The sequence below is a fragment of the Pseudomonas sp. 3MAES_34.3B genome (assembly GCF_058145875.1).
Map to the genome: position 1 here is coordinate 4,211,059 of NZ_CM176960.1, position 112,689 is coordinate 4,323,747.

The window sequence follows — 112,689 nt, forward strand, 5'->3', positions numbered from 1 at the left end:
CGGCGGCTGAGCAACGCCCAGCCTTCGGGCGTTCTGCGTAGGGCGGTAACCGCGGCGGGCGAGGTCAACAGCACATGCCGAGGGAGCGCCCAGGCAGCATGCGCAACCACACCGATCAGTAATATGAAGCGAAGCGATGCCGGCACCTGCAGCACCATGGCTGAGCACAACGCCAACGACGCTACCGCACAGTACACCTGGAACAACCGCCGGGAAGGCCGCCAGCGGCATTCGAACCGATCATTTCGGCTGAACACGGTCCAGGATCATCCGAACCATGCGCTGGAGCTCTGGATCGTCGGATTCGCTGCGCTCCATGAACCAGCCGAACATGTCTTGATCTTCACAGGCCAGCAGACGCACATAGACCGCGCGGTCGACGTCGTTCAGCGTGGGGTATACCTCCTTCACGAAGGGTACGAGCAGTACGTCCAGCTCCAGCATGCCACGGCGGCTGTGCCAGTACAGGCGATTGAGTTCGATATCCGCGACCATGGGGGCCTCCTGAGGAAAGGCCGGCAGTATACAGGCCAGGCTACCGCGGGGCACCTTGCGGGTATGAGCGGATGTGGCGCCTGTTTATTTTCCGCGCGCCGCACTATCATGAGCGCATTCAGGTTCAGCAAAGTGACCCATGTCCGATTCTGCCTTTTTCTGCGCGCTCAACCATGAGGGCGTTCTTGCGGTTCGTGGCTCGGATGCCGGCAAGTTCCTGCAAGGCCAGCTGACGTGCAACCTCAATTACCTCAACCCCCACACCAGTAGCCTGGGCGCGCGTTGTACGCCCAAGGGCCGCATGCAGTCGAGCTTCCGCATTGTGCTGGAGGGCGACGGCTGCCTGTTGGCGATGGCGCGGGAACTGGTCGCGTTGCAACTGGCCGACCTGAAGAAATACGCCGTATTTTCCAAGGCAACCCTTTCCGACGCCTCCGGCGAATGGGCACGCTTCGGTATCCAGCAAGGCAACGTGAATGCGCTGGAACAGCTGGGTGTCAATTTGCCTGAAGAGGCTCATGCCGTGGCCCGTCAGGGTGACGCGCTGTTCATTCGCATTTCACCGGGCCGGGCTGAAGCCTGGGTACCAGCAAGCCAGGGCGAGGCGTTGCGCGCCAGCCTGGCCGCCGCGCTACCCGAAGGGCCACTCGAGGCTTGGCTGCTCGGCCAGGTACGCGCCGGCATAGGGCAGGTATTCGGCCCTACCCATGAGATGTTCATCCCGCAAATGCTCAACTTGCAGGCGGTTGGCGGCGTGAGCTTCAAAAAGGGCTGCTACACCGGGCAGGAAATCGTCGCCCGCATGCAGTACCTGGGCAAGCTCAAGCGCCGCCAATACCGCCTGGCGCTGGCTGCGGCTGAAGTGCCTGCCCCGGGCACGCCACTATTTTCCCCGGTTCATTCCAGCGCCGTCGGTGAGGTAGTGCTGGCCGCGCCGGCGGGCACGGGCGTGGAATTGCTCGCAGTACTGCAAGGCGATGCAGCCGAACAAGGCGACATTCACTTGGGCGATGCACAGGGTGCGCGCCTGACCGTGCTGGGCCTTCCATACGAACTGGACCGCGACCGCGAGATACAACGGTAGCCTGGTCGGCGGACCTTTCCGCCCGCGCTTCACCTTTGCCTGCCCGAGAGGCCTCATGAGCAAGCTGGCCCAAGCGGTTCAAGAAGATTTGCTAGTCGCCATCGACCGGGACGACCTGATGCTGCCGACGCTGCCGGAAGTTGCCCTGGAGATCCGCCAGGCGGCTGAAAACAGCGAGGTGAGCGTAAGCGAGCTGAGCCGTGTGGTTGGGCGGGACCCGGCCTTGAGCGCGCGCTTGATCAAGGTGGTCAACAGCCCGTTGCTGCGCAGCCAGGTAGAAGTCACCAGCCTGCAGTCGGCTATCACTCGCCTGGGCGTGAACTACACCTGCAACCTGGCGATCGGCCTGGTGATCGAGCAGATTTTCAATGCCCGGCTGCCCGTGGTGGAAGCCAAGCTTCGTGAGATCTGGGCAACCAGCGTGGAAGTGGCCGGCATCGGTTACGAACTCTGCCGTCGCCAGGCCCATCTCAAGCCCGACCAGGGGGCGCTGGCCGGCATGGTTCACCTGATCGGCGTATTGCCGATACTCACCTACGCCGAGGAGCATAACGAGCTGCTCAGCGACCCGGTATGCCTGAACCATGTGATCGAAAAGATCCACCCGGTGATCGGGGCACGAATTCTCAAATCCTGGGATTTCCCGCGGGTGCTATCGGACGTGCCGCTGCTTTATCTGGATTACCAGCGAGAGCAGGCCGCGGCGGACTATTCAGACGTTGTGCAGATCGCCTCGCTGCTGAACACGCCAATCGACAGGCGCCCGTCCATCAGCAAACTGCCTTCTTATGAACGGCTGGGCATGGACCGCCTCGACCCGCCGCTGCTGGGCAGCGAACTGGAAGACGCGCGGGTGATGCTGGCCTGACTTTGGGCGCAAGCCCTTGTTCGCGAGCTCCGCCGGATGGCCGGCCCCGCCGCTTCCCACAGGGTTAAAGGCCTTCTACAGCGCGGGTGATTCGTGCTCGGGAAACGCCACCCGTACCTTAAGCCCGCCATGGGCGCCGTCATGCAGGGAGATACTGGCCCGGTGCGCCCGGCAGATTTCACCCACAATGGCCAACCCCAGGCCGGTACCTTGCTGGCTGCCGCGGTAGAACCGCTGGAACACCCGCTCGCGGGCCTCTTCGGGAATGCCAGGCCCTTCGTCTTCCACTTCCAGCACGCCCTCGGGCAGCACCCGGAGCACTACGCCGCCACCTTTGGGGCTGTAAGCCAATGCGTTGTCGAGCAGGTTGCTCAACAGTTCGCTGAGCAACGTAGGCTCACCCCGCACATGCACCGGCTGATCGGCCTCCAGTGCCAGTTCGACCCCCTGCCCATAGGCAAGGGGCGCCATGGCCATGCCGAGCTCCCGCGCCAGCTGTGAAAGGTCGATCTGCTGCGCGCCGCCTTCCGCGATGGCCTGGGCGCCGTTCTCGATGCGGGCCAGTGACAACAGCTGGTTGGCGAGATGGGTCAACCGGTCGATACCGTCCCGGCCGTCCACGAGCGCGGTTTTCAACTCTGCAGGATCGTTGCTACGCAGGCTCAGCTCTACCCTGGCCTTCAGGGCGGCCAGCGGCGTGCGTAGCTCGTGGGCAGCGTCGGCGATGAACTGCCCCTGGCGCTCGAACTGCAACCGCAGGCGCTCGGTAAAGTGGTCGATTGATTGCACCAGCGGCAGCAGTTCGCGTTGCACCTCGTCATGGGGCAACGGCCGCAGGTCGTCAGAGCGGCGTTCCTCCACGGCGCGCCGCAGCCGTTCCAGTGGCCTCAACGCCCCGCTCACGGTAATCCATACCAGCAGCAATGCTCCGCCACCCAACATACCCAGCCGCAACAGCGTATCGGTCATGAGGTCCCGGGCCATGTTCACGCGGGCATCGTCGGTTTCCGCCACCCGGATCTCGGCCATACCGTTCATGCTGGGCTCGCTTACCGCCTTGAGCAGGCTCACCACCCGCACATCCTGCCCGCGGTAGGTGCCGTTATAGAATTTGGCCAAGGCCGGATAGGCATCCGTGCGCGGCGTGCCCGGCGGCGCGGCGGGAAGGTTCTCGTACCCCGAGATCAACTGGCCGTCGATGCCGTTTACCTGATAGTAGATACGGCCAGCACTGTCATAGGCAAAGGTATCCAGCGCGACGTAGGGCACATCGAGGCTGAGGCGGCCGTCCTGCTCGAACAGCCCGGCCGAAATGGTTCGCGCCGACGCCAGCAACGTGCGGTCATAGGCTGTGTCGGCAGCCATGCGGCCGTTCCAGTAGGCACTCAACCCGCTGGCCAGCATTAGCAGCACCAACAAGCCAGCCAGGTTGCCGAGCAGCCGCCAGCGCAGGCTGGCCGGCTTAGGCATCACGCCCCTCGAGCAGATAACCCAGGCCGCGGAAGGTCACGATAGCCACCCCCTGGCCGTCGAGCTTCTTGCGCAAGCGATGAATGTAGATTTCGATGGCTTCGGCGCTGGCGTCTTCGTCCAGGCCAAATACCTGGGCGGCCAGTTGCTCCTTGCTCATCACCCGGCCCGGCCGGGCGATCAAGGCTTCGAGCACCGATTGTTCGCGGGACGTGAGCACCAACGGCACCTCGCCGATGCTGAAACGGCGGGCCTCCAGGTCGTACACCAGCGCCCCGCAGCGTTGCTGGCGCTCGCCGCCCAACAGGGTACGGCGCAGCAGGGCCTTTACCCGCGCTTCGAGTTCAGTGAGCTCGAAGGGCTTGGCCAGGTAGTCATCCGCGCCCAGGTTAAGGCCATGCACCCGGTCTTTGACATCACTGCGTGCGGTGAGCATCAGCACCGGCAGATTGCGGCCGCGGTCGCGCAGGCGGGCGAGTACTTCGAAACCGTCCAGCCGCGGCAGGCCCACGTCAAGTATCGCCATGGCGTAATCTTCACTGGCCAGCGCGAGGTCGGCCGCGACGCCATCGTGCAATACGTCGACCGTAAGGCCAGCGCCTTTCAATGCCTGGGCAATGCTTTGCGACAGCTGCACGTGATCTTCAACCAGCAAAATGCGCATCGTTCCCCCTTGTTCAGCGCCGCGCGGCTGGGGAGTGTCCCCCATTCCCGGGCAGTTGGCGATCTTTGCAACCGGCACAGTCTGATTTTTCAAGCGGCATGTTTCGCTGAAAGCCTGCTGAAAGTTTCGCGTTCTAGGCTCAGTGATGGCCGGTACTGACTCGTCACCTGCGACAGTCCGAAGCCGCCAAACAAAAACAACAAAAGTGGAGTCACCATGAACGCGATACTGCGCCCCCTCGCGCTGGCCGTCACCTGCCTGGCGCTTACCACCTCAGCCCTCGCGGCCGAACCCAAACGCCCTGAATGCATTGCTCCGGCTTCCCCCGGTGGCGGCTTCGACCTTACCTGCAAGCTGGTGCAAAGCGCCCTGCTCAACCAGAAGCTGATGGAAAAGCCCATGCGCGTCACGTACATGCCTGGCGGCGTGGGTGCGGTAGCCTATAACGCGGTGGTCGCGCAGCGGCCCGCCGATGGCGGCACGCTTGTGGCCTGGTCCAGCGGCTCGCTGCTCAACCTGGCCCAAGGCAAGTTTGGCCGGTTCGACGAGAACGCGGTTCGCTGGCTGGCGGCGGTAGGCACAAGCTACGGCGCTATCGCGGTGAAAAGTGACTCCCCTTACAAAAACCTCGACGACCTGGTCAAAGCCCTCAAGGCAGACCCCAGCAAGGTGGTGATCGGCTCTGGCGGCACCGTGGGTAGCCAGGACTGGATGCAGACGGCGCTGATCGCCAAGGCGGCCGGCATCAACCCCAAGGAGCTGCGCTATGTAGCCCTCGAAGGGGGCGGCGAGATCGCCACGGCGCTGATGGGCGGGCATATCCAGGTGGGCAGCACGGACATCTCCGACTCCATGCCGCATATCGAAGCCGGCAACATGCGCATCCTCGCGGTGTTCTCCGACAAGCGCCTGGACGAGCCCGCCATGAAAGACATCCCTACCGCCAAAGAGCAGGGCTACGACATCGAATGGCCCGTGGTGCGCGGCTTCTATGTGGGGCCGAAGGTGAGCGACGAGGACTACGCCTGGTGGAAGGCCACGTTCGACAAGATGCTGGCCACCGACGAGTTCGCCAAGCTGCGCGACCAGCGTGAACTGTTCCCGTTCGCCCTTACCGGGCCGGAGCTGGATGCCTACGTGAAGAAACAGGTGGCGGACTACAAGACCCTCGCCAAGGAATTCGGGCTCATCCAGTGACCTCATGGCGCCCGCGGCCTTGCGGGCGCCTCGGAGAACGACCATGAAAACACTGCAACGGCTGTTCGCCGCGGCGCTGCTGGCGGTGTGCGCGGCGCTGGCGGTCATGGCCTGGCCCTACCAGGCAGCTTTTTCCTACGAACCCGTAGGCCCCCGGGCCTACCCCTTGCTGCTGCTGGCATTGATGGGCATTGCCTTGCTGTACATGCTGCTGCGCCCTACCCCCATCGTTCATACCGAAGACGAGCCTAGCCTTGACCGCCACAGCCTGCTGAAGATCGGTGCGTGCATCGGCCTGCTGCTGTTGTTCGCCGGCCTGTTCGAGCCCCTGGGCTTCATCCTCAGCGCCATGCTGATCGGCCTGCCCATGGCGCGGTTGTACGGCGGGCGCTGGGTACCGGCGCTGGTGGTCATCCCGATCGCCAGCATCGGCCTCTACATCCTGTTCGACCGCGTGATGGACGTCCCGTTGCCCATGGGCCTGCTCGACGTACTGGAGAACTGACATGGACACTCTCGGCTACCTTGGGCAAGGCTTTGGTGTTGCCCTGTCACCGTACAACCTCATCACCGCGTTGATTGGCACCTTGATCGGCACCGTTGTCGGCCTGTTGCCCGGGCTAGGCCCGATCAACGGCGTAGCGCTGCTCATCCCCATCGCCTTCGCCCTCGGCTTGCCGCCCGAATCCGCGCTCATCCTGTGCGCGGCGGTGTACCTGGGCTGCGAATACGGTGGGCGTATCAGCTCCATCCTGCTGAACATTCCGGGGGAGGCATCCACGGTGATGACCACGCTGGATGGCTACCCCCTCGCCCGCCAGGGCATGGCCGGTGTGGCACTGTCGCTGTCGGCCTGGAGCTCCTTCATCGGCGCCCTGATCGCCACCTGCGGCATGGTGATGTTCGCGCCCCTGCTGGCCAAGTGGGCGATCGCCTTCGGGCCGGCGGAATACTTCGTGCTGATGGTGTTCGCCATCGTCTGCCTGGGCGGCATGGCGGGCAACCGGCCACTGAAGACGTTCATCGCGGCGTTGATCGGCCTGTTCCTGTCTACCATCGGTATTGACGCCAACAGCGGTGTGTACCGCTTCACCGGCGACAGCGTGCACCTGGCCGACGGCATTCAATTCGTGGTGCTGGTGCTGGGGCTGTTCTCGGTGTCCGAGATTCTCCTGCTGCTCGAGAAAACCCACCACGGCCATCAGGCCGCGCAAGCCACCGGGCGCATGATGTTCAACCTCAAGGAAGCCGCCGCAGTGTGGGTGGTGAACGTTCGTTGCGGCCTGCTGGGCTTCATCATGGGCGTACTGCCTGGCGCCGGCGCCACCTTGGCCAGCGCTGTGGCCTACATGACGGAAAAACGCATGGCCGGGCCTACCGGGAAATTCGGTACGGGCGACCTGCGCGGGCTGGCGGCACCGGAAACCGCCATCGGCGCTGCCGCTTGTGGCGCGTTGGTGCCCATGCTCACCTTGGGCGTACCAGGTTCGGGTACCACGGCGGTGATGATTGGCGCGCTTAGCCTCTACAACATCACCCCTGGCCCGCTGTTGTTCGAACAGCAGCCGGACATCGTCTGGGGGCTGATCGCTTCGCTGTTCATCGCCAACGTAATGCTGGTGATCCTCAATATTCCGATGATCCGCGTGTTCACGCGCATCCTGTCGGTACCGAACTGGGCGCTGGTGCCTGTGATCGCCATCATCACCGGTATTGGCGTGTATGCGGTGCACGCGACCACCTTCGACCTGTTCCTGATGGTGGGCATCGGCATCTTCGGCTACATCCTGCGCAAGCTGGACTTCCCCCTGTCTCCGCTGCTGCTGGGCTTCATTCTCGGCGGCCTGATGGAGCAGAACCTGCGACGCGCGCTGTCCATCTCCAACGGTGACCTGCAGATCCTCGCCGGCAGCCCCATCACCGTGGGCACCTGGGTGCTTACCGCGATCATGCTAGTGCTGCCGTTGATTCGCATCTGGCGCAACCGTCAACGGGCCCGGCGGGTCGCCAATGCCTGAGGCAAAGTCACCCGCCTGGTGGGTCACGGCTGTGACCGGGCTGGTGGGAGGATGGCTGGCCAGCCAGGTGGGCTGGCCGTTGCCCTGGATGACTGGCGCATTGCTGGCGGTGATCCTGGTGCGCTGCGCTACCCCTTGGCAATTGCGAGAAATACCCAACGGGCGCCGCTGTGGGCAATGGATCATCGGCACTGGCATCGGGCTGCACTTCACCCCGATCATTCTCGAGCAGGTGGCCGAGCACTGGCCGCTGATCCTCGTCGGCGCCGTGGTGACCAGCGTGTCCAGCCTTGTGAGCGTATGGCTGCTGCTGCGCACGGGTGAAGACCGCGCTACCGCGTTTTTCTCGAGCATGCCGGGGGGGTCTGGCGAGATGGTCAACCTGGGCGCGCGCAATGGCGCCAACCTGGGCCGCGTGGCTGCCGGGCAAAGCCTACGGGTACTGCTGGTGGTTTTGCTGGTGCCGGCGGTATTCAAGTACCTGCTAGGCGAAGGCGCTGTTTCCCAGCACGGCGGTGAACTGGGCTGGGCGTGGCTGGCCTTGATTGGCGGGCTTGGCGTTGTGGCGGCAATGGTGTGGCAGAAGCTTGACCAGCCAAACCCCTGGCTGTTCGGGCCGCTGCTGGTTACCGCCACCCTGAGTATCGGCATGGGCTTGCAGGGCAGCCTGCCCGCGGGCGGTAGCCAGATCGGCCAGTGGCTGATCGGTAGCGGCCTGGGCTGTCACTTCAACCGGGCATTCTTCCGCCGAGCGCCTTCGTTCCTCGGGCGTACGCTGGCAGGCACGCTGCTGACGATGCTGATAGCCGGCCTCGCCGCCTGGCTGCTCAGCCTGGCCACCGCCCTGGATTTGCGCTCCCTCACCCTGGGCATGATGCCCGGCGGCATCGCTGAAATGAGCCTCACCGCCGAAACCCTGCAACTGTCCGTGCCGCTGGTGACCGCGTTGCAAGTGATGCGCCTGCTGTTTGTGCTGTTCCTGGCCGAGCCGCTGTTCCGCCGCTGGAGCAGGCAGCCAGGAACGCCTTCATAGCGCCCAGTCGATCGGGGCCAGGTCGTGGTCCTTGAGGAACTGATTGGTCTTGCTGAAGTGCCCATTGCCGATGAAGCCCCGGTGCGCCGACAACGGCGACGGGTGCACGGAGGTAAGAATCAGGTGCTTGGTAGGGTCGATCAGCTTTTTCTTGCTCTGGGCATGGGCACCCCATAGCAGGAACACCACATGCTCGCAGCGCTCGCTCACGGTTTCGATGATGCGATCGGTGAACGGCTCCCAGCCTTTCTTGGCATGGGAGGCCGCCACGCCGCGTTCGACCGTGAGCGTGGTGTTGAGCAACAGCACGCCCTGTTCGGCCCAATGCTGCAAGCAGCCATGGGAAGGAACGTCGAGGTTAAGGTCGCGCTTGAGCTCTTTGAACACGTTCACCAGCGACGGCGGCGCGGGCACGCCCGGTTGCACGGAGAAACACAGCCCGTGAGCCTGGCCGGGGCCGTGATAAGGGTCCTGGCCCAGTATCACCACCTTCACCTGTTCCAGCGGGGTGAGGTTCAGCGCATTGAATATCAGCGGCCCGGGCGGGTAAATCTCCTTGCCTGCGGCCAGTTCATGGCGCAGGAACTCGCGCAACTGCCGCATGTACGGCTGGTCGAACTCTTCCTTGAGCGCCTGTTTCCAGCTTGGCTCAAGCTTGATGCGATCTTCTTCAGAGGCAGTGGTGGTCATGTGGCAGTCCATGGAACAATCCGGGGACACTAGGAAAGACCTTCTCTGTTGTCAATCGAACCGACCCTTGCGGTCCATAATTCCAACAAAGTACTGAGCAGAGGTTTCGATGAATCTGAGTTTTGAAGAGCTTATCGGGGCAAACGGTGCCCATATCGGCATTGCCACCCTCGACGCCCCGAAGTCCTTGAACGCGTTATCGCTACCGATGATCGAGGCGCTTCTGGAGAAGCTCGACGCCTGGGAGCGCAACCCCCGCATCGCCTGTGTGCTGCTGCGGGGCAATGGCCCGAAAGCGTTCTGCGCGGGTGGCGACGTGCGTAGCCTGGTGGACGCCTGTCGCGCTCACCCCGGGGAAGTCCCTGACCTGGCGGCGCGGTTCTTCGAAGCTGAATACCGTTTGGACTACCGCCTGCATACCTTCACCCGCCCGGTCATCTGCTGGGGGCATGGCTATGTACTGGGGGGCGGCATGGGCCTGCTGCAGGGCGCCGCGATCCGTATTGTCACGCCCGGCAGCCGCCTGGCCATGCCGGAGGTGAGCATCGGCCTGTATCCCGATGTGGGTGCCGGTTGGTTCTATAACCGCCTTCCGGGCAAGCTGGGGCTGTTCCTGGCGTTGACCGGGGCCCAGGTGAACGGTACCGATGCCTTGGAGCTTGGGCTGGCTGACAGGCTGCTGCGTGATGACCAGCAGGACGAACTGATTGACGGCCTGGTGCAAATGAACTGGCAGGAGGACGCTGATGTACAGCTGATCAGCCTTCTGCGTGCGCTCGAACATGACGCCCTCCCCTCCCGCCCGCCGGCAAAATGGCTGGCGCGACGTGCCGCCGTGGATGACTTGCTGGACGTGGCAGGCCCGGTGCAGGCGTGGAAAGCCATCGCCCGCTGGCGCGACCATGCCGACCCTGACCTTGCCCAGGCCGCGCAAAACCTGATCGGTGGCTGCCCGCTCACGGCCCACCTGGCCTGGCACCAGCTCAAGCGTGCCCGGCAGCTGTCATTGCCGGACGTGCTACGGATGGAGTACGGCCTAAGCCTGAACTGCTGCCGGCATCCGGAGTTCAGCGAAGGGGTGCGCGCGCGCCTGGTAGACAAAGACAACACGCCTCACTGGCACTGGCCCGACGTGGCTGCCATTCCGGACGCCGTGGTGAACGCCCACTTCAGCCGCGCCTGGGAAGGTGAACACCCGTTGAAGGATTTGTAATGAACGCCGAGCCCCGGGTTCACAATGGGTTAGAGCCTTCTGTGGGAGCAAGGGGAGCCTAAGGCGGAGCTCGCGAATAACGGCTGGCGCCGTTCGGTTGGCCAGCCGGCGTGTAGCGTTCTAACGATAACCCCGCCCGCCCCAGCCGCCACGGCCGTCGTGATCGCCACGCGGCCCGCGGTCCGGTCCGCCCCGGCCATGGTCTCGCCAGTCCGGGCCCCGGTCATGGCGCCATTGAGGGGGTGGCCCACCGCGCCAACCCATTGCAGGCCGCGGCGGTGGCCCCGGGCGCCAGGCTGGCGGTGGCGGCGGCCGGTAATATTGGGGCGGCGGCGCGTAATAGCGGGGCCCCGGGGTTACGTAGTAGCCGCTGGTATAACCATAGGGATAGGCATAAGGGCGGGCCTCATAAACAGGGCGCTGTACGGTGTAGACGTCCGTTTGTACATAGCCATCGGTGGCGTAAGGCACGCAGCCTCCAAGCAGCGTTCCCATCGAAGCGATCAGCAGTAGTTTGCGATACATGAGCGGCCTCCAGGACCGCAGTGGGGAAGTCTGCGTAACCTCAGACTGACAAACATGACTCAAGTGCGGCGACGGAAACACCCGGAAATACATTACCTTTCATCGACATACGGCCCATCCGCCCATGTCCACATGAAAGTGATTGCGATGGGCCGCGTTGTACTCCGGGCCAAGTACGGTATTGAAATACTTACAGGCATTGCGGTGTACCTGCCGAAGAAATTCTGCGTCATCGGCACTGCCCTTCCAGCCCTGCAACACACTGATCCGGCGGCCATCAGCCAACCGGAAGGCGGCGATGTCCAGCGCGTTGGCGCTGGCGTGCTGGCTTAGCCTACCTTGGCTGCGGTTGTACACGTTACGGCAGGCGAAGCTGCCCAGATGCTCCAGGGCGGCCACTGGGGTGCCATAAACGGCCTGAGCCGCCGGCTGCAAACCGTGACGTTCGAACATGGCCGTGGATACCGCCAGCGGGCAACTGGCCAGGAAACTGCTGCTCAACCGAACCGGCCCGCCGCTTACGCGTACTACCTCGCGCAGCGGGCAGCGCTGGCCGGGGGGCGAATCCGCCTGAGGCTGGTAGCGCAGGCCAGACACAGCAAGCACCTGCGCGCAAAGTTGCGGGTCCGCCTGGAGGCGGCGCAGCTTGAATGGCGTCAGCCAATTGGGCGCTTCGCTTACATCCAGAGGCGCCCAGGGGTTCCAACGTGAGGGAAGCGGCAGCGCCCACCACAGCACAAGCCCTACCAACGCCAACCCGCACAGCACTAGCACGCCGCGCATACTAACGCCTCCGTAAATGCGCAGCGCCTGTCACAGCAAGCCCATCTGCGTGGGAGCGCCCGCCGCAGGTACTGGGGGCAGCGCTGGCAATCCGGGTAGCCGCTCCATCAACCGCTCATGGAACCGCCGCGCCTGGGCGTGCGCCTCGCGGTTGTCAGCGGTGTGCATGAACACATAGGGGCGGCGACCTTCTTCAATCCACTCGGCTACCTTGGCCACCCAAGGGTCGAGGAACGGCTCGTTATCCGCCACGTGCGGCAAACCCACGAAACGCACCTGGGGCCGATCGGTGAACGCGGCGGGCCGCGGCGGCACCCGTGGCTTCATGGCCTGCGCATGGAGAATGCCAGGGTCGGTGGAGGCCACGCTGAACAACGCGCGGGTGTCCATGCAGATGCGCTCCGTGCCGCTGTCCCGGAGTAGGCGGTTGAGGGCGCGTTCTTCGCTTCCTTTGGAAAAAAACGCAGGGTGCCGCACTTCTACCGCCAGCGGCCGGGACACCCCTTCGATAAACAGGGCAAGGTCTGCCAGGCGGGAGGGCCCGAAGCTGGCTGACAACTGCAGCCATACCGGTGAAACGCGCTCGCCAAGCGGAGCAAGCGAACGCAAAAACTGGTGCGCGAGTTCGAGCTGGCCACCGAGTTCTCCACCGTGGCTGATATCCCGCGGAAACTTGGCGGTAAAGCGAAAGTGAGCGGGCATTTCCTCAGCCCAGCGCGCAACCGTGGCCGCTGCGGGCCAGGCATAAAAGGTGGTGTTGCCTTCCACGGCATTGAAAGCGCGGGCGTACAGCCCTAGTGTATCTGCGGCTTGGGTATCGGCAGGATAGAAGCTGCCCCGCCAGGCCGCATCGCTCCAGGACGGGCAGCCCAGGTAATACGGAAGGTCGGCAGAAGTCAGATATGAACGTCCAGGCCCAGGACCTCGCCGTCCCACTCCACGAAGCTCGCCGTGGTGAGGTAGCTGGCCAAGGCGGTAGCCACACGGGTATTGACGCCGCGGAACATTTCTTCCTGCTGGCGCGCGGAGAAGGCCGGCACGAGCGTACCGCGACCACCGCTTGCGGCAGGCCGCGTGCGGGCCTCGATCACTTCGATCTCGCCTTCCTGTTCGTCGGCCACGTCCTCGACCCGCGCCAAGCCCTTGCCGGGCTTGCGCTTGATCGGGTACGACCGCGAGGAGACGCCATCTATGCGCATTCAGGTTCTCGATACGTGATATCAGCGTGCTGGCACTGTAGCGCCCCCAGCACTGGCTCGGTGATAACTGGACCACATAACCTGCAAAAGGTTTAGGGCCATGGGTCGAAAATCCCTCAGGCCGTCGGAAACCGGCTCAGGCGCGAGGAGCGCCCTTTGGCGTTGCCACGTTGTCCCTCAGGTACACCGGCTGTGCCTGGTCAGCGGCAACAGCCTCGCCACGTGCCCAGCCGAACGTGGCCAGCGCCAGTACGTCTTCGGCGTGTGGCAAGGCCATGGCGTCGAACTGGCGTGGCTTGACCGCCAAGCGATCAGCGTAGCCCCAGCCAGTGCCAGCGCCGTACCAGGCCCCTAGGTTATCGGCCGGCAACTGCACCGCATGAGGGGGCAGCACGGCCTCGGTACCGCAGAGGCGCATTTCACCGGCCAGCTCCTGATAGCAGCCCCAGTACACTTCATCCATGCGAGCGTCGATGGCCGCCGCTACCCGGGACTCGCCGTGACGCCGCCAAGCACCCTGTGCAAGCGCGGCCAGGTTGGAAACGCCGAGCACAGGGCGATCCAGCGCGAACGCCAGGCCCTGCACCACGCCAATGGCAATGCGAACCCCGGTGAACGCCCCAGGGCCGCGACCGAAGGCGATAGCATCCACGGCACTTGGCGCGATACCGGCCTGGGCCAGAACCTGCTGGATCATCGGCAGCAGCTTCTGCGCGTGCAGCCGGGGGATCACCTCATAATGGCTGAGTACCCGACCCTCATGGAGCAAGGCGACAGAACAGGCTTCGGTGGCGGTATCGAGGGCCAACAAGGTGGGCATTGCGGTGTCCGGGGCAGAAAAAAGGCAGAGAGTATAAACGACGAAAGCCCGCGAACGGGCTTTCGTTTATCCGGGAAAGTGTCAGCTGAGCGCTGCAACCACCTTGCCGGTAATGTCTTCCACTGTACCCACGCCTTCGATACGCGCGTACTTCGGCTTGCCCTGTTCCACGGACAGGTTCTTGTAGAAGTTCACCAGCGGCTCGGTCTGGTCATGGTAGACCTGAAGGCGCTTGCGCACGGTTTCTTCGGTATCGTCGGCGCGGTGGATCAGGTCGTCACCGGTCACGTCGTCCTTGCCGGCAACCTTCGGCGGATTGAACACGGTGTGGTACACCCGGCCAGAGGCTTCGTGTACGCGACGGCCGGCGATACGATTGACGATCTCTTCGTCGGCCACGTTGATTTCCACCACGTAGTCGAGAACAACATTGGCTTTCACCAGGGCTTCGGCCTGGGGAATGGTGCGCGGGAAGCCGTCGAACAGGAAGCCATTGGCGCAGTCGGGCTGAGCGATACGCTCCTTCACCAACGCAATGATCAGGTCGTCGGATACCAGCCCACCGCTGGCCATCACTTCCTTGGCCTTGAGGCCCAGTTCAGTGCCGGCCTTGACTGCCGCGCGAAGCATGTCGCCGGTGGAGATCTGCGGAATACCGAACTTCTCGGTGATGAACTTGGCCTGCGTACCTTTCCCGGCTCCGGGAGCTCCCAGCAGAATCACGCGCATCGATGTGCTCCTCAAATGTTTTTTTATATGACAACGCCGATGACCCTGGAGAAAACGTAACTACCGGTGAGCCACCGAAAAAATTCGGGCTGGCCGAAATCGGCCAAAAGGCTGTCCAAGATACACAGGCGCCCGGGGCCAGACAAGCCGTCGAAGGTCGCAGGAACCCGCCGCAGCGGGCAAGGTGCAACCCAGTGTGACTGCCCGGGCAGCGAGGCGCACCCTGGCACACGCGCCCTGCCGCCTTCGGGAGGTTCCCTTAACCGGTGTTGCGCAAGCCGGCAGCGATACCCGCCACGGTCACCAGCAGTGCCTGCTCTAGCCCGCTGTGCGGGGCGCCCTGCTGGGATCGGGAGCGGGCAAGCAACTCGGTCTGCAGGCGATGCAGAGGGTCCAGGTAGGTATTGCGAAGGGCGAAGAACTCAAGGGTATCCGGGCTGCTGGCCAGCAGTTTCGACTGCCCGGTGACCGCCAGCACATGGTGTGCACACTGCGACAATAGGTCGCGCAGCGCCTTGCCCAGCGGCTTGAGCGAATCGTCTACCAGGCGCTCATCATATTGGTTGGCGATGTCCGCGTCCGCCTTGGCCAGCACCATTTCAAGCATATCTATGCGGGTACGGAAGAACGGCCACCGCTCTCGCATTTGCGCCAGCACAGGGCCATCGCCCCGTTCCAGGGCCTGGCCCAGCGCCGCTTCCCAGCCCAGCCAAGCCGGCAGCATCAGGCGGGTTTGCGTCCAGCCGAAAATCCACGGGATAGCGCGCAAACTTTCGATGCCGCCCTGGCGGCGCTTGGCCGGCCGGCTGCCCAACGGCAAGCGCCCCAGTTCCTGCTCCGGGGTTGACTGGCGGAAGTACTCCACGAACTGAGGGTGCTCGCGCACCACCTTGCGATACGCCTGCACACCGTCCGTGGCCAAGCGGTCCATTTGAGCGCGCCACGGCGCCTCGGGAAGCGGCGGTGGGAGCAGCGTGGCCTCAAGCACGGCTGCAAGGTATAGATGCAGGTTTTGCTCGGCGATATCAGGCAGGCCGAACTTGAAACGGATCATCTCCCCTTGCTCGGTGGTGCGGAAACGGCCGGCCACCGAGCCGGGCGGTTGCGACAGAATGGCCGCGTGTGCCGGGCCGCCTCCTCGGCCCACCGTCCCGCCGCGGCCATGGAACAGCAGCAGTTCGACGCCCTGCTCGGCGCAGATGTTCACCAGCGTTTCCTGCGCCCGGTATTGCGCCCAGGCCGCAGCCGTGGTGCCGGCGTCCTTGGCCGAGTCGGAGTAACCGATCATCACTTCCTGAGGGCCATGGAGCCTGGCGCGATAGCCGGGCAGCGAGAGCAAGCGCTCGATCACCGGGCCGGCGTTGTCCAGGTCTGCCAGGGTTTCGAACAGCGGCACCACCCGCATGGGTCGCAACACACCCGCCTCTTTGAGTAACAGTTGCACGGCCGATACGTCCGAGGCGGCCCCCGCCATGGAGATTACATACGAGCCCAGGGACGCGGCCGGTGCAGCCGCCACTTCGCGGCAGGTGGCCAACACTTCGGCGGTTTCCTCCGAAGGGCGGAAGTAGGCCGGCAATAACGGCCGACGATTGTTCAGCTCTGTCAGGAGGAAGGCCACCCGGTCGTCTTCGTCCCAGTCCGCGTAGCGCCCCAGCCCCAGGTACTCGGTGATTTCGCTCATGGCCGCGGCGTGGCGGGCCGCATCCTGGCGAACGTCCAGGCGCACCAGGAACAAGCCGAAGGTGACGGCCCGGCGGATGCAGTCCAGCAATGGGCCATCGGCGATCACGCCCATCCCACAGGCATGCAGCGATTCAAAACACAGCTGTAGCGGGGCCAGCAGTTGATGGTTGTCCTGTAGCACCTCGGCGTCGGCCGGGTGCGGGCCTTTAAGGGCGGCCTGGGCCCAACTGCGCGTAGCCCGCAGGCGCTCGCGCAATGCCTTCAGCACGTGCCGGTAGGGCTCGGCGCTATCGCCACTGTGTGCACGCAGCGCTTCGCTGGCCTGCTGCATCGATAGCTCGGCGGCCAATTGGTCCACGTCGCGCAGGAAAAGGTCTGCAGCCATCCACCGCGCCAGCAGCAGCACCTCGCGGGTCACCGCAGCAGTAACGTTGGGGTTGCCGTCGCGATCGCCGCCCATCCACGAGGCGAAGCGGATCGGCGCGGCTTCGAGCGGCAAGTGCAAACCGGTGGCGGCATGCAGCGTGGCATCCACCTTGCGAAGGTGATTGGGCACGGCGTGCCACAGGGAGTGCTCGATCACCGCGAAGCCCCATTTGGCTTCATCCACCGGCGTGGGCCGGGTGCGACGAATCTCGTCCGTATGCCATGCCTCGGCGATCAGCCGCTGCAGCTTGTGGAGGATGGCTTGCTGTTCCGCATCGGTAAGGTCGCGATGGTCCAGCATGGCCAACTGAGCAGCGATGGCATCGTATTTCTGGATCAGCGTGCGCCGCGCCACTTCCGTGGGGTGCGCGGTAAGCACCAGCTCGATGTCCAGCCGGCCGACGTGTCGGGCCAGGTGGTCGGCGTCGTGCCCGGCGGCCTGCAGGCGGCGCAGCAGCTCGGGCAGGCGCTCGGCATCCGCCATATCCGCACTCGGGTCCGCACGCTGCGCGGCAGGGGCGTCGCCTTCGGCCCGCCGGCGGATCAGTTGGTACTGCTCAGCGATGTTGGCCAGGTTCAAAAATTGCGTGAACGCCCGTGCCACCGGTAGCAGCTCGTCCTCGCTCAGCTCATCGAGGCTGTCACGCAGCTGCGCCGTGTTCGCGGTCGCACTGCGGCGATCGGCCTTGGCCCCTTGCCGAATGCGCTCGATCTTTTCAAGGAAGGCTTCGCCGTACTGCTCACGAATGGTGGTGCCGAGCAGTTCGCCCAACACATGGACCCGCTCACGCAGGCGCGCGTCGATTTCGCTCATGTCCTTGCTCCTCTGATGGCCGGGCAGACGCAGGCAGGATAGCGCAGCGGCGAATGAACGCGGCCCGGAAAAACCGCTCAATACTCCTGTACGCCTTACGCAGCCTTGTGGATGCACGGCTGTTTGGCCTCGCAATGACCTATCCGACCCATGAGGTGCCCATGAAAATCCGTGAGCTCGCCCGGCATTGGGAACAGAACGCCACAGGCCGCCTGACCAAAACACCCTACAGCATCCATCTGGACGTTGAATCGGCCGCTCGCCTGTCGGCGTTGCAGGAAATGTATCCGAAGCATCACGCCGAAGAACTGCTCGGCGAGCTGATCGGCGCGGCGCTGGAAGAGCTGGAAACCAGCTTCCCGTATATCCGCGGAACCAAGGTGATCGCTACTGACGAAGAGGGCGACCCTATGTACGAAGACATCGGGCCTACGCCGCGTTTTCTTGCACTGTCTCGTCGTTATCTTGACGAACTGAACCGAAAAGACACTTACGAGGCAGCCGCTGCTGATCCTCAGGGTGCTACGCAGAATGGTCGATAGCCCCGTTCCAGAGCCTTCAGGAAGTAAAAATTGAATCCTTTGGACAGTTTTGTGAACTATCAGAAAAACACTTGAGTCCCAAACATTAGCCATCGCAGTAGTATGCCCGCGGCTACGCTGCCCAGGCCGCTGCCATGGATCAGTTGTTTTTTGAAAGCCCTCCTATGGAGTCGAAGATCATGAAGACTTGCACTGCCAAACCCTCGTCCAACGCAGTCCGTGGGCTCAAGCTCGCCGCTCTGGCGCTGGGCAGCAGCTTCATTCTGGCAGGTTGCGCTGGCAACCCTCCTACCGAGCAATACGCCCTGGCCCAATCGGCCGTGAACAGCGCGGTAAGCGCTGGTGGCACCGAGTACGCGGCCGTGGAAACCAAATCGGCCCAGGACAAGTTCAAGGCGGCGGAAATCGCCATGCACGACGAAGACTACGACAAGGCCAGAATGCTCGCCGAACAGGCTGAGTGGGACGCTCGCGTAGCCGAGCGCAAGGCACAAGCCGCCAAGGCACAGAAGGCCGTGGACGACGCGCACCAGGGCGTGGAAGAACTGCGCCAGGAAGGCATGCGCAACGCTCAGTAACCGCCCCGAGTGCACTTTGGACAGATAAGGAAGAACCCCATGCGTAAACATTTGATGATCCCTGCCCTGCTGGCCGTGGCCGTTAGCTTGAGCGCCTGCTCGCACGACCCGAACGCCAACCTGGAAAGCGCCCGTACCAACTACTCTTCACTGCAGACCAACCCGAAATCCGCGACCCTGGCCGCCCTCGAAACCAAGGACGCTTCGGAGTGGCTGGACAAGGCCGACAAGGCCTACCGTGAAGGTGACGACAAGCAAAAGGTCGACCAGCTGGCCTACTTGACCAACCAGCGTGTGGAGTTTGCCAAGCAGACCATCGCCCTGCGTACCTCCGAAGATGACATCAAGAACGCCGCGGCCCTGCGCGCCAAGGCCCAGCTGGATGCTCGCGACGCTCAGATCAAGAAGCTGCAGGACAGCCTGAACGCCAAGCAGACCGACCGTGGCACCCTGGTGACCTTCGGCGACGTACTGTTCGACCTGAACAAGTCCGAGCTCAAGCCCAGCGGCATGACCAACGTCATTCAGCTGGCTCAGTTCCTGAAGGATAACCCGGACCGTCAGGTCATCATCGAAGGGTATACCGACGCCACCGGCTCGGATTCCTACAACCAGAGCCTGTCCCAGGCACGCGCCACCTCCGTGATGGCCGCGCTGGTTCGCCAGGGCGTAGACGCCAAGCGCATCGTCGCTCAAGGCTACGGCAAGCAGTACCCAGTGGCTGACAACAGCAGCAGCTCGGGGCGCGCCATGAACCGTCGTGTGGAAGTGACCATTTCCAACGACAACCAGCCAGTGGCGCCACGCTCCACGATCCACTAAGCGCCGCGGTTGCATGAAAAGCCAGCCCTTCGGGGCTGGCTTTTTTGTGGGCAACGCGGTTGCGCCAACGCCGGCTGCTAGGGGTAATTGGGTATCTCACCCAGCCGCCGCAGCCCGTTGAAGTGGCTGGGGTCGTCGAGGAAGCGCAGCATCACCTGGCGGAAGGTCGGGTCGGCGAAGGTTTGCACATGGGCGCCGCGGGTGAGTTGCAGAACACGGGGCGGCGGCAAGGCCTTGTACAGTTCGATGCCGTTTTCCAGCGGTACCACGTTGTCATCCATGCTCTGGAACAACAACTTCGGGGTAGGCCCGATGTGCTCCGCGGCGGCAATGGCGCTGTCGCCGTCCGGAACCACCCACGACAGCGGCACCTGCAGGGGCCAGGTCAGCCACGAGGTACTCAGGGCAAAGCGGCCTACCTTGCGATAACTGGCGGGCGCGCCGTCGAACACCAAGGCTGTGAAACGCGCCGCTTCGCTCGGGTGCCCGGCCAGGTAATGAATGCCCAGCGCACCGCCCAGGCTTTGCCCCAGAAGTATCAAGGGCTGGCCCTGGCTTTCCGGTGCCTGGCGCAGCCAGTCGAGCGCCGCTTGTATGTCGAGGTACACACCCGGCAAGTCGGCGCTGCCTTCGGATAGCCCATAGCCGCGGTAATCCAGCATCAATACCTGGTACCCCTCGGCTGGCAGCCACCAACTGCCGCCCAGGTGGCGGGACAGGTTGCCGCCGTTGCCATGCAGGTGCAGCACCGTACCTTTGACCGGCACACCAGCCTTGGCTGGCAACCACCAGGCGTGCAGGCGAACGCCATCGGCGCTTTGCAGCGTAACCGGGCGCCAGGCCACTTTTGCCACATCAGGCGTGAAAGGCTCGCCGGGCTCTGGATAGAACAGCAGGCTGCTGCAGCCGGCCATGCCCAGCAGCAGCGCCAGCCCCAGGGCTTTAAATGATGTTCGCGTAATCCGCTTCAATGCGGTCCAGGCTCAGGTGATTGAGGAAGTTGGAGAAGCACATCCATGCCGACAGCGCATTCATGTCGCGGAACTGTTCCGGCAGGTACTTGGGCGGTGCCACCAGCCCTTCTTCCACCAGTTGGCGCAGGATACGCATGTCTTCCAGGGTGGTCTTGCCGCAGAACAACAGCGACACCTGCTCCAGCTTGCCCTTGCGAACGGCGAGCTGGATGTAGTTGTAGACCATGATAAAGCCCTTGAGGTAGGACAGGTCCTTGGTAAAGGGCAGCCCGGTAGGGGTGGAGCCGCGGAACACCCGGCTGGCGTTACCGTAGCTCTCGGCCATGCCGAAGCCTTGCTCCTGGAAAAAGTCGAATACCTGAAGGAAATCTGCCCCCTCCTCCACCATATGAATGGCCCGGGTGCGGTTGGTGAGCTTGCGCAGGCGGCTGGGGTAGGAGGCGAACGCGATCACCTCCATGAGGATGGCAAGGCCTTCCTGCGTGACGGTGGAAGACGGCGGCCCTTTGGCCAGAAAGGTGCAGATGGGCTGGTTGAGCCCGTTCAGCGTGGTGCCCACATGCACCAGGCCCTCGTGCACCTCCAGGGCGCGCACGTCCCGTTCGTTGAACATGGCGTCGGCGCGGATCTTGATGTAATCGGCTCCCGCCGCGGCATCGGCCACGATGCCATCGGATTCGAACACGCGGATGGTGCCTTCGGTTTCGCCGAATACACGGTTAAGCCGGCTTTGCAGCAGGTCCACCGCTTCCTTGGCTGTAAGGTTTTTTACCTCATCCTTGAGGTCGCCGCGGCCGTCGATCTTATTGAGGTAATCGGACAGCATCATGCCCAGGTCCGCCAAGGTGGGGTCGCCAGCATGGAAGGCATCGGAAGCCGCGCCGTAGAGCTCCTGGGAAATGAGCCCGAAATCCTCGGTGCCCCGGGCTTCCAGCATGCGCACCACCATGCGGTATTCACGGCACATGCGGCGCATGATCTGCCCTACCGGATTGAACTGCCCCAGCTGGCGCGTGACCTCGCGTTCGATGCTCTGGAATTCGACCCGCACGGCAGCCGCATCGAAGCCCAGCGGGCGGCTCTGATACCAGGCGCGGTCCACTTCAGGAAGGGCTTTGCCCTTGGCCTTGAGGAAGGTTTGGCGGACGTTGTCGTCCCATTTCACCGCATCGAGGATACGAATAGGGGTTTGCGCGGCAACAATGCGATCGGACAGCACTCGCACCGTTTGCTGGTAGTCGTCCATCGGCCCTCCTTGTGAAGTCAGCGTGCAACCCGCTTGTAGCGGGCGATTTCCACGAACACATCCGTGTTGGCCAGGTCGTCCAGCCAGGCGAACACTTGTGCCGGGCTTGAGCGCACCGCAACGCCCTGACCGTCACGCGTGTCGAAGCGCTCGCCAGCGAGCGAACCCTGAGCTATCGCCTGCTGCAAGCGCTCCAGGTCCAGGTTGTAGACCACCAACTCGTCCGCATCGCTCAGTTCGAAGCCAACGATAGCGAAGCGCCCGCCATACGCCTTGGGCATGGGCGCAGACGCGTACCACCGCCCGCCGTGACGGCTTACGGTAAAGGACGCCTGATCCCGCGGGGCAGGAGAACCTTTCTGGTAGCTGATGGCGCTGTAATGCCCCTCGGCGCCGGGCTGGATCTTGAGGTTCAGGTGCTCGCCCCAGGCGTCCCGGGCCTGCCATTGGCCCAGCAAGGCGGCGGGCGCCTTTTGCCCAGGCGGGATCGGCTCGTCGAACGTGGCCAGGCAACCACTGAGCAGCGCGCCCACCAGCATGACCGCGAACAGCGTGCGCCAGACGTTCATACCAGGGGCCTCCTTCAGGCTGCGGCCAGTACCAGGTGCATGTAGCGGGTGAGAATGTCGAGCATCCCGGTGTCTTCGGCCGCCTGGTCGGGGGCCAACAGCGCCTGATATTCCATCTGCCCGATCAACGCCGTCAACACTTGTGCGTCCTGCTCGGGGCAGCGTGAGCCCAGTACTCGCAGCATCTGGCAAGCCCCTTCGTGAAGGATGCGTTGATGCGACAGCACCAGCCCGGCCAGGCGAGGCGTGAGCAGGGCTTCCTGGCGGAAGGCTTGTTCGGCCATGAGGTAATCGCGGCGGGTGTTCAGCTGCTTGCGTACGTAGTCGGCGGTCATTCGCGCGATGGCGTCGGCCAGGCGACCGCGCGCTTCGGCCGTTTGATCGGTCGCCGCCAGCAACTGACGCAGCATCTCTTCGCTGCTGGCCCACAGCTTGGCCATGTGCGCAGCGCTGCGCTCCACATAGCGGGCGAAGGTGTCGGCCAACAGGTCTTCGATGTCTTTGAAATAGTAGGTGGTAGCCGACAGCGGAACCCCGGCTTCGGCCGCTACCGCACGGTGGCGAACGCCGCGAACGCCGTCACGCACCACGATGCGCATGGCAGCATCGAGGATGGCCTGGCGGCGCTGCTCGCTACCCTCCCTGGCAGGCTTGCGCCCCTCGTATTGCACGCTCATGGCCACGGCACTTGCCACGCCAGCAGCGCTGGTTGAAACGGTTGCGGGTTCCACTTCAGATCCTTTCAGGTTGTCGCCATCCATATCCCGGCCTCCCGGCCTGGTAGGAGCAGGTGAAACCTGCGAACCAGCCGGGAGTTCCAGTTCCCGGGCCAGCGGCCCGGTCCTGCGCGTCAGGCTTGCGGGCGCATGTGCGGGAAGAGAATCACATCGCGAATGGACGGCGAATTCGTCAGCAGCATCACCAGGCGGTCGATACCGATGCCTTCACCCGCGGTGGGCGGCATGCCATATTCCAGCGCCCGCACGAAGTCGGCGTCGTAGTGCATGGCTTCGTCGTCGCCGGCGTCCTTGTCGGCCACCTGGCGCATGAAGCGCTCGGCCTGGTCTTCGGCATCGTTGAGCTCGGAATAGGCGTTGGCGATCTCGCGGCCACCGATGAACAGCTCGAAACGGTCGGTCACGCTCGGGTTGTCGTCGTTACGACGGGCCAGCGGCGACACTTCGAACGGGTACTGGGTAATGAAGTGCGGCTGCTCCAGCTTGTGCTCGACCAGCTCTTCGAAAATCATCACCTGCAGCTTGCCCAGGCCTTCGAAGCCCAGCACCTTGGCGCCGGCCTTCTTGGCGATCGCGCGCGCCTTGTCGATATCGTTGAGGTCTTCAGCGGTGATGTCAGGGTTGTACTTGAGGATAGAGTCGAACACCGACAGGCGCACGAACGGCTCCCCGAAGTGGAACACCTTGTCGCCGTATGGCACGTCGGTGGTACCCAGCACCTCCATGGCCAGCTCGCGGAACAGCTCTTCGGTGAGGTCCATGTTGTCTTCGTAATCGGCGTAGGCCTGGTAGAACTCGAGCATGGTGAACTCGGGGTTATGCCGGGTGGAAACGCCTTCGTTACGGAAGTTGCGGTTGATCTCGAAGACCTTTTCGAAACCGCCTACCACCAGCCGCTTGAGGTACAGCTCGGGGGCGATGCGCAGGAACATTTCCATGTCCAGGGCATTGTGGTGGGTTTCGAACGGCTTGGCCGCCGCGCCACCGGGGATGGTCTGCAGCATGGGCGTTTCGACTTCAAGGAAGTCGCGCTTCATCAGGAAGCTGCGGATGTGAGCGATCACCTTGGAGCGCACGCGGAAGGTTTCACGCACGTCTTCGTTGACCATCAGGTCCACATAACGCTGGCGGTACCGCTGCTCGGTGTCGGTCAGGCCGTGGTGCTTGTCGGGCAACGGGCGCAGCGACTTGGTGAGCAGGCGCACCTGGGTCATTTCAACGTACAGGTCGCCCTTGCCGGAGCGCGCCAGGGTACCTTCGGCGGCAATGATGTCGCCCAGGTCCCAGGTTTTCACCTGTGCCAGGGTGGCTTCGGGCAGGGTTTTACGGTTCACGTAAACCTGGATACGCCCGGACATGTCCTGGATAACCATGAACGAGCCACGGTTGAGCATGATGCGGCCGGCAACCTTGACCGGGATCGCCGCAGCTTCGAGCTCTTCCTTGGTTTTGTCCGCGTACTGCTTTTGCAGGTCGCCTGCATAGCTGTCACGGCGGAAATCATTGGGGAAGGCCTGACCTTCAGCGCGCACGGCAGCAAGCTTTTCCTTGCGCAGGGCGATCAGGGTGTTTTCTTCCTGTTGAAGGGCTTGCGGGTCGAGTGGTTGGTCGCTCATGTCACATCCGTAAAAAGTCTTTCTGGGGCTTCAAGCTTCAAGCTTCAAGCTGCACGTAAAAGCAAGCTCAAGGGCTGGAAGGCAGAAGCCGGCGTAACGCCCGTCGCTTCTGGCTTGCAGCTTGCCACTTGAAGCTTGCCGCCAGGGCCCGAGGGGCCCTGTCAGAGGCCCTGTTTGAGGCTTGCCTCGAGGTATTCGTCGAGGTCACCGTCCAGCACCTTGTCGCAGTCGCTGCGCTCAACGCCCGTGCGCAGGTCCTTGATCCGCGACGCGTCGAGCACGTAGGAGCGGATCTGGTGGCCCCAGCCGATGTCCGACTTGCTGTCTTCCAGTGCCTGGGACGCGGCGTTGCGCTTCTGTACTTCCTGCTCATACAACCGGGCCCGCAGCATTTTCATGGCGGTGTCTTTGTTGGCGTGCTGGGAGCGTTCGTTCTGGCAGCTCACCACCGTGTTGGTAGGCACGTGGGTAATCCGCACCGCCGAGTCGGTGGTGTTTACGTGCTGGCCGCCCGCGCCGGACGACCGGTAGGTATCGATGCGCAGGTCCGCCGGGTTGATCTCGATCTCGATGTTGTCGTCGATTTCCGGCGACACGAACACCGCAGTGAACGAGGTATGGCGGCGGTTGCCCGAGTCGAACGGGCTTTTGCGCACCAGCCGGTGCACGCCGATTTCGGTACGCAGCCAGCCAAAGGCATATTCGCCCTTGATGTGCAGGGTAGCGCCCTTGATGCCGGCCACTTCGCCTTCGGACAGTTCCATGATGGTGGTGTCGAAGCCGCGTTTGTCAGCCCAGCGCAGGTACATGCGCAGCAGCATGTTCGCCCAGTCCTGGGCCTCGGTGCCGCCGGAACCGGCCTGGATATCCAGGTAGGCGTTGTTGGCGTCCATTTCGCCGCTGAACATACGGCGGAATTCGAGCTTTTCCAGCGAAGTGCGCAGGCGCTCCAGTTCGCTCACCACATCGGCGACCGCGCCTTCGTCGTCTTCCTCGACCGCCATGTCGAGCAACTCGCGGCTATCGGCCAGGCCACCGGACAATTCGTTCAGGGTATCGACGATGGTCGCCAGGGTGGAGCGCTCCCGGCCCAGGTTCTGGGCGTATTCGGGGTTGTTCCACACGTTCGGATCTTCAAGCTCGCGATTGACTTCGGTCAGGCGTTCAGCCTTCTGATCGTAGTCAAAGATACCTCCGAATGGTTTCGGAACGTTCGCTGAGGTCCTTGATGGTGTTGAGGATCGGGTTGATTTCCATGGCGGCTGCGCACTCACGTCAAAAGCCGGGGAGTATAGCATGCAGCGCTTGCGTGTTCATGCCCGGGCTTACGCCCGGTTGTACTGGTCAGTCGGCCACTACCACCTGATTGCGCCCGCTGTGCTTGGCCATGTAAAGGCCTTTGTCGGCGGCGAGAATGAGCAACCGGCAGTGGGTACCCGGCGCGGGCGTCATGGTGGCCAGGCCGATGCTCACCGTCAGCGGCGAGGCGGGCTCCGGGGCGTTGTGCCAGATGCCCAGCGCCGCAATGCTCTGCCGCAGTTTCTCGGCCACCAGCCGCGCGCCGGCCGGGGACGTGCTTGGCAGCACCAGCGCGAACTCCTCGCCGCCATAGCGGGCCGGGAGGTCGCTGGATCGGCTGGAGCAGTCGCGGATGGCGTCCGCCACCTTGCGCAAGGCTTCGTCCCCTTCCAGGTGGCCGAAGTTGTCGTTGTAGGCCTTGAAGTAGTCCACATCGATCATCAGCAGCGAGAGCTGGGTTTGATCGCGCATGGCCCGGCGCCATTCCAGCTCGAGGTACTCATCGAAGTGCCGACGGTTGGACAGCCCGGTAAGGCCGTCCGAGTTCATCAGCCGCTGCAACACCAGGTTGGTGTCGAGCAACTGCTGCTGGCTCACCCGCAGCGCACGATAAGCCTCGTCGCGCTGCAGGAGCGTGAGGTACGAGCGGGAGTGGTAACGAATGCGCGCGATCAGCTCGATGGTGTCAGGCAGTTTGACCAGGTAATCGTTCGCGCCCGCGGCAAAGGCAGCGCTCTTGACCACTGCGTCTTCCTTGGTGGAAAGCACAATGATCGGGATGTCCCGGGTAGACGGATGGTTGCGGTATTCGCGCACCAGCGTGAGGCCATCCAGGCCCGGCATTACCAGGTCCTGAAGGATGACCGTGGGGCGAATGCGCACGGCGTTGGCAATCGCCTGGTGAGGGTCCGCGCAAAAGTGGAAGTCGATGTTGAGTTCGGCCGCCAGGCTGCGCCGCACGGCTTCCCCGATCATCGCCTGATCATCCACCAGCAACACCATGGCCTTGTTTTCATCGGTGGACCTGTACTGTTCGATCTGCAGATCAATCATTGCGTTTTCACCTGAATACTGCCTGTGTGCCGGCGTGGCCCGTTGCGTTTGGTCATAGTGCGAAAGTTTCCATCAAGCGCGAAGCGATGCGCTCCAGCGGCCGCACCTCCACCGCTGCGTCAATCGCTATCGCGGCCTTGGGCATCCCGAACACCGCGCAGCTTTGTTGATCCTGGGCAATGGTGAGGTGGCCTCGCTCGCGCATGGCCTTGAGCCCCTGTGCGCCGTCGCGCCCCATGCCGGTAAGTAGTACGCCCACCGCGCTGCCCTGCCAGTGGCGTGCAACGCTTTCGAAAAAGACGTTGATCGACGGCCGGTAGATTTCGTTCACCGGCTCGGCGGTATAGGTCAGGGTACCGTCGCGGGTCAGGCGCAGGTGATTGTTGGTCCCTGCCAGCAGCACATCGCCCGGTTGTGGCCGGTCGCCTTCCCGCGCAAGCCTCACAGGGCGGCGGGACGCGGTAGCCAGCCAGTCGGCCATGCCCGCGGCAAACACCTCGTCCACGTGCTGAACCAGCACCAGGGCTGCGGGAAGCTCGGCCGGCAAACCCTTGAGCAGCGTTTCCAGCGCCGCCGGCCCGCCCGCGGAGGAACCAATGGCCACCAGGCACTGCGTTTGACGGCCTTGGGGCCGTACAACCGGCGCACGTTTGGCAGGCGCACCGCGCTGGCCGATCAGCCAACCGATATTGATGATCTTGCGCAACAGCGGCGCGGCGGCCTCCCGCCCGTTTCCCGCGCCAACTGCCGGGGTATCCACCACATCCAGCGCGCCATAGCCCATGGCCTCGAATACCCGGTGCACGTTCTGCTCGCGGTCCACGGTCACGATCACAATGGCGCAGGGCGTGCTGGCCATGATCTGCCGGGTGGCCTCCACGCCGTCCATTTTCGGCATGATCAGGTCCATCAGCAGTACATCCGGCCGGTCCTCGGCGCAGCGGCGCACAGCTTCTTCCCCATCCCCGGCCACCCAGATAATTTCATGGGCCGGGTCGTAGGCCAGCGCGCGGCGCAGCGCTTCTACCGCCATCGGCATGTCGTTGACAATCGCCACCCTCATCCCTCGACTCCTCCGATCAGCTCGGCGACCGCATCGAGCAACGCGTCGTCATGGAAGCTGGCTTTTGCCAAATAGTAGTCGGCCCCGGCCTCGAGTCCACGCTGGCGGTCTTCCTCGCGATCCTTGTAGGACACCACCATGACCGGAAGCGCGCTCAGGCGGGCATCGCGGCGCAGCAGCGTCACCAGTTCGATGCCGTCCATGCGGGGCATGTCGATATCGGTGATCAGCAGGTCGAAAGGTTCGCTGCGCAAGGCATTCCAGCCATCCATGCCATCCACGGCAACCGCCACTTCGTAGCCAGCCGCCACCAGCAACTTGCGCTGCAATTCGCGTACCGTGAGGGAATCGTCCACCACCAGCACTCGCTTGCCCGTGCGTTGCCGGCTGCCCTCGGCCAGCTTGTCGATGCGCTCCAGCCGGCCCGTGCTCAGCAGCTTGTCCACCGAGCGCACCATGTCTTCCACGTCGATGATCAGCACCACCGAGCCGTCGTCCAGCAAAGCCCCGGCGGAGATGTCCTGAACCTTGCCCAGGCGTGAATCCAGCGGCAGTACCGCCAGCACCCGCTCACCAATAAAACGTTCGACGGCGATGCCGTAGAGCGCATCGCGCTCGCGCACCACCACCACGCGAATGCTGCCCCCGGCATGCTGCGCGGCGGGGCGTTGAAGCAACTGGCTGGCCGCGACCAGGCCCACCTGCTGGCCCTGATGGAAGAAGTGCTGGCGGCCTTCGAGTTGAACGATATCGCCCGGCGCCAGGGCCAGGCTGTGTTCGATGTGAGCCAGGGGGAAGGCATAGGCTTCGCCACCCACATCGACCACAAGGCTGCGGACCACCGACAAGGTGAGCGGCACTTCAACCAGGAAGCGGCTGCCCTGCCCGCTCGCCTGAGTCATTTCAACCGAACCACGCAGGTCACGCACCATGTGTTGCACGGCATCCAGGCCCACGCCGCGGCCGGACACTTCAGTAACGGTATCGCGCAGGCTGAAGGCCGGCAGGAACAGGAACGCGAGCAGTTCCTCTTCGCTCAACCGGTCCACCGTCTCGGCTGGGGCCAACTGCCGCTGCACCACGCTTTGGCGCAAGCGCGCAAGATCCACGCCGGCACCATCATCGGCCAGCTCGAGCAACAAGTGCCCGGCGCGGTGCGACGCGCGCAGCCGCAGTGTCCCTTCTGCGGGCTTGCCGGCGAGCACCCGGGCTTCAGGTGCTTCAATCCCGTGGTCAACCGCATTGCGCAGCAAGTGGGTAAGCGGGCCTTCGAGCCGCTCGAGCACATCCCGATCGACCTGGGTTTTTTCGCCCTCTACTTCCAGCCGCACCTGCTTGCCAAGGCTGCGGCCAAGGTCCCGGACCATGCGCGCCTGGCCGTTCAACACGTCGGCGAATGGCCGCATGCGGCACGCCAGGGCGGTGTCATATAACTGTTGGGCACGTTGAGCCGCGTCCCAGCCGTAATCGTCCAGCTCGGCCGCCTGGCCTAGCAACACCTGCTGGGTTTCCCCCAGCATTGTCCGCGCCTGGGCGAGGGCCGCGCGAACGTCCTCCATGGGCTGGCCGGCGTCGAGGCTGTCCTTCAGATCATCCAGCGCGCGCAGGCTTTGCGCCTGCATGCGCTTGAGCCGCTGCAGGGTGGCCAGGTACGGTTTGAGCCGCTGGGTTTCAACCATGGCTTTGCTGGCCAGGTCCAGTAATGCGTTGAGCCGCTCGGCGGTCACTCGCAGCACACGCTCGCCTTCGTTACCGCGGCGTGGCCCTGCCGTATCCGGCGCGGGCTCTTCCAGGGCAAGCGGCGCCGGGCTTGCGGCCATTTCTACGGGCGGCGGCTCGCTTGCCGGTGGCGGCGTGAACTGCGCAGCGGCAGGCGCCGAGGCTGGATCGAGCGCGACTGCCAGCTGCGCCATGAACGCCTGGATATCCGCAGCGCCGGGCGCCTTGTCCGGGACCGCAATGCGCATGAGCAGGTCCGTGCCCTGGAGCAAGGCGTCGATGTGGTCGGCGCCCAAAATCAGATCCCCGGCCTGAGCGGCAACCAGGCAGTCCTCCATCACGTGAGCGACTTGCACACCGGCATCCACCCCCACGATCCGGGCAGCACCCTTGAGCGAGTGGGCCGCCCGCATGCAGGCCTCCAACTGCGCTGGGTCATTGGGGTTGCGCTCCAGCGCCAACAGGCCCGCGCTCAGCACGCTGGTCTGCCCCTCGGCTTCGAGCGCGAAGAGTTCCAGCATGGAGGCGTCGCGCATTTGCTCGGGGGTCATGTGAGGCTCCGGGTGATAGCCACCATCAAGGCCTGCTCGTCCAGCACCCGCAAGGTGCGGGGCCCATCCGTGAGCACGGAGAGGGTGAAGCGGCTGCCTTGAGGGCTGGCACCCGCTTCGATCAGGTGCTCATCGAAGCGGCGGATGCCATCGACCTCGTCCACCGGCACTACCACCGACCCGCCCTGCGCGGCCAGGATCAGCAAGCGCGGCACCGCTCTCCCGCTTGTCGCTGCAGCCTGCTCCGTTTCAATGCTCAACAGCTGACCGAGGGCGATGCATGGCACCAGCGCACCGCGCACGTTGGCCACGCCCATGAGGGTACGGGAACGCTGGTGCGGGACAGAATGCACCGGCTGGCTGGGCGCCACTTCTACTAGGCAGCGGGTGGCCAGGCCCAGCCATTCGCCAGCGATACGGAACACCACCAGCGAGCGTGACGGAACGGCTACGGGGGCCTCGGGGTAGACCAGTTCGCCGGGCTCACGCTGCAAGCTGTAGCGGTCCAGCAGCAGCGTTGCGGCGTCGGCGAATACCGGGCAATTCAGGCAGCGTACGTATTCCACCAACCGCGGGCAGGAGCTGTCGCCGCGCACGCCGATGGTCTTCCAGCAGGCGTCGAAGGTGACGGCCGCACCGTCGGCCGAATAGGTCAAGCCGGGCCGCTGTTGGTCGCTCATGCCTTGGGCTCCTTCAATGCGCGCGTGGCGCGCGCTTGCAACCGCCGGGCGCCTTCGGCATCACCGCGGGCGGCCAGCAGCATGGCCAGGTGGGCCAGCGCTTCAGGGTGCTGTGGCTCCAGGTACAGGGCCTTGCGATAAAAGTTTTGCGCCTCTAGCGCATTCCCGCCGGCATCGCTCAACAGGCCCAGCCAGTAAAACACCTGGGCCTGGGGCGGGTGGTCCTTGAGGTAGCGCTCGCACGCTGCGCGGGCCTCGGCGCTTTTCCCGGCATCTGCGAGCGCTGCGATCTGGGCCAGCAAAGCGGCTGAACCTGATGCTTCGACAACCGGGGCTGCCGGTGACACAGGGCGAGGCACGGGGGGCATCGTCACGGTTAATGGAGCAGGGCGAAGCGCTGGCCCGGCGGCGGGCAGCGGTAACGGCGTGTGCAGCCGCGGGGCCGGCGCAGGCTCCGGCTGGCGTACAAAAGCAAACGCCTGTGCCAGCCCCAGCGGGCGCATGCCCTTGGAGGCCAGCAGGCTACCTTCCGCCGGCCCGATGAACAGCACGCCGTCCTCGCGGGTGAAGGCTTTCAAGGCGTTGACCGCTTGCTGTTGGGTTGGCACATCGAAATAGATCAGCAAGTTGCGGCAGAACACAAAATCATAGGGTTGTTCGCCGGCCAACAGCAAAGGGTCGAGTATGTTACCGGGCTGCAGGCGGATCTGCTCCAGCAACCGGGGCTGCACGTGATGCCCCTCGGCGGTGGCGGTGAAATATCGCGCCTGGAAAGCCTTGTAGTCCCCTCGGAAGGAATTGCGGCCATACAGGCCGCGGCGTGCCTTGGCCAGGGACTGCGGGCTCACATCTACCGCGTGGATCACAAAGGCGGACGCTGGCAACCCGGCGTCGAATAACGCCATGGCCAGTGAATACGGCTCCTCCCCCGTGGAGCACGGCAGGCTCAGCACGCGCAGCGGCCGTGCGCCGCCCTGCTCGTGCCAGCGTACCCTCGCCAGGCGGCCAAAGGCGGCAAAGGACTCGGGGTAACGCATGAACCAGGTTTCCGGAACGATCACCGCCTCGATCAGCGCCTGCTGCTCGGCGTCGTCGCTGCTCAGCAGTGCCCAGTAGCCTTCGAGCGTGGCCAGCCCCAACGCTGCCTGCCGCTGACGCACCACCCGCTCGATCATCGCCGGGCCTACCGAGGCGGCGTCCAGGCCGATGCGCTGGTACAGGAAGTCGAGGAAGCGCTGGTCCATGCTCAGGCACCCTCCCCGTCGAGCAGGGCCGCGTTGTCCGGGGCATACAGCAGCGCTTGCGCGCGCTCATCCAGCAGCTCGTCCACGGTGATCCACTGCAACAACCCACGGGCGTCTTCCCGGATGGGCCCCAGGTAGCGCGCCTCGGGGTTGGCCAGCCCATAGGGCTTGAATTCAGCCGGGTCGCAGCGCAGCGTTTCGCTTACATGCTCCAGCACCAACCCCAGGCACAGGCCCTGCTGGTAATTGACCAGCACTACGCGGGTACTGGTGCGGCGTACCGCAGGTTCGCCCAGGGCCAATGCACGTACGTCGATCACCGGGACAACTTTGCCACGGTAGGCGAACACGCCGCCAACCCACGTCGGCGCGTGCGGCACAGGTTTGAGCGGCAGCAGCGGCAGCACCTCTACTACTGCCCGCGCAGGCAGCGCGAAGCGTTGTTCGCCAAGGGTGAACAACAAGAACAACGTGCCCGTCGGCTTGACGGTCGGTGCCCCGGGAGCGTTCATGCGCGCGCTGGCCATTACACTCGGAAACGCGACACGCCGCCGCGCAAGCCTGCGGCGACCTGGCTCAGTTCGTCGATGGCCGCGCTGGCCTGGCGCAACGAGTCGACGGTCTGGCTGCTGGCATCGCTCAACTGCGCCAGCGCATGGTTGATCTGCTCGGCGCCCGTGGCCTGGGCCTGCATGCCTTCATTGACCATGAGTACCCGGGGTGCCAGCGCCTGTACCTGATGGATGATCTGGTTCAGTTGCTCTCCCACCTGTTGAACTTCAAGCATCCCGCGGCGCACTTCCTCCGAGAACTTGTCCATGCCCATCACGCCCGCCGAGACCGCTGACTGGATCTCACGCACCATCTGCTCGATGTCGTAGGTCGCCACGGCGGTCTGGTCGGCAAGGCGTCGCACTTCGGTCGCGACAACAGCGAAGCCGCGACCGTACTCGCCTGCTTTCTCCGCCTCGATCGCTGCGTTAAGGGACAGCAGGTTGGTCTGGTCTGCCACCTTTACGATAGTGACCACCACCTGCGTGATGTTCCCCGCCTTCTCGTTGAGGGTCGCCAGCTTGGCGTTCACCAGGTCAGCGGCGCCCATCACGTGCTGCATGGTTTCGGCCATCCGGGCCAGGCCCTGCTGGCCGTTGCCAGCCAACAGCGAAGCCTGGTCCGCAGCCCCGGTCACCTCACCCATGGTGCGCACCAGGTCGCGCGAGGTAGCGGCAATTTCACGGGAGGTAGCGCCGATTTCACTGGTGGTGGCGGCAGTTTCGGTAGCCGTGGCCTGCTGCTGGCGAGACGTGGCGGCGATTTCAGTCACCGAGGTAGTAACCTGTACCGATGAGCGTTGCGCCTGGGAAACCAGGGCGTTGAGTTCATCCATCATGGCATTGAACCCGGTTTCGATCGCGTTGAATTCATCCCTGCGGCCAAGGCTGAGCCGCACGCTGAGGTCACCGGCACGCATCACTTCGAGGATGCTCAACAGCTTGTTGGTAGGTGCCATGATATTTCGCAGCAACAGCAGCCCACAGCCGATCGCCGCGATCAGCGCGACCAGCAGGCAGCACAGCATCACCAGCTTGGTAGTGGCCACGGTCCGCTCGATGGACGCACCGGCTTCCTCCGCCGCCTTGCGGTTGAGGTCTACCACGGTGTTGATCTGTTTGCGGCCCGATGTCCATGCAGGGGTAAGCTCCTGCTCAAGCAGCTCCATGGCTTCGGTGAAGTGGCGTTGCTGGTAGGCGGCCAGGGTTCGCTTCAGCGCCGCTTCGTACGTGCCGCGCCAGCGCTCGAACTCGGTGAAGGCGGTCTTTTCTTCATCGCTGCGCAAGGTTTGACGGAACACCGCCATCTGCGTGGCCAGGCGCTCGGCGAAGCCCTTGTACTGGTCCTCGTCGGCGGTGATCAGTTCCCGTTGGTAGCTCAACCCCAGCAACTGCTGGGTATACAGATAGCTGTCCGACCACACGCCGCGCATCATCGAACTCGAATACACCCCAGGAATGCTCTCGCTACGGAGGCTGGCCGCCTCCTGCTCGATCATCATCAGCCGGGTGTAGGCGATGAGCACCATGGACAGCATGATGGCGACCACAACAGCAAAACTCGCCAGGATCCGATGGCGCAGAGTCCAGTTCTTCACAATCACTCCTCGAAGGTAAGCGCGCGCGCGAAAGCCGGGCAGTATAGACCACCGGCCTTGCAGCAAGGCGCGTACTTTCAGCCATCCCGGGGCGCAACGCCAGTGCGCGATGGTACGAAATTGCCATCACTTGGTTTGTGGGGTGATACAGCAGATCTGCCGTTATAAATCATCGGTAAGGCTTATTAGTCCTTTGCCCTCTACCATTCACCGCCGCCAGGCCCACTCATTCCCCACCCCCGGTTTTTCCGATATAACACCGTTCACCTCGGCCTTTCAGATAGCTGCCCATGATGACCCTGCGTCAGATTCGCCATTTCATCGCGGTTGCCGAAACAGGCTCGATTTCGGCGGCGGCGCAGGCGGTGTTTATCTCTCAGTCCACCCTTACGGGGGCAATCCAGCAATTGGAGGAGGAGATCGGCGTAAGCCTGTTCAATCGGCACGCCAAGGGCATGAGCCTGACGCATCAGGGGCATCAGTTTCTGCGCCAGGCGCATTTGATCCTCGCCACGGTAGACAACGCCAAGCGCAGCTTGCAACAAAGCACGGACCAGATCAGCGGCATCCTTACCATCGGAGTCACCAGCCTTGTCGCGGGTTATTACCTGGCCAACCTGCTCACACGGTTTCAGCGGGCCTACCCTAACGTCGAGCTGCGGGTGATGGAGGATGAACGCCCTTACATCGAGCATTTGCTACTCAACGGGGAAATCGACGTCGGCGTGCTGATCCTTTCCAACCTGGAAGACCGGCATGCCCTGCAAACTGAAGTGCTGACCCACTCGCCGCACCGTTTATGGTTGCCTGCGCGGCATCACTTGCTGGAGCGGGACGACATCTCACTCGCGGATGTCGCCGCCGAACCGCTGATCCAACTGAACGTGGATGAAATGGACCACAACGCCCAGCGCATCTGGCAGCACGCGGGCTTGCGGCCTCAGGTGAGCCTTCGCAGCGCTTCGACAGAGGCCGTGCGCAGCCTGGTCGCTGCAGGCCTGGGCGTGTCCATTCAGCCCGACATGACCTACCGGCCATGGTCGCTGGAAGGCGATATCATCGAAGCGCGCAGCGTGGTGGACCTCACCCGCACACTCGACGTTGGGCTGGCTTGGCGTCGCGGCAGCGCGCGCCCGATGCTGGTAGACCCCTTCCTTACCGTGGCGCGGGAACAGCACGCCCGCAAGCATTCGATTTAACCGAACGCGGCTTTCGATATTAGGAATTTGTAGCTACCACGCCGCTGCGCCTAGGCTCAGGCAACCCAGCCAGCCCGAGCCTGTGCCATGAACCCATCAGCCCAGCCAGAGCCCTTCCGTACCGCCCTACTGATCGATGGCCAGCTCGTTGCCGGGGAAGGTGCCGCGGAAAGCGTTTTGGACCCAAGCGATGGCAGCTGCTTGGCGCTGGTCGCCGAAGCAAGCCCGTCCCAGGTGCAGGCCGCCATTGCCGCTGCCGCTCAAGCCTTTCCCACATGGGCCAGAACCACGCCCCAACAGCGCGCCTCACGCCTGCTGGCCATCGCCGATTGCATCGAGGCGCAAGCGGACCGCCTGGCCCGGATTGAAGCCTTGAATTGCGGCAAGCCCCTGCACCTGGCCCGGCAGGACGACCTCAGTGCCTGTGTGGACGTATTCCGCTTTTTCGCCGGTGCCGTACGTTGCCAGACAGGGCAACTTTCCGGGGAATATGTGCCGGGGTACACCAGCATAGTGCGGCGCGACCCCATCGGCGTGGTAGCGTCCATCGCCCCGTGGAACTACCCCCTGATGATGGCCGCCTGGAAGCTCGCGCCGGCGCTGGCCGCAGGCAATACCGTGGTGTTCAAGCCATCCGAACACACCCCTTTGTCGATCCTGGCGCTGGCACCGGAGCTGGCCGAGCTGCTGCCGCCCGGCGTGCTGAACATCGTTTGTGGCGCCGGCGACGGCGTGGGCGGGCAGCTGGTGAGCGACCCCCGGGTGCGCATGGTGTCGCTGACCGGAGATATCGTTACCGGGCAAAAGGTGCTCCAGGCTGCGGCGCGCACCCTCAAACGCACCCACCTGGAGCTCGGCGGCAAGGCGCCGGTGATCGTGTGCGATGACGCCGATATCGATGCCGTGGTGGAGGGCATCCGCACCTACGGGTATTACAACGCCGGCCAGGACTGCACCGCCGCCTGCCGTATCTATGCCCAGGCAGGCATCCACGACCGGTTGGTGGAAGAACTGGGCGCGGCGGTCGCAAGCCTTCGCTATGCCAGCAAGCGCGACGAGGACAACGACCTGGGCCCGCTGATCAGCGCCCGCCAACGCGACCGCGTGGCCAGCTTTGTGCAGCGCGCCTTGAGCCAACCGCATATCGAGCGGGTAACCGGCGCAGCCGCGCATTCAGGGCCGGGCTTCTTCTATCAACCCACACTGCTCGCCGGCTGCCGCCAACAGGATGAGATCGTTCAGCGTGAAGTGTTCGGGCCGGTGGTGACCGTCACCCGGTTCGATGAGCCCGGCCAGGCCCTTGCATGGGCGAACGAATCCGAATATGGGCTGGCCTCCTCCGTGTGGACCCGCGACCTGGACAAAGCGCTGCAGCTGGCGGCACGGCTGGAATACGGCTGCACCTGGATCAACAGCCACTTCATGCTGGCGAGCGAAATGCCCCATGGCGGGCTGAAGCGTTCGGGGTATGGCAAGGACCTGTCCAGCGACTCTCTCCAGGATTACAGCGTGGTGCGCCACATCATGGCGCGGCAGCGGGAGGTACTCAACTGACCCCTGCACCTGGCTCACCATTCCAATAATCAGCGCCCCGCGCGCCTGCTTGCTTACTGCCCCGACCATAATTTGAAAAAGAGGGAAATCCATGTCCGCCCCAAAGACCGCAGTGCTCAGCGCCATCACTACCGCCCTGCTGGCAACCGCTGGCGTTCATGCCGCCGACCTGCCCAAAGCCGTAGGGGCCGGTGAAGGCCAGCTGAACATCATCGCCTGGCCTGGCTATATCGAGCGTGGCGAGAGCGACAAAAGCTATGACTGGGTAACCGGCTTCGAAAAGGAAACCGGCTGCAAGGTGGACGTGAAAACCGCCGCCACGTCCGATGAAATGGTCAGCCTCATGGCCAAGGGTGGCTACGACCTGGTAACCGCCTCGGGTGACGCTTCGCTGCGATTGATCGCGGGCAAGCGCGTGCAGCCGATCAATACCGCGCTAATTCCCAACTGGAAGAACGTGGACCCGCGCCTGGCCAGTGGCGACTGGTTCGTGGTGAACAAGCAGGTGTACGGCACGCCCTACCAGTGGGGGCCCAACGTGCTGCTGTACAACACTGAAGTGTTCAAGACCGCGCCTACCACCTGGGGCGTGTTGTTCGAGCCGCAGAACCTCCCTGATGGCAAGCCGAACAAAGGCCGGGTGCAGGCCTATGACGGGCCGATCTACATCGCCGATGCCGCGCTGTACCTCAAGTCGGCCAAGCCCGAATTGGGCATTAAAGACCCTTACCAGCTCACCGAAGCCCAATACAAGGCTGTACTGGACGTACTACGCCAGCAAAAGCCGTTGATCCACCGTTACTGGCACGACGCAACCGTGCAGATGAGCGATGTGAAAAACGAAGGCGTGGCCGCCACCAGCTCGTGGGGTTACATGGTCAACGGGCTGAAGGCCGACAACCAGCCGGTGGCCTCCACCGTGCCGAAGGAAGGCGCAACCGGCTGGGCCGACACCACTATGCTGCACGCCGACGCCAAACACCCCAACTGCGCTTACAAGTGGATGGATTGGTCACTGCAACCGAAGGTTCAGGGGGACGTGGCCGCGTGGTTCGGCTCGTTGCCGGCAGTACCGGCCGCGTGCAAGGCGAGCGACCTGCTGGGCGCCGAGGGCTGCGCTACCAATGGCTTTGACCTGTTCGACAAGATCGCCTTCTGGAAAACCCCGCAGGCCGAGGGCGGCAAGTTCGTGCCGTATAGCCGGTGGACGCAGGATTACATAGCGATCATGGGCGGCCGCTAACGCCGCTTCGCGAGCTACGCCTGGCCGGCTTCGCCCGCTTCCAACAGGTAGGAAGCGGGCGAAGCTCGCGAATGGGCCGCCAGATCAGAAGGCAATTACCATGACCCCTGCTGTGCAATTTACCGAGGTATCGCGCCTGTTCGGCGAGGTGAAGGCCGTGGATCGGGTGTCGATCGACATCCGCGACGGCGAGTTCTTTTCCATGCTCGGCCCTTCGGGGTCGGGGAAAACCACGTGCCTGCGGCTGATCGCAGGCTTCGAACAGCCCAGCGCGGGCTCGATTCGTATTCATGGCCAGGAAGCCGCTGGCCTGCCGCCGTATCGACGCGATGTAAATACGGTGTTCCAGGACTACGCACTGTTCCCCCATATGAACGTGCGGGACAACGTGGCGTATGGCCTGAAAGTGAAAGGCGTGGCAAAGGCCGAGCGCTTGAACCGTGCCGAGGAAGCCCTGGCGATGGTGGCGCTGGCCGGCTTTGGCGAGCGCAAGCCCGCGCAACTGTCGGGTGGGCAACGCCAGCGGGTGGCGCTGGCGCGGGCACTGGTGAATCGCCCACGGGTGCTGCTGCTGGACGAGCCGCTGGGTGCGCTCGACCTCAAGCTGCGCGAACAGATGCAGAGCGAACTCAAAAAGCTGCAGCGCCAGCTGGGCATCACCTTCGTGTTCGTGACCCACGACCAGACCGAAGCTTTGTCCATGAGCGATCGGGTAGCAGTATTCAACAAAGGCCGCATCGAACAGTGCGATACCCCGCGCAACCTGTACATGAAACCGGCCACGGCGTTCGTGGCCGAGTTCGTGGGCACCTCGAACGTGCTGCGGGGAGAGTTGGCAGCCGCCTTGCGCGGCGTTCCCGGGGCATTTTCGATCAGGCCCGAACACATCCGCCTTGGCGTGCCGGCGATGGCCGATCAGGTGCGGCTCGAAGGCATCCTTCAGGACGTACAGTACCAGGGCAGCGCCACGCGCTATGAGCTGCGCTTGAACAACGGGCAGTTGCTCAACGTGAGCCAGGCCAACCAGGACTGGCAGCCCGACGCCGCCGGCCTGCAACCCGGCCAGCGCCTGACCCTGGCATGGCCACGTGGCGCCATGGTGCCGCTGCTCGACGAGGGCGCTTGACCATGACCCTTGTGCTGGATGCGCCCTCCGCGCCCGCCCGCGCCTCGCTTGCGCGCCGGGTGGCCGACCTGCTCTACCGACGGCCCAACCTGTACCTGGCGCTGTTGCTGGTGCCGCCGTTGCTGTGGTTTGGGGTGATCTACCTTGGCGCGCTGCTCAACCTGCTGTGGCAAGGCCTGTACACCTTCGACGACTTCAGCATGACGGTCACGCCCGACCTTACGCTGGCCAACCTGCAAGCGCTGTTTGTGCCCGCCAACCTGGACATCATTCTGCGCACCCTGGGCATGGCGGCTGCGGTGTCAGTGGCAAGCGCACTTGTCGCCTTTCCGCTGGCCTATTACATGGCTCGCTACACCACCGGCCGCACCAAGGCTTTCTTCTACATCGCGGTCATGTTGCCCATGTGGGCAAGTTATATCGTCAAGGCATACGCCTGGACGCTACTGCTGGCCAAGGGAGGCGTGGCTCAGTGGTTCGTGCAGCACCTGGGCCTGGCCGGCGCGCTGGCCTGGCTGATGGAGGTACCGGGCATTGGCGGCAGTACCTTGTCCACTTCGCACCTGGGGCGCTTTCTGGTGTTCGTGTACATCTGGCTGCCATTCATGATCCTCCCGGTTCAAGCAGCGCTGGAACGCTTGCCACCCTCGTTGCTGCAAGCGTCCGCCGACCTTGGCGCCACCCCGCGCCAAACGTTCTTCCAGGTGGTGCTGCCGCTCTCGGTACCCGGCATCGCCGCCGGCTCGATCTTCACCTTCTCGCTCACCCTGGGGGACTTCATCGTGCCCCAGTTGATCGGCCCGCCGGGCTATTTCATCGGCAGCATGGTGTATGCCCAGCAAGGCGCCATCGGCAACCTGCCCATGGCTGCAGCCTTCACCCTGGTGCCCATCGTGCTGATCGCGGTGTACCTGTCCATCGTCCGACGCCTGGGGGCCTTCGATGCACTCTGAAAAAGCGCCGCTCACATTACGTATCGCCGCCTGGGGCGGGTTGGCCTTTTTGCACATACCCATCCTGGTGATCGTGCTCTACGCCTTCAACACTGAAGACGCCGCCTTCAGCTTCCCGCCGCGCGGGTTCACCCTCAAATGGTTCAGCGTGGCCTTCGCCCGCCAGGACGTGGTGCAGGCGATCAAGCTGTCGCTGCAGGTCGCCTGCCTGGCCACTGCAGTGGCACTGGTACTGGGTACGCTGGCCTCGGCTGCGCTGTACCGGCGGCAATTTTTCGGCAAGGACGCCGTCTCGCTGATGCTGATCCTGCCGATTGCCCTGCCAGGCATCGTCACCGGCATTGCGCTGCTCTCGGCGTTCAAGGTGCTGGGTATCGAACCTGGGCTGCTGACGATCGTGATCGGCCATGCCACCTTTTGCGTGGTGATCGTTTACAACAACGTGATCGCGCGGCTGCGGCGCACTTCCCACAGCCTGATCGAGGCCTCCATGGACCTGGGCGCGGACGGCTGGCAAACCTTCCGCTACATCATGCTGCCCAACCTGGGCTCGGCCCTGCTCGCCGGGGGCATGCTGGCGTTTGCCTTGTCGTTCGACGAAATCATCGTCACCACCTTTACCGCGGGCAACGAGCGCACCCTGCCGATCTGGCTGCTCAACCAGCTGGCCCGCCCACGCGACGTACCGGTCACCAACGTTGTTGCCCTGCTGGTGATGCTGGTGACCATGCTGCCCATCCTGGGCGCCTACTACCTCACCCGCGGCGGCGAATCGGTCGCCGGCGGCGGCAAATGAACTGGAGGATCGCACCATGCAAACCCAACTGCTGATCAACGGCCAACTGGTCGCGGGAGAAGGCGCGAGCCAAGCGGTACTCGACCCCGCGCGCGGCAGCGTGCTGGTTGAAATCGCCGAGGCCAGTGAGGCTCAGGTGGACGCCGCCGTGCGCGCAGCTGACGCGGCCTTCGAAGGCTGGGCGCAAACAGCACCAAAGGACCGCTCGCTGGCCCTGTTGAAACTCGCCGACGCCATCGACGCCAACGCCGACGAACTGGCCCGGCTCGAATCCGCCAACTGCGGCAAGCCGCTGGCTGCGGCGCGTAACGATGAGCTGCCAGCCATTGCCGACGTGTTCCGTTTCTTCGCAGGTGCCGCGCGTTGCCTCAGTGGGTCCGCGGCGGGTGAATACCTGCCCGGCCACACCTCGATGATTCGCCGCGACCCGGTGGGCGTGATCGCTTCCATCGCGCCGTGGAATTACCCGCTCATGATGGTTGCCTGGAAAATTGCCCCCGCCCTCGCCGCTGGCAATACTGTGGTACTCAAGCCCTCCGAACTCACCCCGCTGACCGCACTCAAGCTCGCTGAACTGGCCGCGGACATCTTCCCCGCCGGGGTGCTGAACGTATTGTTCGGCCGAGGCACCACCGTGGGCGGCCCCCTGGTGGAACACCCCAAGGTGCGCATGGTATCGCTCACCGGCTCCATCGCCACCGGCTCGCAGATCATTTCCAGTACTGCGGCGCAGGTCAAACGCATGCACATGGAGCTGGGCGGCAAGGCCCCGGTGATCATCTTCGACGACGCAGACATCGACGCCGCGGTTGAGGGCATCCGCACCTTCGGCTTTTACAACGCGGGCCAGGATTGCACGGCTGCGTGCCGGGTATACGCCCAGCAGGGTATTTATGAGCGCTTCGTGGAAAAGCTCGGCGAAGCCGTCGGCAGCCTGCGCCATGGCCCGCAAGAGGCCGAAGATACAGAGCTGGGCCCGTTGATCAGCGCCCAGCAACGGGACCGCGTTGCAGGCTACGTCACCCGCGCTGCGGCGCAGCCACACATCCGCCTGATCACCGGTGGCAAGGTGATCGAAGGGGGTGGCTTCTTCTTCGAGCCCACAGTATTGGCGGACGTGCAGCAGGATGATGAGATTCTGCGCCGCGAAGTGTTCGGGCCAGTGGTGACCGTTACACCTTTCAGCGACGAAGCCCAGGCGCTGGAATGGGCCAACGACTCGGATTACGGCCTCGCTTCCTCGGTGTGGACCAACGATCTGGGCCGCGCCCACCGCCTCAGTGCTCGCCTGCAATATGGCTGCACCTGGGTGAATACGCACTTCATGCTGGTCAGCGAAATGCCCCATGGCGGGCAGAAACATTCCGGCTACGGGAAGGACATGTCCATGTACGGGCTGGAGGACTACACCGTGGTGCGCCATGTGATGTTCAAGCACTAAAGCGTGAACCATCCCTGCTTTCGCGGCTCTACACAGGCCGTGAAGCAAGGATGGCTGCGACACTTTCGAACATTCTGAGATTGCGTCGCGCCCCTCTCCTTGGCTAACGTTGCCAATTTTCACCGAAGGGTTGTCTATGCACCGCAGAAGTCTGTTGAAAGCATCCATGGCCCTGGCGGCCTATACCGGCCTGTCGTCCACCGCGCTGATGTCCGCCCGGGCCCTGGCCGCGACTGCCAACGGCGACGCCGAGTATTTCGACTTCGAGGGCCTCAAGGCCCAGGCCAAGGCACTGGCCGCCCAGCCCTACACGGACCGTAAACAGCAACTGCCGCCCACGCTGGCGAACATGACCCCGCAGCAGTTCAACGCTATCCAGTACGACGCCAACCACTCGTTGTGGAAGGACCTCAACGGCCAGCTGGACGTGCAGTTCTTCCATGTAGGCATGGGCTTCCGTACGCCGGTGCGCATGTACAGCGTGGACCCTTCCAACCGCCAGGCGCGGGAGGTGCATTTCCGCCCCGAGCTGTTCAACTACAACGACAGCAAGGTGGAGCAGAAACAGCTCAAGGGCGACCTTGGCTTTTCCGGTTTCAAGCTGTTCAAGGCACCGGAAATCGCCAGCCATGACATCGTGTCGTTCCTGGGCGCCAGTTATTTCCGCGCGGTGGACGCCACCAAGCAGTACGGCCTGTCCGCTCGCGGCCTGGCCGTGGACACCTACGCCAAGCGCCAGGAAGAATTCCCCGATTTCACCAAGTTCTGGTTTGAAACGCCCACCAAGGACGCGACCCGTTTCGTGGTCTATGCCCTGCTGGAGTCCCCCAGCGCCACGGGCGCCTACCGCTTCGATATCGACTGCCAGGCCGAGCAAGTGGTGATGGCAGTGGACATGCAGGTGACCGCACGCACGGCGATCCAGCAACTGGGCATCGCGCCGATGACCACCATGTTCAGCTGCGGCACCCACGAGCGCCGCATGTGCGACACCATCCACCCGGAAATCCACGACTCGGACCGCCTGGCCATGTGGCGCGGCAATGGCGAGTGGATCTGCCGGCCGCTGAACAACCCCGCCAAGTTGCAGTTCAACGCCTTCGCCGACACCGACCCGAAGGGCTTCGGGCTGGTGCAGACCGACCACGATTTCGCCAGCTACCAGGACACTGTGGACTGGTACAGCAAGCGGCCAAGCCTGTGGGTGGAGCCCACCACTGCGTGGGGCGAGGGCTCGATCGACCTGCTGGAAATTCCTACCACCGGCGAAACCCTGGACAACATCGTGGCCTTCTGGACGCCGAAAAAGCCGGTTGCCGCGGGCGATACCCTGAGCTTTGGCTACAAGCTCTACTGGAGTGCCCTGCCCCCTACCGGCACACCGCTGGCGCGGGTACATGCCACGCGTTCAGGCATGGGCGGGTTCCTCGAAGGCTGGGCCCCGGGCGAGCATTACCCGGACAAGTGGGCACGCCGCTTTGCCATCGACTTCACCGGCGGCGGCCTGGACCGGTTGCCGGAAGGTACCGGGATCGAGCCAGTGGTGACCGTGTCGAGCGGCAAGGTGCAGGACTTCCACGTGCTGGTGATCCCGGACATCAAGGGCTACCGGGTGATCTTCGACTGGTACCCCACCAGCGACAGCGTGGACCCAGTAGAGATGCGCCTGTTCATCCGCACCAGCGACCGCACCCTCAGCGAAACCTGGCTGTACCAGTACTTCCCGCCTGCGCCGGAGAAGCGCAAGTACGTGTAACCATACAGGTCTTGTTTTCTTAAACCCTATTCGCGAGCTCCGCCTTCGGCTCCGCTTGCTCCTACAGTAGCCAACGCAACCTGTGGGAAGCGGCGGGGCCGGCCATCGGCGTCAGCTCGCGAAAAAGGAGGTCAATCGCGCAGGTTGGACTCATGGATCGGCTGGTCGCGGTGCGTGGCACGCTGATACTGGGCAGGCCAGGTGGCCTTGCGTCCGCCCAGGTCGTCATCGGCGTGCAGCGGCCAGTACGGGTCACGCAGCAGTTCGCGGGCCAGCAGGATGAGGTCAGCCTGGCCGGTGCGCAGGATATGCTCGGCCTGGGCAGGGTCGGTGATCATGCCCACGGTGCCGGTGGCAATCTCCGACTCCTTGCGCACGCGTTCGGCGAAGCGGGTTTGATAGCCAGGCCCTGTCGGGATTTCCGCATTGGCGGCGGTGCCACCCGAGGACACATCTACAAGGTCCACGCCTAACGCCTTCAGGCGCCGCGCCAGCTCCACGGTTTCATCCGGGTTCCAGCCGTCGTCTACCCAATCGGTGGCCGACACCCGCACGAATACCGGGAGGTCAGCGGGCCATAGTGCGCGAATAGCCTCGGTCACTTCCAGCACCAGCCGAATGCGGTTATCGAAGCTGCCACCGTACTGGTCTGTGCGGCGGTTGCTCAGCGGCGACATGAACTGATGCAGCAGGTAACCATGGGCCGCGTGGATTTCCACTACCTTGAAATTAGCGGTCAGCGCACGCTTGGCAGCTGCCACGAACGCTTCCTTGATGCCGGCAATCGCGGCTTCGTCCAGTTCGGTGGGGCGGGCATGTTCGGGGTCGAAGGGAATGGGCGAAGGCGCTACGGGAATCCATCCGCCTTCATCCAGGGTGACGCTGCCATGCTTGCCGAGCCAGGGCCGCCAGGTACTGGCCTTGCGGCCAGCATGCGCCAATTGGATACCAGGCACCGCGCCCTGAGCTTCGATGAAGCGCGTGATGCGCTGAAGCATCGGGATCTGCTCATCTTTCCACAGGCCAAGGTCTTCAGGGGTGATGCGGCCATCAGCGGTGACGGCGGTCGCCTCGAAAATCACCAGGCCGGCGCCCCCTACCGCGCGGCTGCCCAGATGCACCAGGTGCCAGTCGTTGGCGAGGCCATCTTCGGACGAATACTGGCACATGGGCGAAACCACGATACGGTTACGCAACGTCAACCCACGCAGGGTGTAGGGTTCCAGCAACAGGCTCATGAAGCACCTCTCGAGTGGGATATCAGGCTGTAAGGTTTGCACTCTTTGCAGCGTAGTAGACCCACAAGGGAGACGGCAGATTCCGCTAACGAGGGCTCATGTGCGCGATCATGAGTTGGACGGTTTCAACGCCACGGTATTCGTTCACGTCCAGTTTGTAGGCCATTTCCACCCAGCGCGCGCTCGGGTTCGGCCATATTTCGCGGTCTATCCCGAACGCAATGCCATCCAGGCGCAGGCTGCCGCATTCGCTCTTGAGCACAACCTTGAGGTGCCGCTCGCCCACCACCCGCTGCTCCACCAACTGGAACACGCCATGGAACAACGGCTCCGGGAAGTGTTGCCCCCAGGGGCCCGCATTACGCAGCGCGCGGGCCAGCTCCAGGTGGAACTCCTCCACGGCCAGGCAGCCATCGGAGAGCAGCCTACCGGTGAGGTCGTCTTCACACAGGTGTGCACGCACCTGTGCATCGAAGGCCTCGGCGAAGGCCTGGAAATGCTCGGCGGGCAAGGACAACCCAGCCGCCATGGCGTGGCCGCCGAATTTGGTGATCAGGTGCGGATGCTTGGCCGCCACCGCATCCAGGGCGTCCCGGATATGGAAACCCGGCACCGATCGCGCCGAGCCTTTGAGCAGCCCGTCGCCGGCATCCGCGAAGGCAATGGTAGGGCGGTGATAACGCTCTTTCATGCGCGAAGCGAGGATGCCGATAACGCCTTGGTGCCAGTCGGGCTCGAACAGGCACAGGCCGAACGGCATCGAAGCCAGCGGCAGGTCCTTGAGCTGTGCCAGGGCTTCACGTTGCATGCCCTGCTCCACCGATTTGCGATCCTGGTTAAGGCCATCCAGCTCAGCGGCGATGTCCCTTGCGTGGGCGAGGTCTTCGCTGAGCAGGCATTCAATCCCAAGGCTCATGTCATCCATACGCCCGGCGGCATTGAGCCTTGGCCCGAGGATAAAGCCAAGGTCGGTGGACGTGAGCCGGCGATGATCCCGGCGAGCGACTTCCAGCAGCGCCATGATGCCCGGGCGTGCACGGCCAGCGCGTATACGCTCCAGGCCCTGATGCACAAGGATGCGGTTATTGGCGTCGAGCGGCACCACGTCGGCGACGCTGCCCAGCGCGACGAGGTCCAGCAACTCGCCAATGTTGGGCTGCGGTGCGTTGGCGTAACGGCCGAGCGCTCGCAAGCGCGCACGAAGGGCCATCAGCACGTAGAAAATAACCCCCACGCCCGCCAGGGCTTTGCTGGGAAAATCACACCCGGGCTGGTTCGGGTTGACGATGGCATCGGCTTGCGGCAGCTGCGCGCCGGGCAGGTGGTGGTCGGTGATCAATACTTTGAGGCCGGCATCTCGCGCTGCCTGTACGCCGTCCACGCTTGAAATGCCGTTGTCCACGGTCACCAGCAGGTCGGGCTGGCGCTCGAGCGCCACCGCGACGATCTCAGGGGTGAGGCCGTAGCCATAGGTGAACCGGTTCGGGACAAGATAATCCACATGCGCCGCGCCCAGTAGCCGCAGCCCCAGCACCGCAACGCTACTGGCCGTGGCGCCGTCGGCGTCGAAATCGCCCACCACCAGAATGCGCTCACGGCGGTCGATGGCGGTGACAAGCATGTCCACCGCGGCATCGATGCCCTTGAGTTGCTGATACGGGATCAGCCGTGCCAGCCCCTTGTCCAACTCGGCCTGACTTTGCACCCCACGGGCGGCATACAGGCGGGTAAGCAAGGGTGGCAGATCACCCAGGAAAGGCAGTTCGGCGGGCAGCGGGCGGGGCTCGATACGCATGTGCGGCAGTGTTCTCACATCAAACGGCGAAACGACAGGGCGGCCATAGTGACCTTACCCCCGCTCCCCCAGCAACCATTCCAGCTGCACTTCATGCTGGCCCCGATCATCGGTCACGAATACGGTACCTTCATCGATCATCACGTCCCATTTGATGGAGCGCGGCATATCAGTAGCCAGTACCTCGAGTACTTCTTGAGGCACAGCGGCAATACTGAGGTTTTTGAGGGTACGCGCGGGATCGGCGACTTTGTTCTGCCAAACGCGCAAGCTACCGTACGCCAGCAGGCTGACCCGCTCGGTGCGGCGGGAGCACCAGGTAAGGCGGTCGAGGTCTGGCTGGCCTACTTCGATCCAGTGCAGCACACGATCATCGAGGCTCTTTTCCCACAAGGCGGGCTCGTCCACGTCCGACAAGCCGCGGCCAAAGCTCAGGTTTTCGTTATACCAGAGGGCATAGGCCAGCAAACGCACGGCCATGCGCTCTTCGGTTTCCGAAGGATGACGGGCAATCGTTTGCTTGATGCTTTCGTAAACACCGCGATCGAGGTCGGTCAGGTTGAGTTCGAACTTGTAGGTAGTCGATGGCTGGGCCATGTCAGGCTTCGATATAGCGAGGGGGCGCGTAGTTTACCTGATGGGCTTAGGGTGCGCATAAAAGAAACCCCGGACGCGGTGGGGAGGCCGGCCGGGGCAAACATGACCCATTCGGGCCACCGGACGACTGAACGGCACCGGAGCACAATGCCGTTCAAGCGTCCTTGTAAGGTAAGAGGGCGGGCCCTCGTGAAGGTTCCCGGCTTAACGCAACTCCACCGCGAACCGACCAACGGTGCCTACGCCTCGCAGCGCGGCAATGGTGCTTGGCTCCAGCCGGCCTTCGGCAATCATGAGGTCACGGTGCAAACCATCAACGACGTCCGTGAGGGCGTACCGGGACGCCAACTGCGACTTCGGAACGTCCCTGTGGAGGATGGCCGCGCCGGCCTGGTCGGTTACCGTGACACGAAAACGATCTTGGAGATCCGACGGAGCCAGGCTGACGCAGTAAGGTGCCAGCGCATCACTTAACAATAAGCTGATGTTTTCCATCTCGATCACCCTTGTTTACCCGAAATTCATTTCAGTGCCAGTAAATGACCATCACCGCTTGGCAAAAGTTCGGGCAGCCGGGGCCAACAAGCGCAACGGCAGGATGAAAGGTACCTCAGGCGATAAGCGGTTCGGCCACATGCACCTTGAAACGGCACAGCATCTGGTGCAGCGGACACACCGCCTGGCCCCAGGGCAGCACACCAAGTACCCATAAGCCGGCCTGACGGGCGCGCCGGACGGCGGCGGTGGTTTCGGGGCACTCGCTACGGCCCTGGATAATTACCCCTGCGGTTTCGCCGGACGCTGCCAACGCATCCAGGAACATGAGCGCCGAGGTGGCCTGGCTTCCAAATACCACTACATCGACCGGGCCCTGCCGCTCCAGGGTACGACGGGCCGTGGCAGGATCTTCCGCAACCCGAACGCCATAGACACCGCAGGCATTGAGCATTTGATGAAGTTGCAGCAGGCGGGCGGGTTGATGCTCTACGACGAGAACCTTGAGCGAACGCATGGTTGCGGCCTCGAAAGTGGGAACGACCGCTACCTTAAATAACGCGCACTCAAGGCTAAATAGGAATGATCCGAAAGGCTTGCAGGAAAAGTCGACAGAGGACGGCGGGGCGAGGAGCCTTTTCCTACAAGCGCCCCGCCCCCGCCCTAAAGGTAGGGTATTACAGCGGCTTGCCGCGGTTACCGTGGGCGCTCACGAAGGCCTGGATAGCCACGATGTCATTTGGCAGCACCGTGCAACGTTCCTCCCGCTGGAACAGGTCTTCCAGATGGGCTGGCAGGTGCAGGGCCTTGCCTACGCCTGCTTTCTCGACTGCTTCAGGGAATTTGACCGGGTGAGCAGTGCCCAGCACCACCATGGGCGTATCCAGGCTGCGCCGGCATTCACGGGCGGCCCGCACACCGATAGCCGTGTGCGGGTCCAGCACTTCGCCGGTACTGGCAAACACTTCGGCGATGGTTTCGCAGGTTTGCTCATCGGTCACAGCCAGCGAGTCAAACAGGCGCCGCGCTTCGGTCCAGCGGTCTTCTTCCACGCTGAAGCCACCGCCCAGCTTGAAGCTGGACATCAGCTGCGCGATGGCTGTGCCGTTGCGGCCATGCAGGTCGAACAGCAGGCGTTCGAAGTTCGAAGACACCATGATGTCCATGGATGGCGACAACGTGGCGTGCAGGGTGTCCTTGACGTACTGGTTGCCGCTCATGAAGCGATGGAGGATGTCGTTGCGGTTGGTAGCAACGATCAATTGGCTGATCGGCAGGCCCATGTTACGGGCCAGGTAACCGGCGAAGATGTCGCCGAAGTTACCGGTAGGCACCGAGAACGCAATCGAGCGCGCTGGGCCGCCCAGCTGAAGGGCTGCGTGGAAGTAGTACACGATCTGGGCCATGATCCGCGCCCAGTTGATCGAGTTCACCGCCACCAGGCGCGTGCCCTTCAGGAAGCTCTGGTCGGCGAAGCTGGCCTTTACCATCTCCTGGCAATCATCGAAGTTGCCTTCCACCGCCAGGTTATGGATGTTGTCGCCAAACAGCGTGGTCATCTGCCGGCGCTGAACTTCCGATACCCGCTGGTGCGGGTGCAGGATGAAGATGTCGACGTTCTCGCAGTGCTTGCAGCCTTCGATGGCAGCCGAACCGGTGTCGCCACTGGTAGCACCGATGATCACGACGCGCTCGCCACGCTTGGCCAGCACGTGGTCCAGCAGGCGACCGAGCAGTTGCAGGGCAAAATCCTTGAACGCCAGGGTCGGCCCGTGGAATAGCTCGAGCACCCACTCATTGCCGTTCAGCTGGCGCAGTGGCGCAACGGCGGCGTGCGAGAAGTTTGCGTAGGTTTCTTCGAGGATCTGCTTGAAGTCGGCGTCGGCAATGCTACCGGTCACGAACGGGCGCATCACTCGGAACGCCAGCTCGTGGTAGGGCAGCCCAGCCCATGAGGCGATCTCTTCCTGGGTAAACCGTGGAAGGTTTTCTGGCACATACAGGCCACCATCGGTGGCCAGGCCAGCCAGCAGCACTTCCTCGAAATTGAGCGCGGGTGCCTGGCCGCGGGTACTGATGTAACGCATGTTGGGCAAACCTTTGGTTTGAGCGGCTGGCCTTGAGCTGCAAGCTGCAGGCTGCAAGCAAAAGCCGCGTGGGCTTCACGACTTGCAGCACGGGCTGCTACCGCTGTGGTAATCGATTCATTAATGCAGTGGAGGCTGACTGATTCCCAGGCTACGCCTGGTCCTACAGTGCCGCTCAGGCCAGGTGCTCGACCCGGATACGCACCACACTTCCTACTACGTCATCCAGCGCTTCGAGGGCGCTGATAGCGTCGTCGATACGGTTTTCCACGACCTTGTGAGTCAGGAGAATCATCGGCACCAAACCATCATGCTCTTCGGCTTCTTTCTGCATGATCGACTCGATGTTGATACCACGCGCCGACAGGATGCTGGCCACCTGGGCCAGTACCCCAGGATGGTCCTTGGCCTGGATACGCAGATAGTAGGCGCTTTCGCAGGCGTCGATAGGCAGGATCGGGTGCGCCGAAAGGGAGTCGGGCTGGAATGCCAGATGCGGCACGCGGTTCTCCGGATCGGACGTCATGGCGCGTACCACGTCTACCAGGTCGGCTACTACCGAGGAGGCCGTAGGCTCCATGCCAGCGCCAGCACCGTAGAAGAGCGTGGAACCTACCGCATCACCGTTCACCATCACCGCGTTCATCACACCGTTCACGTTGGCGATCAGGCGATCCGCGGGGATAAGGGTGGGGTGTACCCGCAATTCGATACCCGCAGCGGTACTGCGCGCTACGCCGAGGTGTTTGATCCGGTAGCCCAGCGCTTCGGCATAGTTGACGTCGGCAGTGGTGAGCTTCGAGATGCCTTCGGTATACGCCTTTTCGAACTGCAGCGGGATACCGAACGCGATGGACGCCAGGATGGTGAGCTTATGCGCCGCGTCGATCCCTTCCACGTCGAAGGTCGGGTCCGCTTCGGCATAGCCAAGGGCCTGTGCTTCGGCCAGCACATCCGGGAAGGTACGGCCTTTCTCGCGCATTTCGGTGAGAATGAAGTTGCCGGTGCCGTTGATGATGCCCGCGACCCAGTTGATCCGATTGGCCGAGAGGCCCTCGCGGATGGCCTTGATGACTGGGATGCCCCCGGCGACCGCTGCTTCGAAGGCCACGATCACGCCTTTTTCCCGCGCCTTGGCGAAGATCTCGTTGCCATGCACCGCGATCAGCGCCTTGTTGGCGGTAACCACGTGCTTGCCGTTTTCAATGGCCTTGAGCACCAGCTCGCGAGCGACGGTATAGCCGCCGATCAATTCGATCACAATGTCGATGTCCGGGTTACCGGCCACTTCGAAGACATCGTTGGTAATGGGGGTACCGGTAATCTGGCAATCGGGGTTTTGCGAACGCATCGCAATCTGCGCGACCTGGATTCCACGCCCGGCACGGCGGGCAATCTCCTCGGCGTTGCGCTGAAGTACGTTGAAGGTGCCGCCACCGACGGTACCTAACCCACAGATGCCTACTTTGACCGGTTTCACTCTTGACTCCCCATGAAACGGCCGGCATGTGCGCCAGCCGCGGATAGCACCGCGATTATCGCGGCCTGTGTTTTGAATCGCCTGTCACTGCGCGGCCAGGGCGATCTTCGCCACCTGCGCCGCAGGTTGATAGCCCGGAATGACCTGGCCGTCCTGAAGGATGATCGCCGGCGTGCCACTGACCCCGATACTCTGGCCCAGGGCAAACTGCTTGCTGACGGGGTTGGCGCACTTGGCGGCATCCACGTCCTTGCCACTGATCAGCTTGTTGAGCGAAGCGCGGCGGTCGGACGAGCACCATACCGATTGCAGCTGCTGGTCGCCCTCGGACCCCAGGCCCTGGCGCGGGAAGGCGAGATAACGCACCTCGATACCGCGGCGGTTGAGCTCGGGCACTTCAGCGTGCAGCTTCTGGCAATAAGGGCAGGTGGTATCGGTGAATACCGTGATATGGGCCTTGGCCTCGCCTTCGGCCGGGTATACCACCATCTCGCCACTCGGGATGGCGTTGATGGTCTTGGCAATGGCGGCGCGCTCGGTTTTCTCGGTGAGGTTCACCGGCTTGCCGTCCTGCATCTGGTACAGGTAACCCTGCATCACGAACTGGCCGTCGGCACTGGCATACAGTACCCGGCCACCTTTGAGCCGCACTTCGTAGAGCCCATTGATAGGGCTGCTGGAGACGGCTTCGATGGGCACATCCAGCTGGAGGGTGTCGAGTGTCTTGCGGATAGCCTGCTCGGCGTCGTCGGCCAGTGCAAAAGTACTGACCAACGCCAAGGCGGCGGCCGCGAAAAGACGTGTCACGCGCATGAGAACTCCTGAGGCGGCGGACGAACGGCCCAGGCCGGCCGAGGAATGATACGAAGCGGCGGGCTGGGCATAACTGACGGCAAAGACTACCACATAAGGCTCGCGGGGCCGACTGCGGCACACGTCAACTGATGTGTACGATCCTTCAGCCGCGAGGATGGTGCCGAGCGTGCAGTTCCTGCAGCCTGGCCTTCGCCACATGGGTATAGATTTGCGTGGTGGAGAGGTCGGCATGGCCCAACAGCAGCTGTACTGAACGCAGGTCTGCGCCATGATTCAGCAGGTGGGTGGCAAACGCATGGCGCAACGTGTGCGGCGAAAGGGTCTTATCGATGCCCGCACGCAAGGCATGGTGCTTGATGCGGTGCCAGAAGGTCTGGCGAGTCATCTGCTCGCCCCGCTGGCTGGGAAACACCACGTCGCTGGGGCGCCCGTTCAGCAGCTCCGCGCGGCCATCGCGCAGGTAGCGTTCCAGCCAACCGATTGCCACCTCCCCCATGGGCACCAAGCGCTCCTTGCTGCCTTTGCCCATCACACGCACCACACCCTGGCGCAGGTTCAACTGGTCCAGGGTAAGGCTTACCAGCTCGGTCACTCGAAGCCCGCAGGCGTACAGCACCTCAAGCATGGCGCGGTCACGCTGGCCGATGGCTTCGCTGAGGTCTGGCGCGGCGAGCAGCGCATCCACATCTGCTTCAGACAGGCTTTTGGGCAAGGGCTTGCCGAGATTGGGCAGCTCAACCAGCAAGGTTGGGTCCACAGCGATGATTTCCTCACGCAGCAGGTACCGGTAAAACCCCCTTGCGCCGGAGAGGAAGCGCGCGGTCGAGCGGGGCTTGTACTGGTTGTCGACGCGCCACGCGAGGTAGTCGAGCAACGCGTCGCGGCCCGCTGCCTGAAGGTCTATGCCCCGGTCCACCAGCCAGCCATTGAAATGGGCCAGGTCGCTGCGGTACGCGCTGCGGCTGTTCTCGGACAGGCCTTTTTCAAGCCACAGGGCGTCAAGGAATTGGTCGATAAGGGCGTGATCGAGGGCGGGCATGGCGGCTTCAGGTTCGCAAAGGGCAGGATCCTAGCATGTGCCGATCCGTAGGTGCCCAACATCGGGGGCTACGGCTGTAGCCCAGAAACAGAAACCCGGAAACGGAAAACCCCGGCACGAGGGCCGGGGTTTTCGGGAGAGCCTGAGCTCAAGCCGCTATCAGGAAAGTTTTTCCTTGATGCGGGCGGCCTTGCCAGACAGCTCGCGCAGGTAGTACAGCTTGGCTTTACGCACGTCACCACGACGTTTCACGGCCAGGCTGTCGATCTGTGGGCTGTAGGTCTGGAAGGTACGCTCAACGCCAACACCGTTGGAGATCTTGCGAACGGTGAAAGCGCTGTTGACGCCACGGTTACGCTTGCCGATGACAACACCCTCGAAGGCCTGCAAGCGGGTACGCTCGCCTTCCTTTACCTTCACTTGAACGACAACAGTGTCGCCTGGTGCGAAGGCCGGGATTTCCTTGGTCATCTGCTCGGCTTCGAGCTGAAGGATAATCTTGTTGGTCATGCTGTGCTCCTAAGGCAAATGGTTCATTTGCCATCGATACGTTAACTATCGTCCCGCTCGCGGATGTACTCCGCCAGCAGCTTTTGCTCTTCTCCAGAAAGTGAGCGACTTTCCAGAAGATCGGCACGTCGTTCGTAGGTCCGCCCAAGGGACTGCTGCAAACGCCAGCGCCGGATGTGTGCATGGTTGCCACTAAGCAACACGTCGGGTACACGCCGTTCCGCATACACCTCAGGTCGGGTGTAGTGCGGGCAATCCAGCAGGCCATCCGTGAAGGAGTCCTCCTCCGCGGAGTCCGCATGCCCTAAAGCTCCAGGCAGCAAACGTGTAACCGCATCAATCAGCACCATGGCCGGCAGCTCGCCACCGGACAACACGTAATCGCCAATCGACCACTCTTCATCCACATGCGCTTCAATGAAACGCTCGTCGATGCCTTCATAACGCCCGGCAATCAGGATCAAGGAATCCACGGTTGCCAGTTCTTTCACCGCTGCCTGAGTAAGGCGTTGGCCTTGTGGCGAAAGGTAGATCACCTTCGCCGTGCCCCCGGTTGCCTGCCTGGCATCAGCCAGGGCATCTTCCAGCGGCTTGATCTTCATTACCATTCCAGGGCCCCCGCCAAACGGGCGATCATCCACTGTGTGGTGACGGTCCGTGGTGTAGGCCCGCGGGTTGCGACAGGTCAGCTGAAGCAGACCCTGCTTTACCGCGCGGCTGGTAATGCCGTAATCGCTGATGGCCGAGAACATCTCGGGAAATAGGGTGATGACTTCTATGCGCAGGCTCGCCATGGCCTAGAAATCCGCATCCCATTCAACCCTCATGACGCCGGTACCGAGGTCGATGGCTTGCACGCAGTCGTCCGTATAGGGCAACAGGCGCTCGCGATCATCCAGGCTACCCGCACAGGGTTTGACCACCATTACATCGTTGGCGCCGGTTTCGAGCAGATGATCAATCTTGCCCAATACGTGCCCTTCGCCGTTGATGACCTGTAAACCCTCGAGCTGATACCAGTAGTAATCGCCGTCGGTGAGGTCGGGCAGCAGGCTGCGCGCGATGCAAATCTCGTAACCGGCGAGGAGGCGCGCCTCTTCACGGTCGTCGAGACCTTTCAACTTCGCGACCAGGACCTTGTTCTGAGAACGGCCACTGATCATTTCCACCTGCTTGACAATGCCTTCATGCCGAAGCGTCCAGCGGTTGTACTGCAGCAGGTTGTCAATCGGGTCGGTAAAGGAGAAAACCTTCACTTCGCCACGAACGCCGTGCACCGAAACAATCTTGCCGATGACGATGAGGTCATCCGCGGAGTCTGGCGTGTCGTTCATACTGCTCAGGCGGAAGCCTTGGCAGCGTCCTTCAGCAGCTGAGCAACGCGCTCAGACGGCTGTGCGCCCTGGGCCAGCCAGTAGCTTACGCGCTCCTGGTTGACGGACAGGCGAACTTCGCCACCGTTGGCGATCGGGTTGAAGAAGCCAACACGCTCGTTGAAACGACCGTCGCGCGCATTGCGGCTGTCGGTCACGGTCAGGTGGTAAAACGGGCGCTTTTTGGAGCCGCCACGGGCAAGACGGATGGTTACCATGTGAACATCGTTCCTGTTGTCGGTGCTGCAAATCTGTAAGGCACAGCGGGCACGGGTGCCCGAAAGGCCGCATATTCTCAGGGAATGCAGGGATTTTTGCAAACCTCTTTTACCCCTGCTCCCGGCACGGCGTCGGAAACCCCGACGCACGCAGGGTTACCGCGCCTCAGAGGCGAGGCATTCCGCCGGGCATCATGCCGCCAAGGCCGCGCATCATCTTCGCCATGCCGCCCTTGGCCGAGAATTTCTTCATCATCTTTTGCATCTGCTTGTGCTGCTTGATCAGGCGCCCTACGTCCTGCACCTGGGTGCCCGAACCGATTGCGATACGGCGCTTGCGCGAGCCACTGATCAGCTCGGGATCGCGGCGCTCGGCCGGAGTCATCGAGTTGATGATCGCTTCCATCTGCTTGAACTGCTTTTCGGCCGCGCCCTGGGCATTGCCCATCTGGGAGAGGTTGACCCCGCCGATGTTGGGCAGCTTTTCCATGAGGCTGCCCAGGCCGCCCATGGTTTTCATCTGCAGCAGCTGGTCGCGGAAGTCTTCGAGGTCGAACCCCTTGCCCTTCTTGATCTTCTTGGCGAGCTTCTCGGCCTTTTCCTTGTCGAGGTTCTGCTCGGCCTGCTCGATCAGGCTGAGCACGTCGCCCATGCCCAGGATACGCGAAGCGATACGGTCCGGGTGGAAGGGCTCCAGGGCTTCGGTTTTCTCGCCCATACCGATGAACTTGATCGGCTTGCCGGTAATGGAACGGACCGACAACGCGGCACCGCCGCGGGCGTCGCCGTCGACCTTGGTCAGCACCACGCCCGTAAGCGGCAGCGCGTCACCGAACGCCTTGGCGGTGTTGGCCGCGTCCTGGCCGGTCATGGCGTCGACCACGAACAGCGTTTCCACGGGCTTGACCGCGGCGTGCAGCGCCTGGATCTCGGCCATCATGTCGGCGTCGATGTGCAGGCGGCCGGCGGTGTCGAGGATGACTACGTCGATGAACTTGAGCTTTGCCTCGCGGATCGCCGCCTCGGCGATGGCCACGGGCTTCTGGCTGATGTCGGACGGGAAGAAGGTCACCCCGACATCATTGGCCAGGGTTTCGAGCTGCTTGATGGCCGCAGGGCGGTAAACGTCCGCCGACACCACCATGACCGACTTCTTCTTGCGTTCCTTCAGGAAGCGCGCCAGCTTGGCGGCGGTGGTCGTTTTACCCGCGCCCTGCAGGCCGGCCATGAGCACCACTGCGGGCGGTGCCGCGTTGAGCATCAGGTCTTCGTTGGCCGCGCCCATCACCGCTTCGAGTTCGGCGCGCACGATTTTCACGAACGCCTGGCCCGGGGTGAGGCTACGGGACACCTCGGTGCCGACCGCGCGCTCCTTGATGGCGTTGACGAAGTCCTTCACCACCGGCAGCGCGACGTCCGCCTCGAGCAGCGCCATGCGCACTTCGCGCAAGGTGTCCTTGATGTTGTCTTCGGTCAGCTTCGCCTTGCCGGTGACATGGCGAAGCGTCTGCGAGAGACGATCGGAAAGATTTTCAAACATGGGCGATCCTTACAGGCTCCGTCGAACCGAAGTGGCATGCGGCCTGCCGATGTGCTCTGGCCACGGGCAAGGGAAGACCGGCGATTATAACGGGAAGTTGCCCGGGCCGACACCGGGGCGGTGCGGCAGTCTTTATCCGGGCGAAGGTTCTATGCCACACTCGCTTCTTTAGTGGCCGCTCGTCAGGACCTATGTTTCCCTTGCCCTCCAGTTTGCTACCCAGCCTTGCCTCTGCCTTGATCTATGCCTCGGTCACGGTCTATCAGGGCGCGCGGCTTGCCCGTGGGGCCAGGTCCAACAAGCGCCTGCTGTGCGGTGGGGGCATACTCGCCGTTCTGCTGCACGCGTTGGCCCTGTCCTCGCAAATGGTGGCGCCCAGTGGCCTCAACCTGGATTTCATCACGGCCGCCAACCTTATCGCCGCCGCGGTGATCGCCCTCACACTGCTGGCTTGCGCGTCCCTGCCCGTGGAAAACCTGCTGGTGCTGCTTTACCCCCTTGGGGTCATCACCACCCTGGTCGCTCAGTTCGTGCCCTCCGGCACCGTGCCAGTGATCGACGACGAGCCAGGCATCCTCGCGCATATCCTGCTGTCCATTCTGGCGTACGGCGTGTTCACCATCGCGGCGTTCCAGGCCTTGCTGCTGCTGGTGCAGGATCACCAGCTCAAGCACAAGCACCCTTCGGGCCCGATACGCGCCTTCCCTCCCCTGCAAACCATGGAAAGCCTGCTGTTCGGTTTCCTGTGGGCGGGCTGGGTACTGTTGTCGCTGTCGCTGATATCCGGCTGGCTGTTCCTCGAGAACATGTTCGCCCAGCACCTGGTGCATAAAACGCTGCTCTCCTGCGTGGCCTGGGTGGTGTTCAGCGTATTGCTGTGGGGCCGCACCCGTTTGGGCTGGCGAGGCCACGTGGCCATCCGCTGGACCCTCGCAGGCTTCGTGCTGCTGATGCTCGCCTACTTCGGCAGCAAACTGGTTCGTGAATACATCCTTCATATCTGAGAGCCAGCCATGACCTCCTTGACAGTGGCACCGGCGGCGGGCGCGATCGCCCTGGCGCTGTTGTGGGCCGCCAGCATTGGCACCTTCGAACACGCCCGGCGCGCGCGCATGGGCCGCGGCCAGCGCTCATCCGACAAGGAACGGGTAAGTGTGGGGCTGGCCCGGCTGGTGTTTCAGGTAATCATCGTCAGCCTGGCCGTGCTGCTCGCAGACCAGCACTACGGCGCGGCTGGGGCAGCGTCGGCCGCGGTGCTTGCGTGGCTCGGCATCACGCTGCTCACCGGCGCCCTTCCCCGCCTGCTCGCTCAACGCTATCCGGATCATTTCGTTCACCCTGGCCTGCTGCTGTGGCTGCCCGTGCGCGTGCTTGCGCCGCTTGCAGGCCTGCAACAGCGCCTGGCCAAGGCGTTGATCGGCCCCGCCGCCACTGCCCCGGCGGCATCAGGCCGTGACGCCCAGCGCAAACCCGCCTCGCCTCAGGAGCGGGAAGCCGAAGGCCGGGCAGCGAAGCAGAACGCGGTGAGCAGCATCATGGGCCTGGAACGCATGACGGTGAACGACATTCTGGTGCCCCGCCACGAGGTCGACGGCCTGGACCTGAACGACCCGCTGGAGCAGATCATCGACCAGCTGATGGTCAGCCGGCACACACGCCTGCCGGTGTTCCGCGGCGACATCAATCAGGTGGACAAGGTGGTCAATACCCGGCAGATCAGCCACCTGCTGCCCAGCCGCAGCCTGACCGAAGAAGCCTTGCTGGGGGCCTGCTACGAGGCCTACTTCGTCCCGGAAGGCACCCCGCTGCACATCCAATTGCTTAACTTCCACAAGCAACAGCGCCGCCTGGGCATGGTAGTGGACGAATACGGCGAAGTGCTTGGCTTGGTAACCCTCGAAGACATCCTCGAGGAAATCGTGGGCGAGTTCGAAAGCGAGCAAGCCGGCAGCCACCCTCATGTATTTCCGCAACCCGATGGCCGCTACATTCTCGACGGCGCTGCGAGCTTGCGCGACCTGAACAAGGTGTTGGGCTGGCACCTGCCCAGCGATGGCCCCAAAACCCTCAACGGCCTGGTCACCGAAGCGCTGGAGTCCATTCCGGAGCGGGCGGTATGCCTGAAGATTGGCCGCTATCGCATGGAAATCCTCGAAACCGAGGAAAACCGCGTGAAGCGCCTGCTTGCCTGGCAACACGTGACCACTCCTCCCGCGCAGTGACGATTGCCCGCCAGGGCAGCGCTTCCTATACTCCGAGGGCTTACCCAAGCCCGCCGAAGCCGGTGCCACCCGCGCCGCACGTTTCTGGCCAGTCAGCCCAGCTGAACGCCGCGCTTGCCTTTTTCCAACCCGAAAAGGCGGCGCTACCCCGATCCGGGGGCGCGGTTCAGCGAGGATCAAAACAATCCGCCAGCGCGGCCCTTGCCGCCCATGGCCAATGACTGTCGAGACACCCATGACCGCTACCACCCTCGCCTGCGACGACGTGCCCTCGGCACACCCTGTCAACTCCCCTGCCCGCGTCGCCACTGCCAGCTTCATCGGTACTGCGATCGAGTTCTATGATTTCTACGTGTACGCCACCGCCGCCGCGCTGGTGATCGGGCCTGTGTTCTTTCCGCAGAGCTCCGGCACCGCGCAAATGCTGTCCGCCTTTCTTACCTTTGGCATCGCTTTTTTGGCCAGGCCATTGGGCTCTGCGCTGTTCGGGCACTTTGGTGACCGCGTAGGCCGCAAGGTCACGCTGGTGGCCTCCCTGCTGTTGATGGGCGTGTGCACCACTTTGATTGGCGTGCTGCCGGGCCATGAGCAGATTGGCCTATGGGCACCCGTGCTGCTGTGCGTGCTGCGCTTCGGTCAGGGATTGGGGCTGGGCGGGGAATGGGGCGGCGCCGCGCTGCTGGCCACCGAAAATGCGCCGAAAGGCAAGCGCGGCTGGTTCGGCATGTTCCCGCAACTGGGCCCTTCGATTGGCTTTCTCGCAGCCAACGGCTTGTTCCTTGGCCTGGCCCTGGGGCTGGATGACGAGCAATTTCGCAGCTGGGGCTGGCGCCTGCCGTTCCTGTTGAGTGCGCTGCTGGTGATAGTAGGTCTGTATGTACGCCTCAAGCTGGCGGAAACCCCAGTGTTCGCGGCCGCCCTGGCGCGCCACGAAACCGCTCGGGTGCCGGTGATGGAAGTGTTCACCCAGCATTGGCGGCCCATGTTGCTGGGCGCTGCGGCCATGGTGGTGTGCTATGCGCTCTTTTACATTTCCACGGTGTTTTCGCTCAGCTATGGCGTTACCAGCCTGGGGTATAGCCGCCAGGGCTTTCTTGCCATGCTGTGCTTCGCGGTGCTGTTCATGGCGGCGGCCACGCCAGTGTCTGCCTGGCTGAGCGACCGCTACGGGCGCAAGCCGGTGCTGCTGGTCAGCGGCGTGCTGGCGCTGCTGTCGGGATTTGCAATGGAGCCGCTGCTCACACAGGGTTCCACCACGGGCGTGGTGCTGTTCCTGAGCCTGGAGCTGTTGCTGATGGGGGCGACCTTTGCACCGATGGGTGCATTGCTGCCCGAGCTGTTCCCCACCCGGGTGCGCTACACCGGCGCATCGGCGGCCTATAACCTGGGCGGCATCGTGGGCGCGTCGGCGGCACCGTTCTTCGCGCAAAAGCTGGTGGCCATGGGCGGCCTGAGCTGGGTAGGCGGCTATGTGTCCGCCGCCGCGCTGATCAGCCTGCTGGCCGTGATGTGCCTGAAGGAAACGCGAGACAAGAATCTCTGAACAGCGGTTTGCGGGCCTGGCCTATCGGCTATGGCCCGCATGCTCCATGACGGTTACAGCTCGACGTTCACGGCCTGGGCCGCGCGCGTGGCCTTGGCGCGGGCCGCTTCGATGGATTCGTCCCGCGCCAGCGCCACACCCATGCGCCGCTGACCGTTGACTTCTGGTTTGCCGAACAGGCGCAAGGCCGTATCCGGCTCGCTGAGGGCGGCGCCCAGGTTGGCGAAAGCGGTTTGCTGGGATGTGCCTTCCACCAGCACCACAGCTGAAGCCGATGGCCCGAACTGGCGCACTACAGGCACCGGCAGGCCGAGGATGGCGCGAGCGTGCAGGGCGAACTGGGACAGGTCTTGCGAGATCAGGGTGACCAGGCCGGTGTCATGCGGGCGCGGCGACACTTCGCTGAACCACACCTGATCGCCCTTGATGAACAGCTCTACGCCAAACATGCCGCGCCCACCCAGGGCTTCGGTCACGGCGCGGGCGACTTCGCGGGAAGCCTCCAGGGCTTTTTCGCTCATGGCCTGAGGCTGCCAGGATTCCTGGTAATCGCCTTTCTCCTGGCGATGCCCGACTGGCTCGCAGAAGGTGGTGCCGGCGCCATGGCGCACGGTAAGCAGGGTGATTTCGTAGTCGAAGTCGATGAAACCCTCGACGATCACCCGGCCCTTGCCGGCGCGCCCGCCTTCCTGGGCGTATTCCCACGCGCGCTGAACGTCGTCTTCACCCTTGAGCAGGCTTTGGCCCTTGCCGGAGGAACTCATGACCGGCTTGACCACGCAAGGGAAGCCCAGCGCCTGAACGGCCTCGCGGTAATCCTCGACCGTGTCGGCGAAGCGATAGGGCGACGTGGGCAGGCCCAGCTCTTCGGCAGCCAGGCGGCGGATGCCCTCGCGGTTCATGGTCAGTTGGGCCGCGCGCGCGGTAGGGATGACCGTGAAGCCTTCGTTTTCCAGTTCCACCAGCGTGGCGGTGGCGATGGCTTCGATTTCCGGCACGATGTAGTGAGGCTTCTCGGCTTCGATCACCGCGCGTAGCGCCGCACCGTCGAGCATGTTGATCACATGGCTGCGGTGGGCCACCTGCATGGCCGGCGCGTTGGCGTAGCGGTCCACGGCAATCACTTCCACGCCCAGGCGCTGAAGCTCGATCACCACTTCCTTGCCCAGCTCGCCAGAGCCACAAAGCAAGACGCGGGTGGCCGTTGGGGACAGGGGGGTTCCGATACGGGTCATGTGAGGTCCTCAAGGTGAGTGAATCGAGGGCCGCCCGGTTCGCAACCCTGAAAGCCGCGCATTCTACATCAGCGTTCCTGCCAGGGGCGCCCTTTCATGCGGCCGCAGTGGGATGGCTTCAGAGCATCACACCCTGGGCCCTGGCGCGCTCCACGGCGAGCGCGATCACTTGCCGACGCTCGTCGTTGCTCATGCGCCCCCAGCGGGTAATTTCCTGTGCGGTGCGCTGGCAGCCGATGCACACATCATGATCGTCCAGGGCACAGACGTTTACACAGGGAGAACGCACCGGGCGCTCGGCTTGCACTTCCACCGGGGTATTCCTCGAATCCATCATGCTCGAATCCATCACGGCACGCTGAACGGCCCGGAGGGGCGGCTCATGTCAATGCCAGCGTCGTACAACACGTTTACCAGCTCCACGATCATGATGGCCGTGAGCCCCCAGATCTTGTAATCCTCGTAGCGATAACACGGCACGTAACAGCTACGCCCCTGGTAGTCGATACGGTGGGTATGTTCGCGAGGATCCTCACGGAAGAACGCCAGCGGCACGGAAAATACCGCGGCAATCTCGGCATCGTTGGGCCGGTACTCCACGTAGTCGGGAATCAGCCCAACGAACGGCGTGACCTGCAAACCATGGCGAGACACCAGCGGGCTGAGCGGCCCGACAATTTCGACCATACCCGGCGGCAGGCCGATTTCTTCCTCGGCCTCGCGCAGCGCGGTAAACACCAGGTCCGGGTCTTCCGGATCCCTGCGCCCGCCCGGGAACGCCACTTCGCCCCCATGGGTCGATAACCCGCTGGCCCTGAGGGTAAGGACCATTTCCGGATTATCACCGCGCGTGAGCGGAATCAGTACCGCTGCCTCAGGGAACCGCTTGTCGGTTTCGAGCGTGAGCGGAACGTGATTGCCGATACGGCGCAGCAACTCCTCAAGCATGGTTTTCCCCGTCACTTGACCTGCCGTCCATCATGCAACAAACCCGCGTATTGCCCAACCCCCAAAGTGCCGGTTGGTCGAGCCATGGCCTGCCCCATAATCAAACTTTCCCCCTACCCTGCGGGTACCTTAGAATGCGTTTTGCCCTGCCTGGCATACCCTGCCAGCAGAAACAAACCGGCTTTTCTTCCCTGGGGTTTCCTCTGTCGATGCGTGTGCTGTTTGCGTTCCTGTGCCTGTCGTTCGCGACCCTGGCCAATGCCACTTTTACCCAGACGATCATCACCCGCCCCCTGAATGCGCCCGTGGTGTCGCCTCTGGCCCCCAATGCCACCGTGGATAAACTGCTGGTGATCAAATCTGCCCGCCAATTGCAGTTGCTCAGCCATGGCGTAGCGGTCAAAACCTATCGGGTGTCCCTTGGCAAGCAACCGCGTGGCGCCAAGGAGCGCGAAGGCGACAAACGAACCCCGGAAGGGCTGTACTGGGTGGATTGGCGCAAAGTGAGCGATCGCTTCAACCTCGCCCTTCACCTGTCGTACCCCAACACAAGAGATGCCGCCAAGGCGCGCGCGGCAGGGGTAGAACCCGGCAGCATGATCATGATCCACGGCACCCCTGCCAGCGAGGATTACCCGGAATGGTACTTCCAGTCGCTGGACTGGACTGACGGCTGCATCGCGTTGAAAAACGCTGACATGCAAGAGGTGTGGAGCCTGGTGAAGGATGGCACGCTCATCGAAATCCGGCCCTGACGCAACTTTTGGCGGCTTGTCCTAGGACATTTCCCGCGCAAGCCTCGCCGCCTTCCTGCAACACCTTCATCCCCCGCCTCACATCATGGCTGAGCGTAACCCCGTAAGGTAAAACCATTCATTCGAGTGGTTTTTTACTATGCGGCGGTTCACAGCGATTCTTTCGGGTTTCGTCCTTGCTCATTGGAGCAGCCTGGCTCACGCCAGCGAACCGGCACCCGCCCTGCCCCTACCTTCCGAAGCGCTGCAGCAATTCCTTCAGGGCGCCGAAGCCCACCGCAAGGTAATCGAAGGCAACCAGCGTGAGCGGCAGCTGCAACGAGCCACGCCCGCGCCGAGCGAAAATAACCATGGCGCGCAAGCGATAGACGAAGGCCCCGAGGGCCCCTGCTGGCGGATCACCGGCCTGCGGCTGACGGGCAACCGGTTGATCAGCGACGAAGCGCTGCGTCACGCCGTTCAGCCCTTGCTTGAACCTTGCCTCAACCCTGGCCAGATCAACCGTATCCTGGCAACGGTGACCCTGCTCTACACCGAGGCTGGGTACGTGGCCAGCCGGCCGTTGCTGCTCGCACCGCCCAATCACGGGCAGCCCCTCGAACTGGCCATCGAGGAAGGCTTCGTGGAAGCGATCGAGCTCGCCGACGAAGACCTGCCCGTCAGCCTGGCTGCGGCGTTCCCCGGAATGATCGGCCAACCACTTGAGTTGCGCACGCTCGAACAGGGCCTGGATCAACTGAACCGCTTGCGGTCCGTGGATCTTGCCGCGGACATCATGCCGGGGGATCTACCGGGCGGATCGCGAATCGTATTGCGCAGCTTGCAGCGGTTACCTCGCTGGCAATTGAACGCCGGCCTGGATAACGGCGGCAGCCCTGGCACGGGGCGCAACCGGATCAGCCTGAACGCCGGGTTCGACAACCCGCTGGAACGTAACGACAGCCTGAGCCTTTATGGCATGTACACACCGGGGCAAGGGCATTCGGGCAGCGCTACGTTCGGGCTGTACTACAGCATCCCTTACGGCCCGTGGAATTTTTCGGCCGCCGCCAACCGCTTTCGCTATCGCAGCATGGCCAAGGGGGCGCTGGGGCCCATCGAAACCAGCGGTGTGAGCACCCTGTTGAGCTACTCACTGGAGCGCGCGCTGTGGCGGGACCAGCGCCGCTTGTTGAGCGCAACGCTGCGCCTGGATGACAAGGACAACGTTGCATACCTGCTTTCGCAACGGATTGCTGTGCAAAGCCCTCGCTACCAGAGCATCGAAGCCGGCCTCAACGGGCTATGGCTGGGTGATGCCACCTGGTCGGCGTTCGCTGGCTACAGCCGCGGTTTGGGCGGCTGGAGCGGCAATGACGGCCGGCGATACAAAGACCCCGACGCGCAGAGCGCCCGATACGGCAAGTGGCGCGCCAGCCTCAGCCGCACAGCCAGCTACACATGGGGCGGGCTGCGTTGGACCCTTGCAAGCAGCTGGGCGGGACAATACAGCGCGGACCGCCTGCCTCAGCTGGAAGCCATGGCCCTGGCGAGCACCGCAGCGGTCAGGGGCTTCCACGGCCAGCCGGCGGACACGGCCAATGGGTTGGCCTGGCGCAATACCCTCTATTTGCCGTTTGCACTCGATGGCGGGCTGCGCTTCATACCCAGCCTGGGCCTGGACGCGGGCTGGGCCGATAACCGCGGCCGCACCCGCGCTGCAATACATACGCAACCTGCGCGTGGCGAGCGCCTGCTCGGTGCCAGCCTTGGCGCCAGCCTGGAACACCGCCACGGTAGCCTGGCCGTGGACTACCAACACAGCCTTTACCGCCGCAACGCCCCCCTCGCCCCTGGTTATTGGCAGCTGTCCCTGCAGCTGCGGTTCTGATCCCCCCACCCGAGAAACCCCGATGAAAAAAACCAAAGGTTCTCCCTCGTTTCGTTTGCGCCATGATCCACTGCGTTGGTCCGTGGCGGGCGCCTTGTTACTCAGTCCCGTATGGGCCACCGCGCAAGGCATCGTTCCCGTCCCAGGGGCCGGGGGAACCGCACAGGTGCACGAGCAGAACGGCATCCCCATCGTCAATATCACCGCGCCCGGGCCCGGCGGCCTGTCGCACAACCCTTTTAGCGATTTCAACGTACCGCCCCAGGGCCTGGTATTGAACAACGCCACCGGAGCAGGCGCATCCCAGCTGGCCGGAGCGCTGTCTGCCAACCCCCAGTTCCAGGGCCAGGCCGCCAGCACCATCCTCAATGAAGTGGTTGGCCAACTGCCGTCCAACATACGCGGGCCACAGGAGATCTTCGGGCAGGCGGCAGACTACGTACTGGCCAACCCCAATGGCATTCATGTTCAAGGCGTGGGCTTTATCAATACGCCCCGGGCGATCTTCCTGGTGGGCACACCTGAAATCCAGGACGGCCGCCTTGCCGCGCTCAACACCTTCTCCGCCCCTGGCGACCTTCGTATCACCGGGCAAGGCCTGAGTACCGAAGCAGCCGTAGACCTGATCGCGCCCCGTATCGACAGCCAAGGTGACCTGTACGCGGCCGCCGGCCTTACGGCGATTACCGGCCGAAACCGCGTGGCTGTAGACAGCCTTGCGGTGCTCGAGACCCAACAGCCCGCAGACGAGGCCCCGGGTGTTGACCTCAACGCACTTGGCGCCATGAAAGCCGGGAGGATTCGCCTGGTGAGCACCCGGGAAGGTGCGGGCATTCGCCTGGCAGGCCCGAGCGTTGTGGGTGAGCACGGCGTAAGCGTGGACTCCGCCGGGGATGTGCTGATTGGCCGTGAAGGGGAAGGCCAGGCAATAGTGGCTTCCACTCGGGGCGACCTCGCTTTCAACGCCCGGCAAGACATTACTGTGACTGGCAGCCGCCTGGCCGGGCAGGCGATCCGGGCCAAGGCCGGGCGTGATCTCACGATGGACGCAAGCACCCGGGAAAGCGTACAGCGGCACCGGGACGACTGGCGCAAGAAAACCTGGTTCATCACCACCGAAACCTACATGGAGGAGCGCGAAAAGCGCCATACCCGGCTGGAGGAGTCGGTTGCCACCGCAGTAACGGACATGGAGCTGGAAGCGGGACGTAATGTGACCCTGCGCGGGAGCAAGCTCCAGGCCGGCGGAGCCATGGATATTCGCGGCGGCGATGCAGTGACCATAGAAGCCGGCATGGAGCGCGTTGATATCACCGAAAAGGTACGCCACCGCAAGCACCTGTGGCGGGGTGACAGGGATGAACGAAGCCATGAAGAGCGTGCGGTGCCGTCGGAACTCAAAGCCGCCAGCGTGAACATCAGCGCTGGCGGCAAGGCCACGGTTCGCGGCAGCGACATTACCAGCGATGGCGACCTCAACATCCGTGCCCGGTCCATCGAGATCGACAGTCAGGGTATGAAACGCACCGCTACCCGGGATGATTACCGAGGCGACCTCGTGGATGGATGGGTGTTCGGCGACACCGGCGCCCGCGAAGAAACCAGCACGCGCCAACGCGGCAGCAACCTGAAGGCCGAGGGCACCGCCAGGCTGGTCTCCGATGACGTACTGATCAAGGGCAGCTCCGTTGAGGGCAAAGCGGGCACCTTCACGGTGGGAGAAAATGGCCCGGTGATCATCGCCAGCGCGGCGGATATCACCCATGTGAAAGAGCAGCGCAAGGATCGCAAGCTGGCTGGCGTTTTCGGTACCGATAGCAGCAGCACACGCGAGCGCGAGCAGGCGGTTCCGTCACATGTGAAGACGCAGGGCGACAGCAAAATCCTCAGCGCGGAGCACATTCGGGTCGTAGGCTCCATTGTGGAGGCAGAAGGCAAAAACGAGCTGGAAGCCAAAGGCAACATAGCGATCGTTGCGGCTCAGAACACGCAAAAGGAGCACAGCTCCGAAACGACCGGTTCATTGATCGCAAGCGTTGGCGAAACCCGCACCGCCGAAGACGGCAAGGACGGATCGAGCCAGTATTACGCCCAGGTAAGCTATCGCCGGGACCACAGCGAACGCACGAGCGAAACGGTCGAGCAGGCGGGCTCCTCGGTGTTGGGAGGTACGGTTGATGCCAAGGCAGGCGACACCATCAGCGTGATCAGCTCCAAAGTGGAATCGGTCAAGGGCGATACAGAAGTGGCCGCCAAGGCCTTCAGGGCCATTTCCGAGTTGAACGACACCACTACGTCCAGCAAGACGTCCACTACCACCATCGGCGAGAAGGTAACCGCCGGCATCGACCGCGTGGGCGCTGGCCATGCGGGCGAGCATGTAACCGAAAGCGAGCAAACCCGCCGGGCAACTGCGGCGCAGGCTATTGTGAAGTCCGCCGGGGATGTAAACCTTGATGTCGAGGGCGAAGCCGAATACGCCGGTGCGCTCATCGACGTCAAGGGCAAGTTCAACGAAAAAGCGGGCAGCGTGCGCCGCACAGCCGTGGCGGACATTGACGATAAACAAGAGCAACGCACCCGCTACACCGGCGAAACCATGGTCAGTGCCGAGTACAAGGACATCACCGGCCCTCTGAAGAAAGCATTCGAAGGCAAGGAGCAAACCCGCTTCCAGCAACAAGGTGTCGAGGACGCGATGGTGCCGCCATCGCTGGGCGCGGACGTCATGGCGGGCTATACCAACCGTGAGCACAGCGTGCGCACGGAAACACCAACGGTAACCACGTTGAAGGCCAGCGAAATCAATGTAACGTTGCCCGGCATACTTGAGGACGAAGGCACTCGATACACCGCAACGGGCGGCCAGGTTGCGATCCAGGCAGGCAGCCATGACGCCCGCGCCGCGACGGAAAAATACGTCGAAACCCTGAACCGTACCGACGTTGAAGCAAGCCTGCGGGTGGACACCACCACGGGCAGCGATATCAATGTGCGCCTCGATGGCAAAGGCAGCCGAAAACAGACGTTCGAGGAGCGCGATACCGCGCGGCCTACGCAGTTCACCGCCCAGGCGGGCATTCCGGTACAGCTCGGTACCGATGGCCGTTACGAAGGCACCCTATGGGACACGGGTAACGGCGCACTAAGCGTCAAAGCGGGCGGCGACCTGAGCATGCCTCAGGCCATCAACCGACAGCACAAGGAAGAAAGTAATACCAGTGGCTACGGCATGGTCAAAGCCGGCAATGCCCCGGTGGGCACCAATGCCCTGTTCATGGGCGGGCTTGAACATCAAACCCTTTCCACTACCGACACCCAAGGGGTGGGTGGGCGCATCAAGACACCGGATGGCCAAGTGGAGGTGGGTGGTAACGCCCGCCTTGAAGGCGTAGCCATCGGCAATGGCAACGCCCCCACCCACAACTTCGAAGTGAAGGCGGGCGGCACCGCTGCCCTGGCAGCGAAAGTCGATACCCACGAGGCCCAAGGGCAAACCCTCGGCGGCGCGCTACAGGCCGGGCTCAGCCGTAACCCCGCCGCCGATGACCAACGCATGGGTGGCTCGCTCGGTGGCCATGCGGACATGGGCCGGGTGAACGAGCAGGCGGAGCGCCGTACGGGCGCAGAACTGAACGTGACCAACCTCACGGTTGAAGCCGGCGCCCACGAAACGGTCGCGGTACAGCTGGAAGGTACGCAGCTCGCCGGGGACAACTTGCACCTGAACGCGGCGAACGGCGGCATCCACATCAACGCCGCGCGCAGCGCTGAGCACAAGGGCAATGTGCAGGTCACTGCTGGCGCCGGGTTGAACGGCAGCCGCGGCCTCAACAAGGATGATGACGCGTCGGCCTTGTATGCCCGCGCCCGGCTGAACCTGGATAACGTGAACAGCACCACCCACGAGAACGCTGACCTTCGCATAAAAAACGTTACGTTCAACTCCGCCATGGATACACAGCTAACAGGTGCAGTGGTGGCGGCCGATAACGTCAGCGGAACGGTCGGTGGCGACTTGGTGGTAAGCAGCGCCCAGGACAGCGTGTCATCCACACAGGTACAGGTGGACGGGCGTATCGGCAAGGAAACCAACCCGCAGGGATTGCTCAACGGCTTGAAGTCGGTCACTGGCCCGTTCGCCGACAAGGCCACCGAAAAGGTTGGCAAGCAAGTACAGGCCATGGACCTGACCGTAACGCCCACGCTGCTGGTGGACGTAGAGAATGAGCAGCGGGATACCGTTGCGCGTGTTGCCTCGCTCAGCGGCCGACAGGGCATCGACCTGAACGTGGCCGGTGAAACCCGCCTCAGCGGTGCAAAGCTTCGCTCGGGTGAGGGCAAGGTAGAACTGGGCGGCAGCGACGTGCGCTTGAACGACCTGACCGGCCGGGACTACCGCGCCGACGTGAGCATCAATGCGTCCAACGGGCCGGCAGAACTGTTGAGCGGAGTGATCAGCGAACTCACCACCAACCGCGGCGAGCAAGCCAAGGCTGATGAGCACGGGAACGTGGGGGTGATCCGCACGGGCGGCCATGACCGGTCAGAAACCTTCAAGGCTGCAGTGGAGGAACGTAGATAGTAATTTCATGGACTCGCCCTGGCCGAGGCGTCAGTGCGCCACGGTGGCAGTCTAAACAGCCAACGACAGCGAGGGCGAGTCCATGAAAAAGCATACGACGGTCCCACAACCTTTGTCTTCCACCGATTGGTCCGCCTGTACCACCGTGGCGGTCGACCTGGCCAAGCGGGTGTTCCAGGTGGCAGGGGAAGACGCCCTGGGGCAGGTGCGCTTCGAACAGCGGATCAAATCGCGCGAAGCCTTTTATGCTTTCCTTTGCCAGCTGTCGCCGCACGTCACGGTGCTGGTGGAAACCGGCCCTGGCGCTCAGGCCTGGGCGCTGCAGCTGCAAAAGCAGGGCAATCTGGCGCGAATCCTGCCGGCCAAGCTGGTGGCCAACCATCGTAGCGGCGCCAAGAGCGACCGCAACGACGCGCTGGCCATCCTGCGCGCCGGGCGCGACAGCAACATCCACGCCGTGCCCATCAAAAGCGCCGCCGCCCTGGCCATGCAGGCACTGCACCGCGCCCGGCAGGGTTACATCCGCCGGCGTACGGCACTGAGCAATCAGATGCGGGGGCTGTTGCTCGAGCATGGCGTGGCGCTGGCCCAGGGCGAGGCGGCGATCAGCCAGAAGGTCCCGCTGGTGCTGGAGGATGCCACCCAACCGCTGCCTGACCTGCTGCGTGAGCTGATCGACGAGTTGCTGGCTGAATGGCGACACCTGGGCGAGCGCATCAACGTCCTCACCGGGCGCCTGGAAGCGGCGGCGAACGCGGACAAGACGGCCAAACGGCTGATGACGGTGCGCGGCGTGGGGCCGATCATCGCCACGGCGCTGCTGGCCAAGCAGACCGAACCTGAACGCTTCGCCAATGCGCGCCAGTTCGCTGCCTATTTCGGCCTGGTGCCGGAACAGCGCAGCAGCGGCGAGAAAGTGCGCCTGGGCAAGATGAACAAGCGCGGCGACGGCTACCTGCGCAGCCTGATGATCCAGGGCTCACATAGTGTGCTCAGGCAGATAAAGCCAGATTCGCCCCACCCGGATGATCGGCGCCTGCTCAACTGGCTCAGCCGCCTGGGCCAGAAGGAGGCGGCGGTGCGCCTGGCCAACCGCAACCTGCGCATCCTCTGGGTGCTGCTACAGAATGAACAGACCTACTGCCGCCAACCGGCCACAAGCCAGCACGCGGCGGCAAGTCTCTGATCCACCGAGTTCTGCCACCGCGGCGCGCAAGCGCCTGTCCCTGCTGACAAACATTTACCCCAGGTCAGACCGACGCGGATAGATGCCTTGGCTCCTACCGGCCTTCGAGGCCTGAATGTAATCGGCATACCGCGTGCTCACCAAATGTTGGCCCGAAGCCGAAGCCGGCTTCCTCGAAAGGCCTGATACATAGATGCAGCCGGGCAGAATGTTAAAAGCGGGTAGACAGTGGGGGCGAGTCCATACATAGGAGCCGGGCGAAGCCGCAAGGCGTAGCTCGCGAACGAAGCGCAACGGGGCTTAAAACGCCTCAAGCCGCCAGGTTTCATAGGCTGGGGTTTCATAGGGGTGGCTGAGCTTGAGCGCGGCAACTACCGCCGCGATCAGCTCATCCGCCACAACCAGCTCCACCCGCCATTCCGTTACGGTTTCAACGGTGCCTGCGGTGCCAATGAACGGCTGGCTGCCGTCCAGCGGCTGGAACTGGCCTTGGCCCAATACCTGCCAGCAGCATTGGTCGTAACCCCCGATTCGCCCGCCACCGGCAGCGAATACGGCGGCCTTTACCTCATCCACATGGCTGGGCGGCACGAAGAAGCAAAGCTTGTACATCGTGCCTCCCCAGGGTTAGTTCACCCACACCCGCGCGTTGCGGAACATGCGCATCCAGCCACCGTCCTCGCTCCACTCATCGCTGTACCAGGAGTTCTGCACAGCGCGGAACACGCGCTCCGGGTGCGGCATCATGATGGTCACGCGGCCGTCGCGGCTGGTCAGGCCGGTAATCCCGCGCGGCGAACCGTTGGGGTTGGCCGGGTAGGTTTCGGTCACTTTGCCGTGGTTGTCCACGAAGCGCAGCGCGACACAGCCGGAAACGTCCGCTTCGATCAACGCCTGCTCGCTGGCGAATTCCGCATGGCCTTCGCCGTGAGCGATAGCGATGGGCATGCGCGAACCGGCCATCCCTTGCAGGAAGATCGAGTTGGACTCCTGCACCTGCACCATCGCCACGCGCGCTTCGAACTGCTCGGAGCGGTTGCGTACGAAGTGAGGCCAGCTTTCGCTGCCAGGGATCAGCTCGTGCAGGTTGGACATCATCTGGCAACCGTTGCACACGCCCAGGGCGAAGCTGTCGGTACGCTCGAAGAAGGCCTGGAAGGCGTCCCGCGCACGGCTGTTGAACAAGGCCGACTTGGCCCAGCCCTCGCCCGCGCCAAGCACGTCACCGTAGGAGAAGCCACCACAGGCGACCAGCCCCTTGAAGTCGTTGAGGTCTACCCGGCCGGCGAGAATATCGCTCATGTGCACGTCCAGCGCGCTGAAGCCGGCACGGTCGAATGCCGCGGCCATTTCCACCTGGCCGTTCACGCCCTGTTCGCGCAGCACGGCCACCTTCGGCCGCACACCGGTCTTGATGTAGGGTGCGCTGACGTTTTCATTCACGTCGAACGACAGCTTGGCGTGCAGGCCCGGGTTGTCTTCTTCCAGCAGCGCGTCGAATTCCTGGTCGGCACAGGTGGCGTTATCCCGCATCCGCTGAATGCGGTAGCTGGTTTCGGCCCACTGGCGCTGCAGCAGGCGGCGCTCGCCTTCGAACAGGGTTTCGTCGCCCAGGCGGATGATCACATGGCCGTTGTTCACCGGCTTGCCGATGACCACAACGCAGTCTTCCAGGCCCGCGGCGCTGAACTGGGCGAGGATTTCCGGGGTAGCGTCATGACGCACCTGAATCACCGCGCCCAGCTCTTCGTTGAACAGCACGGCGGCGGCTTCTTCACGGCCATGCGCCAGGGTGTCCAGGCGCAGGTCCAGGCCGCAATGGCCAGCAAAGGCCATTTCCAGCGCGGTCACCAGCAGGCCGCCGTCGGAGCGGTCGTGGTAGGCGAGCAGATGGCCATCGGCGTTCAGGCCCTGAATGACCGCGAAGAACGCCTTCAGGTCTTCGGCATCGTCCACGTCGGGTGCGATCTTGCCCAGCTGGCTATGCACCTGTGCCAGGATGGAAGCACCCATGCGATTCTTGCCACGGCCCAGGTCTATCAGGATCAGGTCCGTCTCGCCCTTGTCCAGGCGAAGCTGCGGGGTGAGGGTTTTGCGAATGTCGGTCACTGGCGCGAAGCCGCTGACGATCAGCGACATCGGCGAGGTCACGGACTTGTCGGTGCCCTCTTCCCGCCAGCGGGTTTGCATGGACATCGAGTCCTTGCCCACCGGGATGGTGATGCCCAGTGCCGGGCACAGCTCCATGCCCACGGCCTTGACGGTGTCGTACAGGCGGGCATCTTCGCCCGGGTGGCCGGCGGCAGCCATCCAGTTGGCGGAGAGTTTCACGTCCGACAGCCTGCCGATCGCGGACGCCGCCAGGTTGGTGAGGGTTTCGCCGATGGCCATGCGGCCCGATGCCGGGGCGTCGAGCAGTGCCAGCGGCGTGCGCTCGCCCAGTGCCATTGCCTCGCCGGTGTGGACGTCGAAGCTGGTAGCGGTAACTGCGCAGTCCGCCACCGGCACCTGCCATGGGCCGACCATCTGGTCGCGGGCCACGAGGCCTGTGATGGTGCGGTCGCCAATAGTGATCAAGAAGCTTTTGCTGGCCACGGCCGGGTGACGCAGCACGCGGGTGATCGAATCGGTGAGGTCCAGGCTGGCAGGGTCGAAATCATCGCCCTGCTCGGCTTCGCGGGCCACGGTACGGTGCATGCGCGGCGGCTTGCCCAGCAGCACTTCCAGCGGCATGTCCACCGGGCTGTTGCCGAAGTGGCTGTCGGTGACGGTGAGATGCGGCTCGGCAGTGGCTTCGCCAACCACCGCGAACGGGCAACGCTCGCGCTCGCAAATGGCCTGGAAGCGCGGGAAATCTTCCGCGGCCACCGCCATCACGTAACGTTCCTGGGATTCGTTGCTCCAGATTTCGTGCGGGGCCATGCCCGGCTCGTCGTTGGGCACGTTGCGCAACTCGAAGCGCCCGCCGCGGCCGCCGTCATTCACCAGTTCCGGGAAGGCGTTGGACAGGCCGCCCGCGCCCACATCATGGATGAAGCAGATCGGGTTGGCGTCGCCCAGCTGCCAGCAGCGGTCGATAACCTCCTGGCAACGGCGCTCCATCTCCGGGTTTTCGCGCTGCACGGAGGCGAAATCCAGGTCAGCGGAGCTGGCACCGGTGGCCATGGATGAGGCTGCACCGCCGCCCAGGCCAATGAGCATGGCGGGGCCGCCCAGCACGATCAGCTTGGCGCCGACCGGGATCTCGCCCTTCTGCACATGCTCGGCGCGGATGTTGCCAAGGCCGCCGGCCAGCATGATGGGCTTGTGGTAGCCGCGCACTTCTTCCCCACGAGGGCTGTTGACTGCCTGCTCGAAGGTACGGAAGTAGCCGGTAAGCGCGGGGCGGCCGAATTCATTGTTGAACGCGGCGCCGCCCAGCGGGCCTTCGATCATGATGTCCAGCGGGGTCACGATGCGCTCAGGCTTGCCGTAGGGCTTTTCCCAAGGCTGCTCGAAACCGGGAATGTTCAGGTTGGAAACGGTGAAGCCGTTCAGCCCTGCCTTTGGCTTGGAGCCGCGGCCGGTGGCGCCTTCGTCACGGATTTCCCCGCCCGAACCGGTAGAAGCACCCGGGAACGGCGCGATCGCCGTGGGGTGGTTGTGGGTTTCGACCTTCATCAGGATGTGCACGGGCTCGCGCACGGCGGCGTATTCGCCGGTTTCCGGGTTCGGGAAGAAGCGGCCCGCTTCGTTGCCGACGATGACGGCGGCGTTGTCCTTGTAAGCGGACAGCACACCTTCACCATGCATCTGGTAGGTGTTCTTGATCATGCCGAACAGGCTCTTTTCCTGAGCCTGGCCGTCGATGTCCCAACTGGCGTTGAAGATCTTGTGGCGGCAGTGCTCGGAGTTGGCCTGGGCGAACATCATCAGTTCGATGTCGTTGGGGTTGCGCGCCAGCCCCTGGAAGCTGGTGACCAGGTAGTCGATCTCGTCTTCGGCCAGGGCCAGGCCGAGGCTCACGTTGGCGGCTTCGAGAGCGGCGCGGCCACCACCGAGCACGTCTACCGAGGTCATCGGCCGGGGCTGCGCGTGGGTGAACAGCGCGCTGGCATCCTCGAGGCGATCCAGCACGCGCTGGGTCATGCGATCGTGCAGCACGGCGGCGATGTCGGCCGCTTGGGCGTCGGTCAATTCGCCTTGTACGTAGTAAGCGATCCCGCGCTCGAGGCGGTCCACGTTGGCCAGGCCGCAGTTATGGGCGATGTCGGTGGCCTTGCTGGCCCAGGGCGAAATGGTGCCGAAACGTGGTACCACCAGGAACAGACGCCCCACCGGCTCCTGCACCGGGACGCTGGGCCCGTACTTGAGCAAGCGATCCAACACTTGCAGCTGTTCGGTGTCGAGGTCGGCCTTGAGGTCGGCAAAATGGGCGAACTCAGCGTACAGGCCGGTGACAGCGGGGACCTTCTGACTCACTTGCTCCAGTAATTTACCGTGGCGGAAGGCAGAAAGGGCAGGAGCGCCGCGCAGGATCAACATCGTGGGGACAGCCTCGAGAGGGGTGTAGATTGGGCCGTGCATTCTAGCCTAAACCGGCGCGCCAGGCATCCGTATCGGCGCGCTCGTGGGCAGACGGTTGCCCTTCCCCGCTCATTTCAGGCCCTAGCAGAACCCCGCCACACTGTCGAGATATGGTCGCGTAGCCGCTTTGCGTATACTGCACCCATGTTCGCCTCGATTGTTCCCCACCTGCGCCATGCGCTGTGGTTCCTTGCAACCGGTTTCTTCTTGATGCTCAGCGGCTGTGTGGAAAAACCCAGCACACTGGAGCGAGTCAAGGAGGATGGCGTGCTGCGCGTGATTACCCGCAACAGCCCCGCCACCTATTTCCAGGACCGCAACGGCGATACCGGCTTCGAATACGAGCTGGTGAAGCGTTTCGCCGACGACCTGGGCGTAAAGCTCGAGATCCAGACCGCCGACAACCTCGACGACCTGTTCAACCGGCTGGGCCAGCCCAATGGGCCGGTACTGGCTGCCGCCGGGTTGGTCAGCAGCTCGGCCCGCCAGCAAACGGCGCGCTTTTCCCATCCGTACCTGGAGGTCACGCCGCAGATCATCTACCGCAACGGGCAGCCTCGGCCCACCGATGCCAAGGACCTGATCGGCAAGAAGATCACCGTGCTCAAAGGCAGCACCCATGCCGAGCAACTGGCCGAGCTCAAGGCGCAGAACCCCGGCATCGAGTACGAAGAGTCTGACGCGGTAGAGGTGGTCGACCTGCTGCGCATGGTGGATGAGGGCCAGATCGACTACACCCTGGTGGATTCGAACGAAGTGGCGATGAACCAGGTGTACTTCCCTAACGTGCGCGTGGCGTTCGACCTCGGCGATGCCCGCGACCAGCGCTGGGCCGTGGCCCCCGGCACCGATAACAGCCTGCTCCACGAGATTGACCTGTTCCTGGACAAGGTACGCCGCAACGGCACCCTGCAGCGCCTCAAGGACCGTTATTACGGCCACGTGGACGTGTTGGGCTATGTGGGCGCGTATACCTTCGCCCAGCACTTGCAGGAGCGCCTGCCCAAATTCGAGAAACACTTCCAGGCTGCCGCCAAGCAGGAGCGGGTGGATTGGAAGCTGATGGCGGCTATCGGTTATCAGGAGTCCATGTGGCAATCAGCCGTAACCTCGAAAACGGGCGTGCGCGGCTTGATGATGCTGACTCAAAGCACGGCACAGGCCATGGGCGTATCCAACCGGCTGGACGCGCGCCAGAGCATTTATGGCGGGGCGAAGTATTTTGCGCTGATCAAGGATCAGCTCGACGACAGTATCAAGGAACCCGACCGCACCTGGTTCGCCTTGGCCGCTTACAACATTGGCACCGCGCACCTGGACGACGCCCGCAAGCTGGCGGTGGATGAAGGCCTGGACCCGAACAAGTGGCTGGACGTGAAGAAAATGCTGCCACGGCTGTCACAAAAGAAGTGGTACAGCAAAACCCGTTACGGTTATGCCCGGGGCGGCGAGCCGGTACATTTCGTGGCAAACATCCGCCGCTACTACGACATTCTCACGTGGGTAACCCAACCTCAGACCGAGGGCGGGCAGGTTGCGGACAACAACCTGCACGTGCCCGGCGTGGACAAAACCCGCCCGGCGCAGGCCCAGCCGCAAGTTACCCCGCCGCTGTAACAGTTTTTGCGAATTCCTGCCTTGTGCGAAGCAACTGTCCTGATCGCGAGCTCCCAGAATAATCCCGTAGGAAGCGGGCGAAACTCGCGAAATGGCACGAAAATCTATTCGCGAGCTCTGGCATGCGCCCATAAAGTTGGACGAGTAAATCAGGCTGCTGCGGCCTGGGTCCTGTACGCCACAGGGCTCAGGCCGTCGAGCTTCATCTTGATGCGGTAATGATTGTAATAGTGAATGTATTCCTCAATCGCCGTCCATAGCTGATCGATGCTGGTAAAGCGCTCCCGGTAGAAGAACTCCGTCTTGAGCGTGCCGAAAAAACTTTCCATGGCCGCGTTGTCCAAGCAGTTACCTTTGCGCGACATGCTCTGTTCCAGACCCGCTGCCTGTAGCCGGTCGCGGTACTCCTGATAGCGGTAGTGCCAGCCCTGATCCGAGTGCAGCAGCGGCGTGGCACCGTCCGGCAAGCGCTTCAGAGCCTGCTCCAACATTTGCCCCACCAGCGCATACTGTGGGCGTTCGGCGAGCTGATAGGCCACGATCTCGCCGTTGTACAAGTCCAGCACGGGCGACAGGTACAGCTTTTCACTGCCCACCTTGAACTCGGTCACGTCGGTCACCCACTTCTGATTCGGCGCCTCGGCCTTGAAATTCCGGGCCAGCAGGTTGGGCGCGGCTACCCCTATCAGGCCGTTGTACGACTTGTACCGCTTGGGTCGTACCTTGCATTGAAGCCCCATCTCGCCCATCAGCCGACGCACTTTCTTGCTGTTGACCAGCTGCCCGTCGTGACGCAGGGTCGCGGTCACGCGGCGGTAGCCGTATCGGCCCTTGTGCTGATCCTGAATGCTCTGGATCGCAGCTTTCAGCGGGGCGCTCATGTCCCCGGCAGCAATCGCCTTGAGTTGGTAGTAGTAGGTGCTGCGCGCCAGCCCGGCCGCCTTGAGCAGCGCATCAAGGTCAAAGTCCGACCGCAGCGCGGTGACTATCCGGGCTTTTTCTTCCCGGCTGCCGCCTGCCTTTCCTTTTCCTCCCTTAACGCCTTCAACTTTTTTAGGTAAGCGTTCTCCACCCGAGCCTGGTACAGCCTGGCCAGCAACTGGTCATGGGTCAGGTCTTCATCCTTGATCGACTCGGATGGAAGGGGCGTCTGGGGTTTTGGAAATTTCGGCTTGGACATGACAACAGGCAATTCCTGGGGCCCCGGGCGCGGGGCTTCGATGGCGCTACTGTAGTACTCACGCTCCCATCTGCCCACCTGGCTGGAACAGCCGAGGTTGAACAGGGCCGCGACCTCTCGAAGCGATAGGTGATCGCGACACTTCGTTTGCAGTACCATCAGCTTGAATTCGGTGGTGTACGACTGGCGCGCACGCGGCGTGACACCCTGTTCGCCATGTTGCCTATAGGCCGCAATCCAGCGGCGCAGCAGCGTGGGATCAACGCCGAAGTCGGCGCCAACGCGGCGAAAACCGTAGGCCCCAGAGAGGAAGGCGCCGATCGCTGAAAGCTTGAACTGCGTACTGTACTTGCTCATGAATACACCCCAGAGGTTGGATGGATGTCCAACTTCTAGGGCGCGCCTCACTCTGCCCGCTTCCTACAGCGGGGGTCGCCCGGCACTACGCCGCTGCTTGAAGAACGCGCTCAGCACCGCGCCACACTCTTCGGCCATCACGCCACCTTCGAGCACTACCCGGTGATTCAGGAACGGCTGCGAAAAGAACTGGCCTTGGCTCTGGGCAATTCCCGCCTTGGGCTCCAGGGCGCCGAACACCACCCTTGCCACCCGGGAATGGACGATCAAACCCGCGCACATGCTGCAGGGCTCCAGGGTGACATAGAGCGTTGCGCCCGGTAGCCGATAGTTGCTCACCGCCTGGGCAGCCTCACGGATCGCGACCATCTCCGCATGGGCGCTGGGGTCGCTGGTACTGATCGGGCAATTGAAGCCGCGCCCGATCACTTCGCCGCCTTGCACCAGCACCGCCCCCACCGGCACCTCGCCCAGCGCCGCGCCCTGCTCGGCGAGGGCCAGTGCCATTTGCATGAAATCGCGGTCGCGGCTGCGGTCGAAAATCATGGGTTGACGCATCAGGCCACCTCGATCGCTGCCATGAGGCCGGTTTCCATATGGTCGATCACATGGCAATGGAACATCCAGGTGCCCGGGTTATCCGCTACCAACGCCACCTGCGCCCGCTCATTGCGGCCCAGCAGAAAGGTATCGGTGAAATAGGGAATGATCTTGCGCCGATTAGAGGCGATCACCTTGAAGCTCATTCCATGCAAGTGAACCGGATGCTGGTACTGGGTCATGTTCTTGAGCTCGAAGATATAGCTCTTGCCCCGCGCCAGCCTGGCAATTGGGCGGTCGGCGCAGGTTTTGTCGTTGATATCCCAGGCCACGCCGTTGATCTGCCACAGGCTGGGCGGGGTATCCACGCCTTCGTCCGCCGTGCTGCCCACCCACTCGAAATTGAAGTTGAGCTTCTCGGCATTGGCCAGGTCGGGCTCGGCGATGGGGTTGGGCGGCAAGGGCGCGGGCCAGTCGGCCGCGCTGCCTTCGGACGGAACCGCACGCAGGGTACCCAGGCGTACCGGGCCGTCACGCAGGGCAATCTCTTCACCTGCGGCGGGCATGCGCAGCGCCAGGCAAATTCGCATGCCGGGCCCAAGCCAGTAATCCGGCCCCAGGGCCCGTGGGGTTACGGGGTTGCCATCCAATGCATAAATACGCGCTTCGCCCTGCCCTTTGAGGTTCAGCCGGTAGGTGGCCGTATTGTCTAGGTTGAGCAGGCGCACCCGCACAATCTGGCCGGCGGGAAGGTCCAGCGTGGGGTTGGGCTCGCCATTGATCGTGGATAACCGGCCCAACGTACCATTACGCGCGGCTTCCCGCGGAATGCTGAAGGGAAGGAAACCGCCCTCCTCGTCCACATGCCAGTTCTTCAGGCTAAGGGTGCGTTCATGCACAAAACCGGTGGGCTCGCGCTCTTCAACGATCAACGGGCCCACCAGCCCGCGCCCAAGCTGCTCGCTGCTGGTGACATGGGGGTGATACCAATAGCTGCCCGCATCCGGCACTCGGAAGCGGTAATCGAAGGACTCCCCTGGCAGCACGGGCAACTGCGAGACATAGGGCACGCCGTCCATCTCGAGCGGCAGGCGTATGCCATGCCAGTGGACGGTAGTGGGCACTGGCAGACGGTTGATGAACTTTACCCGCAGCCAATCGCCCTGACGCGCCCGCAGCTCCAACCCCGGCGCCGCACCGCCATAGGCCCATGCAGGGGTTTGATGGCCTGGCACCAGCTCGACATCGAGGGGCGCCGCGATCAACTCGTAATCGTGCCCGCCGGGCGCTTCATTGCGGCCCAGCCAGTACCGCGCAGCGCCACCCACACCCAGCCCCACGACAGCAAGGCCGGACAGGCCCGTGAGGAATTGGCGACGGGTGACGGACATGGCTTGGGAACCTCGGGATAGGCAAACGCGGACCAGCCGCGAAGGGGCCGATACGATACACAGGTATGGGGGGAATTTTAAGGGCTGGGTGAGAGGTAAGACTTGCGGGTATTACATTGGGAGCGTACCAAGGGCAGCGCCCAGATCCCGGTTCAACCGGTGCTGGTCCTTCATTACATTGATCTGCATCGCAACAGTCGCGACTTCTATCGCAGCGGCCGCCAAAGCATAGCCACCCTTGGCATCCAACCAGGCAAGCACGTCCGCCAGATGCCATAGCGACGTACTGCCCTCATGGATCGGGGCTGGAAAGGAGTGGGGGTAGGCTAGCATCAGCTTTCGCACACCTAAACAGGTTGTTAAATGCAACCTAAATCACTTTGCACCAAGCGGCGCATTATGGCTGGGGGGTTGAGGGTTCGTACGGAGGGAATCGTTTGGAAAGATGTCCCTATACCCGAAGCCAATCGATACGGGCCAGAGGGGCGGCTTATAAAATACGGGCAAACAATTCAGGAGCGGCGAGCACGAGCGGCGCTTTGCACCGATGCCCCTTAAAAGCCAAAAGCCCGCAATTACGCGGGCTTCAGGGCATTGCTTGCTAGTAAGTACCGGGCAATGCCGGACATCCAATCATTCCCACTCGATCGTCGCAGGCGGCTTGCTCGACACGTCGTAGGTGACCCGCGAAATGCCTTCGATCTCGTTGATGATGCGGCCGCTGACTTTTTCGAGCAGCTCGTACGGCAGGTGCGCCCAGCGAGCGGTCATGAAGTCGATAGTTTCGACAGCGCGCAGCGCCACGACCCAGGCGTAACGGCGACCGTCGCCGACCACGCCGACAGACTTGACCGGCTGGAATACCACGAATGCCTGGCTGACCTTGTGGTACCAGTCGGCCTTGCGCAGTTCTTCGATGAAGATGTGGTCGGCCTGGCGGAGCAGGTCGGCGTATTCCTTCTTCACTTCGCCGAGGATGCGCACACCCAGGCCAGGGCCCGGGAAAGGATGGCGGTAGACCATGTCGTACGGCAGGCCCAATTCCAGGCCAAGGCGGCGCACTTCATCCTTGAACAGCTCGCGCAGCGGCTCTACCAGCTTGAGGTTCATCTCTTCCGGCAGGCCACCCACGTTGTGGTGGGACTTGATCACATGGGCCTTGCCGCTTTTGGCGCCAGCCGATTCGATCACGTCCGGGTAGATGGTGCCTTGGGCGAGGAACTGAATGTTGTGCAACTTGCTGGCCTCGGCATCGAACACGTCGATGAAGGTGCGGCCGATGATCTTGCGCTTCTTCTCCGGGTCTGCCTCACCCGCAAGGTTGCCGAGGAACTGGTCTTCGGCGTTGGCGCGGATAACTTTCACGCCCATGTTCTCGGCGAACATGGCCATTACCTGCTCACCTTCGTGGAGGCGCAGCAGGCCGTTGTCCACGAATACGCAGGTCAGCTGATCACCGATAGCCCTGTGCAGCAGTGCCGCGACCACGGATGAATCCACGCCGCCAGAAAGGCCCAGCAATACGTTGGCGTCGCCAACCTGAGCACGCACCTGCTCGATGGCATCGTCAGCGATGCGCGACGGCGTCCACAGGGCTTCGCAGCCGCAGATATCCAATATGAAGCGGGACAGCATGCGGCCGCCCTGCTTGGTGTGGGTCACTTCCGGGTGGAATTGAACGCCGTAGTAGCCACGGGCATCGTCCGCCATGCCAGCGATCGGGCAGCTGGGGGTACTGGCCAGCACATGGAAGTTGGATGGGATCTCGGTGACTTTGTCGCCGTGGCTCATCCATACGTCCAGGCCCAGCACGCCGTCGGCGTCTACATGGTCTTCGATGCCGTCGAGCAGGCGGCTTTTGCCAACCACGTCCACGCGGGCATAACCGAACTCACGCAGGTTGGAGCCTTCTACCCGGCCGCCCAGTTGTTCGGCCATGGTTTGCATGCCATAGCAGATGCCCAGCAGCGGCACGTTCAGGTCGAATACGGCCTGAGGCGCGCGCGGGCTGTTGGCCTCGTGCACGGATTCCGGGCCACCGGCCAGGATAATGCCGCGCGGAGCGAATTCGCGAATCGCTTCGTCATCCATGTCGAAAGGGTGCAACTCGCAGTACACGCCGATTTCCCGCACGCGGCGGGCGATCAGCTGGGTGTATTGCGAACCGAAATCGAGGATCAGAATGCGGTGAGCATGAATATCGAGGGCCATGGGAGACTCTGAAAGGCAGCGGCAAGCTTGAAGCTGCAAGCTGCAAGTTGTTAAAGGCGACATAGCCGCTGCGCTATCACACGCTGCGGCTGCGTTTCGCTTCAAGCTTGCCGCTTGAAGCTTATAGCTTGACGCTGTCGGCGCGAACCGGCCTCAGCCGACCCTGTAGTTAGGCGCTTCCTTGGTGATCTGCACGTCGTGGACGTGGGATTCAGCCATGCCGGCGCCCGTGATGCGGACGAATTCCGGGCGGGTGCGCATTTCGTGAATGTTGGCGCTGCCGGTGTAGCCCATGGATGAACGCAGGCCGCCCATCAACTGATGGATGATCGCAGACAGGGCGCCTTTGTAGGGTACGCGGCCTTCGATACCTTCCGGCACCAGCTTTTCCGCGCCAGCGGACGAATCCTGGAAGTAACGGTCCGAAGAACCCTGAGCCTGAGCCATGGCGCCCAGCGAACCCATGCCGCGGTAGGCCTTGTAGGAACGACCCTGGAACAGTTCGATTTCGCCCGGAGCCTCTTCGGTACCGGCGAACATGGAGCCCATCATCACGCAATAGGCTCCGGCGACCACGGCCTTGGACAAGTCCCCGGAAAAGCGGATACCGCCGTCGGCGATCAACGGAACGTCAGTGTTTTTCAACGCTTCGGCAACGTTGGCCACTGCGCTGATTTGCGGAACGCCCACGCCAGCCACGATACGGGTGGTGCAGATGGAGCCCGGGCCGATACCGACTTTCACACCATCGGCGCCAGCTTCAACCAATGCCAGCGCGGCCGCGCCCGTGGCAATGTTGCCACCGATCACCTGCACCTGCGGGAAGTTCTGCTTGACCCAGCGCACGCGGTCGATCACGCCCTTGGAGTGGCCGTGGGCGGTGTCTACCACCACTACGTCCACGCCAGCGGCGACCAGCGCGGTAACGCGCTCGCCGGTGTCCTTGCCGGTACCCACCGCAGCGCCGACACGCAGGCGACCCTGGTCGTCCTTGCTTGCCAGCGGGTAGGCCTTGGCTTTTTCGATGTCCTTTACGGTCATCATGCCCTTGAGCTGGAAGTCTGCGTCCACGATCAGGACCTTCTCCAGCCGGTGCTTGTGCAGCAGCTGGCGAACTTCTTCCTTGGTGGCGCCTTCGCGCACGGTCACCAGCCGATCACGCGGAGTCATCACTTCGCGGACAGGGATGTCCAGGCGGTTTTCAAAACGCACGTCGCGGGAAGTGACGATGCCGACCAGGTCACCATCGTGCAGCACCGGCACACCGGAGATGTTGTGCTGGCGAGTCAGCTCGAACAGGTCACGAACAGTAGCGCCGGCCTCGATGGTGATCGGGTCCTTGACCACGCCTGCTTCGAACTTCTTGACCTTGCGGACTTCCGCGGCCTGTTGCTCGACAGTCATGTTCTTGTGAATGATACCGATGCCACCTTCCTGGGCCATGGCAATGGCGAGGCGGGCTTCGGTCACGGTGTCCATGGCGGCGGACACCAGGGGAATGTTCAGTTCGATGCCACGGGTCAAACGGGTCTTGAGGCTGACTTCGTTCGGCAGGACCTCGGAATAACCGGGGACCAAAAGAATGTCATCGAAAGTCAGGGCTTCTTGGCTGATACGCAGCATCGCGGGGGCTCCCGGGCGGGAAAAATGGAAGCGCGCCATTATACCTGTACATGCCCCAAGGCTCAATGCGCGCGTGCTTCAGAGTTGCACATCCACCAGCCGTACCGGCCAATCCAGCCGCTCGGCGAATCCCTTCACGAAGGCCTCGGTGAAACCGGCCTCGCTCCACCCCTCGAAAATGAAGCCCAGGTTGGAGAAGCCGCAAGGCTGCAGGAAGAGGAAACCATTGATGTCGTCTTCGAAGCCACACAGCGGGCAGGTGAAATTGTCCGTGAGGCCGGGATACCACTCGTCGAGGCTCTCGAACAGCGGCTCGCCTACTTCCCGACGGCATTTGGGGCAGCCCGCTTCCTCGATAAAGCCCTTCTGCGGCGTATAGATGCAGCGCTTGGTGACGATACGCAGGCCGTTGATCTTTTCGCCGAACGGCAGGCGCTCCGGATGGCGCACCACCCGGCGCGCACCTTCGGCAATGGCGTAGCCCATGCCATTGCCGCCACGGCAGCAGGTAGTGGGCTGACCATCCACGACATTCTTGTGAACGAGCCAGCGCAGCATCAGGCTGGCGGCGCCTTCATTGCCAGGGACGGTGGAAAGTTGGGGAACCAGAATGCTTTGCGAAGCCATGTGCTAGCCATACAACGACGGAACGGTGAACGATTCTACCACCAGCAGCCGCGACAGCCGCCAAGCTTGGCTTTATTATCCAGACATGAATAACGATCCCTTTGCCAGGCTCGGCCTGGATCGCCAGGTCCTCACGGTTTCCCAGCTCAACGGCCGCGCTCGCGTGCTGCTTGAGGACGTGTTCAGCAGCGTGTGGGTTGAGGGCGAGATTTCCAACCTCGCGCGCCCCGCTTCCGGCCACCTTTATTTCACCCTCAAGGACGCTGGCGCTCAGGTGCGCTGCGCACTGTTCCGGCAGAACGCCGCCCGCGTGCGCCAGGCATTGAGGGACGGGCTCGCGGTAAAGGTTCGTGGCAAGGTGTCGCTGTTCGAAGGGCGCGGGGACTATCAACTCATCCTTGATACCGTCGAGCCTGCCGGAGATGGCGCTCTGCGCCTGGCCTTCGAGTCGCTGAAGGAAAAGCTCAGCGCCGAGGGGTTGTTCAGTGCCGAGCGCAAGCAAAGCTTGCCGGCCCATCCTCGGCGCATCGGCATCGTCACCTCCCCGGGCGGCGCGGTGATACGCGACATCATCAGCGTGTTCCGCCGGCGTGCGCCGCAAGTACAACTCACGGTCATTCCCACAGCGGTTCAAGGGCGCGAAGCCATAGGGCAAATCGTCCGCGCACTGGGCCTGGCGGACCGCCATGGCTTCGATGCAATCATCCTCGCCCGTGGCGGTGGCTCGCTCGAAGACCTGTGGTGCTTCAACGAAGAAGCCGTGGCCCGTGCGGTGGATGCGTGCGTTACGCCGGTGGTCAGCGCGATCGGCCATGAAACGGACGTGTCGATCAGTGACTTCGTTGCCGACGTGCGCGCCCCTACCCCCACCGCAGCCGCCGAGTTACTGGCCCCCGACAGCAACGACCTGCAACGCCAGCTGGCCGGTTTGCAGCGCCGCCTGTTGTTGCGCATGCAGCACCGCCTGGCGCACGACAGGTTGCGCCTCGAAGGGCTGAGCCGCCGGTTGCGCCACCCTGGCGAAAAGGTTCGTCAGCAGGCACAACGGCTGGACGACCTGGACATGCGCTTGCGCCGCGCTTTCAATGCGGCCTTGGTGCACCGCCAGCAGCGGCTGATGCATCTGGATGCGCGCCTGGCCGCACAGCATCCGGGGCGCGCGCTGGCGTTGCTGCAACAACGGCTGGAACAGCTGCGCGCGCGGCTTCCCCGGGTGATGCAAGAACGCCTGCGTGCGGAGCGGCTGCGCCTGCAAACCCAGGCCCAGGCGTTGAATATCGTCAGCCCGTTGGCAACCCTTGGCCGCGGCTACAGCATCCTGCTCGACGACCGCGGCCACGCCATCCGCCGCGCCGAGCAAGCCGCACCCGGCCAGCGCCTCACCGCGCGGTTGGGCGAAGGCAAGCTCAGCGTACGGGTTGAAGACAACCATGTAGCCCCTGTCACCCTTTCGTTGTTGGATTGATCATGTATCGATTGCTCTGCGCGGCCCTGCTCGCCGCGGCCGCCCTACCCGCCTGGGCCGACAGCTACCTTACCCGCCAGTTGAACCGGCCCGTACCGGGCGGTGTGGCGGTGGTAGAGCTTGGAGCTGCTCCAGCCGCGCCGCAGGTATTCCTGGAGGGCAAGCCGGTGATGGTGATCAATGAGCAAGGAACCTGGCGCGCCGTGGCCGGGATCTCGCTGAAGACACCGCCTGGCCCGCAGGCATTACAGGTGCGGCAAGGAGGCGCCACGCGTAATGTGACGTTCAACGTGGCGGCCAAGGCCTACCCTGAGCAGCGAATCACGTTGAAGAACAAGCGGCAGGTGAACCCTGAGCCCCAAGATCTCACCCGCATCAATAAAGAGCTGGCGGAACAGAACCGCGCCTATGCCAGCTTCAGCCCTGGTACGCCGAGCAACCTGTTGCTGGACAAGCCAGTGAATGGCCCGCTATCGAGCCGTTTTGGCGTGCGGCGGTTCTTCAATGGCGAGGAGCGCAACCCTCATGCCGGGCTCGATTTCGCCGTACCCGCCGGCACGCCGATCAAAACCCCTGCCGCAGGCAAGGTAGTCCTGGTTGGCGATTACTTTTTCAACGGCAAAACGGTGTTTGTGGACCATGGCCAAGGGTTTATCAGCATGTTCTGCCATATGTCCAAGGTGGATGTGGACGTAGGCCAGGCCTTGCCTCGCGGTGCCGTGGTAGGCCGGGTTGGCAGCACCGGGCGTGCGACCGGCCCGCATATGCACTGGAATGTGAGCCTGAACGACGCGCGGGTAGACCCGGCGATATTTATCGGAGCGCAGTGAGCGGGAGCAGCTACCAAGCGGGTATTTCGCACTTTTAAAGTACGCGCAATTTTTAATCGCTTATGGCTATTTATCGTTGTTTTCCGCCTGAACTGCGAGACCATTTGGTTTTTTATACTAATTTTTTCCGCTCACTTGCGATCTTTCTCTGCACTGGTTAGGGTTTGAGTCATGAACAACTCAAGCACGCACATTCTGCTCCGCCAGCACCTGAGCCTGAATCTGGTCAGCTACCGACTACCGGGCTGAATCTTGTCGCCAGGCGCGCTTCATACCTTAAGCATTCAGGCAGCCCTCAGGTGGGCCGACCAAGGAAAACGATCATGACCATGCTCAAAGACCCGTCCAGCAAATACCGTGCATTCCCGACCATCGACTTGCCCAACCGCACCTGGCCGTCCAAGGCCATCACCGAGGCGCCTATCTGGTGCAGCTCGGACCTGCGTGACGGCAACCAGTCGCTGATCGAGCCGATGGATGCGGAGAAAAAGCTGCGGTTCTGGAAAACCCTGGTCAAGGTAGGCGTAAAAGAAATCGAAGCGGCCTTCCCTTCCGCCTCTCAAACCGATTTCGACTTCATCCGCACGCTGATCGAAGACGGCCATGTGCCTGAAGACACCACCATCCAGGTGTTGACCCAGGCACGCGAAGATTTGATCGCCCGCACGTTCGAATCCCTGCGCGGCGCGAAAAAGGCCATCGTCCACCTCTATAACGCAACGTCGCCTTCGTTCCGCCGCATCGTGTTCAACCAGGACAAGGCAGGCGTGAAAGAGATCGCGGTCAACGCGGCCAAGCTGTTCGTGAAGTACGCCGCGCAGCAGCCTGAAACCCAGTGGACCTTCCAGTACTCCCCTGAAACATTCAGCGCCACCGAGCTGGAGTTCGCCAAGGAAGTGTGTGATGCGGTGATCGAGGTATGGAACCCGACGCCGGAGCACAAGATCATCCTCAACCTGCCAGCGACTGTAGAGGTGTCTACGCCCAACGTTTACGCCGACCAGATCGAGTGGTTCTGCCGTAACGTGAGCCGTCGCGACAGCGTGCTGATCAGCCTGCATACCCACAACGACCGTGGCACCGGTGTAGCGGCAACAGAGCTGGGCCTGATGGCGGGCGCGGATCGCGTGGAAGGTTGCCTGTTCGGTAATGGCGAGCGAACCGGTAACGTAGACCTGGTGACCCTGGGCCTGAACCTGTACACCCAAGGCATCAACCCGCAGCTGGATTTCTCGGACATCGACGGCGTGCGCAAGGTGGTCGAAGAGTGCAACCAGCTGCCAGTGCATCCGCGCCACCCCTACGTGGGTGATCTGGTCCATACCGCGTTTTCCGGCTCTCACCAGGATGCTATCCGCAAGGGCTTTACCCAGCAGAAGGAAGGCACCCTGTGGGAAGTGCCTTATCTGCCGATTGACCCCGCCGATATCGGGCGTAGCTACGAGGCGGTGATTCGGGTCAACAGCCAGTCCGGCAAAGGCGGCATCACTTACCTGCTGGAGCAGGAATACGGCATCAGCCTGCCGCGCCGCATGCAGATCGAGTTCAGCCAGGTGGTGCAGGGTGAAACCGACCGCCTGGGGCTGGAGATGACCGCCGAGCAGATCTACAAGTTGCTGCAGAAAGAATACCTGCAAGCCAACCTGCCCTATGCGCTGGTAAGCCATCGCCTGACTGAAGAAAACGGCAACAGCCAGGTGTATGTGGAAATCAGCAGCGACGGCGAAACCCTTCACTGGAAAGGCAAAGGCAACGGCGCGCTGGAAGCGCTGGTCACCTCCCTGCCAATCAATGTGGAGATCATGGACTACAACGAACACGCGATCAGCTCGGGTACCAACGCCAAGGCGGCGGCCTACATCGAACTGCGGGTGGCCGGCGAACGCCCGGTGCACGGTATCGGTATCGACGAAAACATCACCACTGCCAGCTTCAAGGCGCTGTTCAGCGCGCTGAATCGCTCCCTCAGCCAGCGCACCGCGCAAGCGGCGTAAGGTTACAGATGTGAAAAAGCCGACCTCGGGGTCGGCTTTTTTATGCCCGGTTCGCTGGCTGCCGCCAGCTCCTACGAAATCTCGAACCGGTCGGCATCCAGGTGCGCCGGGAAGCGGGTGCGGTACGTGGCCAGGCCGGCGCTGCTCAGGCTCACATGGAAAACGCCTTCGGCATCGCCTGCGTTGAGCAGCGTTTTGCCCTGGAAATCCAGCACCTGGCTGTCGCCGGTGTAGGCGTAGCCCTTGCCGTCGGTGCCTACGCGGTTCACCGCTGCAACGTAGCACAGATTTTCAATCGCCCGGGCCGGCAGCAAGCGGTTCCAATGGTGCCGCCGCGCGCCGGGCCAGTTGGCGGTGTAGAGCAGCAAGTCGGTATTCTCCGCATCGCGGCTCCATACCGGGAAGCGCAGGTCGTAGCAGATCAGCGGCCGAACTCGCCAGCCCTTGAGCTCCAGCCGCACCTGGCGCTCGCCGGCCGTGTAGTGCTCATGCTCGCCGGCCATGCGGAACAGGTGCCGCTTGTCGTAGTGAAGCAGCGTGCCGTCTGGCCTGGCCCACAACAGGCGGTTGCGATAGCTACCGTCCGCGGCTTGCACGATCACAGTACCCGTTACCACCGCATCCAGGCTTGCTGCCTGCTGCAACAGCCACTCGCTGGCAGGCCCTTGTTCCGGCTCGGCCAGGCTGGCCGAATCCATCGAAAACCCGGTGGTGAACATCTCCGGAAGCACGATCAGGTCCGCGCCCCGCGCCTGCTCCAGCAGCTCGCCAAAACGGCTCAGGTTAGCGGAGCGGTCGTGCCAGGCCAGATCGCTCTGCACCAATGCCAGCTTCAGATCCGGCAGTTCATTCAGATCGCGCATAGTCTCTCCGCTGCCGCTCGCAGGGTGTCTTCCCGTTTCGCAAAGCATAGGCGCACCAACCGCTGGCCTTCCACCGGGGATTGATAGAACACGGAAATCGGTATGGTGGCTACGCCGTGCTCCCGGGTGAGCCACAGCGACATCTCGACGTCGTTCAGGTCCGGGCGAATGGCGCTGTAATCCACCACTTGGAAATAGGTGCCAGGCGTGCGGGTAAAGGTGAAGCGCGAGCGGTCGAGCAAGTCGCAGAACAGGTCGCGCTTGGCTTGATAGAAGCCTGGCAGTTCGTCCACATGCTCCGGATGCGCGCCCATGTAGTCGGCCAGCCCCCATTGCAGCGGCGTAACGCCACAGAAGTTCACGTATTGGTGGATCTTGCGCAGCTCCGCGCTCAATGCTGGCGGCGCGACCACGTAGCCGGTTTTCCAGCCGGTAACGTGATAGGTCTTGCCGAAGGAGCTCACCACGAAGGCCCTTGGGTACAACCCGGGATGGGCCAATATACTGGCGTGTCTCACACCGTCGTACACCAGGTGTTCATACACCTCGTCGCTGATCACATACAGCCCGCGCTGCTCCACCAGCACTGCCAGCCGGTCCAGATCACTCTGGCTGATCAGGGCACCGCTCGGGTTATGCGGGCTGTTGAGCATGATCAGGCGTGTGCGTGGGCTGAGCGCCGCAGTGAGCCGTTCCCAGTCGATAGTGAAGGTGCCAGGGCTTAGCTGCACATGCACGCAGCGGCCGCCGGCCAGTTCCACCGAGGGCTCGTAGCTGTCGTATACGGGGTCGAACACGATCACTTCATCACCGGGCCGAACGATGGCCTGCACTGCACAGAAGATGGCTTCGGTGGCGCCGGGGGTGATGGTCACTTCAAGGTCGGGGTTTACCTGCGCGCCATAGCAGCGCTCGATCTTGGCGGCTACCTGCTCACGCAAGGCCGGCAGGCCAGTCATCGGGGAATACTGGTTGTGCCCGTCCATCACATGGCGGGCAACGGCTTCGCGCAGTGCCAGCGGGCCGTCAAAATCGGGAAAGCCCTGGCTCAGGTTCAGTGCGCCGGTTTCAGCGGCGAGCTGCGACATGGTGGTGAAGATGGTGGTGCCGACATTCGGCAGTTTACTGGCGATCATGCGGGTCCCCTGCTGGCCTGCGCCCGGTATGCCGGGCGAAGGCGCAGGATAGCCGATCAACGGGCGCCAGGCACTTCAAAAGCAGCGCAGCATCACCGATGCGCAAAGCCCGTTTCGGTTAACGCTTGTCCTTGCGCTTCTTTTCGGCCTTCTTATGGTGCGACATCAACCGGCGCTTCTTGTTGACCTGGCGATCGGTGAGGGTGTTCTTCTTGCCTTCGTACGGGTTCTCGCCACCCTTGTATTCGATACGAATAGGCGTACCTACCAGCTTCAGCACACGGCGGTAGGTGTTTTCGAGGAAGCGGGTGTACGAACGCGGGACTTTCTCGACCTGGTTGCCGTGGATCACGATCAGCGGCGGGTTGGCACCGCCCAGGTGAGCGTAACGCAGCTTGATCCGGCGGCCGTTGACCATCGGCGGCTGGTGGTCGCTAATGGCGTCTTCCAGGATTTGCGTGAGGCGGCTGGTGGGCCAGCGGGTGATGGCCGACTTGAAGGCAGCCTGCACCGAGCCGTACAAGTGGCCCACGCCGGTACCGTGAAGGGCCGAGATGAAATGGATGTCAGCGAAGTCCACGAAGAACAACCGGCGTTGCAGCTCGGTTTTCACGTATTCGCGCTCGCCCGGCTCCATGCCGTCCCACTTGTTCAGGGCGATGACGATGGCACGGCCGGTTTCCAGCGCAAAGCCGAGCAGGTTCAGGTCGTGATCCACCACGCCTTCACGAGCGTCCATCACAAAGATCACCACGTTGGCGTCCTTGATGGCCTGCAAGGTTTTCACCACCGAGAACTTTTCAACTTCCTCGTGGATCTTGCCGCGCTTGCGCACACCCGCGGTATCGATGAGGGTGTACTTGTCCCCATCGCGTTCGAACGGAATGTAGATACTGTCGCGGGTGGTACCCGGCTCGTCATAGGTGATCACGCGCTCTTCGCCGAGCATGCGGTTCACCAGGGTCGACTTGCCCACATTGGGCCGGCCGATGATAGCGATTTTTACACCGTCTTTTTCGCTCGGGCCGGGAACGCGGACGGGTTCCTCGCCTTCGCCAACTTCACCGAATTCCTCTTCTTCAGAGGGGTCGCGGGGGTATTCCCCGAGGGCGGTTTCCAGCAGGCTGTTCATGCCACGGCCCTGGGAGGCGGCGACCGGGATGGCGTTGCCCATGCCCAGCGGCGCGAACTCGGCGCGTGCCATTTCAGGGTCGATATTGTCGACCTTGTTGGCAACCAGCAGCGAGCGCTTGTTCCGCTTGCGCAGGTGCTCGGCGATCATCTGGTCGGCGGCGGTGAAACCCGCACGCGCGTCCACCATGAACAGCACCAGGTCGGCTTCTTCGATGGCAAGCAACGATTGCTCGGCCATCTTTTCGTCCATGCCCGCCTCGTCCCCGGTGATCCCACCGGTGTCGATGACGATGTAGGAGCGGCCTTGCCAGACCGCCTCGCCGTATTGGCGGTCGCGAGTGAGGCCGGACAAGTCACCGACGATAGCGTCGCGGCTCTTGGTCAGGCGGTTGAACATGGTGGATTTGCCCACATTGGGGCGGCCCACCAGGGCGATTACGGGAACCATGCGGCTCTCCACTTCGGAATTTCAGAAAGGCAAAGGCCGCTGCGGGGGCAGCGGCCATTAACGAATGCGGGATCGCCCCGCGCGCCCGGGGCGTTCAGCCCCAAGCATAGCAAGCATTACTTGATGGTCAGCGCCTCGAGCTTGCCGCTGTTGGCGTACACATACAGCATGTCGCCTACCACCAGCGGCCGGGCACGCAGGCCGTCACCGTCGATCTTGGTACGGCCAACGAAGCGGCCATCCACCTGGCTCAGCAGGTGCAGGTAACCTTCCATGTCGCCGACGGCGATGTAGCTGGAGAACACTTCCGGCGCGGTCAGTTGACGACGGGCCAGCGAATCGTTGCTCCACAATGCGGTGGTAGAACGCTCATCCACGCCTTCGACCGTACCGGTGGCCTCGGCGACATACACGCTGCCAAAGCCCTGCGCCACGCCAGCATAGCTGGAGGCGTCGCGCTGCCACAGCACACGGCCGCTTTCCAGCTCCAGGCCCGCCATGCGGCCCTGATAGGTCGATACGTACAGCGTGCCGCCCGACAGCAGCAGGCCGCCGTCGATATCCACTACCCGATCCAGTTCGGAACGGCCCTGCGGGATTGCAACGCGGGTTTCCCATACCGGCGTACCGTTACGGATATCCAGCGCTACAACCTTGCCAGTGGACAAGCCAGCCACGGCCAACTGGTTCGTCACCAGCGGAGCGCTGGTACCACGCAGCGTCAGCACCGCCGGGGTGCTGTCGTAGATCCACAACTGGTTGCCATTGCTGGCGTCCAGCCCGACCAGCCGGTCGTCCTGGGTTTGCACCACTACCACGTCACCATTGGTCGCCGGCGGGGCCAGCACCTCGGCTTTTACGTGGGCGCGCCAGCGCTCTTCACCGTTGGCGGCATCCAGTGCCACCACGTCGCCGCGCAGGGTGCCGAACATGACCATGCCGCTGCCCACGCCTACGGCGCCGGAGATAGGCATTTCCATGTCCTTCTTCCATTGGACGTCGCCGTTCATGCGGTCCAGCGCCATCACCAGGCCAGTGGTATCAGCTGCGTAGAGGGTGTTGTTCTCCACGGCAGGTACCAGCATGTTGTAGGTCTTGCCCTGGCCATCACCGATGGACTCGCTCCAGACCTTGCTCAGCGTAACCTCTTCCTTGAAGTCGGTCAGTTCCGCCGGGGGCAGTTCCTTGTTGCTGTTGCTGCTGCATCCGACGACCGCAACGGCCAGCGCCAGCAATACCGCATGTTTCCATCGAATCACGTCACGCATCCCCTTTGGCCAGGTCGTCGAGCTTGAGTTGGAGGTCGCCTACAGCGGCGTCATCGGCCAGGGCGTCCTTGGCCTTGCGATAGGCAGCGGCGGCATCGCCGGCCCGGCCCAGTTTCACCAGCAGGTCGCCACGCAGCTCTTCGCGGCTGGCAACGAACGCCTTGTCAGCCTGGCCGTCGAGCAGTTTGAGCGCGTCCTCGGCCTTGCCTTGTGCCGCCAGCACCTGTGCCAGGCGCTCGCGCGCCACTTCGCCCAGGGTAGGGTTGGCTGGCTTGTCGATCACGGTTTGCAGCTGGCCTGCCGCGGCGTCGGGACGGCCTGCGTCCACGTTGACCTTGGCCTGGAACAGCTTGCCGTATTGAGCATAGGCCGTGCCGGCGTAGTTCTTTTCCAGCTCGCCAACGAGGTAGTCCACCTTGGCCTGCTCTGGCTTGCCCGAAGGCGTAAGCGCCGTTTCCAGCAATTGCTGGTACAAGCTGGACGCCCCCTGAGCCTGGTTGCCCTGATACTTCTGCCAACCCTGCCAGCCAAAGACCACGATCAGCGCGAGCAGGCCGCCGGTGACCAAGGGCTTGCCGTTGCGCTGCCACCAGTCCTTGAACTGGACGAGCTGTTCATCATCGCTACCCGACACCCCGATACTCCTGTGTTTTATAAACGTCTTGCCCTGGTGGGCGGTTGATCAGGCCTGCAAGGCACTGGCGAGATGATCGGCCAGCGCGTCCCAGGCGATTTCCTGTTGTTCGCCCTGCCCGCGCAAAGGTTTGAACCCTACCACCTCGCGGGCCAGCTCGTCCTCCCCCAGCACGAGGGCGAACAACGCCCCGCTTCGGTCGGCTTTCTTGAACTGATTCTTGAAACTGCCGCCGCCCGCATTCACCTGCAGCCGCAACGCAGGCGAGCCATCGCGCAGCCGCTCGGACAGGGTAAGCGCGGCCAGTTCGGCTGCATCGCCGATCGCGCACAAGTAAACGTCTACCTGGCGGGCAATGGATTCCGGGACTTGCTCCAGGGTTTCGAGCAGCAGGATAAGCCGCTCGATGCCCATGGCAAACCCAACGCCTGGGGTAGGCTTGCCGCCCATCTGCTCCACCAGCCCGTCGTAACGGCCACCCGCGCAGACGGTGCCCTGGGCCCCGAGCTTGTCGGTCACCCACTCGAATACCGTCTTGGAGTAGTAATCCAAGCCACGAACCAGCTTTGGATTGATGACGTACGGAATGCCCGCCGCGTCCAGCCGGGCCTTCAGGCCTTCGAAATGCACCTTGGACTCTTCGTCCAGGTAATCGGCCAGCTTGGGCGCATCCACCAGCAGCGCCTGGGTTTCTGGCGATTTGCTGTCGAGGATGCGTAGCGGGTTGGTCTGCAGGCGACGCTGGCTGTCTTCGTCCAGCTGCTCCAGCCGTTCGGAAAGAAATGCCACCAGCGCGTCGCGATAACGGGCGCGGGCTTCGCTGGTGCCCAGGCTGTTGAGCTCCAGGGTCACCGCGTCACGAATGCCCAAGGCACCCCAGAGCCGCCAGGTAAGCGCGATCAGTTCGGCGTCGATATCCGGCCCGGCGAGGTTGAACACTTCCACGCCGATCTGGTGAAACTGGCGATAGCGGCCTTTCTGCGGGCGCTCATGCCGGAACATCGGGCCTACGTACCAGAGCTTCTGGGGCTGGCCACCACCGGTGATGCCGTGCTCCAGCACCGCACGCACGCAGGCTGCGGTACCTTCGGGGCGCAGGGTGAGTGAATCACCGTTGCGGTCCTCGAAGGTGTACATCTCTTTTTCCACGATGTCGGTGACTTCGCCGATCGAGCGCTTGAACAACTCGGTGAACTCGACGATAGGCATGCGGATCTGGCGATAGCCATAGCTGTCCAGCAAGCCGGCCACGGTGCCTTCGAAGTAACGCCACAGCGGGGTCTGCTCGGGCAGGATGTCGTTCATGCCACGGATGGCTTGCAGAGCTTTTGTCACGGGGTGTCCTTAACGAATCAGTTATCAGGCGCCTGGAGCGTCAACCGCGGGCAATCAATGCCGCGTCAGCTTCGACCTTTTCCGCCGCCTTCTGGCGAATCAGCCGCTCGAGCTGTTCCACCAGGTTGTCATTGGTGAGCTTCTGGGACGGCTTGCCGTCGATGTAAACGAGGTTTGGCGTGCCACCGGTAAGGCCCACATGGGCCTCCTTGGCCTCGCCGGGCCCGTTGACCACGCAGCCGATCACCGCAACGTCCAACGGCACCAGCAGGTCTTCAAGGCGCCCTTCCAGCTCGTTCATGGTTTTCACCACGTCGAAATTCTGCCGCGAGCAGCTGGGGCATGCGATGAAATTGATGCCACGTGAACGCAGGCGCAGGGATTTCAGGATATCGAAGCCTACCTTCACCTCTTCGACCGGGTCGGCGGCCAGCGAGATGCGGATAGTGTCGCCGATGCCATCGGCCAGCAACATTCCCAGGCCCACAGAGGATTTGACCGTGCCGGAGCGCAGCCCGCCCGCCTCGGTGATGCCCAGGTGCAAGGGCTGGATGATCTGACCGGCCAGCTGGCGGTAGGCAGCAACGGCCATGAACACGTCGGAAGCCTTCACGCTCACCTTGAAGTCCTGGAAGTCCAGCCGGTCGAGGTGCTCCACGTGCCGCAGCGCCGACTCCACGAGCGCTTCAGGCGTAGGCTCGCCGTATTTCTTTTGCAGGTCTTTCTCGAGCGAGCCGGCATTCACGCCGATCCGGATCGGAATGCCACGGTCCCGGGCCGCATCGACCACAGCCCTTACGCGGTCTTCCCGGCCGATGTTGCCCGGGTTGATACGCAGGCAATCCACGCCCAATTCAGCCACGCGCAACGCAATGCGGTAGTCGAAGTGAATATCGGCCACCAGCGGCACGTTCACGAGCTGCTTGATCTTGCCGAACGCCTCGGCGGCGTCCATGTCCGGCACGGACACCCGCACGATGTCGGCACCGGCCTCTTCAAGCCGGGCGATCTGGGCAACGGTCGACAGCACGTCCAGGGTGTCGGTGTTGGTCATGCTCTGCACCGCGATAGGGGCATCGCCACCCACCGGGACGGAGCCCACCCAGATTTTCCGGGATTCGCGACGCTTGATCGGAGATTCGCCGTGCATGACAGTTATTGCCCCAGTTTCAGGCGAGCGGTCTCGCCCGAGGTGAACGGTGCCACATTGACGGCCGCGCCGTTATACGTGACCTGCGCGCCACGGGCGAAGCCCAGGCGTACTTGGAAGGGTGGCTTGCCGCTGACGTCCAGGCTGTCGCCCTTGCGCTTGAGTGCGCTGACCAGCACCTTGCCTGTAGCGTCCGTGACTTGGGTCCAGCAGTCGGCGACGAACTGGATCTGCACCTGGCCTCCTCCGGCAACCGGCGCGGCGGCCTCGGTAGCGGGTACCGCTGGCTGCGCGATGGCTGGCGCGGCGGGCGTAGCGGCAGGCGCCGGCGTATGCGGTGCTGTAGCAGCCGGCGCGGTGGGAGCGGCTGGCGTGGTCACGGTCGTTGAAGGCGCTGTAACCGCGGGTTCGCTTGGGGCAGTGGCCCCAGCCGACCCTTGCGGGGAACCTGACGCGGCGGTATCGGCACCTGGCGTTGGCGCGGCCTGGCTATCGACCAGAGCCTGGTCCTCCGGCTCGTCGATCGGATGGATCTGGGTGGTGCCGTCGGCGCTTTCGACTTCGACGTGCTCCATGGCGGTACCCGCCTGATCACGGCCGCGCGAAGCGTTCTGGTCCTGCCACCAAAGGAAGCCGCCACCGATGACCAGCACCAGCAGCAACAGGCTGACAATGCGAAGAATGTTGTGGGACAAGCGCACCGGTTCCTCGATGCGGCCCAGGCCATGCACGGCCGAACCCTGCGCGTTGGTACCCGTGAAATGGTCGAATGCTTCCACCAGCGGGGTCTGGTCCATGCCCAATAGCTTAGCGTAGGCCCGGATGTAGCCACGCGCAAAGGTATGGCCGGGTAGCCGTTCGAAGGCACCGGACTCCAGGTTGGCCAGGGAGGTGGTGGTCAGGTTCAGCCGCGCCGCGACCTCCTGCAACGACCAGCTTCTGCTTTCGCGGGCCTGGCGCAGGGTTTCGCCGGGATTCGTGCGAGCCGCTGCTACAACTTCGGGATGCGCCGCTTTCATCATTGCTCCGACAGGTATTGCTGATATTCCGGCGTGCCGGGATAGAGTCTTTTCAGTTGCAGGCCATAACTGGCGGCCCGGTTCTTGTCATCGAACAGCTTCGCCAGGCGCGTGCCCAGCAGCAGGCTACGGGCATTCTGCTCGCTCAGCTGGCTGAAGCGCTCATAGTAATCGCGCGCCGGGACATATTGCTGCGCTTCGTATGACAGCTCGGCCATTTCAAGCAGCGCCCGGGGCTGTTGGCGGTTCAGGCGCAGCGCCTTGTCCAGCAGCTGCTTTGCTTCATCCTTGTTGCCCAGCATCAACGCGGTCATCCCAAGGTTTTCAAATACCCTGGAACGCTCCGGGTAGAGGCTGTCGGCAGCAGCCTCCTGGAATTTCTCGTAGGCATCCTTGTAGCGCTTGCGCTCGTAAAGGAAGCCGCCGTAGTTGTTCAGGATACGCGCATCGCCTGGCCGCGAGGACAATGCCTTGCGGAAATGCTGCTCGGAAAGCTCGGTTTCGCCTTCAGTCTGGAACACCAAAGCCAGCGCCGCATTGGCATCCGCGCTGGAGCTGTCGAGGTCCAGAGCCTTTTTCAATGGGACTTTCGCGCGCTCGGCATCGCCTTGCTTGAGATAACCCAGGCCCAGCTGAATGTAGGCATCACGCGCCTGCTCCCGGCCATGCCGGGTGTCCATCGGGTTCACCTTGCCGGTGGTAACGCAGCCAGTGAGCACAAGGGTCAACAAAAGCAGGAGCGCGGTGCGCTGGGTCATTGAGTTCCTCTCTGGGTTCCGCTCAGGGACGGCTGCCATTATGGGCGAGCACTTCGGCGTCGGCTTCCAGCTGACGCACCGCAATGTAACGTTCGCTGCGACGGGTGCGGTCCATGACCTGCCCGACCAGCTGGCCACACGCCGCATCGATGTCTTCGCCCCGCGTGGTGCGTACCGTCACATTGAAGCCTGCGTGGTGCAGGGCATCCTGGAAGCGGCGGATAGCATTGTTGCTGGGGCGCTCGTAGCCCGAATGCGGGAACGGGTTGAACGGTATGAGGTTGACCTTGCAGGGCACGTTGCGCAACAGCTCGATCATTTCCTCGGCATGTTCGGGACGGTCGTTCACGTCCTTGAGCAGGGTGTACTCGATGGTGAGCACGCGCTTTTCGCCGAGGGCGGCCATGTAGCGCTTGCAGGAATCGAGTACCACCGCGAGGGGGTATTTCTTGTTGATGGGCACCAGCTCGTTGCGCAGCGCGTCATTGGGCGCATGCAGCGACAGGGCCAGCGACACATCGATGTGTTTGGCGAGTTCGTCGATCATCGGCACCACGCCGGAGGTAGACAGGGTAACGCGGCGCTTGGAAATGCCGTAACCCAGGTCATCCATCATCAGGTGCATGGCGGAGACGACGTTGTCGAAGTTCAGCAGCGGCTCGCCCATGCCCATCATCACCACGTTGGTGATGGCACGGTCGACAGTTGCCGGAATGCTGCCGAAGGATTTGTTGGCAATCCACACCTGGCCGATCACTTCGGCGGCGGTGAGGTTGCTGTTGAAGCCTTGCTTGCCCGTGGAGCAGAAGCTGCAATCCAGGGCACAGCCCGCCTGAGAAGACACGCACAGGGTGCCGCGCTTGCCCTGAGGAATGTACACGGTCTCGACGCAACTGCCCGAGGCCACACGTACTACCCACTTGCGGGTACCGTCGGCGGAGATGTCTTCGCTGACCACTTCGGGCCCGCGAATTTCAGCGCAGGCCTTGAGCTTGGCGCGCAGGGCCTTGCCGAAGTCGGTCATGGCGTCGAAATCATCGACGCCAAAGTGGTGAATCCATTTCATCGCCTGACCGGCGCGGAAGCGTTTTTCCCCGAGCGTGTCGAAGAAATTTTCCATTTCCTGGCGGGTAAGGCCCAACAAGTTGATTTTGTCAGTAGATAAAGTCATGGATTCACCCTCACTCGTAAGCGTTCGCTTAGCGAGTGGTTACCTCGGTAGCAGCGAAGAAGTAAGCGATTTCGCGAGCAGCAGCGGCTTCGGAATCCGAACCGTGGACAGCGTTGGCGTCGATGGAGTCGGCGAAGTCAGCGCGGATGGTGCCAGCGTCTGCTTTCTTCGGATCGGTAGCGCCCATCAGCTCGCGGTTGCGGGCGATGGCGTTTTCACCTTCCAGAACCTGAACCACAACCGGGCCGGAAGTCATGAAGGCAACCAGATCACCGAAGAAACCACGCTCCTTGTGCTCGGCATAGAAGCCTTCGGCCTCGGCCTTGGACAGTTGCTTGAGTTTGGAAGCGACAACGCGCAGGCCGGCGTCTTCGAAGCGAGTGGTGATCTTGCCGATGACGTTCTTGGCAACGGCGTCGGGCTTGATGATGGAGAAAGTGCGTTGAACAGCCATGTGACACTCCAGAAACAGTGAGTTAAGCAAAAATTAAACCCGCGAATTATACGCGGGTTTGGAGGTATTTCCTAACGGCGGAACATTTCAATCCGCTTCTTCGATCCAGTGCGCCTGGATCGCCTCGAGCACCTTCTCGCCGCAGCGGTCGGGGTGGTCGTCGAAATCCGGCAGCTCCATCGCCAACTTACGCAGCTTGGGGAAGCTGATGGTACGAGGATCGACGTCGGAATGTGCTTCCGACAACTGAATGGCGATCTCCTGCACGTCCACCCATTTGAGACTCATGATTGGCTTCCCGATCAGTGCGGCGCTTCGGCTGCATGGTTAAGCGAGTACTTGGGAATCTCGATGGTCAGGTCTTCATTGCCCACCGTCACCTGGCACGCCAGGCGAGACTGCGCTTCCAGACCCCAGGCCTTGTCAAGCATGTCTTCTTCCATCTCGTCAGCCTCGGCCAGCGAGTTGAAACCCTTGCGTACAACGCAATGGCACGTGGTGCAGGCGCACACGCCGCCGCAGGCACTTTCCATCTCGATGTGATGCTCGTGGGCCAGCTCCAGGATATTGGTCCCGGACGGTACTTCCACCACAAGCCCGTTAGGGCAGAATTTTTCATGCGGCAGGAATTCAACCCTGGGCATTGCTTACTCCTCAATCTCGTTCAGGTTGCGCCCGGCCAGTGCGGCTTTTACCGTCGAATCAAGGCGACGGGCGGCAAATGCATCGGTTACCTGCGACAGACGGCGCGTTTGTTGCTCGATGGCGGCGCCATCGGTACCGGTCATCAAATCACGGAGTTCCTGCATCTGGTATTCGATCGCCAGACGCTCTTCGGCGTCGAGCAAGCGGTCACCGTCCGCTTCGAGCGCGCCTTGCACGGCTTCAAGCAGGCGTTCGGCATCCACCTGATGCTCGCGCAGCTGGCGGGCCTGTTTGTCATGGCCGGCGTACTCGAAGGAGTCCTTGAGCATGCGGGCAATTTCGCCATCGGTAAGGCCGTAGGACGGCTTGACCTGGATACTCGACTCCACGCCAGACGCCAGCTCCCGCGCGGACACGCTGAGCAGGCCGTCGGCATCCACCTGGAAGGTCACTCGAATTTTCGCCGCACCGGCGACCATCGGCGGGATACCACGCAGCTCGAAGCGAGCAAGGGAACGGCAGTCGCTCACCAGCTCACGCTCACCCTGCAGCACATGAATCACCATGGCCGACTGGCCGTCCTTGTAGGTGGTGAATTCCTGAGCACGGGCGACCGGAATGGTGGTGTTGCGGGGAATGACCTTTTCCATCAGCCCGCCCATGGTTTCAAGCCCAAGGGACAGTGGAATCACGTCCAGCAGCAGCAAGGCTTCGCCATCGCGCTGGTTGCCCGCCAGCGTATCGGCCTGGATGGCCGCGCCGATGGCAACGACCTGGTCGGGGTCGATGGTGGTGAGCGGTTCGCGGCCAAACAGTTGGCCCACGGCCTGGCGTACGCGAGGCACGCGAGTAGAACCGCCTACCATCACCACCGCGCCGATTTCTTCCAGCTCTACGCCAGAATCACGAACCGCCCGGCGACAGGCCTTCAAGCTACGGGCCAGCAACGGTTCTATCAGCGCCTCGAAACGTTCGCGAGATAGCTCACCGGCCCAGCCACCATAGGCCACTGACACGGCTTCGGTGGCACTGAGCGCTTCTTTCGCCGCGCACGCCACTTGAAGCAACTCGCGCTGCGCCGCTGGCGGAAGGTCTGACGACAACCCAGCCTGCTCGAGCACCCAGGTGGCGATCGCATGGTCGAAATCATCGCCGCCCAGCGCGCTATCGCCGCCGGTGGCCAGCACTTCGAACACGCCGCGCGACAAGCGCAGGATGGAAATATCGAAGGTACCGCCGCCCAGGTCATAGATAGCGACCAGGCCTTCAGCCTGCTGATCCAGGCCATAGGCCACGGCTGCGGCGGTGGGCTCGTTGAGCAGGCGCAGCACGTTCAGGCCGGCAAGCCGGGCAGCATCCTTGGTCGCCTGGCGCTGAGCGTCGTCGAAGTAGGCGGGTACTGTGATCACCGCGCCGACCAGATCGCCGCCCAGGCTGGCTTCGGCCCGCAGGCGCAAAGTGCGGAGTATCTCCGCCGACACTTCCACCGGGCTTTTGCGCCCCTGTACCGTTTCAATGAAGGGCATATGCGACTCGCCCTCGGCAAAGCGGTACGGCAGTTGCTCGCCCAACTGATGGACATCGGCGATGCCGCGCCCCATCAGCCGTTTTACCGACACGATCGTGTTGTACGGGTCTGTGGCTGCCGCTTGCCGCGCGGCCATGCCAACCTCTACGCGGTCGGCGTGATAACGCACCGCGGAAGGCAGAATGACTTCGCCCTGCGCATCAGGCAGGGTTTCGGACAGGCCGCTGCGCAAGGCGGCAACCAGGGAATTGGTGGTGCCCAGGTCGATCCCCACCGCCAGCCGACGCTGATGCGGTTGAGGGCTCAGGCCGGGTTCGGCGATCTGAAGTAGAGCCATGCTTGTCTGTTTTCAGGCGTGCGACCGAAGCGGCACAGGGTTAATCGTCGAGGCGCTCTTCCAACTGGCGCACTTCCTGGGAAAGCTTGTCGAGGAACTGCATGCGGCGCATCAGGCGCTCGGCCTGTTCGCGCTCGGCGGGCTGGTCCCAACAAGCGGCAAAGTCATCGTCGAGGGTGACCTGCGCAGCCTTTAGCCGTTGCTTGAAACGAGCCACGCCATCGAGGTCGGCCGCATCCTGCAGGTCTTCGAGTTCCTCGCGCCATTGCATCTGCTGCAGCAGAAAATCCGGGTCGTGGACCGTCACTTCCTGAGGCACTTCGTGGCCACTCACCGCCAGCAGGTACCGGGCACGCCGAGGCGCGCTCTTGAGCGTCTGGTAGGCATCGTTCAGGGCGGCGGATTTTTCCAACGCCTGGCGCTGCTCGACCGCGGGCGCATCGGCGAAGCGGTCGGGATGCACCGCGCGCGCCAGCTCGCGATAGCGAGCAGCCAGCTGATCGAGGTCCAGGCGAAACGCCGGCTTGAGATCGAACAAGGCAAAGTGACAGGGAGTACCCACAAGCGTCCTCAAACGTTGAAGCTTTCGCCGCAGCCACATTCGCCGCGCACGTTGGGGTTATTGAACTTGAAGCCTTCGTTCAGCCCTTCGCGCACGAAATCCAGCTCGGTGCCGTCCAGGTAAACCAGGCTCTTGGGATCAATGATCACCTTCACACCGTGGCTTTCGAAGATCTCGTCTTCGTCGGCGGTTTCGTCAACGAACTCGAGCACATACGCCAGGCCCGAGCATCCGGTGGTACGGACACCTAGGCGAATGCCCTCCCCTTTCCCGCGCCCATCGAGGGAGCGGCGAACGTGGTTGGCGGCGGCTTCTGTCATGCTGATGGCCATCGTAACTCCTAGCGTGCAAGCATACGTTTGAAGCGATTAAAGCAGGCCTTTCTTCTGCTTGTAATCGCGAACGGCAGCCTTGATGGCGTCTTCAGCGAGTACCGAGCAGTGGATCTTCACCGGCGGCAACGCCAGTTCTTCGGCCAGCTGGGTATTCTTGATGGTTTCCGCCTCGTCGAGGGTCTTGCCTTTCATCCACTCGGTAGCGAGCGAACTGGAAGCAATGGCGGAGCCGCAGCCGTAGGTCTTGAACTTGGCGTCTTCGATCACGCCCTGTTCGTTGACCTTGATCTGCAAGCGCATTACGTCGCCGCAAGCTGGCGCGCCGACCATTCCGGTACCAACGTCCGGATCTTCAGCGTTCATCTTGCCGACGTTACGCGGGTTCTCGTAGTGGTCGATGACCTTTTCACTGTAAGCCATGCTAGGTACTCCTCATCAATTCATGAAGCCGCTCTGGGTGGCGGCTTTGATTGTCAGTGCGCAGCCCACTCGATCTTCGAAATATCGACGCCGTCCTTGTACATGTCCCACAGCGGCGACAATGCGCGCAGCTTGGTCACGGCCTCGCACACCTTGGCGGCGGCGTAGTCGACGTCTTCTTCGGTAGTGAAGCGCCCGAAGGTGAAGCGAATGGAGCTATGTGCCAGTTCGTCGTTGCGGCCCAGCGCGCGAAGCACGTAGGACGGCTCCAGCGAGGCGGACGTACAGGCCGAACCGGACGACACCGCGAGGTCCTTGAGTGCCATGATCAGCGACTCGCCCTCGACGTAGTTGAAGCTCAGGTTCAGGTTATGGGGCACCCGCGCAACCTGGCTGCCGTTCACGTACAGCTCTTCAAGGTGTTCGACCTGCTTGAAGAAGCGATCGCTCAGTGCCTGTACGTGAGCGCGATCCTTGGCCATGTCTGCCTTGGCGATGCGGAAGGCTTCACCCATGCCCACGATCTGGTGGGTAGCGAGGGTACCGGAACGCATGCCGCGTTCGTGGCCACCGCCGTGCATCTGCGCTTCGAGGCGCACACGCGGCTTGCGGCTTACATAAAGCGCACCGATGCCTTTGGGGCCATAGGTTTTGTGGGCCGAGAAGGACATCAGGTCGACTTTGAGCGCCTGCAGGTCGATGTCTACCTTGCCGGTGGACTGAGCGGCGTCTACGTGGAACAGCACGCCACGGGCACGGGTCAGTTCGCCAATGGCAGCGATGTCATTGATAGTGCCGACTTCGTTGTTCACATGCATGATCGAAACCAGAATGGTGTCGTCACGCAGCGCGCCCTCGACCATGGCCGGGGTGATCAGGCCGTCTTCGGTCGGGTCCAGGTAGGTCACTTCAAAACCTTCGCGCTCGAGCTGGCGAGTGGTATCCAGAACCGCCTTGTGCTCGATCTTGCTGGTGATGATGTGCTTGCCCTTGCTGGCATAGAAGTGCGCGACGCCCTTGATGGCAAGGTTATCGGACTCGGTAGCCCCGGATGTCCACACGATTTCGCGCGGGTCGGCATTGACCAGATCGGCGACCTGACGGCGAGCGTTCTCAACCGCTTCCTCGGCCTTCCAGCCGAACACGTGGGAGCGCGACGCGGGGTTACCGAAGTTCGTCTCCATGGTGAGGCAGTCGATCATTTTCTCGGCAACCCGCGGATCAACAGGGGTGGTCGCGGAATAGTCCAGGTAAATCGGCAATTTCATCGGGAATCTCCTAATCAGGCGCGCTCCGCTCTACGGCGGTCAGTCGACGGCAGATGTTTCTATCTTTTCGAGAACGGGCATGTCCGGAATCGCGGCCTGGCCAGCACAGCGGCGCTGGTCCTGGCGCTGGGCGACTTCCTGCACCTCGCGGCGGGTAACCAGATCTGCCAGGCTGATACCACTCAAAAACTCGTGGATCTGCTGGCTGAGGTCACACCAGAGGTGGTGCGTGAGGCAGGTATCGCCGGCATGGCAGTCACCCAGGCCTTGGCACCGAGTGGCATCGACCGATTCGTTCACCGCATCGATCACCTGAGCGACTTGAATCCCTTGCATGTCCCGGGACAGCTGATAGCCGCCGCCAGGGCCGCGCACACTCGATACCAGGTTGCCGCGCCGAAGCTTGGCGAACAGCTGCTCGAGGTACGAAAGGGAAATGCCCTGGCGCTCGGAAATATCGGCCAGCGACACGGGCCCACGCTGTGCGTGCAACGCCAGGTCAAGCATGGCGGTCACGGCGTATCGGCCTTTGGTTGTCAGTCGCACGGTTCTGTTACCACGGTTTGCGGAAAGGGACGCGATGGGGCAAGTATGCGATTCCCGAGTATTTAAGTCAACTATAAGACCTACTAATTTACTCGGGATTAGGCGGGAAGCGGCGACGGATGATAGCACACAATCCCTCTAGCGCCGCTTGGCTTGTGTGGGCATTGGCCTGCGGTTAGGACTGCGCCTGCTCCTTCACACAGGCGAAATCCGCTTCGCGCAGCTCGGGAAGGTCCTTGGCAGCGTAATCGCTGCCCAGCCGGGTGAGCGCGCCGCACATGCCCTCCAGTCGGCCGTCCACCGCATGCAGGTGATCCAGCAACTGGCCAATGGCCTTGGCGATAGGGTCAGGCATGTCTTCCGTGACCCCATACGCATCGAAACCGATCTTGTCCGCCATGGCCTTGCGCCGGCTTTCCTGGCTTTCGTCACGCTTCACGATGATACGCGCCGGAATGCCGACCGCCGTGGCGCCCGCAGGAACCGGCTTGGTGACCACCGCGTTGGAACCGATCTTGGCACCAGCACCGACAGTAAACGGGCCCAACACCTTGGCGCCCCCACCCACCACCACGCCATCTTCCAGGGTGGGGTGCCGCTTGCCCGCATTCCAGGTGGTGCCGCCAAGGGTCACACCCTGATAGAGCGTAACGTCGTTGCCGATCTCGGCCGTTTCGCCAATAACGATGCCCATGCCGTGGTCAATGAAGAAGCGCCGGCCGATCCGCGCACCCGGGTGGATCTCCACGCCAGTGAGCCACCGATTGAAGTTTGAAACGCACCGCGCAAGCCATTTCCAGCCCGCCCGCCAGAGGCGATGGGCTATCCGATGCAACCATACGGCGTGCAGCCCGGGATAGCAGGTAAGCACCTCGAACGTATTACGTGCCGCCGGGTCGCGGTGAAACACGCTCTGGATGTCTTCTCGCATGCGCTCGAACATTCAATGGTCCTTCCGCTTGTGGGGTTCACCCCGGGCCGTTTTGCGGGTTTCGGTGAGAATACCGCGCAGGATACTCACTTCCGTGCGCTCCAGGCGGCAGCGGCTGTACAAGCGACGCAGGCGGGCCATGAGGTGCCGGGGCTTTTCCGGGTCCAGAAAGCCGATGTCCACCAGCGTGGCTTCCATATGGCCATAGAACCCTTCCAGCTCCTCGGCGGTGGCGAGCTCTACCGGAGCCTCGGCCGGCTCGGTTGGCGCAACCTGTGCCAGCGCCAGGAAGGCCAGCCGAACTTCGTAGGCGAGCACCTGCACCGCGGCGGCCAGGTTGAGCGAGCTGAACTCCGGCGCCGAGGGAATGTGCACATGGAAATGGCAACGTTGCAGCTCTTCATTGGTAAGGCCGGCGTGCTCGCGGCCGAATACCAGCGCCACCTCTCCACCTGCGCGGGCATCCTCCACGGCCTTGCTGGCGCAGGCGCGCGGATCGAGCAACGGCCAGGGCAGGCTGCGGTCGCGGGCGCTGGTACCCATCACCAGGCTACAGCCCACCAGCGCTTCCTCAAGCGTGGGTACCACCTGGGCATTGGCGAGGATATCGTCGGCCCCCGACGCGCGGGCACTGGCCTCGGGTGAAGGGAAGACGTGCGGGTCCACCAGAACCAGGCGCGACAGGCCCATGTTTTTCATGGCGCGGGCGGCGCCGCCGATGTTGCCGGGATGGCTGGTGTTCACCAAAACGATGCGGATGTTCTGCAGCACCTTGAGCGCTCCCCGTAGTAGAAAAGGGGGCAAATTCTACAGAAGCGACGAAAGCAACGCTATGAAGGCCCAAGGCCCACTTCTTGGCGGCGGCTTTTCTGTTAGAATGCGCGGCTCTTTTTAATGACCAGGTGAAAGAACATCCATGCAGCCCATGCTGAATATCGCGCTGCGCGCCGCCCGCAGCGCCAGTGAACTGATCTTCCGCTCCATCGAGCGGCTGGATAGCATCAAGGTCGATGAAAAGGATGCCAAGGACTACGTCAGCGAAGTCGACCGCGCCGCCGAGCAGGCGATCATCACCGCGCTGCGCAAGGCTTACCCTAACCACGGGATCCTGGGCGAGGAAAGCGGCCTGCACGCCGGTAGCGGCGAGGGCGAGGACTACCTCTGGATCATCGACCCGCTCGACGGCACTACCAACTTCGTGCGCGGCGTTCCGCATTTTGCCGTGAGCATCGCCTGCAAATACCGCGGCCGCCTCGAGCACGCCGTGGTGCTGGACCCTGTCCGCCAGGAAGAATTCACCGCCAGCCGCGGCCGTGGCGCCGCTGTGAATGGCCGGCGCATCCGCGTCAGCGCCCGCCGCGGCCTGGAAGGTGCCCTGCTGGGTACCGGCTTCCCGTTCCGCGACAACCAGATGGACTACCTGGACAACTACCTGGGGATGTTCCGCAGCCTGGTTGGGCAAACCGCCGGCATCCGCCGTGCCGGTTCCGCCAGCCTCGACCTGGCCTATGTAGCCGCCGGCCGTTTCGACGCCTTCTGGGAATCGGGCCTGTCGGAATGGGACATGGCTGCTGGCGCACTGCTGATTCAGGAAGCGGGCGGCCTGGTGAGCGACTTCACCGGCGGTCACGAATTCCTCGAGAAAGGCCACATCGTGGCGGGCAACACCAAGTGCTTCAAGGCGGTACTTACCGCCATCCAACCGCACCTGCCGCCCTCGATCAAGCGCTGATCCGAAGGCGTCACCGGTGACGAAAAAGCATCCTTCGGGATGCTTTTTTTATGGGCGACGAATGTCAGCGAACCAGCATTGACGCGGCCGCCACCACCATCATCACTGCGGCGCCACGGAACACCCGCCGCTGGGCTCGCGCACTGCCGAGCAGGTGCCGTATACGCACGGCCGCGAACACAAAGGCCCCGCCCACCGCGAGCAACACCAGGATGGTAAGCGGCACCAGCATCAGCGCCCACACACCAAGGCTTACGCTCTGAAGGTCAATGACCAGAGGAAGAATGGCCAGGTAGAACGCGATGGTCTTTGGATTCCCCAGCGTGATGGTAAGGCCAGATATCGCCGCCGCCCACCGCGCGCGGGCATCCTCAACCTTGCCCGTTTCCACCGCGTCGTGGCGCGCCGTCCAGAACTGCCACGCCAGGTAACCGAGATAGAGCGCGGCGGCCCACCGCACAAACTGAAACAGCGCCGCGAAATGTTCAGCGACAAGGGCAAGCCCGAACACCGCGAGCGATAAATAGGCCAGGTCCCCCAGTATCAGACCTCCCAGCAGGCAAAGACCCGAGATCGCGCCCCCGCTCACGCTCCGCGCCACAAGGGCTGCCATTCCAGGCCCGGGAATGGCGGCCGCGACGGCCAACGCCGCGGAATAGGTCAGGGCCTGGGTAACGTCTGGCATACATTCAGCTTCCTTTTCGCATGGATTGGATAGCGAACAAGCTATACCTTTGCGATGAAATAACTGACCTACTTTGACCTCTCGGCCTAACAGTATCGATAGGTTTTACCGTAATCCTGCATCAAGGAGGAATGAATTACCGCACCTACATTATCGTCCACGGACCTGAAGATTCTCGCTGCGTTGCAGCAAGACGGCCGCATCACGAATCAGACCCTCGCCGAGAAGCTCAGCATGTCTGCCTCACCGTGCTGGCGCCGCGTTCGCCATCTGGAAGAACATGGGTTTATTCAGGGTTACCGTGCAGTGCTCGATCGCAGGCGCATTGGCCTGGGCGTGATGGTGTTCATTCGAATCAATATCGGTAGCCACAGCGAAGCCGAAGCGAGGAAATTCGAGGAAGAAGTGCTGCAGCTCGAGGACGTGGTGGCGTGTTACAGCATTGGCGGGGACGCAGACTTTTTATTGCAAGTAGTGGCGCCAGACCTGGACAGCTTCGCGGACTTTGCCATGTCGGTGGTGCGGCGGCTGCCCGGCATCAAGGAGATGCAGAGCATGTTCGTACTGAAGGAGATCAAGCCGTTCACGGCGTTTCCTGTGAAGCGGGTTGGCTAGCACAGGAGACCCTTCGCGAGCGCCGGGTGGCCGGCCCCGCCGCTTCCCACAGCTCGCGAACGACTTACGGTCGCGCGCGAGCCAAGCCCAGGAACCGATACGGGCTACTGCTGCGCCCCAGCCGCCTGGGCCTGGGTCAACACCAGTTGGCCGTCTTTGGTGACGGGGATTTGCGCGCCGGGGTTGTGGTCCATGCGTACCTGGCCAACCTGGCCGTTGAGCTGGTACTTCACGTTGTAACCCACCAACTTGTCGCTCACGTCGTTCACGGTGTTGCAGCGCGTTTGAGTAGTGCTATAGGTATCACCCGATTGCATGTGCTCCTGCACCTTGTTCCCGGCATAGCCACCGCCGACAGCGCCCGCTACGGTCGCCAATTGCTTGCCATGGCCGCCACCCACCTGATGGCCCAACAAGCCGCCAGCCACTGCACCCAATACGCTGCCCACGATCTGATGCTGGTCCTGCACCGGGCGTTGGCGAGTCACGGTCACGTCCTTGCACACTTCCCGCGGGGTTTTGATCTGTTCGTTGATAGGCTCCGCCGCCAACACCTGGGCGTATTCGGGAGCCTTGTTGCTAACGAGGCTGTAGGTCGCGACAGCACCCCCGGCGGTAACGCCGACAGCACCCAACACTGCACCAACCAGCAACGATTTGTTCACGGAAACCTCCTGCGGCGAGGAAGACAGGGCCCTCGCACTTCTCCCAGCCTTGGAGCAAAAAAACCGGCGAAGGTTCAACCTTTCGCCGGTTTTCAATGACTTACCGCTGGCCGGGCGTTATGGGCGCTCGTCCACGGCCTCCTTGGTGGCCGGTGGAATAAGATCATCACTGCTCAGGTTCAGCCAGATCAGCACCACGTTGGCGATGTAGATGGACGAGTAGGTACCCGCCATCACGCCGATGAACAACGCGAGCGAGAAACCGAACAGGTTGTCGCCACCGAACAGCAACAGCGCGCCGATCGCCAGCAGGGTCGACACCGAAGTGGCGATGGTCCGCAGCAGCGTCTGGGTGGTGGACACGTTGATGTTTTCGATCAACGAAGCCTTGCGCATTACGCGGAAGTTCTCACGCACCCGGTCAAACACCACGATGGTGTCGTTGAGCGAGTAACCGATGATCGCCAGTACGGCCGCCAGCACGGTGAGGTCG

At 63.0% G+C, this 112,689-nt stretch carries 106 protein-coding genes (2 of these 106 cut by a window edge); 31 read left to right on the forward strand and 75 right to left on the reverse strand.

Annotated features, from left to right (window positions below; translation table 11 throughout):
• Positions 1-257, reverse strand: partial view of a protein YgfX gene (locus AC3Z8Y_RS18705; protein ID WP_490087084.1) — the 5' portion only. It extends 211 nt beyond the left edge of the window; 257 of the gene's 468 nt are visible here — the first part of the coding sequence; its start codon is at positions 255-257; its stop codon lies beyond the left edge, outside the window.
• Positions 241-495: an FAD assembly factor SdhE gene (locus AC3Z8Y_RS18710; RefSeq protein WP_490087085.1), complete on the reverse strand. Its 255-nt coding sequence runs from the start codon at positions 493-495 to the stop codon at positions 241-243. The genes AC3Z8Y_RS18705 and AC3Z8Y_RS18710 overlap by 17 nt, the downstream gene beginning before the upstream one ends.
• A 139-nt stretch (positions 496-634) precedes the next feature.
• On the opposite strand from AC3Z8Y_RS18710, the gene ygfZ reads away from it, so the two are divergent.
• Complete coding sequence (gene ygfZ, locus AC3Z8Y_RS18715) at positions 635-1,579, forward strand: CAF17-like 4Fe-4S cluster assembly/insertion protein YgfZ (protein WP_490087086.1); 945 nt, start codon at positions 635-637, stop codon at positions 1,577-1,579.
• 55 nt (positions 1,580-1,634) lie between these two features.
• Positions 1,635-2,447: an HDOD domain-containing protein gene (locus tag AC3Z8Y_RS18720; RefSeq protein WP_490087087.1), complete on the forward strand. Its 813-nt coding sequence runs from the start codon at positions 1,635-1,637 to the stop codon at positions 2,445-2,447.
• Between the two features lie 75 nt (positions 2,448-2,522).
• On the opposite strand, the gene AC3Z8Y_RS18725 is transcribed toward AC3Z8Y_RS18720, so the two are convergent.
• Positions 2,523-3,917 carry a sensor histidine kinase gene (locus AC3Z8Y_RS18725; protein WP_490087088.1) on the reverse strand — a complete coding sequence of 465 codons (1,395 nt, stop codon included), beginning with the start codon at positions 3,915-3,917 and terminating at the stop codon, positions 2,523-2,525.
• On the reverse strand, positions 3,910-4,581 hold the full coding sequence (locus AC3Z8Y_RS18730) for a response regulator (protein ID WP_490087089.1): 672 nt from the start codon (positions 4,579-4,581) through the stop codon (positions 3,910-3,912). Before AC3Z8Y_RS18730 ends, AC3Z8Y_RS18725 begins: the two co-directional genes overlap by 8 nt.
• Before the next feature lie 216 nt (positions 4,582-4,797).
• Here AC3Z8Y_RS18730 and AC3Z8Y_RS18735 point away from each other — a divergent pair, with 216 nt between their 5' ends.
• From AC3Z8Y_RS18735 to AC3Z8Y_RS18750, 4 genes are read left to right on the forward strand one after another with little or no spacing between them, the layout of a single operon-like run.
• Positions 4,798-5,778, forward strand: a complete 981-nt coding sequence (locus AC3Z8Y_RS18735) for a Bug family tripartite tricarboxylate transporter substrate binding protein (RefSeq protein ID WP_490087090.1) — start codon at positions 4,798-4,800, stop codon at positions 5,776-5,778.
• Positions 5,779-5,821: 43 nt separating this feature from the next.
• Positions 5,822-6,283 (forward strand): tripartite tricarboxylate transporter TctB family protein, encoded by a 462-nt coding sequence (locus AC3Z8Y_RS18740; protein WP_490087091.1) that lies wholly within the window; start codon positions 5,822-5,824, stop codon positions 6,281-6,283.
• Position 6,284: 1 nt separating this feature from the next.
• A complete protein-coding gene (locus AC3Z8Y_RS18745) occupies positions 6,285-7,796 on the forward strand; it encodes a tripartite tricarboxylate transporter permease (RefSeq protein ID WP_490087092.1) in 1,512 nt (503 codons plus the stop codon).
• On the forward strand, positions 7,789-8,829 hold the full coding sequence (locus tag AC3Z8Y_RS18750; RefSeq protein ID WP_490087093.1) for an AbrB family transcriptional regulator: 1,041 nt from the start codon (positions 7,789-7,791) through the stop codon (positions 8,827-8,829). The genes AC3Z8Y_RS18745 and AC3Z8Y_RS18750 overlap by 8 nt, the downstream gene beginning before the upstream one ends.
• On the opposite strand, the gene ung is transcribed toward AC3Z8Y_RS18750, so the two are convergent.
• Positions 8,824-9,519, reverse strand: a complete 696-nt coding sequence (gene ung / locus AC3Z8Y_RS18755) for a uracil-DNA glycosylase (RefSeq protein WP_490087094.1) — start codon at positions 9,517-9,519, stop codon at positions 8,824-8,826. The genes AC3Z8Y_RS18750 and ung overlap by 6 nt on opposite strands.
• A 109-nt stretch (positions 9,520-9,628) precedes the next feature.
• Between ung and dspII the strand changes: the two genes are divergently transcribed.
• Positions 9,629-10,732: an enoyl-CoA hydratase/isomerase DspII gene (gene dspII / locus AC3Z8Y_RS18760; RefSeq protein ID WP_490087095.1), complete on the forward strand. Its 1,104-nt coding sequence runs from the start codon at positions 9,629-9,631 to the stop codon at positions 10,730-10,732.
• Between the two features lie 120 nt (positions 10,733-10,852).
• Here the strand turns inward: dspII and AC3Z8Y_RS18765 are convergent, their stop codons facing one another.
• The 7 genes from AC3Z8Y_RS18765 to ppc all read right to left on the reverse strand — a co-directional run bounded on the left by AC3Z8Y_RS18765 (position 10,853) and on the right by ppc (position 17,714).
• The gene (locus tag AC3Z8Y_RS18765; protein ID WP_490087096.1) at positions 10,853-11,257 is read right to left on the reverse strand and encodes a hypothetical protein; all 405 of its coding nucleotides are present in this window, start codon (positions 11,255-11,257) and stop codon (positions 10,853-10,855) included.
• Positions 11,258-11,356: 99 nt separating this feature from the next.
• Positions 11,357-12,040: an extensin-like domain-containing protein gene (locus AC3Z8Y_RS18770; protein WP_490087097.1), complete on the reverse strand. Its 684-nt coding sequence runs from the start codon at positions 12,038-12,040 to the stop codon at positions 11,357-11,359.
• A gap of 30 nt (positions 12,041-12,070) precedes the next feature.
• Positions 12,071-12,940, reverse strand: a complete 870-nt coding sequence (locus AC3Z8Y_RS18775; RefSeq protein WP_490090041.1) for a DUF72 domain-containing protein — start codon at positions 12,938-12,940, stop codon at positions 12,071-12,073.
• Positions 12,937-13,239, reverse strand: coding sequence for a hypothetical protein (locus tag AC3Z8Y_RS18780; protein ID WP_490087098.1), 303 nt, complete (start codon positions 13,237-13,239; stop codon positions 12,937-12,939). The genes AC3Z8Y_RS18775 and AC3Z8Y_RS18780 overlap by 4 nt, the downstream gene beginning before the upstream one ends.
• Positions 13,240-13,375: 136 nt before the next feature.
• A complete protein-coding gene (gene tsaB / locus AC3Z8Y_RS18785; protein ID WP_490087099.1) occupies positions 13,376-14,059 on the reverse strand; it encodes a tRNA (adenosine(37)-N6)-threonylcarbamoyltransferase complex dimerization subunit type 1 TsaB in 684 nt (227 codons plus the stop codon).
• A gap of 81 nt (positions 14,060-14,140) precedes the next feature.
• The gene (gene adk, locus AC3Z8Y_RS18790; protein ID WP_490087100.1) at positions 14,141-14,788 is read right to left on the reverse strand and encodes an adenylate kinase; all 648 of its coding nucleotides are present in this window, start codon (positions 14,786-14,788) and stop codon (positions 14,141-14,143) included.
• 259 nt (positions 14,789-15,047) lie between these two features.
• Positions 15,048-17,714, reverse strand: coding sequence for a phosphoenolpyruvate carboxylase (ppc, locus tag AC3Z8Y_RS18795; protein WP_490087101.1), 2,667 nt, complete (start codon positions 17,712-17,714; stop codon positions 15,048-15,050).
• 161 nt (positions 17,715-17,875) lie between these two features.
• Here ppc and AC3Z8Y_RS18800 point away from each other — a divergent pair, with 161 nt between their 5' ends.
• From AC3Z8Y_RS18800 to lptF, 3 genes are all read left to right on the forward strand, one after another.
• Positions 17,876-18,256: a pilin assembly protein gene (locus tag AC3Z8Y_RS18800; protein ID WP_490090042.1), complete on the forward strand. Its 381-nt coding sequence runs from the start codon at positions 17,876-17,878 to the stop codon at positions 18,254-18,256.
• A 164-nt stretch (positions 18,257-18,420) separates the two neighbouring features.
• On the forward strand, positions 18,421-18,834 hold the full coding sequence (locus tag AC3Z8Y_RS18805) for a DUF4398 domain-containing protein (RefSeq protein WP_490090043.1): 414 nt from the start codon (positions 18,421-18,423) through the stop codon (positions 18,832-18,834).
• A gap of 39 nt (positions 18,835-18,873) precedes the next feature.
• Positions 18,874-19,656: a lipotoxin F family OmpA-related lipoprotein LptF gene (lptF, locus tag AC3Z8Y_RS18810; protein ID WP_490087102.1), complete on the forward strand. Its 783-nt coding sequence runs from the start codon at positions 18,874-18,876 to the stop codon at positions 19,654-19,656.
• A 77-nt stretch (positions 19,657-19,733) separates the two neighbouring features.
• Here lptF and AC3Z8Y_RS18815 read toward each other — a convergent pair whose 3' ends face one another.
• The 13 genes from AC3Z8Y_RS18815 to AC3Z8Y_RS18875 form a co-directional block, all read right to left on the reverse strand.
• Complete coding sequence (locus tag AC3Z8Y_RS18815) at positions 19,734-20,627, reverse strand: alpha/beta hydrolase (RefSeq protein ID WP_490087103.1); 894 nt, start codon at positions 20,625-20,627, stop codon at positions 19,734-19,736.
• Entirely contained in the window at positions 20,599-21,876 is a 1,278-nt protein-coding gene (locus AC3Z8Y_RS18820) for a flavohemoglobin expression-modulating QEGLA motif protein (protein WP_490087104.1), read from the reverse strand. Before AC3Z8Y_RS18820 ends, AC3Z8Y_RS18815 begins: the two co-directional genes overlap by 29 nt.
• Before the next feature lie 17 nt (positions 21,877-21,893).
• Positions 21,894-22,445 carry a hypothetical protein gene (locus AC3Z8Y_RS18825; RefSeq protein ID WP_490087105.1) on the reverse strand — a complete coding sequence of 184 codons (552 nt, stop codon included), beginning with the start codon at positions 22,443-22,445 and terminating at the stop codon, positions 21,894-21,896.
• 14 nt (positions 22,446-22,459) lie between these two features.
• A complete protein-coding gene (locus AC3Z8Y_RS18830) occupies positions 22,460-23,206 on the reverse strand; it encodes a TetR/AcrR family transcriptional regulator (RefSeq protein WP_181111407.1) in 747 nt (248 codons plus the stop codon).
• An 89-nt stretch (positions 23,207-23,295) separates the two neighbouring features.
• Positions 23,296-24,798, reverse strand: a complete 1,503-nt coding sequence (gene lysS, locus AC3Z8Y_RS18835; protein ID WP_490087106.1) for a lysine--tRNA ligase — start codon at positions 24,796-24,798, stop codon at positions 23,296-23,298.
• Positions 24,799-24,959: 161 nt separating this feature from the next.
• A protein-coding gene (gene prfB / locus AC3Z8Y_RS18840; protein ID WP_490087107.1) for a peptide chain release factor 2 occupies positions 24,960-26,055 on the reverse strand; the annotation gives its coding sequence in 2 pieces (ribosomal slippage) (positions 24,960-25,982 and positions 25,984-26,055; 1,095 coding nt in all).
• 87 nt (positions 26,056-26,142) lie between these two features.
• Positions 26,143-27,150 (reverse strand): diguanylate cyclase, encoded by a 1,008-nt coding sequence (locus AC3Z8Y_RS18845; RefSeq protein ID WP_181111404.1) that lies wholly within the window; start codon positions 27,148-27,150, stop codon positions 26,143-26,145.
• Between the two features lie 52 nt (positions 27,151-27,202).
• Positions 27,203-28,213, reverse strand: a complete 1,011-nt coding sequence (locus tag AC3Z8Y_RS18850; RefSeq protein WP_490087108.1) for a chemotaxis response regulator protein-glutamate methylesterase — start codon at positions 28,211-28,213, stop codon at positions 27,203-27,205.
• Entirely contained in the window at positions 28,210-30,483 is a 2,274-nt protein-coding gene (locus AC3Z8Y_RS18855) for a hybrid sensor histidine kinase/response regulator (RefSeq protein WP_490087109.1), read from the reverse strand. The genes AC3Z8Y_RS18850 and AC3Z8Y_RS18855 overlap by 4 nt, the downstream gene beginning before the upstream one ends.
• Positions 30,480-31,163 carry a chemotaxis protein CheW gene (locus tag AC3Z8Y_RS18860; RefSeq protein ID WP_490087110.1) on the reverse strand — a complete coding sequence of 228 codons (684 nt, stop codon included), beginning with the start codon at positions 31,161-31,163 and terminating at the stop codon, positions 30,480-30,482. The genes AC3Z8Y_RS18855 and AC3Z8Y_RS18860 overlap by 4 nt, the downstream gene beginning before the upstream one ends.
• A complete protein-coding gene (locus AC3Z8Y_RS18865) occupies positions 31,160-32,413 on the reverse strand; it encodes a CheR family methyltransferase (protein WP_490090044.1) in 1,254 nt (417 codons plus the stop codon). The genes AC3Z8Y_RS18860 and AC3Z8Y_RS18865 overlap by 4 nt, the downstream gene beginning before the upstream one ends.
• On the reverse strand, positions 32,410-32,919 hold the full coding sequence (locus tag AC3Z8Y_RS18870; protein ID WP_490087111.1) for a chemotaxis protein CheW: 510 nt from the start codon (positions 32,917-32,919) through the stop codon (positions 32,410-32,412). Before AC3Z8Y_RS18870 ends, AC3Z8Y_RS18865 begins: the two co-directional genes overlap by 4 nt.
• 14 nt (positions 32,920-32,933) lie before the next feature.
• Positions 32,934-34,556 carry a methyl-accepting chemotaxis protein gene (locus AC3Z8Y_RS18875; protein ID WP_490087112.1) on the reverse strand — a complete coding sequence of 541 codons (1,623 nt, stop codon included), beginning with the start codon at positions 34,554-34,556 and terminating at the stop codon, positions 32,934-32,936.
• Between the two features lie 290 nt (positions 34,557-34,846).
• Between AC3Z8Y_RS18875 and AC3Z8Y_RS18880 the strand changes: the two genes are divergently transcribed.
• The 8 genes from AC3Z8Y_RS18880 (at position 34,847) to AC3Z8Y_RS18915 (ending at position 44,624) form a co-directional block, all read left to right on the forward strand.
• Positions 34,847-35,755 carry a LysR substrate-binding domain-containing protein gene (locus tag AC3Z8Y_RS18880; protein ID WP_490087113.1) on the forward strand — a complete coding sequence of 303 codons (909 nt, stop codon included), beginning with the start codon at positions 34,847-34,849 and terminating at the stop codon, positions 35,753-35,755.
• Positions 35,756-35,842: 87 nt separating this feature from the next.
• Positions 35,843-37,309, forward strand: coding sequence for a gamma-aminobutyraldehyde dehydrogenase (locus AC3Z8Y_RS18885; protein WP_490087114.1), 1,467 nt, complete (start codon positions 35,843-35,845; stop codon positions 37,307-37,309).
• A 91-nt stretch (positions 37,310-37,400) separates the two neighbouring features.
• Positions 37,401-38,552 (forward strand): putative ABC transporter substrate-binding protein YdcS, encoded by a 1,152-nt coding sequence (gene ydcS, locus AC3Z8Y_RS18890; protein WP_490087115.1) that lies wholly within the window; start codon positions 37,401-37,403, stop codon positions 38,550-38,552.
• Positions 38,553-38,652: 100 nt separating this feature from the next.
• Positions 38,653-39,678, forward strand: a complete 1,026-nt coding sequence (locus AC3Z8Y_RS18895) for an ABC transporter ATP-binding protein (protein WP_490087116.1) — start codon at positions 38,653-38,655, stop codon at positions 39,676-39,678.
• Between the two features lie 2 nt (positions 39,679-39,680).
• Complete coding sequence (locus tag AC3Z8Y_RS18900) at positions 39,681-40,631, forward strand: ABC transporter permease (protein ID WP_490087117.1); 951 nt, start codon at positions 39,681-39,683, stop codon at positions 40,629-40,631.
• Positions 40,621-41,427: an ABC transporter permease gene (locus AC3Z8Y_RS18905; RefSeq protein ID WP_490087118.1), complete on the forward strand. Its 807-nt coding sequence runs from the start codon at positions 40,621-40,623 to the stop codon at positions 41,425-41,427. The genes AC3Z8Y_RS18900 and AC3Z8Y_RS18905 overlap by 11 nt, the downstream gene beginning before the upstream one ends.
• Before the next feature lie 16 nt (positions 41,428-41,443).
• Complete coding sequence (locus AC3Z8Y_RS18910) at positions 41,444-42,868, forward strand: gamma-aminobutyraldehyde dehydrogenase (protein ID WP_490087119.1); 1,425 nt, start codon at positions 41,444-41,446, stop codon at positions 42,866-42,868.
• 136 nt (positions 42,869-43,004) lie between these two features.
• The gene (locus AC3Z8Y_RS18915; RefSeq protein ID WP_490087120.1) at positions 43,005-44,624 is read left to right on the forward strand and encodes a glucan biosynthesis protein D; all 1,620 of its coding nucleotides are present in this window, start codon (positions 43,005-43,007) and stop codon (positions 44,622-44,624) included.
• 131 nt (positions 44,625-44,755) lie between these two features.
• Here AC3Z8Y_RS18915 and AC3Z8Y_RS18920 read toward each other — a convergent pair whose 3' ends face one another.
• From AC3Z8Y_RS18920 to ffh, 14 genes are all read right to left on the reverse strand, one after another.
• Entirely contained in the window at positions 44,756-45,862 is a 1,107-nt protein-coding gene (locus tag AC3Z8Y_RS18920; RefSeq protein ID WP_490087121.1) for an NADH:flavin oxidoreductase/NADH oxidase, read from the reverse strand.
• Between the two features lie 85 nt (positions 45,863-45,947).
• Positions 45,948-47,657 (reverse strand): single-stranded-DNA-specific exonuclease RecJ, encoded by a 1,710-nt coding sequence (recJ, locus tag AC3Z8Y_RS18925; RefSeq protein ID WP_490087122.1) that lies wholly within the window; start codon positions 47,655-47,657, stop codon positions 45,948-45,950.
• A gap of 54 nt (positions 47,658-47,711) precedes the next feature.
• Positions 47,712-48,254 carry a YaeQ family protein gene (locus tag AC3Z8Y_RS18930; RefSeq protein WP_181111388.1) on the reverse strand — a complete coding sequence of 181 codons (543 nt, stop codon included), beginning with the start codon at positions 48,252-48,254 and terminating at the stop codon, positions 47,712-47,714.
• Between the two features lie 204 nt (positions 48,255-48,458).
• Positions 48,459-48,749 (reverse strand): DUF3509 domain-containing protein, encoded by a 291-nt coding sequence (locus AC3Z8Y_RS18935; RefSeq protein WP_490087123.1) that lies wholly within the window; start codon positions 48,747-48,749, stop codon positions 48,459-48,461.
• A 115-nt stretch (positions 48,750-48,864) separates the two neighbouring features.
• Positions 48,865-49,266, reverse strand: a complete 402-nt coding sequence (locus AC3Z8Y_RS18940; protein WP_490087124.1) for an ANTAR domain-containing protein — start codon at positions 49,264-49,266, stop codon at positions 48,865-48,867.
• 160 nt (positions 49,267-49,426) lie between these two features.
• A complete protein-coding gene (gene thrC / locus AC3Z8Y_RS18945; RefSeq protein ID WP_490087125.1) occupies positions 49,427-50,836 on the reverse strand; it encodes a threonine synthase in 1,410 nt (469 codons plus the stop codon).
• 175 nt (positions 50,837-51,011) lie between these two features.
• Positions 51,012-52,316 carry a homoserine dehydrogenase gene (locus AC3Z8Y_RS18950; protein WP_225772125.1) on the reverse strand — a complete coding sequence of 435 codons (1,305 nt, stop codon included), beginning with the start codon at positions 52,314-52,316 and terminating at the stop codon, positions 51,012-51,014.
• Between the two features lie 84 nt (positions 52,317-52,400).
• Positions 52,401-53,129: a bifunctional protein-disulfide isomerase/oxidoreductase DsbC gene (gene dsbC / locus AC3Z8Y_RS18955; RefSeq protein ID WP_490087126.1), complete on the reverse strand. Its 729-nt coding sequence runs from the start codon at positions 53,127-53,129 to the stop codon at positions 52,401-52,403.
• 145 nt (positions 53,130-53,274) lie between these two features.
• The gene (gene xerD / locus AC3Z8Y_RS18960) at positions 53,275-54,171 is read right to left on the reverse strand and encodes a site-specific tyrosine recombinase XerD (RefSeq protein ID WP_490087127.1); all 897 of its coding nucleotides are present in this window, start codon (positions 54,169-54,171) and stop codon (positions 53,275-53,277) included.
• A gap of 159 nt (positions 54,172-54,330) precedes the next feature.
• The gene (gene rplS, locus AC3Z8Y_RS18965; RefSeq protein WP_181111381.1) at positions 54,331-54,681 is read right to left on the reverse strand and encodes a 50S ribosomal protein L19; all 351 of its coding nucleotides are present in this window, start codon (positions 54,679-54,681) and stop codon (positions 54,331-54,333) included.
• Positions 54,682-54,722: 41 nt separating this feature from the next.
• The gene (gene trmD, locus AC3Z8Y_RS18970; RefSeq protein ID WP_490087128.1) at positions 54,723-55,475 is read right to left on the reverse strand and encodes a tRNA (guanosine(37)-N1)-methyltransferase TrmD; all 753 of its coding nucleotides are present in this window, start codon (positions 55,473-55,475) and stop codon (positions 54,723-54,725) included.
• Between the two features lie 3 nt (positions 55,476-55,478).
• Positions 55,479-56,015 carry a ribosome maturation factor RimM gene (rimM, locus tag AC3Z8Y_RS18975; RefSeq protein WP_490087129.1) on the reverse strand — a complete coding sequence of 179 codons (537 nt, stop codon included), beginning with the start codon at positions 56,013-56,015 and terminating at the stop codon, positions 55,479-55,481.
• Positions 56,016-56,020: 5 nt separating this feature from the next.
• Positions 56,021-56,272 carry a 30S ribosomal protein S16 gene (gene rpsP, locus AC3Z8Y_RS18980; protein ID WP_490087130.1) on the reverse strand — a complete coding sequence of 84 codons (252 nt, stop codon included), beginning with the start codon at positions 56,270-56,272 and terminating at the stop codon, positions 56,021-56,023.
• A gap of 166 nt (positions 56,273-56,438) precedes the next feature.
• On the reverse strand, positions 56,439-57,812 hold the full coding sequence (gene ffh / locus AC3Z8Y_RS18985) for a signal recognition particle protein (protein WP_490087131.1): 1,374 nt from the start codon (positions 57,810-57,812) through the stop codon (positions 56,439-56,441).
• Between the two features lie 191 nt (positions 57,813-58,003).
• On the opposite strand from ffh, the gene AC3Z8Y_RS18990 reads away from it, so the two are divergent.
• The 3 genes from AC3Z8Y_RS18990 (at position 58,004) to AC3Z8Y_RS19000 (ending at position 61,577) form a co-directional block, all read left to right on the forward strand.
• Positions 58,004-58,816 (forward strand): cytochrome C assembly family protein, encoded by an 813-nt coding sequence (locus AC3Z8Y_RS18990; protein ID WP_490087132.1) that lies wholly within the window; start codon positions 58,004-58,006, stop codon positions 58,814-58,816.
• A 9-nt stretch (positions 58,817-58,825) separates the two neighbouring features.
• Entirely contained in the window at positions 58,826-60,034 is a 1,209-nt protein-coding gene (locus AC3Z8Y_RS18995) for a transporter associated domain-containing protein (protein ID WP_490087133.1), read from the forward strand.
• Positions 60,035-60,269: 235 nt separating this feature from the next.
• Positions 60,270-61,577, forward strand: coding sequence for an MFS transporter (locus AC3Z8Y_RS19000; RefSeq protein WP_490087134.1), 1,308 nt, complete (start codon positions 60,270-60,272; stop codon positions 61,575-61,577).
• A gap of 53 nt (positions 61,578-61,630) precedes the next feature.
• Here AC3Z8Y_RS19000 and purT read toward each other — a convergent pair whose 3' ends face one another.
• The 3 genes from purT to AC3Z8Y_RS19015 form a co-directional block, all read right to left on the reverse strand.
• Positions 61,631-62,812 (reverse strand): formate-dependent phosphoribosylglycinamide formyltransferase, encoded by a 1,182-nt coding sequence (gene purT, locus AC3Z8Y_RS19005; RefSeq protein ID WP_181122971.1) that lies wholly within the window; start codon positions 62,810-62,812, stop codon positions 61,631-61,633.
• A 118-nt stretch (positions 62,813-62,930) separates the two neighbouring features.
• On the reverse strand, positions 62,931-63,149 hold the full coding sequence (locus tag AC3Z8Y_RS19010) for a DUF1289 domain-containing protein (RefSeq protein WP_490087135.1): 219 nt from the start codon (positions 63,147-63,149) through the stop codon (positions 62,931-62,933).
• Positions 63,150-63,160: 11 nt separating this feature from the next.
• Positions 63,161-63,760, reverse strand: coding sequence for a CoA pyrophosphatase (locus AC3Z8Y_RS19015; protein WP_490087136.1), 600 nt, complete (start codon positions 63,758-63,760; stop codon positions 63,161-63,163).
• A gap of 209 nt (positions 63,761-63,969) precedes the next feature.
• On the opposite strand from AC3Z8Y_RS19015, the gene AC3Z8Y_RS19020 reads away from it, so the two are divergent.
• The 4 genes from AC3Z8Y_RS19020 (at position 63,970) to AC3Z8Y_RS19035 (ending at position 72,156) form a co-directional block, all read left to right on the forward strand.
• Positions 63,970-64,515, forward strand: a complete 546-nt coding sequence (locus AC3Z8Y_RS19020) for a L,D-transpeptidase family protein (protein WP_490090045.1) — start codon at positions 63,970-63,972, stop codon at positions 64,513-64,515.
• A 139-nt stretch (positions 64,516-64,654) separates the two neighbouring features.
• Complete coding sequence (locus tag AC3Z8Y_RS19025) at positions 64,655-66,385, forward strand: ShlB/FhaC/HecB family hemolysin secretion/activation protein (RefSeq protein WP_490087137.1); 1,731 nt, start codon at positions 64,655-64,657, stop codon at positions 66,383-66,385.
• A 22-nt stretch (positions 66,386-66,407) separates the two neighbouring features.
• A complete protein-coding gene (locus tag AC3Z8Y_RS19030) occupies positions 66,408-70,970 on the forward strand; it encodes a hemagglutinin repeat-containing protein (RefSeq protein ID WP_490087138.1) in 4,563 nt (1,520 codons plus the stop codon).
• 82 nt (positions 70,971-71,052) lie between these two features.
• Positions 71,053-72,156 (forward strand): IS110 family RNA-guided transposase, encoded by a 1,104-nt coding sequence (locus tag AC3Z8Y_RS19035; protein WP_490086869.1) that lies wholly within the window; start codon positions 71,053-71,055, stop codon positions 72,154-72,156.
• Between the two features lie 300 nt (positions 72,157-72,456).
• On the opposite strand, the gene AC3Z8Y_RS19040 is transcribed toward AC3Z8Y_RS19035, so the two are convergent.
• Both AC3Z8Y_RS19040 and purL read right to left on the reverse strand, forming a co-directional pair.
• Positions 72,457-72,768, reverse strand: coding sequence for an NGG1p interacting factor NIF3 (locus AC3Z8Y_RS19040; RefSeq protein WP_490087139.1), 312 nt, complete (start codon positions 72,766-72,768; stop codon positions 72,457-72,459).
• A gap of 15 nt (positions 72,769-72,783) precedes the next feature.
• Complete coding sequence (purL, locus tag AC3Z8Y_RS19045; RefSeq protein WP_490090046.1) at positions 72,784-76,680, reverse strand: phosphoribosylformylglycinamidine synthase; 3,897 nt, start codon at positions 76,678-76,680, stop codon at positions 72,784-72,786.
• A gap of 186 nt (positions 76,681-76,866) precedes the next feature.
• On the opposite strand from purL, the gene mltF reads away from it, so the two are divergent.
• A complete protein-coding gene (gene mltF, locus AC3Z8Y_RS19050) occupies positions 76,867-78,339 on the forward strand; it encodes a membrane-bound lytic murein transglycosylase MltF (protein WP_181122959.1) in 1,473 nt (490 codons plus the stop codon).
• 149 nt (positions 78,340-78,488) lie between these two features.
• Here the strand turns inward: mltF and AC3Z8Y_RS19055 are convergent.
• From AC3Z8Y_RS19055 to AC3Z8Y_RS19085, 7 genes are all read right to left on the reverse strand, one after another.
• Positions 78,489-79,876, reverse strand: a protein-coding gene (locus AC3Z8Y_RS19055; RefSeq protein WP_490086872.1) for an IS3 family transposase whose coding sequence is annotated in 2 segments (ribosomal slippage) — positions 78,489-79,360 and positions 79,360-79,876 — 1,389 coding nt in all. Because the reading frame shifts where the segments join, the coding sequence is not laid out codon by codon here.
• Between the two features lie 63 nt (positions 79,877-79,939).
• Entirely contained in the window at positions 79,940-80,434 is a 495-nt protein-coding gene (tadA, locus tag AC3Z8Y_RS19060; RefSeq protein WP_490087140.1) for a tRNA adenosine(34) deaminase TadA, read from the reverse strand.
• The gene (locus tag AC3Z8Y_RS19065) at positions 80,434-81,807 is read right to left on the reverse strand and encodes a multicopper oxidase family protein (RefSeq protein ID WP_490087141.1); all 1,374 of its coding nucleotides are present in this window, start codon (positions 81,805-81,807) and stop codon (positions 80,434-80,436) included. Before AC3Z8Y_RS19065 ends, tadA begins: the two co-directional genes overlap by 1 nt.
• Positions 81,808-81,918: 111 nt before the next feature.
• Positions 81,919-82,140, reverse strand: coding sequence for a hypothetical protein (locus AC3Z8Y_RS19070; protein WP_490087142.1), 222 nt, complete (start codon positions 82,138-82,140; stop codon positions 81,919-81,921).
• A 300-nt stretch (positions 82,141-82,440) separates the two neighbouring features.
• A complete protein-coding gene (gene guaA / locus AC3Z8Y_RS19075; protein ID WP_490087143.1) occupies positions 82,441-84,018 on the reverse strand; it encodes a glutamine-hydrolyzing GMP synthase in 1,578 nt (525 codons plus the stop codon).
• A 153-nt stretch (positions 84,019-84,171) separates the two neighbouring features.
• Entirely contained in the window at positions 84,172-85,641 is a 1,470-nt protein-coding gene (gene guaB / locus AC3Z8Y_RS19080; protein WP_181111364.1) for an IMP dehydrogenase, read from the reverse strand.
• A 78-nt stretch (positions 85,642-85,719) separates the two neighbouring features.
• Entirely contained in the window at positions 85,720-86,268 is a 549-nt protein-coding gene (locus AC3Z8Y_RS19085) for a sugar ABC transporter ATPase (protein ID WP_490087144.1), read from the reverse strand.
• Between the two features lie 85 nt (positions 86,269-86,353).
• Here AC3Z8Y_RS19085 and xseA point away from each other — a divergent pair, with 85 nt between their 5' ends.
• From xseA to leuA, 3 genes are all read left to right on the forward strand, one after another.
• Positions 86,354-87,733: an exodeoxyribonuclease VII large subunit gene (gene xseA, locus AC3Z8Y_RS19090; protein ID WP_490090047.1), complete on the forward strand. Its 1,380-nt coding sequence runs from the start codon at positions 86,354-86,356 to the stop codon at positions 87,731-87,733.
• 2 nt (positions 87,734-87,735) lie between these two features.
• Positions 87,736-88,563 (forward strand): peptidoglycan DD-metalloendopeptidase family protein, encoded by an 828-nt coding sequence (locus tag AC3Z8Y_RS19095; RefSeq protein ID WP_490087145.1) that lies wholly within the window; start codon positions 87,736-87,738, stop codon positions 88,561-88,563.
• Positions 88,564-88,886: 323 nt separating this feature from the next.
• Positions 88,887-90,557 (forward strand): 2-isopropylmalate synthase, encoded by a 1,671-nt coding sequence (gene leuA, locus AC3Z8Y_RS19100; protein WP_490087146.1) that lies wholly within the window; start codon positions 88,887-88,889, stop codon positions 90,555-90,557.
• A 71-nt stretch (positions 90,558-90,628) separates the two neighbouring features.
• Here leuA and AC3Z8Y_RS19105 read toward each other — a convergent pair whose 3' ends face one another.
• The 21 genes from AC3Z8Y_RS19105 to trmJ form a co-directional block, all read right to left on the reverse strand.
• Positions 90,629-91,420 (reverse strand): amidohydrolase, encoded by a 792-nt coding sequence (locus AC3Z8Y_RS19105; protein ID WP_490087147.1) that lies wholly within the window; start codon positions 91,418-91,420, stop codon positions 90,629-90,631.
• Positions 91,408-92,556, reverse strand: coding sequence for a pyridoxal phosphate-dependent aminotransferase (locus tag AC3Z8Y_RS19110; RefSeq protein ID WP_490087148.1), 1,149 nt, complete (start codon positions 92,554-92,556; stop codon positions 91,408-91,410). The genes AC3Z8Y_RS19105 and AC3Z8Y_RS19110 overlap by 13 nt, the downstream gene beginning before the upstream one ends.
• 118 nt (positions 92,557-92,674) lie before the next feature.
• Positions 92,675-94,138 carry a ribosome biogenesis GTPase Der gene (gene der / locus AC3Z8Y_RS19115; protein ID WP_490087149.1) on the reverse strand — a complete coding sequence of 488 codons (1,464 nt, stop codon included), beginning with the start codon at positions 94,136-94,138 and terminating at the stop codon, positions 92,675-92,677.
• 116 nt (positions 94,139-94,254) lie between these two features.
• Positions 94,255-95,406, reverse strand: a complete 1,152-nt coding sequence (bamB, locus tag AC3Z8Y_RS19120) for an outer membrane protein assembly factor BamB (protein WP_490087150.1) — start codon at positions 95,404-95,406, stop codon at positions 94,255-94,257.
• Positions 95,399-96,040, reverse strand: a complete 642-nt coding sequence (locus AC3Z8Y_RS19125; RefSeq protein ID WP_181111356.1) for a YfgM family protein — start codon at positions 96,038-96,040, stop codon at positions 95,399-95,401. The genes bamB and AC3Z8Y_RS19125 overlap by 8 nt, the downstream gene beginning before the upstream one ends.
• Positions 96,041-96,088: 48 nt before the next feature.
• Positions 96,089-97,375 (reverse strand): histidine--tRNA ligase, encoded by a 1,287-nt coding sequence (hisS, locus tag AC3Z8Y_RS19130; RefSeq protein WP_490087151.1) that lies wholly within the window; start codon positions 97,373-97,375, stop codon positions 96,089-96,091.
• A 40-nt stretch (positions 97,376-97,415) separates the two neighbouring features.
• Positions 97,416-98,525 carry a flavodoxin-dependent (E)-4-hydroxy-3-methylbut-2-enyl-diphosphate synthase gene (gene ispG, locus AC3Z8Y_RS19135; protein ID WP_490087152.1) on the reverse strand — a complete coding sequence of 370 codons (1,110 nt, stop codon included), beginning with the start codon at positions 98,523-98,525 and terminating at the stop codon, positions 97,416-97,418.
• A 5-nt stretch (positions 98,526-98,530) separates the two neighbouring features.
• Positions 98,531-99,544 carry a RodZ domain-containing protein gene (locus tag AC3Z8Y_RS19140; RefSeq protein ID WP_490087153.1) on the reverse strand — a complete coding sequence of 338 codons (1,014 nt, stop codon included), beginning with the start codon at positions 99,542-99,544 and terminating at the stop codon, positions 98,531-98,533.
• Positions 99,544-100,302, reverse strand: coding sequence for a type IV pilus biogenesis/stability protein PilW (gene pilW / locus AC3Z8Y_RS19145; protein ID WP_490087154.1), 759 nt, complete (start codon positions 100,300-100,302; stop codon positions 99,544-99,546). Before pilW ends, AC3Z8Y_RS19140 begins: the two co-directional genes overlap by 1 nt.
• Positions 100,303-100,324: 22 nt before the next feature.
• On the reverse strand, positions 100,325-101,473 hold the full coding sequence (gene rlmN, locus AC3Z8Y_RS19150) for a dual-specificity RNA methyltransferase RlmN (protein WP_490087155.1): 1,149 nt from the start codon (positions 101,471-101,473) through the stop codon (positions 100,325-100,327).
• A gap of 28 nt (positions 101,474-101,501) precedes the next feature.
• Positions 101,502-101,927: a nucleoside-diphosphate kinase gene (ndk, locus tag AC3Z8Y_RS19155; RefSeq protein WP_181111350.1), complete on the reverse strand. Its 426-nt coding sequence runs from the start codon at positions 101,925-101,927 to the stop codon at positions 101,502-101,504.
• A gap of 87 nt (positions 101,928-102,014) precedes the next feature.
• Positions 102,015-102,215, reverse strand: a complete 201-nt coding sequence (gene iscX, locus AC3Z8Y_RS19160) for a Fe-S cluster assembly protein IscX (protein ID WP_490087156.1) — start codon at positions 102,213-102,215, stop codon at positions 102,015-102,017.
• 14 nt (positions 102,216-102,229) lie between these two features.
• Positions 102,230-102,571, reverse strand: a complete 342-nt coding sequence (gene fdx / locus AC3Z8Y_RS19165; protein WP_490087157.1) for an ISC system 2Fe-2S type ferredoxin — start codon at positions 102,569-102,571, stop codon at positions 102,230-102,232.
• A 3-nt stretch (positions 102,572-102,574) separates the two neighbouring features.
• Complete coding sequence (gene hscA, locus AC3Z8Y_RS19170) at positions 102,575-104,437, reverse strand: Fe-S protein assembly chaperone HscA (protein ID WP_490087158.1); 1,863 nt, start codon at positions 104,435-104,437, stop codon at positions 102,575-102,577.
• Positions 104,438-104,477: 40 nt separating this feature from the next.
• On the reverse strand, positions 104,478-104,999 hold the full coding sequence (gene hscB / locus AC3Z8Y_RS19175; RefSeq protein ID WP_181111346.1) for a co-chaperone HscB: 522 nt from the start codon (positions 104,997-104,999) through the stop codon (positions 104,478-104,480).
• 8 nt (positions 105,000-105,007) lie between these two features.
• Positions 105,008-105,331 (reverse strand): iron-sulfur cluster assembly protein IscA, encoded by a 324-nt coding sequence (iscA, locus tag AC3Z8Y_RS19180; protein ID WP_181111345.1) that lies wholly within the window; start codon positions 105,329-105,331, stop codon positions 105,008-105,010.
• A 36-nt stretch (positions 105,332-105,367) separates the two neighbouring features.
• Positions 105,368-105,754, reverse strand: coding sequence for a Fe-S cluster assembly scaffold IscU (iscU, locus tag AC3Z8Y_RS19185; RefSeq protein ID WP_002552476.1), 387 nt, complete (start codon positions 105,752-105,754; stop codon positions 105,368-105,370).
• Between the two features lie 53 nt (positions 105,755-105,807).
• Positions 105,808-107,022 carry an IscS subfamily cysteine desulfurase gene (locus tag AC3Z8Y_RS19190; protein ID WP_181111344.1) on the reverse strand — a complete coding sequence of 405 codons (1,215 nt, stop codon included), beginning with the start codon at positions 107,020-107,022 and terminating at the stop codon, positions 105,808-105,810.
• 39 nt (positions 107,023-107,061) lie between these two features.
• A complete protein-coding gene (iscR, locus tag AC3Z8Y_RS19195) occupies positions 107,062-107,568 on the reverse strand; it encodes a Fe-S cluster assembly transcriptional regulator IscR (protein ID WP_181111343.1) in 507 nt (168 codons plus the stop codon).
• 175 nt (positions 107,569-107,743) lie between these two features.
• Entirely contained in the window at positions 107,744-108,511 is a 768-nt protein-coding gene (gene cysE, locus AC3Z8Y_RS19200; protein WP_490087159.1) for a serine O-acetyltransferase, read from the reverse strand.
• Positions 108,512-109,270, reverse strand: coding sequence for a tRNA (cytosine(32)/uridine(32)-2'-O)-methyltransferase TrmJ (gene trmJ, locus AC3Z8Y_RS19205; RefSeq protein WP_490087160.1), 759 nt, complete (start codon positions 109,268-109,270; stop codon positions 108,512-108,514).
• 145 nt (positions 109,271-109,415) lie between these two features.
• On the opposite strand from trmJ, the gene suhB reads away from it, so the two are divergent.
• Positions 109,416-110,231, forward strand: a complete 816-nt coding sequence (gene suhB / locus AC3Z8Y_RS19210; RefSeq protein ID WP_181111340.1) for a type III secretion system regulator SuhB — start codon at positions 109,416-109,418, stop codon at positions 110,229-110,231.
• A 64-nt stretch (positions 110,232-110,295) separates the two neighbouring features.
• Here suhB and AC3Z8Y_RS19215 read toward each other — a convergent pair whose 3' ends face one another.
• Positions 110,296-110,916 carry a LysE family translocator gene (locus tag AC3Z8Y_RS19215; RefSeq protein WP_490087161.1) on the reverse strand — a complete coding sequence of 207 codons (621 nt, stop codon included), beginning with the start codon at positions 110,914-110,916 and terminating at the stop codon, positions 110,296-110,298.
• A 135-nt stretch (positions 110,917-111,051) separates the two neighbouring features.
• On the opposite strand from AC3Z8Y_RS19215, the gene AC3Z8Y_RS19220 reads away from it, so the two are divergent.
• Positions 111,052-111,531, forward strand: a complete 480-nt coding sequence (locus AC3Z8Y_RS19220) for an Lrp/AsnC family transcriptional regulator (RefSeq protein ID WP_490090048.1) — start codon at positions 111,052-111,054, stop codon at positions 111,529-111,531.
• Between the two features lie 104 nt (positions 111,532-111,635).
• Here the strand turns inward: AC3Z8Y_RS19220 and AC3Z8Y_RS19225 are convergent, their stop codons facing one another.
• Together AC3Z8Y_RS19225 and secF are read right to left on the reverse strand one after the other, a co-directional pair.
• On the reverse strand, positions 111,636-112,196 hold the full coding sequence (locus AC3Z8Y_RS19225; protein WP_490087162.1) for a glycine zipper 2TM domain-containing protein: 561 nt from the start codon (positions 112,194-112,196) through the stop codon (positions 111,636-111,638).
• 117 nt (positions 112,197-112,313) lie between these two features.
• On the reverse strand, positions 112,314-112,689 hold the 3' portion of the coding sequence (gene secF, locus AC3Z8Y_RS19230; RefSeq protein ID WP_490087163.1) for a protein translocase subunit SecF. It continues 536 nt past the right edge of the window; the window shows 376 of its 912 coding nt (coding positions 537-912); its start codon lies off the right edge, out of view; it ends in the stop codon at positions 112,314-112,316.

Bases quoted from the DNA above. Each gene is read 5' to 3' on its own strand.
- ygfZ (WP_490087086.1), top strand. From the start codon at position 635: ATGTCCGATTCTGCCTTTTTCTGCGCGCTCAACCATGAGGGCGTTCTT.
- AC3Z8Y_RS18770 (WP_490087097.1), bottom strand. From the start codon at position 12,040: ATGCGCGGCGTGCTAGTGCTGTGCGGGTTGGCGTTGGTAGGGCTTGTG.
- AC3Z8Y_RS19095 (WP_490087145.1), top strand. From the start codon at position 87,736: ATGTATCGATTGCTCTGCGCGGCCCTGCTCGCCGCGGCCGCCCTACCC.
- AC3Z8Y_RS18905 (WP_490087118.1), top strand. From the start codon at position 40,621: ATGCACTCTGAAAAAGCGCCGCTCACATTACGTATCGCCGCCTGGGGC.
- ffh (WP_490087131.1), bottom strand. From the start codon at position 57,812: ATGTTTGAAAATCTTTCCGATCGTCTCTCGCAGACGCTTCGCCATGTC.
- pilW (WP_490087154.1), bottom strand. From the start codon at position 100,302: ATGACCCAGCGCACCGCGCTCCTGCTTTTGTTGACCCTTGTGCTCACT.
- AC3Z8Y_RS19025 (WP_490087137.1), top strand. From the start codon at position 64,655: ATGCGGCGGTTCACAGCGATTCTTTCGGGTTTCGTCCTTGCTCATTGG.
- tadA (WP_490087140.1), bottom strand. From the start codon at position 80,434: ATGCGTCAACCCATGATTTTCGACCGCAGCCGCGACCGCGATTTCATG.
- AC3Z8Y_RS18765 (WP_490087096.1), bottom strand. From the start codon at position 11,257: ATGTATCGCAAACTACTGCTGATCGCTTCGATGGGAACGCTGCTTGGA.
- AC3Z8Y_RS18915 (WP_490087120.1), top strand. From the start codon at position 43,005: ATGCACCGCAGAAGTCTGTTGAAAGCATCCATGGCCCTGGCGGCCTAT.
- AC3Z8Y_RS18830 (WP_181111407.1), bottom strand. From the start codon at position 23,206: ATGGATGGCGACAACCTGAAAGGATCTGAAGTGGAACCCGCAACCGTT.
- AC3Z8Y_RS18740 (WP_490087091.1), top strand. From the start codon at position 5,822: ATGAAAACACTGCAACGGCTGTTCGCCGCGGCGCTGCTGGCGGTGTGC.
- AC3Z8Y_RS19085 (WP_490087144.1), bottom strand. From the start codon at position 86,268: ATGGCTTCGCAAAGCATTCTGGTTCCCCAACTTTCCACCGTCCCTGGC.
- AC3Z8Y_RS18845 (WP_181111404.1), bottom strand. From the start codon at position 27,150: ATGATTGATCTGCAGATCGAACAGTACAGGTCCACCGATGAAAACAAG.
- AC3Z8Y_RS18935 (WP_490087123.1), bottom strand. From the start codon at position 48,749: ATGGAAAACATCAGCTTATTGTTAAGTGATGCGCTGGCACCTTACTGC.
- AC3Z8Y_RS19190 (WP_181111344.1), bottom strand. From the start codon at position 107,022: ATGAAATTGCCGATTTACCTGGACTATTCCGCGACCACCCCTGTTGAT.
- recJ (WP_490087122.1), bottom strand. From the start codon at position 47,657: ATGCGTATCGAGCCCCGCCCGCTGCCCGCCGAACTGCCTTTCCTGGGT.
- AC3Z8Y_RS19040 (WP_490087139.1), bottom strand. From the start codon at position 72,768: ATGTACAAGCTTTGCTTCTTCGTGCCGCCCAGCCATGTGGATGAGGTA.
- lysS (WP_490087106.1), bottom strand. From the start codon at position 24,798: ATGAGCGACCAACCACTCGACCCGCAAGCCCTTCAACAGGAAGAAAAC.
- iscU (WP_002552476.1), bottom strand. From the start codon at position 105,754: ATGGCTTACAGTGAAAAGGTCATCGACCACTACGAGAACCCGCGTAAC.
- ppc (WP_490087101.1), bottom strand. From the start codon at position 17,714: ATGAGCGAAATCGACGCGCGCCTGCGTGAGCGGGTCCATGTGTTGGGC.
- rimM (WP_490087129.1), bottom strand. From the start codon at position 56,015: ATGAACGACACGCCAGACTCCGCGGATGACCTCATCGTCATCGGCAAG.
- dspII (WP_490087095.1), top strand. From the start codon at position 9,629: ATGAATCTGAGTTTTGAAGAGCTTATCGGGGCAAACGGTGCCCATATC.
- AC3Z8Y_RS18940 (WP_490087124.1), bottom strand. From the start codon at position 49,266: ATGCGTTCGCTCAAGGTTCTCGTCGTAGAGCATCAACCCGCCCGCCTG.
- cysE (WP_490087159.1), bottom strand. From the start codon at position 108,511: ATGTTCGAGCGCATGCGAGAAGACATCCAGAGCGTGTTTCACCGCGAC.
- hscA (WP_490087158.1), bottom strand. From the start codon at position 104,437: ATGGCTCTACTTCAGATCGCCGAACCCGGCCTGAGCCCTCAACCGCAT.
- AC3Z8Y_RS19105 (WP_490087147.1), bottom strand. From the start codon at position 91,420: ATGCGCGATCTGAATGAACTGCCGGATCTGAAGCTGGCATTGGTGCAG.
- AC3Z8Y_RS19020 (WP_490090045.1), top strand. From the start codon at position 63,970: ATGCGTGTGCTGTTTGCGTTCCTGTGCCTGTCGTTCGCGACCCTGGCC.
- AC3Z8Y_RS18910 (WP_490087119.1), top strand. From the start codon at position 41,444: ATGCAAACCCAACTGCTGATCAACGGCCAACTGGTCGCGGGAGAAGGC.
- dsbC (WP_490087126.1), bottom strand. From the start codon at position 53,129: ATGCGCGTGACACGTCTTTTCGCGGCCGCCGCCTTGGCGTTGGTCAGT.
- rlmN (WP_490087155.1), bottom strand. From the start codon at position 101,473: ATGACTTTATCTACTGACAAAATCAACTTGTTGGGCCTTACCCGCCAG.
- tsaB (WP_490087099.1), bottom strand. From the start codon at position 14,059: ATGCCCACCTTGTTGGCCCTCGATACCGCCACCGAAGCCTGTTCTGTC.
- ydcS (WP_490087115.1), top strand. From the start codon at position 37,401: ATGTCCGCCCCAAAGACCGCAGTGCTCAGCGCCATCACTACCGCCCTG.
- AC3Z8Y_RS18900 (WP_490087117.1), top strand. From the start codon at position 39,681: ATGACCCTTGTGCTGGATGCGCCCTCCGCGCCCGCCCGCGCCTCGCTT.
- AC3Z8Y_RS19000 (WP_490087134.1), top strand. From the start codon at position 60,270: ATGACCGCTACCACCCTCGCCTGCGACGACGTGCCCTCGGCACACCCT.
- der (WP_490087149.1), bottom strand. From the start codon at position 94,138: ATGGTTCCCGTAATCGCCCTGGTGGGCCGCCCCAATGTGGGCAAATCC.
- lptF (WP_490087102.1), top strand. From the start codon at position 18,874: ATGCGTAAACATTTGATGATCCCTGCCCTGCTGGCCGTGGCCGTTAGC.
- AC3Z8Y_RS19010 (WP_490087135.1), bottom strand. From the start codon at position 63,149: ATGATGGATTCGAGGAATACCCCGGTGGAAGTGCAAGCCGAGCGCCCG.
- fdx (WP_490087157.1), bottom strand. From the start codon at position 102,571: ATGCCCAGGGTTGAATTCCTGCCGCATGAAAAATTCTGCCCTAACGGG.
- AC3Z8Y_RS18825 (WP_490087105.1), bottom strand. From the start codon at position 22,445: ATGAACGTCTGGCGCACGCTGTTCGCGGTCATGCTGGTGGGCGCGCTG.
- guaA (WP_490087143.1), bottom strand. From the start codon at position 84,018: ATGGCCCTCGATATTCATGCTCACCGCATTCTGATCCTCGATTTCGGT.
- trmD (WP_490087128.1), bottom strand. From the start codon at position 55,475: ATGGCGAGCCTGCGCATAGAAGTCATCACCCTATTTCCCGAGATGTTC.
- adk (WP_490087100.1), bottom strand. From the start codon at position 14,788: ATGCGCGTGATTCTGCTGGGAGCTCCCGGAGCCGGGAAAGGTACGCAG.
- AC3Z8Y_RS18895 (WP_490087116.1), top strand. From the start codon at position 38,653: ATGACCCCTGCTGTGCAATTTACCGAGGTATCGCGCCTGTTCGGCGAG.
- AC3Z8Y_RS18855 (WP_490087109.1), bottom strand. From the start codon at position 30,483: ATGACCCCCGAGCAAATGCGCGACGCCTCCATGCTGGAACTCTTCGCG.
- AC3Z8Y_RS19035 (WP_490086869.1), top strand. From the start codon at position 71,053: ATGAAAAAGCATACGACGGTCCCACAACCTTTGTCTTCCACCGATTGG.
- AC3Z8Y_RS18990 (WP_490087132.1), top strand. From the start codon at position 58,004: ATGTTTCCCTTGCCCTCCAGTTTGCTACCCAGCCTTGCCTCTGCCTTG.
- AC3Z8Y_RS18710 (WP_490087085.1), bottom strand. From the start codon at position 495: ATGGTCGCGGATATCGAACTCAATCGCCTGTACTGGCACAGCCGCCGT.
- AC3Z8Y_RS18800 (WP_490090042.1), top strand. From the start codon at position 17,876: ATGAAAATCCGTGAGCTCGCCCGGCATTGGGAACAGAACGCCACAGGC.
- bamB (WP_490087150.1), bottom strand. From the start codon at position 95,406: ATGCGTGACGTGATTCGATGGAAACATGCGGTATTGCTGGCGCTGGCC.
- AC3Z8Y_RS18860 (WP_490087110.1), bottom strand. From the start codon at position 31,163: ATGAGCGACCAACAGCGGCCCGGCTTGACCTATTCGGCCGACGGTGCG.
- rpsP (WP_490087130.1), bottom strand. From the start codon at position 56,272: ATGGTAACCATCCGTCTTGCCCGTGGCGGCTCCAAAAAGCGCCCGTTT.
- AC3Z8Y_RS18870 (WP_490087111.1), bottom strand. From the start codon at position 32,919: ATGAACGCTCCCGGGGCACCGACCGTCAAGCCGACGGGCACGTTGTTC.
- AC3Z8Y_RS18730 (WP_490087089.1), bottom strand. From the start codon at position 4,581: ATGCGCATTTTGCTGGTTGAAGATCACGTGCAGCTGTCGCAAAGCATT.
- AC3Z8Y_RS19070 (WP_490087142.1), bottom strand. From the start codon at position 82,140: ATGCTAGCCTACCCCCACTCCTTTCCAGCCCCGATCCATGAGGGCAGT.
- AC3Z8Y_RS18735 (WP_490087090.1), top strand. From the start codon at position 4,798: ATGAACGCGATACTGCGCCCCCTCGCGCTGGCCGTCACCTGCCTGGCG.
- AC3Z8Y_RS18720 (WP_490087087.1), top strand. From the start codon at position 1,635: ATGAGCAAGCTGGCCCAAGCGGTTCAAGAAGATTTGCTAGTCGCCATC.
- mltF (WP_181122959.1), top strand. From the start codon at position 76,867: ATGTTCGCCTCGATTGTTCCCCACCTGCGCCATGCGCTGTGGTTCCTT.
- AC3Z8Y_RS18885 (WP_490087114.1), top strand. From the start codon at position 35,843: ATGAACCCATCAGCCCAGCCAGAGCCCTTCCGTACCGCCCTACTGATC.
- rplS (WP_181111381.1), bottom strand. From the start codon at position 54,681: ATGACCAACAAGATTATCCTTCAGCTCGAAGCCGAGCAGATGACCAAG.
- AC3Z8Y_RS19030 (WP_490087138.1), top strand. From the start codon at position 66,408: ATGAAAAAAACCAAAGGTTCTCCCTCGTTTCGTTTGCGCCATGATCCA.
- AC3Z8Y_RS18750 (WP_490087093.1), top strand. From the start codon at position 7,789: ATGCCTGAGGCAAAGTCACCCGCCTGGTGGGTCACGGCTGTGACCGGG.
- suhB (WP_181111340.1), top strand. From the start codon at position 109,416: ATGCAGCCCATGCTGAATATCGCGCTGCGCGCCGCCCGCAGCGCCAGT.
- AC3Z8Y_RS19215 (WP_490087161.1), bottom strand. From the start codon at position 110,916: ATGCCAGACGTTACCCAGGCCCTGACCTATTCCGCGGCGTTGGCCGTC.
- AC3Z8Y_RS18725 (WP_490087088.1), bottom strand. From the start codon at position 3,917: ATGCCTAAGCCGGCCAGCCTGCGCTGGCGGCTGCTCGGCAACCTGGCT.
- AC3Z8Y_RS18820 (WP_490087104.1), bottom strand. From the start codon at position 21,876: ATGGACGACTACCAGCAAACGGTGCGAGTGCTGTCCGATCGCATTGTT.
- AC3Z8Y_RS18780 (WP_490087098.1), bottom strand. From the start codon at position 13,239: ATGCGCATAGATGGCGTCTCCTCGCGGTCGTACCCGATCAAGCGCAAG.
- purL (WP_490090046.1), bottom strand. From the start codon at position 76,680: ATGTTGATCCTGCGCGGCGCTCCTGCCCTTTCTGCCTTCCGCCACGGT.
- AC3Z8Y_RS19110 (WP_490087148.1), bottom strand. From the start codon at position 92,556: ATGATCGCCAGTAAACTGCCGAATGTCGGCACCACCATCTTCACCACC.
- AC3Z8Y_RS19065 (WP_490087141.1), bottom strand. From the start codon at position 81,807: ATGTCCGTCACCCGTCGCCAATTCCTCACGGGCCTGTCCGGCCTTGCT.
- AC3Z8Y_RS18805 (WP_490090043.1), top strand. From the start codon at position 18,421: ATGGAGTCGAAGATCATGAAGACTTGCACTGCCAAACCCTCGTCCAAC.
- guaB (WP_181111364.1), bottom strand. From the start codon at position 85,641: ATGCTGCGTATCAGCCAAGAAGCCCTGACTTTCGATGACATTCTTTTG.
- thrC (WP_490087125.1), bottom strand. From the start codon at position 50,836: ATGCGTTACATCAGTACCCGCGGCCAGGCACCCGCGCTCAATTTCGAG.
- iscA (WP_181111345.1), bottom strand. From the start codon at position 105,331: ATGGCCATCAGCATGACAGAAGCCGCCGCCAACCACGTTCGCCGCTCC.
- leuA (WP_490087146.1), top strand. From the start codon at position 88,887: ATGACCATGCTCAAAGACCCGTCCAGCAAATACCGTGCATTCCCGACC.
- ispG (WP_490087152.1), bottom strand. From the start codon at position 98,525: ATGCACGGCGAATCTCCGATCAAGCGTCGCGAATCCCGGAAAATCTGG.
- AC3Z8Y_RS18850 (WP_490087108.1), bottom strand. From the start codon at position 28,213: ATGAGGGTGGCGATTGTCAACGACATGCCGATGGCGGTAGAAGCGCTG.
- AC3Z8Y_RS18995 (WP_490087133.1), top strand. From the start codon at position 58,826: ATGACCTCCTTGACAGTGGCACCGGCGGCGGGCGCGATCGCCCTGGCG.
- ndk (WP_181111350.1), bottom strand. From the start codon at position 101,927: ATGGCTGTTCAACGCACTTTCTCCATCATCAAGCCCGACGCCGTTGCC.
- ung (WP_490087094.1), bottom strand. From the start codon at position 9,519: ATGACCACCACTGCCTCTGAAGAAGATCGCATCAAGCTTGAGCCAAGC.
- purT (WP_181122971.1), bottom strand. From the start codon at position 62,812: ATGACCCGTATCGGAACCCCCCTGTCCCCAACGGCCACCCGCGTCTTG.
- xerD (WP_490087127.1), bottom strand. From the start codon at position 54,171: ATGCCCGCCCTCGATCACGCCCTTATCGACCAATTCCTTGACGCCCTG.
- AC3Z8Y_RS18930 (WP_181111388.1), bottom strand. From the start codon at position 48,254: ATGGCCCAGCCATCGACTACCTACAAGTTCGAACTCAACCTGACCGAC.
- AC3Z8Y_RS18920 (WP_490087121.1), bottom strand. From the start codon at position 45,862: ATGAGCCTGTTGCTGGAACCCTACACCCTGCGTGGGTTGACGTTGCGT.
- AC3Z8Y_RS18745 (WP_490087092.1), top strand. From the start codon at position 6,285: ATGGACACTCTCGGCTACCTTGGGCAAGGCTTTGGTGTTGCCCTGTCA.
- AC3Z8Y_RS19015 (WP_490087136.1), bottom strand. From the start codon at position 63,760: ATGCTTGAGGAGTTGCTGCGCCGTATCGGCAATCACGTTCCGCTCACG.
- AC3Z8Y_RS18880 (WP_490087113.1), top strand. From the start codon at position 34,847: ATGATGACCCTGCGTCAGATTCGCCATTTCATCGCGGTTGCCGAAACA.
- AC3Z8Y_RS19140 (WP_490087153.1), bottom strand. From the start codon at position 99,544: ATGAAAGCGGCGCATCCCGAAGTTGTAGCAGCGGCTCGCACGAATCCC.
- xseA (WP_490090047.1), top strand. From the start codon at position 86,354: ATGAATAACGATCCCTTTGCCAGGCTCGGCCTGGATCGCCAGGTCCTC.
- iscX (WP_490087156.1), bottom strand. From the start codon at position 102,215: ATGAGTCTCAAATGGGTGGACGTGCAGGAGATCGCCATTCAGTTGTCG.